Origin of the sequence: Psychromarinibacter halotolerans (assembly GCF_029168315.1) — a bacterium.
GTDB classification, from domain to species: Bacteria; Pseudomonadota; Alphaproteobacteria; order Rhodobacterales; family Rhodobacteraceae; genus Psychromarinibacter; species Psychromarinibacter halotolerans.
In genome coordinates, this window is record NZ_JARGYD010000006.1 from 111,203 (window position 1) to 224,798 (window position 113,596).

Consider the following 113,596-nt stretch of genomic DNA (forward strand, 5'->3'; position numbering starts at 1 on the left):
GCCACCACAAGCGGCGGCGAGGCAAGGTAGTTAGCGCGGACGTCGGGGCTGATGCGGCCTTCGAAGTTGCGGTTGCCCGACAGCACCGAGGTGGCGATCAGGTCATAGTCGTTGATCGCCTTCGAGATCGGCGCGTCCAGCGGACCGGAGTTGCCGATACAGGTGGTGCAGCCGTAGCCGACAAGGTTGAAGCCGATGGCGTCGAGGTCTTCCTGCAGCCCGGCGGCTTCAAGATATTCCGACACGACCTGCGACCCCGGCGCCAGCGAGGTTTTCACCCACGGCTTGCGATTCAGGCCCAGTTCGCGCGCCTTGCGGGCCACCAGACCGGCGCCGATCATCACGTAAGGGTTCGACGTGTTGGTACAGGACGTGATCGAGGCGATCACGATGGACCCGTCGTGCAGCTGATAGGCGCCGTCCTCGGACTTGTACCAGCCCTTGGCGTGATGGCCTTCGTCACCGGGGATGTCGCGCGGCTCGGGGGCGCCGCCCTCGGCCTCCCAACGGGCTTCGGTGTCGGTCGAAGCGTCCTTGCCCTCGCGGATACCCTTCACGTACTGGCCGAACGCGCTGCCAGCGCTGTCCAGCGCGATATAGTCCTGCGGGCGTTTCGGGCCCGAGATGGCGGGCACGATGGTGGTCATGTCCAGTGCCAGCGTGGACGAATAGACCGGATCGTAATCCGCGCCGCGCCAGAAGCCGTTTTCCTTGGCATACGCCTCGACCAGCGCGATGCGGTCCTTGTCGCGGCCGGTCTGTTCCAGATAGCGCAGCGTTTCCGCGTCGATCGGGAAGAAGCCGCAGGTCGCGCCGTATTCCGGGGCCATGTTGGCGATGGTGGCGCGCTGTGCCAGCGGCAGGTTGTCCAGCCCGTCGCCGTAGAATTCGACGAACTTGCCGACCACGCCGTGTTCGCGCAGCATCTCGACGACCTTCAGCACAAGGTCGGTGCCGGTGGTGCCTTCCATCATCTCGCCGGTCAGCTTGAAGCCGACGACCTCGGGGATCAGCATGGAAATCGGCTGACCGAGCATGGCGGCCTCGGCCTCGATGCCGCCCACGCCCCAGCCCAGCACGGCAGCGCCGTTGACCATCGTGGTGTGGCTGTCGGTGCCGACCAGCGTGTCGGGATACGCGACCTCGTCGCCGTTCTGGTCCTTGTCGGTCCAGACGGTCTGGGCAAGGTATTCAAGATTCACCTGGTGGCAGATGCCGGTGCCCGGCGGCACCACGCGGAAGTTTTCGAACGCGGTCTGGCCCCACTTGAGGAACTCGTAGCGTTCCATGTTGCGCTCGTACTCGCGGTCGACGTTCATCTGGAACGCGCGCGGGTTGCCGAACTCGTCGATCATGACGCTGTGGTCGATGACAAGGTCGACCGGGTTCAGCGGGTTGATCTTCTGGGCGTCGCCCCCCAGCGCCTTGATGCCGTCGCGCATCGCGGCAAGGTCTACCACAGCCGGGACGCCGGTGAAGTCCTGCATCAGCACGCGGGCCGGGCGATAGGCGATCTCGCGCGGGTTCTGGCCGCCCTTGTCCGCCCATTCCGAGAAGGCCTTGATGTCGTCCACCGACACCGTGCGGCCGCCGTCCTCAAACCGCAGCATGTTCTCCAGCACCACCTTCAGCGATGCGGGCAGCTTCGAGAAGGTGCCAAGCCCGGCCGCCTCGGCGGCGGGAATCGAGTAATAGGCGAAGCTTGCGCCGCCTGCGCTGAGCGTCTTGCGCGTCTTCGAGCTGTCTTGTCCGACTTCGATGGGCATTCTGGTCCCTCCATTGGCTTGGGGCGCCTCTGGCCCCGTGTCGCTGTGGCCACGCTCCGCAAGGGGCGGACCTCGGGTTCGGCATCTTATGTATGCCGTTGTGTACAGTGGCGCAATCGCAGCAGGTCACGCCGTATGGCTTTTTCCTCGCTAATCGTTGATTGGCGGTCAATCTGTAGCTTGGTTAGGTAGATAGGGGCCACAGGTCAAAGGGGAAGTATATGCGCAGGCTTTGGGCGTCTTGTGCCGCCGCCGTCGTTATGGCGGCAGGCTCTGTCTCGGCACAGGATATGACGCAGGACAATCCGGTGGTTGTCGAACTGTACACCAGCCAAGGCTGTTCCTCGTGCCCTCCGGCGGATGCGCTGATGACGGAACTTGCGGGCCGCGATGACGTGATCGCGCTGGCGCTGCATGTGGACTACTGGGATTACATCGGCTGGAAGGACAGCTTCGCCAGCCCCGACTATACAAACCGCCAGCGCGGCTATGCGCGGGCGTCGGGGCACCGGACGATCTATACGCCGCAGATGATCGTCGGCGGGGTGGACCACGTCGTCGGCTTCAAGCCGATGAAGCTGGCCGACCTGATCGACACGCATCAGGAAGCCGAGCCTGCGGTGGACCTTCAGCTGTCCCGCGAGGGCGACACGCTGACGATCCGGGCCGAGGGCATGACGCCGCTTCCCGCGTCGATCCTTGTGCAACTGGTTCGCTATTTGCCTGAAAGCACGGTCGAGATCCGCAAGGGCGAGAACGCCGGGCGCACCATCACCTATGCGAACATCGTCAACGACTGGGAGATGATCTCGGGCTGGGACGGCACCGGGGTGCTGGAACTGACGGCCGAGGTCTCGGGGCCCGAGCCGCTGGTCGTGATCCTGCAGGAAGCCGGTCACGGCGCGATCCTTGCGGCAACGCGGCTGCGCTAAGGCGCGGCCATCTTCGGGCGGTCAGCCCTGCTTTGGACGGACGCGTTTCCACCTGCGGTGAATCCAGAACCACTGGTCCGGGAATCGGTCGACCATCCGCCCAAGGCTGTCATTCATTGCCTGCGTCATTTCTGCCGGGTCGCCATGCGGGATCGGCGGTTCCACGTACAGGTCGAAGTCCAGCCCGTTTTCCTTGCGCACCCCGTAGATCGGGATCGCCAGCGCGTCGTACTTCACCGCAAGTTCGGCGGCGGACAGGGCGGTCTTGGCGGGTTGGCCCATGAAATCCAGTGTTTCGCCGTGTTTCATGTACTGGTCGACCACGATGCCGACCATGCCGCCGCCGCGCAGGAATCGGATCATCCCGGACATGCCCCGGCGGGACCGCTCGAACACCGGGGACGCGATGCTGCCAAGCGCGGCGACGTAGTGTTCGTTGAACAGCGGGTTGGCCATCGGGTTGTACAGCCCGCCGACCGGGAAGCCGTTGACCGACAGCGCCGCGCGCGGCGCGTCGTAATTGCCGAAATGGCCGGTGATCAGCAGCACCGGACGCTTCGCGTCGCGGGCGGCGAACAGGGCCTCGACCCCGTCGCCCTGAAACTGAAAGCTGCGCGCCCGCTCGCGAAACTCGTCGGCGGAATACATCTCGATCAGGTCGCGTCCGAAGTTGTCGGGCACCGCGCGCTCCATGCGGCGGACTTGGTCCTTCGGCATGTCGGGGCGCACATGGGCAAGGTTGTCGCGCACCCGGCGGTGCCACCCCGCCAGCGGCGCCGCGACGCGGGACACGATCCAGCCCATCGCGGGCACGCGCCAGCGGTAGGGCAGCATCTTCGCCGCGCGGATGAAGCCACGGGCGGCAAAGTCCACCACGCGGTCCTGAAAGGTCGGTTCGGTTCGGCTCATGTACTCTTCTGGGCGCGGCTTTCGCGGTGCCAGACATAAAGACCGGCCCCCACGATCACAAGCGCGCCCACCAGCGTCCAGCCATCGGGAAATTCGCCGAAGAACAGCATCCCCCACAGGGTCGCGAACAGAAGCTGGGCATAGGCGAAGGGCGCGATGGTCGATGCCTCCGCCGCCATGTAGGCGCGGATCAGGCACAGGTGTCCGGTCGAGCCCACAAGGCCGATCACCGCCATCAACCCGATGGTGGTCAGGTCGGGCGTGACCCAGAAAAAGGGCACCGCGAAGCTAAGCGCGATGGCGCCGAACATCGCCGTGTACAGCAGCGAGGTCCACGCGTCCTCGTCCCGGCCAACGAAGCGGGTCGCCACCGAATAGGCCGCGACGAACACGGCTGCGGCCAGCGGCAGCAGCGCATAGGGCGAGAACACGGCGGTGCCGGGCCGGATCACGATCAGCGCCCCGACCAGCGCCGCGACGACGGCGAAGGCGCGGCGGGGTCCGAAGCGTTCGCCCAACAACAGCGCCGCGCCAAGGGTGATCAGGACCGGGTTGAGGTTCAGCACGGCGGTCGCGTTGGCAAGGCCGATGGGCACGATGGAAAAGTAAAAGCAGGTCGTTGCGATCAGCAGAAAGACGGAGCGCAGGAACTGAAGCCCCGGATAGCGGGTCTTTAGCACGCGCGGCATCTTGGGGATCACCACGATGGCCACCGCGATCGTCTGGCCCAGATAACGCGCCCACGTCGCCATGATCGGGTTCGATCGCTCGGCGATGGCCTTGGCCATCGAATCCATCAGCGGCAGACAAGCCATCGCGGCGATCACGAAAAGAATGCCTTGGGCGGTCGGGCCAAGGCGGCTGAAACGGCTCATGCGCGGCTCATCGGGTCGTCATGCGGTGGTGGACAGGGCGGCAGCCCGGGGCGGGCGGGTGGTCGATCATCCGGCGGACGTTACGCTTGGGCGCGGGTGCTGTCCACACGGCGCCTGACGCAGGGGCCTAAGCGGGGCGCAGGCGGGCGGCCCCATCGCCCGGACACGGGGCAGGGCCAACAGGGCCGGTTTACTCGTCCTCGGCCACCAGTATGATCTCTCCCTTCGCCTCCATCTCGCGGATGGCTGTGACGACGGCGCTCATGGCTTCTTCGCCTTCTTTCGCCTTGACGGTTCCCAGTGCCTCCATCTCGTCGCGCATCTGCTGGGCAAGGCGCTGGGACATGCTGCCAAGGATGAATTCTGCCGCTTTCTTTTCCTTTTCAGAGTTCAGCGCGGCGGCGAGCGCCTTGATCAGCATGGCGCCGTCGACCTCTCGCGTGACCTTGGGCACGTCGCGCGGGTCGATCCGCTGCGGGATGTTGATGAAGGTGAAGATCGCCTTGCGCACCTCGGCGGCGAAATCCCGGTCTTCCTGATCCAGCCCTTCCAGCACGTCGTCGCGCGTGGCGGCGGGAGAGAAGTTGAGGATCGCGCCCACGCGTTCGACCGGGCCGCCGTCGAAGGCTTTGGGCGCCTCTGCGTCCAGCTGGCTAACAAGAGCCTGACCGATGCGCTCGACGGTCTGCGGGCTGACCGACCCGGTCTGCCCCATGCTATAGGCCATCCTGCGGGCGCGTTCGCCAGGCATCAGGCCCAGAACCTCGGCCGCCTTCGATACCTTCAGCTTCGACAGGATGACGGCGCCGATCTCGACGCTTTCCTCTTCGATCAGGGGCAGCAGGCGCGCGCCGTCCAACTGGCTTAGACGTTCCCACGCGTCGGTCACCGCGCCGATCCCGGCCTGCACCCGGACCCGTTCCGCCGCCGCCGCGCTGATCGTGCCGTCCATCAGGGCCAGCGCCCCCGACAGGCCGTTCGGAAAAGACAGGCCGATGCCGTCAAGTTCGGCAACGAACTCCTCGACCACGGCCTTCAGAGTCACGCGGTCGATCAGCTTGAGGCCGCCCATTTCCCGCGTGAGATTGACCTGAAGCGTTTCCGGCATGTCGGTCAGCGAAAGCTCGATCCCCTCGCTGCGCAGAAGGCGCACGATGATCGCCGCCTTCTGGCGGCGCGTCAGCTGGCTGGCTGCACCCGAACCGGCACCCGGAAGGGTCATTTCCATTGGCATCGCACACTCCGTCCCCGAACATGTGCGAAACTGGCAGAGAATGGTTAACGATCTGTTTTAACGGATTGGCGCGGCGCGGTTTCCCGTCGCGCCCTTCGTGTCTGGCATGGGTCAGTAAGAGGTGTCGTGCCCGGTCAGGATGGCTTGGACCAACGCCTGTTCCGGCCACGTCCCGGCACCGCCACGGGCGCGGATCTGGGTCAGTTGGGCATAGGCCTCGTCCACGCGGCCCCGGATCACAAGACCTTGCCCCATGTAGGACCGGGCCAGCAGGTTGTCGGGGTTCGCGTCGATGGCTTGCAGGTAATAGCTGTCGCCCAGCTCGAAGTCGCCCCGCGCGCGGTGGACATAGCCGTAGTAGGTCAGCACCCGGTCGTCCTGTTGGTCGCCCATCGACGCCAGAACCCGCAGCGCGTCGTCCAGCCGACCGGCATAGGCCAGTTCGCGCACGGCGCGGTAGCGTTGATCGTCATTCAGCGACTCGACCTCGGGTTCGACGCATTTTCCGAGGTCGGCGTCGAACACCATCCCGTCGGTACAGGTGGTCGTGGTTTCGGTCGGGGTGGGCGGGCTGTCGCTGCCCGATCCGGCCGCGAAAGCGGCAAGGGGAAACAGCAGCAAAGCCGGGGCGAGCAGTCGGCGCATCACGGAACCTTTCCTTTCAGAACGTCGGACGGGCAGGGTGTGGCGCGGGCGACGGGACGCCCGCGCCGACGTAACCTGCGTCAGGCCTTGATGCAGGCGAGGTAATGCTCGCTCCAGACCGAACCTTGCGGGCAGGTGCCGCCATATTTCTTGTCCCACATGCGGGGGCATATGTATTCGGCAGCGGCGATGGTGGGGGCCAGCAGCGCGGCGGCAAGAACAAGCGTGGCGAATGTCTTCATGGAAAAATACTCCGATTACCTAGCGTCAGGCTGACGCAGGCAACGGCAGGCGTCAACCTGCGTCGTGCACAAGACGGCGCCCTGAAAAGGCGGCGCACGGAAAAAGCGCGCGCTAGCTGGTGATCTGGACGCAGGCCTTGGTTTCCGCGTCATAGGTCATGCCTTCGGCGCAGGTGGGCGTCGTCTGGCTGCTGCATTCCTGAGCGAAAACAGCGGCGGGGGTCAGGGCTAGGATACTGGCGAGAAGCAGTCGTTTCATGGCTGTGACTCCGTTGGGTGACCCAACGATAGCACGGCAGGCCCTTACGGGAAGTTCCGCAGGGGCAATCTTCGGGATTTTCCCGCCCCGAATGCGAAACAGGCGGCGCGGGAAAGCCCGGCCGCCTGTCGTTTCAGCAATATGGCAAGCGCGCTTACGCCTCGCCGAACACCCGTTTGAAGATCGTGTCGACGTTCTTGGTGTGATAGCCCATGTCGAATTTCTCGTTGATCGCGTCGACACCAAGGGCCGCCACGACCTCTTCGTCGGCCAGCAGCAGTTCGCGGAAATCAAGCCGTTCTTCCCAGACCTTCAGCGCGTTGCGCTGCACCATGGAATAGGCGTCCTCGCGGCTGACGCCGGCCTGCGTCAGGGCCAGAAGCACCCGCTGCGACATCACGAGACCCGGGAACTTGTTCATGTTTTCCAGCATGTTCTCGGGGTAGATGATCATCTTGTCCACGACACCCGCCAGCCGGTTCAGCGCGAAGTCCAGCGTCACGGTCGCGTCGGGGCCGATGCCGCGCTCGACCGACGAGTGCGAGATGTCGCGCTCGTGCCAAAGGGCCACGTTCTCCATCGCCGGGATCACCGACATGCGCACCAGCCGGGCAAGGCCGGTGAGGTTCTCGGTCAGGACCGGGTTCTTCTTGTGCGGCATCGCCGAAGACCCCTTCTGGCCCATCGAGAAGAACTCGGCGCCTTCCAGAACCTCGGTGCGCTGCATGTGGCGGATCTCGATCGCGACGTTTTCGATCGACGAGGCGATGACGCCCAGCACCGCGAAGAACATCGCGTGGCGGTCGCGCGGGATCACCTGCGTGCTGATCGGCTCGGGCTGAAGGCCCATCTTGGCGCAGACGTGTTCCTCGACGCGCGGGTCGATGTTGGCGAAGGTGCCGACGGCGCCCGAGATCGCGCCGGTGGCGATCTCTTCGCGGGCGGCCTGCAGGCGCGCCTTGTTGCGGTCCATCTCGGCGTAGAAGCGGGCGAATGTCAGGCCCATCGTCGTCGGTTCCGCGTGGATGCCGTGGCTGCGGCCGACGCGCACCGTCATCTTGTGCTCGAACGCGCGTTTCTTCAGCGCGGCCAGCAGTTTGTCCATATCGGCCAGCAGAATGTCGGCGGCGCGGGTCAGTTGCACGTTCAGGCAGGTGTCCAGCACGTCGGACGAGGTCATGCCCTGATGCACGAAGCGCGCTTCTTCCGAACCGACCAGTTCCGACAGGTGGGTCAGGAAGGCGATGACATCGTGCTTGGTGACGGCTTCGATCTCGTCGATGCGGGCGACGTCGAACTCCATGTCCTTGGCCTTCCACACGGCCTCGGCGTTCTCTTTCGGGATCACCCCCAAATCAGACATGGCATCGCAGGCGTGCGCCTCTATCTCGTACCAGATGCGAAATTTGGTCTCGGGCGACCAGATGGAAACCATTTCGGGGCGGGAGTAACGGGGGATCATGGCAGACCTGTATCTGGAGCGGACATTCGGGGCGGGGTTTAGACCCACTGGGACGCGGCGGCAAGCGGGGTGCGCGGGATGATCGCGTCGCTGTCCACCGCGTGGCTGTTCGGGGCGTTCGCCCTTGCGGGCCTTGTCATCCTTGTCATCGGCACGCGCATCACCGACCTTGCCGACCGCATCGCGGATCGCAGCGGGCTGGGAGAGGCGGTGATCGGGGGCATCGTGCTGGGCGCTGCGACCTCGCTGTCGGGTGTGGTGGTGTCGATCACCTCGGCGCTGGAAGGCGCGCCGCAACTGGCATTTGCGAACGGTGTCGGCGGCATCGCGGCGCAGACGGCGTTTCTTGCGCTGGCCGACGTGATCCACAAGCGCGCGAACCTCGAACACTCGGCGGCCGAGGCCACCAACCTGTTTCAGGGGGCGCTGCTGCTGTCGCTGCTGTGCCTGCCGCTGATTGCGTTCACCACGCCGGAAATCACGGTCTTCGCGGTGCACCCGATCTCGGTCCTGCTGATCGCGGTCTATTGCGTGGGTGCGGTGACGACGAGCCGGGTCCGCGAACAGCCGATGTGGCGCCCGGTGCGCACGGCGGAAACGGTCGAGGACGAGCCCGACGAGCCGCCCAGCCGCGCGGGGATGCTGGCGCTGGCGGGCAGCTTCGCGGTGCTGGTCGCGATTCTCGGCGCGGCGGGCTGGGTCATCGCTCAGACCGGGTCCGCCCTGTCAGAGCGGCTGGGCATGTCGCAGACGGTGGTGGGCGCCCTGATGACGGCGGTCGTCACGTCGCTGCCGGAACTGGTGACGACCATCGCCGCGGTGCGGCGGGGCGCGATGCAGCTTGCGATGGGTGGCATCATCGGCGGCAACACCTTCGACACGCTGTTCCTGTCGCTGAGCGACATGGCCTATCGCGACGGGTCGCTGTATCACGCGGTCGGACCGGCCGAATACTTCTGGCTGGTTGTGGGGCTGCTTATGACGGCGGTGCTGCTGATCGGTCTGATCCTGCGCGAACGGGAAGGGCCCCTGAAGATCGGGACGGAAAGCATGGCGATGCTGGTGATCTACGCAGGTGCGGTGGGGCTGCAGGTGGTGGCGGGATGACCGATGGCCCCCGGCTGCGGGATTTCCGGGGCGTCTGGCGCCTGTCGCGCGAGATCGGCGACCGCTATGGCGGACAGGCGCTGCGGTTCGAGGGGACGGCCCGGTTCAGCGGCGGGGACGACCGGCTGACCCTGCTGGAAAGCGGCCAGATGCTGGTGCCGGGCCAGCCGCCGATGCGGGCCGAACGGACCTATCACTGGCACGCCGATGGCGACGGGATCGCGGTGTTCTTCGAGGACGGCCGCCCGTTCCACCGGATCGGGCCGGGGTTGCAGCCCGCAGCGGACCACGATTGCCCGCCGGACCTGTACGCGGTGCGCTATGACTTTCGCGCCTGGCCGGACTGGAGCGCCGAGTGGAAGGTCTATGGCCCCCGCAAAGACTATGTCATGACAAGCTGGTACAGCCCGGAAGACTGACGTCCGACCGTCGGGCGAGGACGCGGGCGCGGGCGCGGGCGATGTGCGCAGGCGGCTAGGGGGCTGTGCCTTGCTGCAGGTGCAAACACCGGTAGACAGCCCTCAGATACCGTCATGCGGCGAACGCCCGCATTCCAGATACATCCGCAGACGCCGTACGGGCACCGGCCCGTCGCGGTCGCCCGCCCGTTCGAAAAGGTCACATGTTATGTCCCTGAAACTGAAAATCATCACCGGCTCTACCCGTCCCGGCCGCGTCGGCCCGACCATCGCGAAATGGGTGGCCGAGGCCGCCAAGGCGCATGGCGCGTTCGAGGTCGAGTCCATCGACATTGCGGACATGAACCTGCCGTTCCTTGACGAGCCGAACCACCCGGCGATGCAGGATTACCAGCACGCGCACACCAAGGCCTGGAGCGCGAAGATCGCCGACGCCGACGCCGTGCTGTTCGTGACCCCGGAATACAACAGCTTTCCGCCCGCGACCCTGGTGAACGCGGTGCAGGTGCTGCTGAAAGAATGGCAGTACAAGCCGGCCTCTGTGGTCAGCTATGGCGGCGTCTCGGCCGGTCTGCGCGCCGCGCAAGAACTGCGCCAGCTGCTGGGGAACGTTGGCATGGTCGCGATCCCGCAGGGCGTCCCGGTGCCGTTCTTCCCGCAGTTCATGGACGAGAACGCGGCCTTCACCCCGAACCAGCAGATGAACGACGGACTGAAGCTGGCTCTGGATGAACTGGCCAAGTGGGCCGAGCCGCTGAAGGCCCTGCACGCGGCCTGATCTCAGTCGGCGCCACCGTCGCGATCGCGGTAGTGGCGCAGGACGAACAGGCGGATGGCCGAGGCGAGACCGGTCTCGACCCCGCGCGTTTCATCGATCTCGGCGGCCAGCGCGTTCAGCGGCTGGCCGCGCTGGGTGGCGATCTCGCGGAACGCCGCCCAGAACTCCGGCTCCAGCGAAACGCTGGTGCGGTGGCCCCGCAAGGTGAGCGAATGCTTGGCGGGGCGGTCGGTCATTCTTCCTCGAACCTGTGATCGTCGAGCTTCTTCTTCGCCTTCGCGTTTTGCGTGGCGTCGAGGACGCGCTGCGCCTTGCTGCGCCCGTGCTTCGCCGCGTTCTCGTTCGCGGCGGCCCGCTTGTCGGCCCGGGCGCGGTCCTTGCGCGCTTGCCGCAGGTTGGTGACGTTGCTCATGTGACCCCTCTGTTCATGGACCGGCACAGAACACCAACCGGCGGGCGTTGCCAATGGGTCGGTTGATGACGTGTCGCCGCGCGGGCGAATGAAAGGGGGCGCTGCCCCCGTCGCGCTTTGCGCGACTCCCCCGGGGTATTTTGAAAGAGAAGAAGGGGCGGGTTTTGCCTTGGGCGGCGTCAGGCCAGAGTGCAGGGAACCAGCCAGAGGTCCTCGGCCATACCGGCGTCGATCAGGGCGCGCGACAGGGGCCCGGACGCGAAGTAAACGCTGTAGAGCGTGGGGTCGTACCAAATGTCTGCGGTGTTCTGGGGCGTGGCGGACAGGACGATGTCCCCGGGTTCGACTGTCAGTTCGATGAAGTGCTGACGCTCACCGGGTTGTTGCGGCGCAAGGTTCCTGCACCGGTCGACCAGAACCGGGTGGGTCGGGGTAACCGGATAGAACGACAGCGAGAGGTAGTCGAGGCCGCGGTCCGCGCCTTTCGGCGCCGTCAGCTCGACCGGGCGCAGGCGCGCGGGGCCGGTGTCAAAGCGCAGCAGCAGGTCGGCCAGCGGTTTCGAAACGGTCAGGTGTCCTGCCATGAAGAACGCCGGCAGCGGGCGCCATTTGCGCCCTTCGCGTTGGTCTGCCGTCAGGGTCAGCCGTTTCGGGTCGCCCTTGTAAAGTTTCCGCTTGAGCGGCGACATGGCGTCGAGCCGCTCCTTCGGGATCTCGAGCGGATAGCGTTCGTGCACGTCGACCCCGAACGAGAAATAAATGCTGCGCGGCGCCATGATGACGTGCGGCACGGTGTCGTCGGTGTCTTGCATTCTGCGCCTCCTTGGGGGTGCGGCGGGCCGCCGGGGCCTGTTCCCTGCGCGCGGCAGGATAGGCGAGTGGGGCGCGGCTGGGAAGCGCGGGCTGGTGGCGGGCCGCTGGGCGTGTGCCGCGGCGGCTGCCACGCAAAAAGGGCGCCGCACGACGGCGACGCCCTTTTGTTCAAGGGTCCGGCAGGGATCAGTCCTTGGGGCCGATCATCTGTTCCGGGCGGACCACCTTGTCGAAGGTTTCTTCGTCCACGAAGCCAAGCGCGATGGCTTCTTCGCGCAGGGTGGTGCCGTTCTTGTGCGCCGTCTTGGCGACCTTGGTGGCGTTGTCGTAGCCGATTGTCGGAGCCAGCGCCGTCACCAGCATCAGCGATTCCTTCATCAGCTTCTCGATCCGGGCCTCGTTCGCCTGAATGCCGACCACCATGTTGTCGGTGAAGGCCGAGGCGCTGTCGCCCAGAAGCTGCATCGACTGAAGCACGTTGTAGGACATCATCGGGTTGTAGACGTTCAGCTCGAAATGGCCCTGGCTGCCGGCCATGCCGACCGCCGCGTCGTTGCCCATGACGTGGGCGCAGACCATCGTCAGCGCCTCGGCCTGCGTCGGGTTCACCTTGCCGGGCATGATCGAGCTGCCGGGTTCGTTTTCCGGCAGGATCAGCTCGCCGAGGCCCGAGCGGGGGCCGGAGCCCAAGAGGCGGATGTCGTTGGCGATCTTGAACAGCGACGCGGCGACGGTCTTCAGAGCGCCCGAGAACATGACCATCGCGTCATGGGCGGCAAGGGCTTCGAACTTGTTGGGGGCGGTGACGAAGGGCAGGCCGGTGATCTCGGCCATGTTGGCGGCGACGGCTTCGCCCCAGCCTTTCTTGGTGTTCAGCCCGGTGCCGACGGCGGTGCCGCCCTGCGCTAGTTCGTAGATGTCGGGCAGGCAGGCCTTCACCCGCTCGATCCCCTTGCGGACCTGGTGCGCGTAGCCCGAGAATTCCTGGCCCAGCGTCAGAGGGGTGGCATCCTGAGTGTGGGTACGGCCGATCTTGATGATGTCCTGAAACTCGTCACGCTTGGCTTCCAGCGCGGCGGCGAGCTTTTCCAGACCCGGCAGCAGCACGTCGCGCGCCTGCATGGCGATGCCGACGTGCATCGCGGTCGGGAAGGTGTCGTTCGACGACTGGCCCATGTTGCAGTGATCGTTCGGGTGAACCGGCTTTTTCGACCCCATCTCGCCGCCCAGCATCTCGATCGCGCGGTTCGAGATCACCTCGTTGGCGTTCATGTTGGACTGGGTGCCGGAACCGGTCTGCCAGACCACCAGCGGGAAGTTGTCGTCGAACTTGCCGTCGATGACTTCGCCCGCGGCGGCGATGATCGCATCGGCGATCTCGGCGTCCATCGCGCCGTTGGCCTTGTTCGCCATCGCGCAGGCCTTCTTGACCACGCCCAGCGCGCGGATGATCGGCACCGGCTGCTTTTCCCAGCCGATCGGGAAGTTCATGATCGAGCGCTGGGTCTGTGCGCCCCAGTACTTGTCTGCGGGTACTTCCAGCGGGCCGAAGCTGTCGGTTTCGGTGCGGGTGGCGGTCATCAGGCTCTACTCCTCGCGGTATCCCATCGTCGACCGTTCCTCTAGCGGGGCCGGGGGCCGGGATCAACGTGCCATTGGCGCGCAAGGGGTGTGTGACCGCTACCATTCGGCGATTGCGCCCGTCGCGCGCGGGGCGGCGGGGAACCCGCGATGGCCGAGGCTAGACGGGTATTATTTGCGGAAGCTGTCCAGGCTGACGATGTCGGCCTCGCGCGGGGCCTCGTCTTCGACCTCGACTTCTTCAAGCTCGATCTCGTCCTCGTCGTCTTCTCCGTCATCGTCCTGCGTCTTGAACGTCAGGCCAAATTCGACAGAGGGGTCCACGAAGGTGCGGATCGCGTCGAAGGGGATGTACAGCGGTTCGGGATTGTCGCCGAAGTTCAGCGTCACCGCGAAGCCGTCCTCGCCCACGTCGAGGTTGTCGTACCAGTGCTGCATCACGATGGTCATCTCGTCCGGGTAGCGGTCGGACAGCCAGTCGGCGATCTCGACGTCCGGATGCATCGTGTCGAAGGTGATGAAGAAGTGGTGTTGCCCGGGCAGCCCGTTGTCCTGAACGTCCAGCAGGACGTCTCGGATCAGACCGCGCATGGCGCGGTGCATGAGGTTGCCGTAATCGATGGTGCGCGGCATGCCGGGGTCCTTCGTCTGCGCTTGGTCACAACATACGGGATTCGGGCGGGAAGAAAAGGGCACCAGTATGGCGGATTCGTCAGACGATGCGCGCGGCCGCCACGCCTGCGACCGCCATGAGCAACAGCACAAGGGGAAGGGACCATTTGAGGCGCCAAAGCAACCCGGCGGCAAGCAGCGCCAGCCCCGCCGCGGCCGGGTTCAGCGACGCGGGGTCCGGCAGCGGCAGGCGGGCCGGACCGACCTGACCCCGCGTCACGGTGTCGAAGAAAACATGGGTCGCGAACCAGATGGACAGGTTCAGGATCACCCCTACCACAGCCGCCGTGATGGCGGTCAGCGCGGCTGCAAGACGGGGGCGGCCGGCGATCCGCTCGATGTAGGGGGCGCCCGCGAAGATCCACAGGAAGCAGGGCGCGAAGGTGACCCACAGCGTCATCAGAGCCGCCGCAAGGCCAAGGGCAAGGCCCCCGGCGTTGGCGCCAGCAAGGTAGCCCACGAATTCGGTCACCAGAATCAGCGGGCCGGGTGTCGTCTCGGCCAGTCCCAGCCCGTCCATCATCTGGTCCATGCCCAGCCAGCCCTGCTGCTGGACGACCTCTTGCGACATGTAGGCCAGTACGGCGTAGGCGCCGCCGAAGGTGACCACCGCAAGCTTCGAGAAGAACAGCCCGACCTCGGCCAGCAGGGTCTGGCCGGTGGCCAGCGCCAGCGCCACCGGCGCCCACCAAAGCGCGGCCCATGTCAGCACGGTCGGCAGGGTCCGCGCGGGGCGCGCGGGCGGGGCGGGGGCGACCGGGCTTCCGGTGGCGGTCAATGCGCCGTACAGCCCGGCGGCAAGGATGATCAACGGGAACGGTACCGCGAAGGCGAAGATCGCCACGAAGGACAGCCCGGCGATCACCCAGCGGTCCAGACCGTGCAGCGCCTTTTTCGAGACCTTCAGCAGCGCCTCCAGCACGATCACCACGACGGTGGTCTTGATGCCAAGGAACAGCGCCTGCGCCAGCGGCACCGCGCCCCACTGCGCGTAGAGCGCGGCCAACAGTCCCACGACCAGCGCGCCGGGCAGCACGAACAGCCCGCCTGCGATCAGCCCGCCCGTCGTGCCGCGCATCCGCCAGCCGCAGTAGGTGGCCAGCTGCATCGCTTCGGGGCCGGGCAGCAGCATGCAAAAGCTGAGCGCGTCGAGGAATTGCTTTTCGGTCAGCCACGGGCGGTCGTCGACAAGCTCTCTGTGCATCAGGGCGATCTGGGCGGCGGGCCCCCCGAAGCTGAGCAGGCCGATGCGGCCGAACACGCGCACAAGGTCGCGCGTCGGGGGCGGATTAGTGGTCATGGGTGGTGCGGCTGTCCTCGGGCGCTTGGGTCCGGTCGTCCATTCCATAGTCGCGTAACACATGTGCGACACGCAGCCGGTAGTCGCGGAACAGCCGCCCCCGCCCGGCGGCCTGCGCCTTGCGATGCTGGGTCAGTTTCCGCCATTCGTCCAGCGCGGCCTCGTCCCGGAAGAACGACACCGACAGCAGCTTGCCCGGAGTGGTCAGGCTTTCGAACCGCTCGACCGAGATGAACCCGTCGATCCGTTCGACCAGCGGCCGCATCTCGGCGGCAAGGTCGAGATAGGCGTCGACGCAGCCCTCGTTCGGCATGACTTCGAAAATGACGGCGATCATTGGCGGCTCCTCCCTGTGGTCAGGGAAGACGCAGCCTTGTGCCAATGGCAAGCGCGTTCCGAATTGAGGCTAGGGGGAAGGGAAAGTGCAGGCTTCTGTTGCCAGGTGCCTGCGAACCCCGCCTTACGCTGCTAGGCGCAAGGACTTAAATTTCGGTCTTGTTACTGCTTAAGCAGCAACGGCGACCGGAGCACGATTGTCGTTGGCAATTATGCATTGTGAACCGATAACGGTGGTATCTCACCGGGACAAAGCTAACCTCTTTAGACGTTCGTCGATCCTATTTCGGCCCCACAGTCCCCCCAACGACGGGAAAATTTGGTGGAGCCGCCGGGTACCGCCCCCGGGTCCGAGCCGCTTATTACAAGCGCGTTTATGTCCATAGTCGGCGAACCGACAGACCTTATGTAGCGACGCGAGGGCGGTCCGACAAGGGGGCGTGTGCAAGGCGCGCGTGACGGTCTACTTCGGACGTGGCTACGCCGCCGTTGGCAGCCGTCGACAGCCGTTGACAGGGGCCGCTGCGGCTGCCCAAGGTGGTCGGGTGCCGAACGCGGCCGGCAGCCACGGAGCAGGAATCCATGATCTCAGCCGACTATTGCCGCACAATGGCGCGTTACAATCGCTGGCAGAACGGCAACCTGCTGGGCGAGGCAGAGGTTCTTGGGCCCGCGGCGCGCAAGGCCGATCGCGGCGCGTTTTTCGGGTCGATCGAAAAGACGCTGAACCACGTTCTATGGGCCGATACCATGTGGATGTCGCGGATCGACGGCTGGGACAAGCCGCGCGGGTCGGGCGCCGAAAGCACCGAGTTCACCCCGGACTGGGACGCCTACAAGGCCGCGCGGGCCGTCGCGGATCAGCGTATCCACGAATGGGCTGGCCGGGTCGAGGACGGCGATCTGCTGGGGGACCTGACGTGGTACTCGGGCATCCTGAAAACCAACGTGGCCAAGCCGTTCTGGCTGTGCATCACGCACTTCTTCAATCACCAGACGCACCACAGGGGGCAGGTCCACGGCATGATCACCGCCGCGAAGGGGCGGCCGGGCGACACCGATCTTTTCATCATGCCCGAAACCGCCTAGCCCTTTGGGCGCGATAGCACAGGAGGAGGGGACATGGGCTTTAGGGCGCTTGTTGTCGAAAAGGACGCAGAGGGGGCGACCTCTGCATCGGTGAAGGAACTGACCGAGACCGACCTGCCGGCGGGCGATGTCACGGTGGCGGTCGAATACTCGACGGTGAATTACAAGGACGGGTTGTGCATCGGCCCCGGCGGCGGGCTGGTGCGGACCTATCCGCATGTGCCGGGCATCGATTTCGCGGGTACGGTCGAGGCCAGCGACGACAGCCGGTTCGACGTCGGCGACCGCGTCGTGCTGACCGGCTGGCGCGTGGGCGAGGCGCACTGGGGCGGTTACGCGCAGAAGGCGCGGGTCAAGGCCGACTGGCTTGTGCCGCTGCCCGAGGGGTTGTCGACCCGCGACGCGATGGCGGTGGGGACCGCCGGGTTCACCGCGATGCTGGCGATCATGGCGCTGGAACGCCATGGGCTGCGCCCCGGCAAGGGCGAGGTGCTGGTCACCGGCGCCGCGGGCGGGGTCGGGTCGGTCGCGACCGCCATCCTGAACGATCTTGGCTATGACGTCGCCGCGGTGACCGGGCGGCCCGAGACGGGAGGGTATCTGCGCGAGTTGGGCGCCAGCCGTATCGTTCCGCGCGAAGAACTGGCCGAGACAGTCAAGCGTCCGCTGGAAAGCGAAAGCTGGGTCGGCTGCGTCGACGCCGTTGGCGGACCGATGCTGGCGCGGGTGCTGGGGCAGATGTGCTACGGCGCCTCGGTCGCGGCGGTCGGGCTGGCGGGCGGCGCGTCGCTGCCGGCCTCGGTGGTGCCGTTCCTGCTGCGCGGGGTGAACCTGCTGGGCATCGACAGCGTGATGCAGCCCTATGACAACCGGCTTGCGGCGTGGAAGCGGGTGGCGTCGGATCTGCCGATGGACAAGCTGTCCGCAATGATCCAGCCCGCGACGCTGGAGGACCTGCCAAGGCTGGGGGCAGAGATCCTGAAAGGCCAAGTGCGCGGCCGCGTGGTCGTGGACGTGAACGCCTGAACGCGCGTTCAGCGCGACCCGATAAGACGCGGTACATGCTGCGCGTGCAAAGGTCCGGAAACGACACGAATGCCGTTTCCGGACTGTTAACCTTCGTTTAGCGCCATTTTCCGGACTGCCCTAGCGTTAGCCTTATAGTTGGCCGAAACGCTCCAATCGGGTAAGGTGCCCGTTAATCACACCTCGACAAGATCCCCTCGAAGCGGTTGCACCCCAAGCGGCTGTCTGGGAAGGGGGCGTTGGCTGAAAAAATAGGCAAGGAGGGAAAATGTTCCAGAAAATCATGGCGCCGGTCGACCTGGCCCATGTCGCAAAGCTGAACAAGGCTCTGGAAGCGGCGGCCGATATGGCCAAGCATTTCGGAGCTGAGCTTTGCTATGTGGGCGTGACCGGCGAACAGCCGAGCGCACTTGGGCACACGCCCAAGGAATACGGCGAAAAGCTGAAGGCCTTTGCCGACGAACAGTCCACGGCACACGGCATCCCGACAAGCTCTCACCCGATGGTCAGCTATGACCCGACCACCGAACTCGATGACGCGCTGATGAAAGCGGTCACCGAAACCGGTGCGGACCTTGTGGTGATGGGGACGCACAAGCCGGGGCTGACGGACTACATCTGGCCGTCGAACGGATCGAAGATCGCCGCGCACTCCGCGGCGTCGGTCTTTCTGGTGCGCGACTGACGCCGTCCGGCCGTCCGTCGCCGCCGGCGACGTCCCAAAACACAGAACAAAGGAGATCGCCTGCAAATGGCTGACGAAGACATTCAGGGCATTCCGGAACCGGAAGGTGCCTCTGACATCATCGAGACCGATTACGAGATCGGTCAGGACAATGTGGAAGGCAGCGTGGGGCCTTTCGGATTTGACATTCACAACCCCGTATTCCTGATCTCGGGCCTCGCGATCGTGGCCTTCGTGTTCTACACGCTGGCGCTGCCCGAACAGTCGGGGGCGGCCTTCTCGTGGTTGTTCTCGGCGGTGACGAAGGGCTTCGACTGGTTCTTCCTTGGCGCGGCGAACATCTTCGTCATCTTCTGCCTGCTTCTGATCGTGACCCCCGCGGGTTCGGTCCGGCTGGGCGGTACGGATGCGACGCCGGATTACACCTATCTGGGCTGGTTCGCGATGCTGTTCGCGGCGGGCATGGGCATCGGTCTGATGTTCTACGGCGTGTCCGAACCGATGAGCCACTTCTCGTCGGCGCTGGGCGGCACCGCGACCGAAGACGGCATGCGCACCGACTGGGCGCCGCTGGGCGCGGCCGCAGGGGACGAGCAGGCGGCGATCCGGCTTGGCATGGCCGCGACGATCTTCCACTGGGGCCTGCACCCCTGGGCGATCTACGCGGTGGTGGCACTGGCGCTGGCGCTGTTCTCGTACAACAAGGGCCTGCCGCTGACGATCCGGTCGGCGTTTTACCCGATCCTCGGCGACCGTGTCTGGGGCTGGTGGGGCCACATCATCGACACGCTGGCGGTGTTCGCCACGCTGTTCGGTCTTGCGACCTCGCTGGGCTTTGGCGCGACGCAGGCCAACGCGGGCCTGAACGAGCTGTTCGGCATCCCGATCAACAGCACCGTCGAGGTTCTGCTGATCTCCGGCATCACCGCAGTGGCGCTGGTTTCGGTGCTGCGCGGTCTGGATGGCGGCGTGAAGGTGCTGTCCGAGATCAACATGGGTCTTGCGCTGTTGCTGTTGCTGTTCGTGCTGTTCGCCGGCCCGACGCTGGCGATCCTGACGGGCTTCGTCGACTATCTTGGCGCGTACCTTGTGAACCTGCCGGCACTGTCGAACCCGGTTGGCCGTGAAGACGTGAACTTCATGCAGGGCTGGACCTCGTTCTACTGGGCGTGGTGGATCAGCTGGTCGCCGTTCGTGGGCATGTTCATCGCCCGCGTGTCGCGGGGCCGGACCGTGCGCGAGTTCGTCATCTGCGTGCTGCTGATCCCGTCGATGGTCTGCGTGCTGTGGATGTCGGTGTTCGGCGGCGTGGCGATCCAGCAGGTCGTGCTGGACGGCTACACCGCGGCGCAGGAAGCCGACCTTCCGTTGCAGCTGTTCAAGATGCTGGACCAACTGCCGCTGACGCAGATCACGTCGCTGATCGGCATCGTGCTGGTCATCGTGTTCTTCGTGACCTCGTCGGACTCGGGTTCGCTGGTGATCGACACGATCACGGCGGGCGGCAAGGTCGACGCGCCGGTGCCCCAGCGGGTGTTCTGGTGCGTGTTCGAAGGCGCAGTGGCCATCGTGCTGCTGCTGTCGGCGGGCGGCCTTCAGTCGCTGCAGTCGATGGTGATCTCGACCGGCCTGCCGTTCACGGTGGTGCTGCTGGTGATGTGCTGGGCGATCTGGCGCGGCCTGATGTCCGAGCGCAGCAACACCTGATCCGGCTTTTGCAGGACAGGGAAAAGGCGGCCTTCGGGCCGCCTTTTTCGTTTCGGGGTATCGGAGGTGGAGGGCAGGGGCATCCAGCGCAGGTTACGGTGCGCGTAGTGCATCTTGCGTGGTGCGTGGTGAGCGGGGCGTGTCGACCGGTGCCTGGTGCGTGTAGCGCGATAGCCGTTGCGAGAGACGCGGTGCGTTATGTGTGAGGCACAACTGCCCGGTTTGTATCGCAAGGTCGCCGGGTGCCTCGTGTGTGTGGCGCGGCGTCCGCTGCGTGAGGCGCTGTTTGTGTTACGCAAACCGCGGAGCGTCGTCTTGCTTGATGCGGAGGGCGAAGGACAGAAGGCGATGCAGAGCTGATGCGTGATCGCCAGCCGTGGGTTGCCGGTGCGAGAGACCACGATCTGTGACACGGACCGTGACGCCTATGAGACGGGCCGTGCAACCTATGACACGGGCCGTGCAGCCTCGGTCGGTCGGTGACGCCGCGAAGAAAAGCTCGCGGTCGCAGCACGTGTGGCGAAGGTCATGCGCCCTTGCGACAGGCGCGACCCCAGTTGGCAAAAATCGCCTCCGGCGAAACCACCAGCAAGCCGACATGTCAGTGAACGGCCAGTGACAACCGACTGACAACGTGCTGACCGCAGGGTGATTGCAGGCTGACAGGTCAGAACTCAAAAATCCATTTGTGGTTTATTTCCAGAGTTTTGCCGAATGAAGTTGACACGCCGCCTCCGGCTTCAATGCAGCGCGGGCCTGCTATCTCCGCAGGCATGGCCGCACGTCGGCAGGTCAGACGCTTTGCATACATGGCGTCGTGACTGGTGGCTGTCACCGCGCCTGACATGTTGGCTTCGTGCGGTCCGGGCGGCGGCAGCGGGTGCGACAAATCTTGGGCGGCTCCATGCCAGTGCCACCGCCATCGTCCGTGTCCGTCCCGGGCGCGGTCCGGTGGCGTCCCCCGCTTGCATCGCCCCGCCATGCAGAGGATACCGGGGCGAAGACGCTGGGGCGGTTGCCAAGGGCAGGGCGTGCGGGCGGTTCGGGTGCGGCGGTTGCCGGATCGGGCCGACGTGCGGTGTCCGGGCTGGCCCCGGCACGACGCCGCAAGCGGAGACACCAGCATGGCCCCCACACTCGACCTCGATTTCGTTCGCGCCCAGTTCCCCGCCTTCGCGGTGGAGCGGCTTGGCGGTCAGGGTTTCTTCGACAACGCCGGCGGGTCCTACATGTGCGGGCCGGTGATGGAGCGGCTGGACCGGTTCTTCCGGGAACGCAAGGTGCAGCCCTATGGCCCCTACGAGGCCAGCCGGCTGGGCGGCGAAGAGATGGACGAAGCCCGCCAGCGGCTTGCCGCGATGATGGGCGTCGATACGGACGAACTGTCCTTCGGCCCCTCGACCACGCAGAACACCTATGTGCTGTCGCAGGCCTTCCGGCAGTGGATGTCGCCGGGCGATGCGATCATCGTCACCAATCAGGACCACGAGGCCAACAGCGGCCCGTGGCGGCGCCTTGCCGATGAAGGCTTCGAGGTGCGCGAATGGCAGATCGACCCGCAGACCGGCCACCTTGACCCGGCCAAGCTGGACACCTTGCTGGACGACAAGGTGCGGCTGGTCTGTTTTCCCCATTGTTCCAACGTGGTGGGCGAGATCAACGACGTCGCCGCCGTCGTGTCGCGCATCCACGATGCGGGGGCGCTGGCCTGCGTCGACGGCGTCAGCTATGCGCCGCACGGCCTGCCCGACGTGGGCGCGCTGGGGGCGGATATCTACCTGTTCTCGGCCTATAAAACCTATGGCCCGCATCAGGGCGTGATGGTGATCCGCCGGGCGCTGGCCGAACAGCTGCCGAACCAGGCGCATTTCTTCAACGGCGACGTGCTGTACAAGAAATTCACGCCGGCGGGCCCCGATCACGCGCAGGTCGCCGCCTGTGCCGGGATGGCCGACTACATCGACCTGCTGCACGCCCGCCACTTCGGGACCGAGACCGATCCCCGCATCCGCGCCACCCGCGTGCATGACCTGATGCGCGCGCAGGAAATCGCATTGCTGCAGCCGCTTCTGGACTACCTGAAGTCGAAGAACAGCGTCCGCCTGCTTGGCCCGACCCGGGCCGAGGGCCGGGCGCCCACCGTGGCGCTGACCGCGAACCGCCCCGGCGCGGAACTTGCCGAGGCGCTGGCCCCGCACGAGATCAACGCGGGCGGCGGCGACTTTTACGCGGTGCGGCCGCTAAAGGCGCTGGGCGTGGGCGAAGAGGGCGTGCTGCGGCTGAGTTTCGTGCACTATACCTCGAAAGGCGACATCGACCGGCTGATCCGCGCGCTCGACCACGTCCTGTGACGGCGTTGACCGGCGGGCAGGGGCGCTAGATCACGGTCAACAGACCGCCGCCCCGGGAGGATAGCTTGAGCGACACGTCACCCGTCATCGTCTGGATCCGGCGCGACCTGCGCCTGTCCGACCACGCCGCCCTGACCGCCGCCGCCGACAGCGGGCGGCCGGTGATCCCCGTGTTCGTGCTGGACGAGGTCGTCGACCGGCTGGGGGCGGCGGCCAAGTTCCGCTTTGGGCTGGGCGTCGAGGCGTTTGGCGACGCGCTGGAGGGCATCGGTTCGCGGTTGATCCTGCGGCGGGGCAAGGCGCTGGAGTGCCTTCAGGCGCTGGTGAAAGAGACCGGCGCCGGGGCGGTGTACTGGCAGCGCGCTTACGATCCCGACAGCAAGGATCGCGACACCAAGGTCAAGGCCGCGCTGAAGGACGACGGGCTCGACGTGCAAAGCTTCGCGGGGCATCTGCTGTTCGAACCGTGGACGGTCGAGACGAAGACCGGCGGTTTCTACAAGGTCTACACCCCATTCTGGAACGCGGTGAAGGGGACCGACATCGACGCGCCCCAGACGGCGGTGTCGGACCTGAAGGCGCCCTCGGACTGGCCCGACAGCGACACGCTGGACGACTGGCAGATGGACGCGGCGATGCGCCGGGGGGCTGCGATCGTGGGCAAACACGTCTCGGTCGGGGAAGAGGCCGCGCGCGGCCGGCTGGGGGCGTTCATCGCCAACGGCATCGAAGGCTATGGCGACGGGCGCAACATGGTGGCCGAGGACGGCTGTTCGCGCATGTCCGAGCCTTTGACCTATGGCGAGATCAGCCCGCGCATTTGCTGGCACGCCGGGATGCGCGCCCGCGAAGAGGGCAAGGCCGGAGCCGAGACGTGGCTGAAGGAACTGGTCTGGCGCGAGTTCGCGTATCACCTGCTGCATCACACGCCGCATATCGTGTCCGACAACTGGCGCGAGGAATGGCGCAGCTTTCCGTGGAACGAGGACGAGCGCAAATCCGAGGTGATCGCGTGGAAACGGGGCCGCACCGGCGTCGCCTTCGTGGATGCCGCGATGCGCGAGATGTACGTGACCGGCACGATGCACAACCGCGCCCGGATGATCGTGGCCAGCTACCTGACCAAGCACCTGATGTGCCACTGGCGGATCGGTCAGGCGTGGTTCGAGGATTGCCTGATCGACTGGGACCCGGCGTCCAACGCGCTGGGCTGGCAGTGGACGGCGGGGTCCGGGCCCGATGCCACGCCCTATTTCCGCGTCTTCAATCCAGACACGCAGGCCGAGAAGTTCGACCCCAAGGGCCAGTACCGCAAGGCATGGATCGCCGAGGGCCAGTCGAACCCGCCGGAGACCGCCACCGACTATTTCGCGGCGGTGCCGGAAAGCTGGTCGCTGGACACCGGGCGGGATTATCCCGACCCCGTCGTCACGCTGGACGAGGGCCGCAAACGGGCGCTGGACGCCTATGAGAACCGGGATTTCTGACAGTCGAGCGGTACAAAAACCCTACATGGATGGAATTGTTTCCGTATTGACGACAGATCTTTCCCCTCACCGGGGCCGGAAACACCCCGACGGCGGCGGGTATCGGCCCCTTACGGGCCGCCGGTTGTGTCCGTGCTGGAACAGCCTGACGCGAAAATCGCGGCGGCTGCTTGCCCGAGCGTGGCGCGCGGCGGAGACTGCGCGGCGAACGTCCGCTGTGAAGGCCCCCCATGCCCACCGCCACGAAACTCGTTTCTGCCATCCTGCTTGCCGCGCTTGCGTGGTGGCTTGGTCACATGATCATTCCTTACTTCCCCGACGAACAGCGCATCGGCCGCTTTCGGGAAATTCTGGCGGCCATCGGTTTCCTGACCGGGTGGCGGTTTTTGGGGCGTCACGCCGGGGCAGGGTGGAACAGCGCCATCGCCTTCGGGCTGGGCGCCGCCGGCATCCTTGTGTTCTGGGGCCTGCTGATCTTCTCGGGGTACGAGATGATCCGGCGCTCGATGCGGATGTCCTATGGCGGCCCGACCGAGGCGCTGAAGGATCAGGTGGCGATTGCCATCGACTATTTCGTCTATCTTCAGCCGACCGAGATCTGGGCGACGCTTCTGGTGGGCGGGATCGGTCTTGGGCTGATCGCCGAGATCGTCAAGCGGCGCTGGCCCTGACGCGATGACCATATTCCTTTACGGCCCGCTGCGGTTCACGCCGCTGATGCACCGCGTGCTGGGTGTCGAAGACACGCCGACCGCGCAGCCGGCGGTGGCGCCGGGGTGGCGCGGCGCGCCCTGCGTCGGCGGCGTTCATCCGGTCGTTGCCCCGGTGCAGGACGACCCCGAGGGCGAGGGGCTTCGTGGCATCGCCTTCGACACGCTGCCCGGGCCGTCCCTTGCGCGGCTTTCCTTCTGCGCCGAGGTCTTCGGCCTGCGTTGGCACGAACTGGACATCGAAGTCGCGGGCACCGCGCGCGCGGCGCGGATGCTGGTCCCGGACGAACCGGACACCCGTCCGGGACACTGGGCGCTGGACGACTGGATCGCCAAGGCGGGCGACGCGGCGCTTCGGCTGGCGGGCGACGTGATGGGCCGGTTCGGCCATGCGAACCCGGCATCGGTCCGAATGATGCTGGACATGGCACTGTCGCGCGCCGACAGCCATGCCCGCGCACGGCGGGACAGCACGCCGCCGGTCCTGCGCAAAGGCGGCACCGACGCCGACGTCGAGATCGTCGAGCGCAGGCGGCCCTACACCCATTTCTTTCAGGTCGAGGAAACCGACCTGCAGTTCCGTCGCTTCGACGGCAGTCTCAGCGAAACCGTCACCCGTGCCGCCTTTGTGATGAGCGACGCGGTGACGGTGCTGCCCTACGACCCGGTGCGCGACCGCGTGCTGCTGGTGGAGCAGTTCCGGTTCGGCCCCCTGTCGCGGGGCGACCGCTATCCCTGGAGCCTTGAACCCGTCGCTGGCCGCATCGACGCGGGCGGCGACCCGGAAGAAACCGCGCGCCGCGAGGCGCAGGAAGAGGCGGGGCTGACCCTTGGCGCGCTAGAGCAGGTGGCGCGGTATTACCCGTCGCCCGGCGCGGTGACCGAATACCTGTGGTCCTTCGTCGGCATCGCCGATCTGCCCGACAGCGCCGCCGTGATGGGCGGGCTGGACGAGGAAGCCGAGGATATTCGCGGGGTCATCCTGTCCTTCGACGACCTGATGGCGTTCGTCTCGGGCGGCGAGGCAGAGAACGGGCCGCTGATCCTGACCGCGCACTGGCTGGCGGCGAACCGCGACCGCTTGCGCCGCGACGCTTGAGTTCCGGGGCCGCGCCAACTACAGGATCAGTTCTGATCGAGGACTGATCGAGAACAGAGCGAGGGAGGCGCGCGATGCGGATTTGCAAGGACCTGCCGGAGGCCGTGGGGAACACGCCGCTGATCCGGCTCAATGCGATCTCGGAAGCGACCGGCTGCGACATCTACGGCAAGGCGGAGTTCATGAACCCCGGCCAGTCGGTGAAGGACCGCGCCGCGCTGTACATCATCAAGGACGCGATCGAACGCGGCAAACTGGCCCCCGGCGGCACCATCGTGGAAGGCACAGCGGGCAACACCGGCATCGGTCTTGCACTGGTGGGTGCGGCGATGGGGTTCAAGACGGTCATCGTCATCCCCGAGACCCAAAGTCAGGAAAAGAAGGACATGATCCGTTTGGCTGGCGCCGAGCTGGTTCAGGTCCCGGCGGTTCCCTACAAGAACCCCAACAACTACGTGAAATATTCGGGCCGGCTGGCCGAGAAGCTGGCGCAGACCGAACCCGGCGGCGCCATCTGGGCGCAGCAGTTCGACAACACGGCGAACCGCCGCGCCCATGTCGAAACGACCGGCCCCGAGATCTGGGAACAGACCGGCGGCAAGGTCGACGGCTTCGTCGCGGCCGTCGGTTCGGGCGGGACGCTCGCTGGCGTGGCCGAGGTGCTTCAGCCCAAGGGGGTGAAGGTGGCGCTTGCGGACCCGATGGGCGCCGCGCTGCACAGCTTCTACACCACCGGCGAATTCAAGTCCGAGGGCAGCTCGATCACCGAAGGGATCGGGCAGGGGCGGATCACCGCCAACCTCGAAGGGTTCGCGCCCGATTTCTCGTACCAGATCAGCGATGACGAGGCGCTGCCTTACGTCTTCGACCTGCTGCGCGACGAAGGTCTGGTGATGGGCGGGTCCACCGCCGTCAACATGGCGGGCGCCGTGCGGCTTGCGCGTGAACTGGGGCCGGGACACACCATCGTGACGATCCTGTGCGACTATGGCTCGCGGTATCAGTCGAAGCTGTTCAACCCGTCTTTCCTGAAGGAAAAGAACCTTCCCGTGCCGGAATGGCTGGACGCCGCGCCGCGCGATCTTCCGGAAGTCTACGAGGACGCATGACCTTCCTGCCGCGCCTGCTGCTGATCCTGGCCCTGGCGCTGGGAACACTGGCGCCGGTGGAATGGCGGCCCGGCTGGATCCCCGGATCCGGCCCGGCGGCGGCGCAGCAGGCCATAGACTACGACGCTTGGCACGACGTCGCCCTGCGCGCCGAGGCGGCGCTGGATTCGGGCGAAGCGTCGACCGAGGCGCTGGAAGACCTGCGCGCCGAGGTCGTGGGGTGGCGGCAGCGATTCCTTGAAGCGCAGGACACGAACGCCGCCGCGATCGAGTCGCTGCGCGATCAGCTGGACGCGCTTGGCCCGGCCCCCGAAGAGGGCGAGACCGAGGCCGACGAGATCGCCGCACGCCGTGCCGAACTGACAGAGGATCTTGCCAACGCCGAAGTGCCCGGCCGGACCGCCGAGGCGGCGTTCCGCAGGGCAGAGGCGATCGTGCGCCAGATCGACACGCTGGTGCGCACCCGGCAGGCCGGCGAACTGATGCAGATCGGCCCGTCCCCGGCGATCCCCGCGCTGTGGCCCGACGCGCTTGCGGACTTCGCCGAAAGCTTCCGGGAAATGGCGATCGAGACCCGGGCCCAGTGGAACTCTGACATCACGCGCGAGACGTTCCGCACCCAGCTTCCGTTCACGGTGGTCTACATCGTGATCGCCGCGGTGCTGCTGCTGCGCGGACGCCGCGCGATGGTCTGGCTGACGCAGGCCGTCCTGAACCGGTCGCGCGGCCGCGCGCGCTGGCTGGCGGGCTTCATCACCTCGCTGTTTCAGGTGGTGGTGCCGGTGCTGGGCATCCTGCTGCTGCTGGCCGCACTGATCTCGACCGGGCTGTTCGGCGTGCGGGGAACCACCTTCATTTCGGCCCTGTCCGGCCTTGGCATGGCGACCTTCATCGCGTGGTGGATCGGGCTGCGCCTGTATCCGCTGCACGAGGACGCGCCGCGCCCGCTGGCCGCCACCTTCGAATACGCGGGCGAAATGCGGTTCCACGCCATCCTTCTGGGGGTGCTGGTGGGGTTGCGGTACATCCTGTCCGCGCTGGTCGGGGTCGACAGCTACAGCGAAGGAACCCGCGCGGTCCTGTATTTCCCGCTTCTGGTCGCCTTCGGCTTCGTGTTCCTGCGCATCGGCCGCATCCTGATGCGCAGCGTCTCGCTGTCCGAGGCGAATGACGAGCTTGACGTGACCTTCGCCCAGCGGGGGCAGCGGCTGGTGGGGCAGGCGCTGGTGGTCTTGGCGGTCGTCGGCCCGGCGCTGGCGCTGGTGGGGTACCTTAACGCGGCGATCTTCGCGATGGTGCCCACCGTCTCGTCGCTGGCCGTCCTCGCGCTGCTGCGCATTCTGCACGACATCGTGGTCGAGCTGTACGGCCTGATCACCCGCAAAAGCTCGGAAGAGGCGGGGCAGGCGCTGACGCCCAGCCTGATCAGCTTCGGCCTTGTCATCGCGTCCCTGCCGGTCTTCGCGCTGATCTGGGGCGCCCGCCCGTCCGACCTGTTGGAAGTCTGGGCCCAGTTCAACGCGGGTTTCTCGGTCGGCGATGCGCAGATCTCGCCCTCGGTCTTTCTGACGTTCCTTCTGGTCTTCGTGGTGCTGTTCGCCGGGACGCGCCTGTTCCAGAGCGCGCTGAAGTCGACGATCCTTCCCAAGACCGGGATCGACCCGGGCGGTCAGAACGCCATCGTGTCCGGCATCGGCTATCTCGGGATCGGGTTGGGCGCGGTGATCGCCATCACCACCGCCGGGATCGACCTGTCCGCGCTGGCCTTCGTGGCGGGGGCGCTGTCGGTCGGCATCGGCTTCGGCATGCAGAACATCGTGTCGAACTTCATCTCGGGGCTGATCCTTCTGGTCGAACGCCCGGTGGCAGAAGGCGACTGGATCGAGGTCGGCGGCCACATGGGCATCGTCAAGGACATCTCGGTGCGTTCGACCCGGATCGAGACCTTCGACAAGAACGACGTGATCGTCCCGAACGCCGACTTCATCTCGGGCGCGGTCAAGAACTGGACCCGCGGCAGCAGCGTCGGGCGGATCATCGTCACCGTCGGCGTTGCCTATGGCACCGACACCCGCAAGGTCGAGAAGATCCTGCTGGAAATCGCGATGAACCACCCGCTGGTCGCGCTGGACCCCGAGCCGGAGGTGGACTTTCTGGAATTCGGCGCGTCGAGCCTCGACTTCCAGATGCGTATGGTGCTGCGCGACATCGCCTATGGTCTGCCGGTGCGCACCGAGATCCGGCACCAGATCGCCGAACGCTTCGCCGCCGAGGGCATCGAGATCCCGTTTGCGCAGCAGGACATCTGGATCCGCAACCCCGAGGCCATGCGGCTGGGCAAGGCGCAGGTCGCCACCGAAGAGGCCGCCCCCGAGCCGCCGACGGACGATGCCGCCGCATCCTCGTCCGGCAGCACGTCGGACATGCGCGGAGAGGACACCGTGGACGACGCGGGCCCCGACGGCGACCAGGCCTGACCGACAGGCCCTAGGGACGGGCGCTAGGGTTGGGCGGACTGTGACCGCCCCTCATATTTCTTGCCCCGCAAAGGCCCGAAGCCCCGTTTTCGCCCTTGCAACCGGCCCTCCCCCCCGGATAAACAGCGCGGCACGGAGAGGTGGCCGAGTGGTCGAAGGCGCACGCCTGGAAAGTGTGTAGGCGGGAAACCGTCTCCAGGGTTCGAATCCCTGTCTCTCCGCCACAGACAATCCTTTCATTGGTCCTGTCAAAAGAACACGGCTTGAGGTGGGGCAGGGCGATAGAGAGTCTGCTGGAATGACCACACACTCGTCTTTCAAGTACTTCAAGACCAGCCCCTAGATCATCCGCCTGGCGGTCATGATGTACGTCCGGTTTCCGCTCTCGCTTAGGAACGTCGAAGATCTGATGCACGAGCGCGGCATTGAGATCAGCCATGAAACCGTTCGGTTCTGGTGGCAAAGGTTCGGCCCGATGTTTTCTTCCGAGGTCCGGAAGCGTCGGGTCGTCGGCATGCGGTCCAGTCGCTGGCGCTGGCATCTCGACGAGATGTTCGTGAAGATCAACGGAGAGCGTCACTATCTGTGGCGGGCGGTCGATCATGAGGGCGAAGTCCTTGAGAGCTTTGTCACTAAGACACGCGATAAGAAAGCGGCCTTGAAATTTCTAAAGAAATCAATGAAGCGCTATGGTCGGCCAGACACCCTTGTGACCGATCGGCTCAGGTCCTATGGCGCGGCGCTGAAGGAAATCGGTGCCGTCGATCGCCAGGAGACAGGTCGTTGGCTGAATAATCGCGCGGAAAACTCCCACCTACCATTCCGACGAAGAGAACGGGCGATGCTGCGCTTCCGGCGCATGCGAAGTTTGCAGAAATTCGCATCCGTTCACGCCTCGGTCAGCAACCATTTCAATTCGAAGCTCAGCTTCTCCTCCAGCGCCAATTTCAAGAAGAACCGCGCCGCTGCTCTGGCCGAGTGGCGCGATCTCTGCGCAGCATAAGGGACAGCCATCCTGTCCTTGCATAGACGAGTTCGCATTCGTCTGACACCACCGAGGTCCTGGCCACGCAAGTCAGGCGCAGTTCGCAGGTAGGAACGCGCATGGCGATGGTATTACCTGTGGGTATGGTCTGGGCACAGATAGTCATTGGACGTCTTGACGGGGTGATGCGTACCTTTAGGGCATGCGAAAACCGAGGCCGCCCGGCGGCCAACGGCGTTCCCGGTAGAAGGTAAAAACATGATTTCGAGCCCAGCGGGGAGAACGCGAAGACTTCGTATGCTTCTGCGGCCCTATGACCAATTCACGCCACTTCTTATGGGGGACGTGCCGGTTGACGGGGCCGAACTCGAGGTTGACTGGAAGGCGCCGTTGTCTATCCGGATGCCCGAGGATGTCGATGTCGCGGAGGTGTCTTTTAATCGCTACGTGCTGGCGCGTGGGCGGAGTGAGGAAGACCTTCTGGGTATTCCCGCGTATGTTCTTCGGGGTTTCCGGCATAGGAATTTTTTCGTCCGTCGTGACAGTGACCTGACCGAATTGTCGCAGCTGTGCGGCCGGCGTCTGGCAACGAACTCTTGGTCAGACAGCGGGACTTTGTGGGCGCGGGCAGCCTTACGCGACGCAGGTGTCGGGATGGATGATGTCGAATGGATCGTCGGACAGTTCGATGCGCACACCGCGTCGCGGCCTCTGTACTCCGGCGATCTCGTGCCGCCGGCCGACGCGACGCGGTTGGAAGACGGGGACACTCTGATGCAGGCCCTGCTGGAAGGCCGGGTGGATGCTATTACGACTGCGTTCGCGCCGCCCTGCGTGTTCACCCCCGACGGGCCTATTCGACGACTTGTATTGAATTACCCGGCAGTCGAGGCCGCCTATCACGACCGGTGCGGGGTGTACCCGGCGTTTCACATCATGGCTTTCCGACGCAGCTACGCCATGGAGAACCCCGACATCGTCGTCGCCACCTGCGTTGCGCTGCGCAAGTCGTGGGAGGTCTGGTGGCTGAAGGCTCGCCGGTTCGCCGAGGCAAGCCCGTGGTCCATGGCCGACCTGGACAACATGGCGGGCCGCTTCGCCGATGATACTCCCCCGTTCGGACAGCACTCGGCCGGCCATCGCAGGATGTTGAAGACGATCTGCGCTGAACAGTATGCGCAAGGGCTGGTGCCGCAGGCAACCGACCCGAAGTCGCTGTTTGCCGGGTTCGACGAGGTCCTCGGCCTGTGCGGACTAAGCGAGGCAGATTTGTTCACGCCGGACGAATTGCCAAGCCTTGGGGGCAGGTTATAGCTCCTTCCACTTGCCGAATGGTCTCTCTGGCGAGCCGCCACGGTGCCTGCTACGCTTTTCCCTGAAAGCAGCGCCATGGTGGAAAAAAGATGAACTTCAGGCAGATGGAGGTCTTCTACGCGGTGATGCTGCGTGGATCGGTGACGGCCGCCGCCAAGTATCTAAACCGGACCCAGCCGGCGGTAACCAAGGTCTTGCGTCATACCGAGGACCAGCTGAAATTTCCGCTGTTTCACCGCATCAAGGGCCGGTTGATCCCCACGGACGAGGCGATTGCCCTGTTTCCGGACGTGGAACGCGTATTCGACGAGGTTCGGGCAGTCGAGCAAAGCCTGGATGATGTCAGGTCGGTGCGGACCGGCGCACTTCGGATCGCTTCGATCCCGACCTTCGGGCAGGTGGCGCTGCCACAGGCGGTGGCGGCCTTCACCCGGGATCATCCGGGTGTGAAGATCACGTTTGACGTGCGCCCGAAACGCGCCGTGGTGCAAAGCATCGCCACGGGGCGCTCCGAGATCGGCTTTGCATTCCTGGCTGACGAACATGCGAACGTCGCGACCGAGCCGCTGTGTGAGGGCAGCATGGTCTGCCTGCTGCCGCCTGGGCACAAGTTGTCCGGCAAGGAGGTGATAACGCCGCTGGAACTGCATGAGTGCGACATGGTCGGCTATTCGCACGGGCAGGCTTTGCGACCGATCATCGATTCCGTCTTCACGGCTGCGCGCTGCCGCTACAATCCGGTGATCGACGTGGCTTGGATCTCGACCGCGTGGTCGATGGTGGCCGGCGGGGTCGGCGTGGCGTTGGTGGACGATTTCTCGCGCATGGACCGGATCTTTCCCGACGTGGAGGTGCGCCCTTTCCAGCCGACGATCGCGATCCCGGCCAAGACCCTGATGCCGCGCGGCCAGCCGTTGTCACGGCTGGCGCAAGAGTTTCTCAAGGTCGCACGCGGGGTGCTTAGCGCGCCCTAGGCGGGCAGGGCCAGTGTCGCGTCCACGGGAAAGGTCAGGGTTAGCTTCGTGCCCGGTGCCGCGTCGTTCAAACCGGCCTCGCCCATGTGCGCCAGGAACTCGCTTCCGCCCGGCACGGTGAAGGCCACCTCGAAATGCCCGCCGAGGTATTCCTTCCGCGCGACGGTTGCCGCGATCACGTTGACGCCCGGCGACTGCGAGGTCGCCCCAACCTGGCATTTCTCGGGGCGGACAGCGATCAGCATACGCTCTCCAACTTCGAACTTGCGCCGGGCCCGGGCGCGAATTGTTCCACCGGCGATCTCGGCCACGCAGTCCTGCGCGGTGCTTTCCAGCACCCGGCCCTCGATTAGGTTCATCGACCCAATGAACTCGGCGACAAAGCGGTTGGCCGGCTCGCGGTAGATGTTCTGGGGACTGCCGATCTGTTCGACCTTACCTTTCTGCATCACGGCGATCCGGTCGGACATCACCAGCGCCTCTGACTGGTCATGGGTGACGAAGATCGTCGCGATTCCCATCTCACGCTGCAGCCGCACGATTTCCGAGCGCATCTCTTCACGCAGCTTCAGGTCGAGGTTCGACAGCGGCTCGTCCAGCAGCAGGAACTTGGGCTTGAATGCCAGCGCGCGTGCAAGAGCGACGCGCTGCCGCTGGCCGCCGCTCAGGGCCTGCGGCATGCGGTGGCCCAGACCGTCCAGCCGCACCATCGCCAGCATCTCTTCGACGCGTGCGTCGATCTCTTTCGCCGGCACCTTGCGGACCTTCAGGCCATAGCCCACGTTCTGCGCCACCGTCATGTGCGGAAAGATCGCGTAGTCCTGGAAAACGACGCCGATATCGCGGCGAAAGGGGGGCTGGCCGACCAGCGGCCTGCCGTACAGCGACACCTCGCCCTTGTCGGGCTCGAGGAAGCCGGCGATCACGCCCAGCGTGGTGGATTTGCCGCAGCCGGATGGTCCCAGCAGCGTGACGAATTCTCCGGTCGCCACATCGAGATTCATGGACGCGATGGCGGCCTGCCCGTCGTAGAGTTTCGAAATCGAGCGCAGCGTCAGAGCGGTCGAGGGATCAGCGTTGTTCATAGACGAACTCTCCGAGTTGGGCGAACCGCTGGACCAGCGCGAAGCCTACCAGCGGGATCAAGAGCGAGATTGTCGACAGGGCCGCCAGGGTCGGGGCAAAGCCGAATTCCAGGAAGCCGAGGATCTTGACCGTGATCGGGCTGGTGGCCGGACCGGCAAGAAATAGCGACAGGTTCACGTCGGTGAAGGAGTGGATGAAGGAGAACAGCGCGCCCGCCACCAGCCCGTTTCGGATCAGCGGTAGGATCACGTCGATCAAGATCCGCCCCCGTGTCGCCCCAAGGCTTGCCGCAGCCGCCTCGAGATTGGCCGAAAGGCCGTTGAGGCTGACCGCAATGGTGCGGACAGAGAACGGCAGGCAGATCACGATATGCCCGATCAGCAGCGCGCCGAACCCGATCGAGTGGAAAACTCCGGCCCAGTGAAACAGCTGCAACAGGCCGATGCCTGTCACCAGCGTCGGCAATAGCAGCGGGCCCAGCACGATCAGCACGACGATCCGTTTGCCCGGAAACTCGCGGCGCACTAGCCCGAACGCAAGCGGCAGAGCCATCGCCGTGCTGAGGATTGCGGACACGGTCGACAGCTTGAGGCTGAACACGATGGCCATCAGCCATTTATCCGAAAAAGCCTCTTGCCACCACCGCAGGGAAAAGCCCTGCGGTGGAAAGGCCGATTGCGAGCCTTCGTTGAATGAGACCGAGACGGTCACGAGGATCGGCATCAGCATGAAGAAATAGGACAGCGCCACGAAGAGCTTGAGCCAGGTCCAGGGGGCAATTCGGGTCACAGGTCGTTCCTCTTGCCGCCGAAACGGGCGGATAGCAGCAGAATCGCGACGGTCGCAATGACAAGGATTGCGGCCAGCGCAGCCCCCAGCGACCAGTCGAGGACCTGCATGATGAAGGTGTAAATCAGCGTCGCGATAGTCTGCGAGGCGTAGCCGCCCAGGATCGCGGGTGTCGCGTAGGCACTGATCGAGATCGAGAAGGCCAGCAGGAACGACGCCACCAGCCCCGGCCTCACCAGTGGCAGAAGGATGTCGCGCAGCGTTCGGGTGCGGCTGGCGCCAAGGCTCATCGCGGCGGATTCAAGGTTGGGATTGATCGAGCTGAGCGCTGCGATGTTGGTCAGGATGCCGTAGGGCAGCATCGCATGAGACAAACCGAGGATGATGCCCCAGGTACTGGGAATGAAGGCGATCCGGTCGACAATGAGGCCGAGGTCGATCAGCACGTTGTTGACGAAACCAAAGCGGTCGAGAATCACGTACCAGCCGTATGTGCGTACCACGACGCTGGCCAGAAGGGGTGACAGCGACAGAACGATGAGCAGACCCTTGTAGCGTGTCCGCGTGCGGACGAGAAAATACGAGATCGGCAAGCTGACCAGCGCGACGATCAGGCCGACGGCGATTCCGACGAGGAAAGTCCGCAGGATCGCGCGCAGGTAATGCGGTTTGCCGAGAATCAGTTCGAAATTCTCGGTGGTCAGTTCGTTGGTCAACACTTGGTCTTGGGATTTCAGGAGACTGGTGGACAGGATCACTGCGTTCGGCAAAACGAAGAACAGCAGCAGAAAGAGCGCCGGCACGGCGATCAGCCAAAAGCTGATATCCAGTGCCGAGCCGGAGCGTCTGGTGTCTATGCGCCACATGCGGGTGGGATCCTCAGGACATCACTTCCTGCCAGCGCAACGTCCAGTCGCGCCGCTTTTCGCCAATCGTCGCAAGGTCGGGGAAGATCGTGTTGGCCATCTTGTCCTCGCTCGCGATCTGACGGTCGAGGAATTCCTGCGGAAAGTCGTCGATGTCATTTCGGCCGGGGCCGGCGTGATAGGCCAGTGAGAATTCGCGCTGTACCTCCTTGGACAGGCGGAAGTTGATGAACTCGTATGCCAGGTCCTTGTTCTGCGCGCCGGACGGAACCGCGGCCACGTCAGGCAGGCCCAGCACACCCTCTTTCGGCTGCACCATCTCGAACGGCAGGCCCCGATCGATGTATAGCGCGGCGCGTCCGCTCCAGTAGGGCGACACCCAGACTTGGCCATTCTCGAAATGCGGCACCGCCTCGGACGAACCGGTTACGACGACGCCTAGGTACGGCTTTTGCGCGGCCAGCATTTCCCAGGCCGGCTCCATATTCTCGACGCCGCCGCCGCCCAGTTCGGCCGCGTGGATCAGCGCGAAGATCGACAGCAGGTTCGCCGGATTGAAGCCGATCAGGTGGTTGCGGACTTCGTCGCCGTAGGTTTCCCAAGAGGTCCAGTAGTCGGCCCAACTGGTCGGCGCGTCGACTTTCTCGGTGTTGTAGATCAGCGAGGCGTACTGGACGGTGTGAACCGCGCCGTACTCGCCGCCCAAGGCACGGGTCTTTTCCCAGACATGGGCAAGGTTGGGCACTTTGGTCTCGTCCAGCGATTCCAGAAGGCCTTCGCGTCCGCCGACGATGATCTCGGGGGGCGTCAGGCTGGCGGCGACGTCGAAACCGGGGCTGCCGCCCGAGGCACGGATCTTGGCTAGGTCCTGACTGGCGCTGCCGGTGGCGTCGTTGATGACGGTCACGCCGAACTTTTCCTCGAACGGGCGCACGATGACGCGTTCGAAGATCTCCTGGTACTCGCCGCCCTGCGAGTTGACCACCAGCGTCTCGGCGGCGCGGGCGATGGTGGCCGGGCTGGCCAGCGCGGCCGTCAATGCGGTTCCGCCGGAGTATTTCAGCAACGTGCGGCGGTTCATCCGGCCACTTGGGCGTCTTGCATGTGTCATGAAAGGGTTCCCTGTCTGATGGTTTCTCTTGGGCCGGACGCCCGACTTCCGGGCTGGCCCCCAACGCTAGGGACAGCGCGCCCTCACAGTCCAATTGTCAGTTGATGGGGCATCATAACCCTCAGGAATAGGGTGGCTCTGGCCGTCCATTACCCTTGGTTATATCCAAGCATTGCCTGAGCATTGGACAGCCCGGTCGGCGTGCGGCACCGTCTAGAGAAACGACGTTGCGGGCGATTTCCAATACGCAACAACCCAAATCCGATATCCAGGGAGTGCAGGACGGACATGGAAAAACACATATATCACGGGCAGATCGGGGATTTCGAGCGGGCGCCGAAAGCGTTGCTGGACCGGTTGGCAAAACATGAGCCGGCGAAGATTGTAGACTCGATGGGCGGTCATGGTGCGCTGCACTATGAGATCAAGCCTCTGGAGAATTCGATGAAATTCGTCGGCACGGCACTGACCGTGCTCGCTAAACCCGGAGATGCGTTATACGTTCAGAAAGCCATTGATCTGACCCAGCCCGGCGATGTCATCGTGATTGCTGCGAGCGGGCTGAAAGACATCTGCGTCATCGGTGAACGGCTCGGTTATTTCTTCCGCCGAAAGGGCGCAGTGGGGATCGTCGTGGATGGCGCCGTGCGCGACACCGAAGGCATGATCGCCGACGCGCCGCCGACCTTTGCACGCGGCAGCTGCCTGCGCATCCTTGGATCGACCGGGCCGGGCGCGATCAATGTGCCGGTCACCTGCGGCGGGCAGTCGGTGTCGCCAGGCGATATTCTCGTCGGCGACCGCGATGGCGTAGTTGTTGTGCCACTGGCAGATGCCGAGCGGGTCGCGGACCTTGCGGATGCCCATCTCGAAGGCGAACTTGCGCGCCTTGCCGATGTGGAAGGGGGCAAGTCGGTGACCGAGACGTTTGGGCTGCAGCCCAAGCTCGACATCTGGACCTAAACGCGCGCCTCTGGGACCGTGAAGAATTTTCCCGCGCGGGCGGTGCACAGTTGTTCATCGCTCGCCGGGACCAGAAAAGCGAAAGGCAGTAACTTCATGAGCGCGATGGAAAAAATCGCAACCTACATGGACCATTTGGTTCGTGTTCGCCACGATCTGCACCGCCATCCAGAGATCGGGTTCGAGGAAACCCGGACAGCCGGAATCGTTGCCGATCTCCTGCGCGGTTGGGGGTACGATGTGCACGAGGGGATCGGCGGAACCGGAGTGGTCGGAGTTCTATCCAACGGTGGCGGCCGGTCCATCGGTCTGCGTGCGGATATGGATGCCTTGCCGATGGACGAAGAGACCGACCTTCCGTTTAGATCGGTCAATCCTGGGCGGTTTCACGGCTGTGGTCACGATGGTCATACGACGATGCTGCTGGGCGCTGCCCGCTACCTGGCAGAAACGCGCGGGTTTCACGGCACGGTCAACGTAATTTTTCAGCCCGCCGAGGAAGGGCTGGGCGGCGCAAGGGCGATGATCGCCGACGGGCTTTTCGACAAGCATCCCTGTGACGAGATCTATGCCATCCACAACGCGCCGCACCGCCCCAAGGGGCAGGTTGCGCTGCGCACCGGTGCGACCATGGCGGCGGCCGATTTCTTCGACATCACTCTGACGGGGCAGGGCATGCATGCGGGGATGCCCCATATGGGGACCGATCCGATTGTCGCCGGCGCGGCGCTGGTGCAGGCGTTGCAGACGATCGTCAGCCGCAATGTCAGCCCCGTCGACTCTGCCGTCCTGTCTGTTACCCAACTGCGTGCCGGGTCCGCGTACAACGTTGTGCCGGACCAGGCCGTCATTTCCGGAACGATCCGCACGCTGAACGAGGCCATCCGTGCCCAGGCCCAAGAGCGACTTCGCACGATTTCCGAAAAGCTCGCCGCGGCATTCGACTGCACCGCTTCTATAGACCTGCGCGACACGTTCAGCGTTCTGGACAACCACGCCGATCAGGCCACGGTTGTTGCCGGTGTCGCCGCTGATCTTGTCGGCGAGGGTAATGTGAACACCGAAATGGAGCCGACACTGGGCAGTGAGGATTTCGCCGACATGTTGAAGGTTGTCCCGGGCGCGTATGCATTCGTCGGACAGGACAGTACGGGCGCGCTGCACAACCCGTCCTACAGCTTCGACGACGAAATCATCCCGCTGGGAGCAGGGCTGATGGCCGAAATCGTGGCCCGGCGCTGTGGCAACGGATGAGCGGCCAAGGGCCCGATACCGCTCCGGACGCTACCGAGGCGTCTGACGTGCCGAAGGGGCGTGACCTGGCGTTGCCGTTCCGGATCGCTGCGGCTTTGCTGTTGGTTGCAATTGTCACGTTGACAGTGCTGCAGGTCGTGTTCCGCTTCGTGCTTGGCAGTCCTCTTGTATGGAGCGAGGAGTTGGCGCGACTGGCCGTGCTGTGGATGACCTTCGTCGGTGCAATCGTCTGTTGCTGGGATGGCAGTCATCTGAGGGTCAGCCAACTGCCGACCTACCTTAAAGGCTGGCTTGGTCGTGCGCTGTACGGGGTGAACGGAGCGGTCATCATCGTCTTCCTTGCGATCCTTGCATGGACGGCCATTCCCATCGTCGAGATGGCGCATCGCCAGAACCGCGGGGCACTGAGCTTACCGGTAAGCTACTACCGCAGCGCGGCCCCCGTCGGCGCGGTGCTGATGATCGCGTATCTCGGGCTGCGGTGGTGGCGCTTGTGCCGCAATCGCCAAACTCGTGTAGAGGTGGACCAATGATCGTCGTCGGTGTGCTTGTCCTGCTGGTGGTTCTGATGATCTTGGGTCTGCCGCTTTTCTTCGCGATGGGCGTGACCTCGATGGTCTACCTTTGGGCGACTGATGTCAGCCTTGCCTTGATGACCCAGCGCATGACCGCGGCGGTGGATTCCTTTGTGCTGCTGGCCGTACCGCTGTTTTATCTGGCGGGCGAGTTGCTGAACGCCTGCAAGCTGACAGACCGGATTGTCGCCATGTCGCGTGCCCTGGTCGGGCACATCCATGGCGGGCTGGCGCAAGTCAACATCTTGGCAAGCCTGATCTTTGCCGGGATGTCCGGATCAGCCACGGCGGATACGGCAGCGCTTGGCTCCGTGCTCGTGCCGTCGATGAAGGAAGAGGGCTATCCCGCCCCGTTCAGCGCCGCCGTCACGGTCGCCTCGGCCATGGTCGGCCCGATCATTCCGCCCAGCGTCGGCATGGTGATCGTGGGTGCCGTCGCCGATATCTCGATCGGTCGCCTGCTGCTTGCGGGCATCCTGCCGGGGCTGACCATTGGTGCGATCCTGATGATCTACACCTACTTCTACGCCCGCTACTATGGTCTGCCGCGCTATCCGCGGGCTCCGCTGCGGACCGTGATGCGCGAAAGCGTGCGTGGCAGCGCCGCAATCCTAATGCCAGTCATCATCGTCGTCGGCATCATGTCGGGCGTGTTCACACCGACAGAGGCTGCGGGGGCGGCGGTTCTCTACGCGCTGGTCGTGGGCCTGATCGTGTACCGCAACGTCCCGTTTTTGCGGCTCTGGCAGGCGCTGACCTCGGTGGCACTTGGCAGCGCGCGGATTCTGGCCATCATCTCTGTCGCGGCGACCTTCAGCTGGATCATGGTGCGCGAGCAGGTGCCCCAGATCCTGGGCACACAGATATCCACGATCACTGAGAACCCAACGCTTGTCCTTGCGTTGATGGTGCTGTTGCTGCTGGCTGCCGGGCTGGTGCTGGTGGCTTCCAGCGCCGAGATCGTCTTGGCGCCGATCCTTGTCCCGGTCGCGGTGCAGTTCGGGATCGACCCCGTGCATTTCGGCGTTCTGATCGTGTTCGTACTGATCGTGGGCGGTGGAACCCCGCCGGTCGGCGTTCTGCTGTACATCGCTCAGGACATCGCGGACGTGCCGTTCCCGAAGCTGGTGCGCGCAATGCTGCCGTTCTACGTGCCTCTGTTCCTGGCGATCCTGCTTTTGATGTTCTTTCCGCAGATCAGCCTTTGGATCCCCAACATGGTTTTCGGCGAAGCCGGCGGCTGACTCGAAAACGACGACCGAACCCAGAAAGCAAAAAAGGTAAGGAGAAACAGGGATGTATAGTTTGAAACGTGTGGTGCCGGCGGTGCTGGCCTTTATGATGGCGGCGACGCCCGCCATTTCGGAGGCCGTTCGCTACAGCCTTTGGGCCAAGGAAGGTGAGGCGCAGTATATCGCCGCGCTGACGTTCAAGGAAGTGCTGGAAGAGCTGTCTGACGGTGCCTTCGAGGTGACGATCTATCCGGGCAACCAGCTGGGCACACCGAAGGAAATGCTCGAACAGCTGGCGCTGAACACCACCCAGATCGAGGCGAGCGGCGACCCGGGCCTTGTCGAGATTGAGAACCTGGCATTGCCCTATCTGATGAACGGGATCGAGAATTACCTTGCCGTCCTTAACAGCGACATCGGCAAGCAGTGGAACGAGGAACTGATCGACACGACCGGCGTGCGCCTGATCGGCATTTTGCCGCGCAGCCCGCGCCAGATCAGCGCGAACGTCCCGATCAACTCGATGGCCGATCTCGAGGGGTTGAAAATCCGTGTGCCCGAGCGTGACTACTACGTCAAATCGTTCCTCGCCTTCGGTGCCAAGCCAACGCCGATGGCCTTTGCCGAAGTCTACTCCGGCCTGCAGACGGGCGTGGTCGACGGGCAGGAAAACCCGATCGAGACGATCTGGGCGATGAAGTTCTTCGAGGTTCAGGAAAGCGTTGCGATGGTCGATTACATCGAAAAGCCGGCCTGGGTGAAGATTTCCGAGATGTTCTGGCAGAGCTTGTCCGAAGAAGAGAAAGGATGGTTCATTGAGGCGCAGCGGGCGTCGGAAGCCAAGGTGAACGAGCTGCTGGAAGCCCAGCAGAAGGAGCTGATCGCCCAGTTGGAAGCAGCAGGCGTTCTGATCACCTATCCCGACAAGGCCCTGTTCCGTGAAGCGACAGAGGCGGTCCGTGAAGAGCTGGGCATCGAGACTTGGGGCGAAGAACTGTATCGCGAGATCGTTGCGATCGGTCGCGAAGCATTCTGATCCGGTCGGGCCGAGCGCCCGACGCGCGAAAGCTTTGACGGGCCGGACAGACCGGCCCGTCCACTGCATCTTGAGAGCTGAATCGTCCGGAACTCGCGTTTGCGGGGAATAGCCGATGAATCTGCGCCAGATCGAAGTCTTTCATGCCGTGATGGGGTACTGTCAGAAGAACTTGGCTTGGGGCTGGGTAGGGTGCTGGCTAGCCTCCAGAAATGACCAAACCCAGCCCCTTCAAGTGGTTCAAGACGAGCCCCGAAATCATTCGCCTGGCCGTGATGCTGTAAGTCCGCTTCCAATTGTCGCTCCGGAACGTCGAGGACCTACTGCACGAGCGCGGCGTCGATGTCAGCCATGAGACGGTACGGTATTGGTGGCACAGGTTCGGGCCGATGTTTGCCTCCGAGATCCGGAAACGCCGGATCGAGGGAATGCAATCCAGTCGCTGGCGGTGGCACCTCGACGAGATTTTCGTGAAGATCAACGGCGAGCGGCATTACCTCTGGCGGACCGTCAATCACGAAGGGGGAGGTTCTTGAGAGCCTCGTCACGAAGACCCGTGATAAGAGGGCGGCGTTGAAATTTCTCAAGAATACAATGAAAAAGCATGGTCGGGCAAAAGTCCTCGTGACCGACCGGCTCAGGTCCTATGGCGCTGCGCTGAAAGAAATCGGTTCGGCTGATAGTCAGGAAACCGGCCGCTGGCTGAACAATCGCGCGGAAAATTCCCACCTGCCATTCCAACGACGAGAGCGGGACATGCTGCGCTTTCGGCGGATGCGAAGTTCGCAGACGTCCGCGTTTCTGTCTCAAAACACTTCAACCACGAACGCAGTCTCTCGACGCGAAGCCATTTCAAACGGAACTGCCGCTCTTGCCGAGTGACGCGGTCTTTGCGCTGGATAAGGGGCACTGTCACCGGCCTACCGGAGGCTGGCTCGCGTGTGTCTGAAAGCACCGTCGCGGATCATTGCGGCTTCGGTGTCTGGGGAGCGAGGGCGAAAACTGCCTCGATCTCGACCGTGATGTTGTTCGGCAGTGCTGGCAAGCCCACGTCGGTGCGCGCATGGCCGTCTGGAAACATGCTATCGAAAAGCTCTGAACAGCCGTCCAGAACCTCGTGGATTGCCGTGAAGTCGGGCGCCGTGTTGACCATGCCCAGCAGGCGGACGACGCGGGTGACGCGAGACAGCCGCCCCGGCTCGCTTGCAATGGCGGCCAGCAGGGCAAGCCCGGTGCGCCGTGCGCGGGCGCGGGCCTCGGCGGCATCCACGTCTTCCCCGACCCGGCCCCGCAGGGGGACGCCTTGGGGGTCCAGGGGCGCCTGTCCCGAGACATAGAGCAGCCCGTCGGTCTCGGACGCCGCGACGAAGGTCCCGACCGGAGGCTGGGCGGGCGGCAGGGTGACCCCCGCCCGCGCCAGAACGGCAAGGTCGCCGCGCGTCATTTCAGATCCGAGAACCCGGTGGCGAGAAACAGTTCCGACTGCAGGCCGGTCAGATAGTCCGACCCGCCGGGGGGCGGCCAGATGCCTTCCTTGCCCGCTTGCGCGCGTGCCGCGACGCGGTCCTCCAACGCTTTGTAGGGCCAGATATGCACCATCTTCTGCGGGCCTTCCTCGATCGAGGCCATCACCATCAGCAGCTTCGACATCTCGTTGCGGCGCTCGATGATCTTGCCCCACGCTTCTTCGGTCTGCGGCACGCCGCCGGGTGACATGCTGTAGGTCCGGAATTCGTAGAACGGACCGTAGGCGCCCGGCTCGATATCCGCGCAGAACGAGAACGGCTTGTAGGCCGTGCTGTTCACGCCGCCGAGGTAGTCGCCGATGCCATAGGGGTTGTCGGTCTGCATCAGCCGCGCGCGCTCGGCGGCCAGCGCCTCGGTGCTTTCGTAAGCGGTCAGGAAGTGGAACCGGTTCAGCACGCCGAAGTCGCAGGAAAACGCACCAAGGACGCGGCCGGTGCTGGAAAAACCGTCATAGGTTTCGGGCAGCAGCGGCATGACCGCGCCAAGGGTGTTCGGCAGCAGCGCAAGTGTTGTGAGATCGTAGATCATGAGGTCTCGCTGGAAGTGGTCCGGGACGGGTTGACGGGGCGGCATAAGCTATGCACACATTTGGTATGCCAAAGGGATTCCACGTTTGCCGCAGCAACGCAAGCCCCTTGGGCGGGGATGCAGGCGCACCGCGGCATGTGCCGGATGGAAACCAAGGAGGAAAGGGATGCTCGATCTCGTCTTGAGGGGGCGGCTGGTGCTGCCCGGTGGCAGCGTCACGAAAGGCTGGCTGGGCATTGCCGGTGGCCGTATCGTGTCGCTTGGCGAAGGCGAGGCACCCGACGCCGCCGAAACCACCGACCACGGTGACGCGCTGATCCTGCCCGGCGCCATAGACGGTCAGACGCATGCGGGCAGCCAGTGGGGCTTTGCAGGCATCGCTCCGACCACCCGGGCGGCGGCCATCGGCGGGGTCACGACCATCGTCGACATGCCGTATGACCATCCCGATCCGATCACGACCGTGGACCTGCTAAACCAGAAGGTCGCCGCGATCGAGGAATTGGCCCATACCAACGTCGCGCTGTACGCCACGATCCCGACTGACCCTGACCCGGCGGACATCAGCGGGCTGGTCGAAGCGGGCGTGGCGGCCTTCAAGATCTCTTCTTTCGAGGCGCATCCGCACCGCTTCCCCCGGATCGGGTCCGGCGCGGTGTTGACCCTGTTCGAGGCGCTCGACAACGCCGGCCTTCCCGTCGGATTGCATAACGAGGATCAAGAGGTCGTCCGCGCGACCGAGGCGAAGTTCCGTGCCGAGGGGCGCACGACGCCGCTCGATCACTCACCTTCGCGCCCGCCAGTGGCCGAGATGTCGGCGACGGCGACCTTCCTTGAACTCGGCGCATCGCTGGGCGGCCACGCGCATATCGTCCACATTTCGATCCCCGAGGGTTTCGACCTTGTCGCGGAACATGCCGCAAGGGGCGAGAAGGCGAGCGCCGAAATGTGCCTGCATTACCTGCTGTTCGACGCGGAAGAGCACATGCCGACGCTTGGCGCGAAGCTGAAAGTGAACCCGCCGATCCGGTCGGGCGTCCGCGACGCGCTGTGGCAGGTGATCGAGGACGGCGGCGCGGCCTTCGTATCCTCGGACCACTCGGCTTGGGGGCTCGAGCGGAAGTCGTCCGAAAACATCTTCGAGGTGGCGGCGGGGATGCCGGGGCTCGAAACGCTGCTGCCGGGCTTCTACACCGAGGCGTTGCGCCGCACCGGATCGGTCGAGGCGGCCGCCGCGCTGACTGCCGCGATGCTGGCCGAGGGGCCGGCGGACTTCTTCGGGCTTGAAGCCAAGGGTCGGCTGGAACCGGGCTGCGATGCCGACATCGCCGTGCTGACACCGGGCGAGATCGTTTACGAGTCCGCGCGCACCCCCGAAGGCTCGGCCTGGAGCGCGTATGACGGAATGACCTTCGCGGCGATCCCTTCGGCCACCTACGTGAATGGCGTGCGGGTTTGGGACGGCGCCATCGTCAGCGCGGAAACGCCGGGCACCTATGCCCGTCGGACGGCCTGAGACAGGTGATACCGACCAAGGGTCTGGCGTGCAGGGCGGCCGCCAGTGTCAGCGCGTCAACCCTGCCAGACGGCTGACGATTGCGACCTTCACCGTCTCGATGTGCTGCGTCATTGCCGCGCGCGCGGTTTCGCCGTCGCCGGTTTCGATCGCGTCCAGCAACTTGGCGTTCTCTTCGTACTGGTAAACGTGCTTGTTCGGGTTGCGGAAAGCGTTGAACACATGGGTCCGGCGCCGCAAGTCGCGGATCATCGCGGCCATCAGTTCGTTGCCCGACGCTTCGGCAATCGCGCCGTGCAGCAGGTTGTCGGTTTCCCAGACCTTGGCGGGGGTCTGTTCAGGCTTTTCCGACAGCGCTTTCATCGCGTCGCGGATCTCTGAAATCGTTTCGGCCGGGATCTGCCCGGCGGCAAGGCGGGCGGCCTCGGATTCAAGAAGCTGGCGGATGTTCAATACTTCGACGAAGGCTTCGGTTGAGAAGGGCGCGACGGTCACGCCGCGACCGGGCTGGCGCAGCACCATCCGTTCGGCTTCGAGCCGGCCGAGCGCCTCGCGGACCGGTGTGCGCGAAGCATTCAGGCGTTCGGCCATGCGGCGTTCGACGATGACATCGCCCGGGCGCAGCTCGCCACGGATCAGGATGTCGATGATCTGCTCGTAAACCTCGTTGGTCCGAGTCGGTTTGTCGTGAAGCGCATTTACGTCCAGCGCCGCATTGGTTTCCATCTGCCTGTCGTCCTTAGCCTCTCCGCGTGCCGGACGTTCTAGCAACCCTTTGCCTATTTTGGAACCGCCGGAATGCCCTTGGTATCCCGTCGCGGGATTCCTTCTGCTCCGCGATTGACGGCAGGCGCGTTGAACTGCGGTTTTTTTAGGCAACGCACCGCATTCCGGCTTTCCGGAGAAGCCGGCATGGGGCGGTGCTTGATTTCAGGTTCCGAGGGCGGCAGACTAATGGTATACCAGCGGTGCGCAGCTGGCACCTGATAGACGGCAAAACGCCGGAAGGAGACCCGATGACGATACCGTCGTGGCGCGCGACCTGCATCCAGATGCAAAGCGAACGGGCCTGCCAGGCTGCCGACGATGCGGGCGGCTGGGCGGTGATCGCCCGCAATCAGGCGCGGATGATCGGCCTGATCGAAGCCGCGCTTGCCGGGCCTGACCGCCCCGACCTCGTCGTTTTCCCAGAGTTCGGCATGCAGGGGCCACCGCTGGGCATGGCGGTCGAGGATTGGATACGGCGAGCCTGTTCGACCGTGCCGGGCCCGCTGACCGAACCGCTTCAGGCGCTGGCAAAGCGAGAAGGCATCTACATCGCCGGCAACGTGTTCGAAGCGCCCGAGGAATGGCCGGGCCGCTACTTCAACACCTGCATCATCATCGGTCCCGACGGCGACATCATCTATCGCTATCGCCGCGTGAACGTGGCGGCCTTCCCGTCGGTGCACGACTTCATGACCGACTACATGAAGGCGACGCCGAAGGATCAGGTCTTTCCCGTCGCGGACACGCCGCTGGGCAAGATCGGCGTCATCGCCTGCGGCGAAATTACTGTGCCAGAGGTCGCGCGCTGCATGATGTTCAACGGGGCCGAGGTGATCCTGCACCCCACGAACTCGCGGTATTCCGCGGCCCAAGAGGCGGCGAAGCTGGCCCGCTGCGCCGAGAACATGACCTACATGGTTTCGGCCAATGTCGCCGGGCCCATCGGCTTCTCGCCGGATGGCACCTTCACCGGCGGCCGGTCCCATATCCTCGACCACTGGGGAGAGACACTGGCCTTCGAGGAAGCGGATGCCGAGGGAACCTCGGTCTCGGCCATCATCGACATCGAGCGGCTGCGGGCCGACCGCCGCAACGATACCGGCCTGTCCAACCCGCACCTGCGGGCCCGCTACGAGATGTACGTCCCGTTTTACGCCGACGCGCATTTCTACCCGCCCGACCGCTTCCGCGACGCCCCGATGAAACACGCAAGCGAAACCCACGCCGCCATCGCGCAGGCGCGGGCCAATCTCGAACGGGCCGGTGTGCTCGTGCCCCTTTCCGCCGGAACCGAGGATCCGGCCTCGACCGTCGAACTCTAGGAGAACCAAGATGATCACAGCTGAAGAGAACGTCGACCTCTGCGCCGTCGGCAAAGGAACCCTGATGGGAGAGTTCTTCCGCCAGTTCTGGACCCCGGTCTGCCTGTCGTCCGAGCTTGTCGCCGACGGCGACCCGGTGCGCCTGATGATCCTCGGCGAAAAGCTGATTGGCTTCCGCGACACCGAGGGCCGCGTAGGTGTCATGGATCACCGCTGCCCGCACCGCTGCGCGTCGCTGTTCTTCGGCCGGAACGAGAAGGGCGGCATCCGCTGCGCCTATCACGGCTGGAAGTTCGACGTGACCGGCAAATGTCTCGATCAGCCGAACCTTGAGGATAAGAACAAGTACCCGGCGGGGACCCCGGCCTATGCCTACAAGACCTGCGAATCCGGTGGCATCGTCTTCGCCTACTTCGGCGAGCGTCAGGACAACCCGCCCCCGCTGCCTGAGATCGACGCGATCATGGGCGAGGGCGACGACCGCAACATCGCGCTGACCCATCGCGACTGTAACTACATGCAGGCGCTGGAAGGCGACATCGACACCTCGCACCTTGGCTTCCTGCACGTGGGCGGCATCGACGGCGAAAAGCTCGACCTGTCCGATCCCGAGGTGTTCACGGTCACCGAGAAGTCGCCCAAGATCAACGTGACCACGACCAACTTCGGCACCATGTACTCGGCGCAGCGTGACGCGATGGAGGGCCACGAGCACCAGCGTTATGCCTGCTATCTGTACCCGTTCTGGGTCACGTATCCGGGTGGCGGCGGGCTTGCGGCCAGCAAGACCGTCAACGCGTGGGTGCCCATCGACGACGACTCGACGATGATCTTCAATATCGACCTGTCGCGGGCCGAGGGCGGCGGCAAGAAAAAGCTGAAATACGCCGACGGCACCCCGGTCGGCGGTCTAGAGCGCCCGCTGGAATATCTGCCCACCACGACCGACTGGAAGGGCCGCTGGCGTCCGGTCAAGGATGCCAGCAACGACTATGACATCGACCGCGAGTGGCAGCGTAACGGCGACAGCTACACCGGCATCGTCGGCGTTCCGCTGCAGGATCAGGCGATCCAGGAAAGCATGGGCCACGTGGTCGACCGCACGATGGAACACCTCGCCGCGTCGGACCGAATGGTCATTCTGACCCGTCGCGTGATGCTGGACGCCGCGCTGGACTGGCGCGACAGCAAGAAGCTGCCCGACTTCGTGGATCACCCGGAATACGCCCAGAACGCCCGTGGCGGCGACATAATCGTGCCGAAGGGCACCGACTGGCTGGACGGCTACGAAGAGAAGATGGCCGAAGCCAAGGGCTACAAGCCGAACCTCTCGGCGGCCGAGTAAGGCATGACCATGCAGGAAACCATCCGTGCCGGCGCGACAGCGCCGGCACAGGACACCGGCCCACTGACGTTGCGCGTCACCGCGATCCGCTATCTCGCCGAGACGATACGAGAGATCGAACTTCGCCGCCCGGACAGTGGCCGCCTCGATGGGGTCGAGGCCGGAGCCCATATCGACCTCGGGCTGCCGGGGGACCTGTCGAACAGCTACTCGCTGGTCAATGCGCCCGGCGACGACGACCGCTTTCTTGTGGCGGTCAACCGCGATCCCGCCAGCCGTGGCGGATCGGCCTTCCTTGTCGAGGACCTTCGCGTCGGTGCGACGTTGCAGGTCTCGGCTCCGCTGAACACCTTCCCGCTGACCGACGCCCCGCGCTTTGTCTTCTTCGCGGGAGGCATCGGCATCACGCCGATCCTATCGATGATCCGCGCCTGCGCCGCGCGCGGTGTCCCGTGGGAGTTGCACTATGCCTTCCGGGCCGAGGCGCTGGCAGCCTACCTGCCAGAGCTTCGCGCGCTGGCCGCCGGCTCGAACGGGGGGCTGCATCTGCATGACGATGCGTTGACCGGCACCGTCATGGACATCGCCCCGCGCGTGACAGACGCCGCGCCCGACGCGCATCTCTACTGCTGCGGCCCCGAGCCGATGATCGCGGCTTTCACCGACGCGTCCAAGGGCAGGGACCCCGATGCGGTCCACGTCGAGCACTTCAAGAACGAGTTCGAAGCCTCGACCGAAAGCTTCACCGTGGTGCTCAAGCGCCGGGGGCAGGAGTTCGAGGTCCCGGCCGGGCGCACGATCATGGAAGTCCTGACAGAGAACGGCATCCGCGTCGCTTATTCCTGCCGCTCCGGTGTGTGCGGCACCTGCGAGACGCGGGTTGTCGAAGGCGAGCCGGACCACAAGGACAACATCCTTAGCGATCGCGAGCGCGCCTCGAACAAGGTCATGCTGATCTGCTGCTCTGGAAGCAAGTCCGGACGCCTCGTCCTCGATCTCTGAACCTTGGGCCGGGTTCCACACGCTCGCCCCTTGAAACCCTAAGGTTCCGAGACACCCCGCCCCAGTTCGATGGGTCGACGTCATCGGACTGGGCGGGGCTTTCGGTTGGTGATGCGCTCTGCTCTTTCCAAGCAAACCAAGGCCCTTAGGTGCCGCACTCGGGATATCCCTGAATGTCCAGTTCGAACGCGATCGCGACGTCGTTAACGTAAAGGAAATGCCATCCCGGCTTGGCGTCGGGCCAGATGTTGAGGTCAAATCGCAGCCCGACCGCGCCGCCGCTGGGAAAGCAGCCTTCGTGGCCGTCGTAGACTTCACCCGTTTCGGCCCAGTCCGCGCACATGTACCAGACCCGGTCGATCTCGATATCGCTATCGGCAGGAATCCAGTACCGCTGAACACCCCAAAGCTGATCGCCCAGCACGCGCAGCGTCGCGTCCGGTCGGTTTCCGCGCATCGTGTGGGTTGGGTCGACGTAGTCGGTGATGACCGAAACCGCTTGGCCAAGTGGGATCACGCGCTCGTCGCTGCCGGCAGCCGCGGTGATGGTGCTGGGCACGCGCGTCCAAACCTCGCGTCCGCCTTCGTCGCCATAGTTCCATTGACCGACGATGGTGTCGTCCGAGGCGACGCCCTTCGAGGTGCCGCCCCAATGGCCAAGCACTTGGTAGTAGTATTGCGCGCTGAACCGGCGGCCTGGCCCGACGGTGGCTTCGCTTTCGAACAGCGTGAGTTCGGGGATATACATGTCGATCAGCCATGGTGCGCTCGGGTCTCTGGTGAACGCGTACCAACAGCCGTCGCCGCCGGGGACGCAGGACCAGTTGCCGCCCTTGCTCAGCGTTGCGAAGGCAGAGGATATCGGCGCGTCCTCCCAAGTGATGCGCCAGTTGCCCTCTAGATCCAGATTGGGCCCCGTGTCGGTGCTGGCGAAATGCGCCCGCACGACCTCGGGGGGCAGCGGGGGATGGGGGGCGATTGTCTGATCCCGGATGCAGCCTGCGAAGCTGACGGAACCCGAGAGTTCCGTTTGACCCATGGCCCAACCAGCAAAGGCAAGCGCCATGGCTGGCGCGTCCGAAGGGTCGCCGAATCCCGAGAAGGATAGCGGACCCTGCACGCGCGCCGTATCTGCGCCCCATCCAGCGAAAGCGAGCGGGGTCTCGAGTGTCGGCGCATCCTTGGCCCAGCCCGAAAACGTCAGCTTTGGCTTGGGGGGCTCTTGGGTCTTGGCCCAGCCCGAGAAAGACAAATCACCGTCGATGGCGGGGTCCGGACCTCCGAACCCCGTGAAGGCAAGGGGGGCCGGCCGTACCACCGTTTCGGCCCCCCAGCCTTCAAACGCGACCGCCCCGCGGATGTACGTGCCTCGGTCGTTGCCCCAGCCGGAAAAACCGAGTGTTGCGCGGACCCGCGTGTTCTCGTCCGCATGCGATATGCCCACGGACCCGACCAGCGACGCGAGCAGAACGCAAAACCCGGCGCGTGCCTGCCTCAGGCTGGCAAGGCTCGATATCGGCGCGCTAGAAGTCACGTTCGAAAGTGAACACGGCAGTCTCGGGGCTGGTGCCGGGCCGAATGCAGTTGAACAACCGCGTGGGCGTGGAGGCCATGCATTCTTCAGGCAAACTGCCGTAGAACTCATCCGAGACCATTTCGATCATTTCTGCCTCGGATATGCCCGAGGTCTCGGATTCGTGGAACAGCTCCAGATGGCAGGCGCCCGTGCTCCATTCCTCGATCCGCGAGGGCGAGTGAACTGGGCCAAGCGTCAATTCGACGGTTTCGTCAATCTGCCGTGTGCCGCCGTTTCCGAAAACGCGGTCGAGACGCCGAAATTCGGTATAGGGGATTTTCTCGAACATGGCCTCTTCGATCGGGCGCCCGCCCACGTCGAACATCCCGCCGTGCAGGACAACCATCGCCTCGCCTACCACCTCGTGGTCGCCAGAACTGCCGTTGGAACTGAAAAACGAAACCACCTCGCACCTGACCGCTACCGCCCCGACCGTGGTTTCCAGATGAGAGATGTTCGCGTCCACCGAGACATTCAGGAAGTCGTTGAAAACAGGTGGCGCAGAGCTGTCCTGCGCGTGGCCCACGGCAGGCATAGCGACGATCAGCGAGACGATTGCAGGCAGGCTCCGGAGGGATTTCATGCGTGTCTCCTTGGCTGGATGCCAAGAACACTAGGAAAGCGTCGCCCTTGTGTAAAAGAAATTCAGGCATTTGCCCAAGCATCGCTGCGCCGAAGGACGAAGGCTGGATTGCAATGATCTGCCAAGACGGGACGCTAGGCCGCAAGGATTGCGAGCCTCGGTTTGGGGACTTGCCCCGTTCCCGACCAGCTCATTCGCGCCGCACAAAAAAGGCCGGGCGGTCGTCGCCCGGCCTGATGCGTTGGCCTCACGTTCTACAGAAAGGCTTACGCCTCGCTCGAGACGTCCGACTTGTTGCGCCACGGGATCGCGAAGCGTTCCACCATCTCGAGGGTGAAGAAAAAGCACATCCCGATCAGCGCGATGCAGATGATCGCAGCGAACTGGCGGGCGACATCGAAATTGGATCCGGCAATCAGGATCAGATAGCCCAGACCCTTGTCCGCCCCAATGAACTCGGCGACGATTGCGCCGATCACCGACAGCGCCGTGGCCAGCTTCAGCCCCGCGAAGATCGAGGGCAGCGCGTGGGGCAGGCGGAACTTCCAGAACGTCTGCCAAGCGCTCGCGCCCATCGAGCGGGCAAGATGGATCATCTCGTCCGACGCAGACCGCAGGCCCATCACCGAGTTGATGACGATGGGGAAGAACGACAGCAGGATCACGATGACGATCTTCGGCGTCATGCCATAGCCGAACCAAGTCAGAAGCAGCGGCGCGATGGCGACCTTGGGGATCGTCTGGCTGGCGACGATCAGCGGATAAACGCCCTTCTGGATGAACTTGGAATAGACGATGGCCACCGCCAGCGGCACACCGATCAACACGGCGCAGGTAAAGCCGAAGACGACCTCGAACATCGTCACCAGTGCGTTCGGGAACAGCCGGTGCCCGTAGGCCCGGAACTCCTGTGCGATGGCCGAGGGGGCGGGCAGGATGAAGGCCGGTACGTTCGCCAGCCGCACATAGGCTTCCCAGAACAGAAGAAGCCCGATCAGCGTCCAGACGGCCAGCGGCACGCCATTCAGCACTTTCAGGACGGGCGCAAGGGCGCGTGCGCCGTCCTGCTGCGGTTCGGTTGCGGATGCCATAGCCATTTATTCCTCCCGGAAGACGCCGAGGCTTTTGAAGATGCCGGTCAGCTCGTGGACGTATTGGATGAACTTGGGATCCTCGCGCATGGCGAGGCGGCGGGGTCGGGGCAGATCGATGTTCACGATACGCTCGACCCGGCCCGGGCGGGGCGTCATCACGACCACGCGGTCGCTGAGGAAGATCGCCTCGGGGATCGAGTGGGTGATGAAGAAGACCGTCATGTCGTCGTCGCGGCACAGCTTCAGCAGATCCAGCTGCAACTGGTCCCGCGTCATCGCGTCCAGCGCGCCGAAGGGCTCGTCCATAAGCATCAGTGGCGGCTTGTGCAGCAGGGCCCGGCAGATCGAGACCCGCTGGCGCATGCCGCCTGACAGCTCGCTGGGATAGGCGTCGTGGAAGTCGTCCAGCGACACCATCGACAGCAGGTCCATCGCGCGTGCTTCCGCCTCGGCCTTGTCCGTCTTGCGGATCTCGGCCTGGATCATCACGTTCTCCAGCGCCGACCGCCAGTCCAGAAGCACATCCTTCTGGAACACGATGCCCGCGTCGGGGTTGGGGCCGTTGATCTCTTTGTCGTCTACGGTGATCTGACCGGAACTGGCCGGAAGCAGACCCGACAGCAGCATCATCAGGGTGGACTTGCCGCACCCGGACGGACCGAGGATCGATACGAATTCGCCCCGGCGGATGTCGAGGTCGACGGGCTCAAGCGCCTGTACCCGGCCCTTGCGACCGTTGAACACCTTGGTGACGCCCTTGATCGAGACGTGCGCGGGGCCCGTGGATGTCAGGGTCTCGGTGGCGGGAGTGGACAGACTGTCTGGCGATAGGGGTGCGTTCATTGCTGGTTGTCCGGGCCCATGGGACCGCTCCTTGGTGTCAGGGGTGGCGTCCGGCGGGCGGGCGCCATTCGTGTGCGAGCGCGGTCAGACCGCGCGGATCATTCCTCCGTCGATGCGGATCGTGCTGCCGGTGACGTAAGAGGCAGGCCCCGAAGCCAGAAAGGCCGCGACCCCGCCGAATTCTTCCGGGCTGCCGTAGCGCCCCGCCGGGATCGTCGCGGCGGATGCCGCCTGCACGTCCGCAAGCGGTTTGCCGGTTTTCGCCGCCGCGCCGGTGTCGATCGAGATCACGCGGTCGGTCAGAATGCGGCCGGGCGCGAGGATGTTCACCGTCACGCCATCCCCCGCCACTTCACCTGCAAGGCTTTTCATGAAACCCACCAGCGACGACCGGAACGCGTTCGACACCGGCAGATGCGGGATCGGCTGGACGACACCGGACGAGGCGATGGTGAGAATGCGACCCCAGCCCTTCGCGCGCATGGGTTCCAGCAGGTCCAGTGTCAGCGTCACCAGCGGGGTGACCATCTTCGCATAGTGCTCTTGCATCACCATTGGATCGACCGAGGTGGGCAGGCCGGGCGGTGGACCGCCGGAATTGTTGACGAGGATATCGACATGCCCCGTAGGTTCGCGCGCTGCCGCCGCCAATGTCGCAGGCGCTGTCGTGTCGCCAAGGTCGGCCACCACGATATTGGCCCGATCCGCCTCATCGGCGGGCAATTCGCCCAGCAGCGCGGCAAGCTTTGCTTCGTCGCGACCGGCGAGGGTAACACCGGCGCCTTCGGCCAGAAGGGCGAGGGCGGTGGCTTTGCCAAGCCCCCCGGTGGCGCCGAGAACAAGCGCGTGGCGGTCTTTCAGTCCGAGATCCAAGGCGGCCTCTGTCGTTGCTTGCACAAAGGGCCGTGGGGTAGGCGTGCCACCCCACGGTTCGCGTCCGGAGATGAACCGGTCAGTTCATCGCCGTGGGGAGATAGGCGTCGGTGTAGATGTCGCCCGGGGTCAGACCCGGCTCCATGCCCGAGTATTTCTCTAGCAGGTCGATGGTCAGCTCGATGTCTTCCAGCGCGACGGTGCCATAGGGCATGTCTTCGGTCGCGGCGGTGTGCTCGTACTTTTCCATAACGACGATCTGCTCGAGGATCGCTTCGGGGTCCGCATCCGGTCGGTTCGCCATGATCGCGTCACGGGCGGCTTCCGGGTCGGCTTCGACATCGGCTTTCGCCTTGATGATCGCTTCAAGGAAGCCCGAGACCACATCGGGGTTCTCGGCAAGGAAGTCCTTCCGCACGATGACCGACGAGCCAAGGATGTTCACGCCGTAGTCGGCGAACAGCAGCGGCGGTTCAATCGGGTGCATCGCGGCCACCTTGTCGCCGTCCGGGTTGGCCCAGCCGTTGATGAAATCGACGTCGCCTTTCAGCAGCGCGACCCGGTCGTTACCGCCGTTGATGATGATCACTTCCACCTTCTCCAGGTCGATGCCGTTCGCTTCGGCGAAGGCCTTGATCATACCGTCCTCGAAATTGCCCGCGTCGGTGCCAAGGCGCTTGCCCTCGATATCCTTCGGCGATGCGATGCCCGAGCCTTCCAGCGAGATGATCGAGGTCGGGTCTTTCTGGATCAGGCCCGCGACCGCGATGATGGTGTCCGCACCGGCCGCTTTCTGGGCCTGAGCCAGCGCGCCGAGACCGGCGATGCCGATGTCGAAGTCGCCGTTGCCGACGGCTTGGATCGTGCCGGTAGAGCCGTTGCCGTCGACGATCTCGACGTCGAGACCTTCCTCGGCGAAGTAGCCGCTTTCCTTGGCGACGAAGAACGGGGCGTCGACCCCGCCGGTCACCCATGCAAGGCGCAGGCTGACATCCGTTAGGTCTTGGGCGAAGGCGGGCGTCAGGCCCAGCCCTCCGGCAAGAGCGACGCCGGAAAGTGTGCGTAGCAGAAAGTGTTTCATTTGGCTGGCCTCTCGTTTGGCGCCCGGATGTAGGCGGTTTCTCATCGGTCTTGAGTTGGCATTCACATGGTATGCCAGCAATAAACACGTCACAAAGGAAACCGGGGCCGGTGCGTGAAGCGACGGGAGCGATGCGCGATTTGCCTTAAATTTCCGCGCTGCGAGGCGGCCAATGTTCAAAATCGCTCGCAGCGGGAAAGGAATCGGGGCTGCGCGGAGGGCGGCTGAGCTTCACTGCCGCAGGAACCGAACGATCAGCCGATCTTGCGGTGATGCTGGCGGTCGGTCCAGCGACACTCGCGGATCTCGACGCGTCCGGTGCTGCCGTGCAGCATTCACACCGCCCGGCTGTTTCGTTCAGAGTGTAAGGGGGGGGGCAGGGGCCGACCGATTGGCCGGTGTCGCGGGCGCGGCGCCGTGGCGCGCGCCCGCGAGATGGGTTTTATCAGCGCGGTCAGTCGCGCAGGACGCCGGCGGCCGACATGTTGGCCAGCGCTTTCTGATGTACCGCCGCGAAATCGTCGTTGGTCTCGACAGAGGCCTCGGCCAGACTGTTCGCTGGGTAGAAATCGGCGCTGCCGTAATAGTCGCGGTACATTTCGAACCGCGACCGCATCAGGCCGTTCGCCATCCCGGTGTCATGCCGCGCCGCCTGAAGCGCCTCGACGTCGATCATCGCGGAACAGGCGTTCGACGCCTTGTCGCTTTCCTCGAAGGCGATCAGGTCGCCGCGATAATCGACGATCATCGAGTGCCCGCCGGTCAGCGTGTCTGAAAAGCCCGCGGTGCCCGAAAGATTGCACGAGATCAGGTAGACCATGTTCTCCGCCGCGCGGCAGCGTTTCGCGCAGTCCGCCAGCGTGCTGACCGGCGCGTTGTCGGGGTGCAGGATGACCTCGGCGCCACGCAGCATGAACGAGCGGGTGATCTCGGGCACCGAGACTTCGCCACAGGGAAAGATCGCCAGACGGCCGAGTTCGGTGTCGACCACCGGGAAGATGCCGTCTTCGCCATAGGCCGCGCGGTATTCGTCAAGGATGTCGTGCGGCGACGTCCAGCTGCCGGTGTTGATCCGACGATAGCGCAGGATGACCTCGCCTTTCGGGTCCAGCAGGAAAGAGGAGTTGAAATAGCGGTCGGGCCACTTCGGATCGACCTCGAAATGGTTGCCGGCAATATAGATGCCGCGCTTGATCGCAACCTCGGCCAGACGATCGGTGATGGCGCCGGGGATCGTGGTGCAAGCGCGTTCGATCCAGACGCTTGCGGGCAGGCTGCGTTGCGGGCCCTGAAAGACGAACTCGGGCAGAACCACCAGTTTTGGCGGCGCGTCGCTGTCGCAGGCAGCCTCGATGGCGGCGAGAGCGACATCGATATTGCCGTTGATGACGGCCCAGGCGGCCTCTTTGGTCTCGGCGGGGAAGGCGAGTTTGCTGTCGACTTGTATACAGGTTGCGCGCCAGGGCGTGATGGCCATGTGAAGGCTCCGGTCGTTGGAAGGCCGCGGGTTCGGGCGGCGGGTGGGAAGCGGGGAAGTGGGCGCGCAGCGTCATGCGCGAAACATCTTCCAATAGGTGCTCCAATGGCATACCGATGGTACGCGAGCCGTCAAGGCGCAGTACGAGTACGAATTTGGTTCTTGCGGGCACCTGCCGCTTTTTTGAGCGGCAGGTGCCGCTGGCCGGGAAGGGAAGGACGAAGAATGGAGGATCTGAACGCAAGCGCAGTCCGCGAACGGCCGGTGGAAGAGGCGGGCGTCAGCCTTGCCGACTTCGCCTATGGGCGCATCCTCGACCGGATGCTGTCGGGTGAGCTGAAGCCGGGGCAGGTTCTGCAAGAGCGGCGGCTGGCCGAGGTCCTGGGCATCTCGCGCACCCCAGTCCGCGAGGCGCTGGGGCGGCTGGAGGCGGAACAGCTTGTGTCGCGCCGGCAGGGTCGCATGCTGGTCGTGGCCGAACTCAGCGTCGAAAACTACGTCAGCCTTCTGGACATGCGCCGCATCCTCGAGGTCGAGGTCTCGGGCCGCGCCACCGGGCGCATCACGCCCGAGGCGTTGCTGAAGGTCGAAGTCGCGATCATCGCGCTGCGCGACGCCGCCGAGGTCAGCACCTCGGAGCACTGGGACGTCGACGATCTCGTTCACAACACCATCGCAGAGGCGGCGGGCAATCCGATGATCGTGGCCGCGATCCGCGATCTGCGCCGTCGTACGCACCTGTTCAACACCGCGCGCATCTCGCATCGCCGCAAGCCCGGCGCCTAAGAGCACCTTGCGCTGATCCGCGCCGTCGCGGCAGATGACCCCGAGCGGTCGCGCGACCTGATGGGTGCGCATCTTGACCACGTGCGCGATGCGATCATCGACTATATCCTTGGCCGCAGAACCTGACCGGATACCAGACACCTTGACGGACGACCTTCCAACGGAGATGCTCCAGCGCCGCCGCTTGATGCTTGTCGCGGCGCTGCTGGCGTTGTTCCTTGCCGCGCTGGAACAGACGATCATCGGCCCGGTGATGGGGGACATCGCCGCCGAACTGGGCGGCGGGCGTCTGCTGCCCTGGGTCGCCACCAGTTATCTGATGGCGGCAACCGCGACGGCGCCGATCCTTGGCGCGTTTGCCGACATCCACGGACGCCGCCGCGCTTTGCTGATCGCGGTGGGGCTGTTCGTCATCGGCTCGGTCGCAGCGGCACTGGCCCGCGACCTTGCGCTGCTGGTCGCGGCGCGGGCGTTGCAGGGCGCGGGGGCAGGGGGATTGATCGCGCTGCCCTTCGTTGTCGTCGCCGACCTTGTGCCGATGCGCAAGCGGGCGTTGTTCGCCGCCGGGATCTCGACCATCTATGCGGTGTCCTCGGTCTTTGGGCCCGTCGCGGGCGGCATCCTTGCCGACAACCTGCATTGGAGCGCGGTTTTCTGGCTGAACTTGCCGTTGGGCGCGTTGGTCGCCGTCATGATCCTGATGGCAGACCGCACCGGCGCGGCACGGCGGACGCGGAAGATCGACGTATTGGGCGCGGGGCTTCTGTCTTTGGCGACGTTCGCGACGATACTCGCGCTGGACAACGCGACGGGCTCGGCCGCGAATGCGGTGGTTGCGCTGGGCTTCCTGGCCGTGGCGGCGGTGTTCTGGGTCGGCTTCGGTTACCGCATGACCCGTGCCGCCGACCCGCTGGTGCCGGTTCACGTACTGACCGAGCGGACGATCCTTCTGAACGCGGTGGCGCTGTTCTGTGCGCAGGGCGCCAATATCGGGCTGGCGATCTACCTGCCGCTGTACTGGCGTTCCGCCTTCGGGATGACGGCGACCGAGGCGGGGGTGGCGATCCTTGGCTTCCTCAGCGGGGTGATGCTGGGCCCGTACCTTCCGCCGCGCCTGCTGCTGCGCGACCCGCGCTATCGTCCGATCATGCTGGCAGGGGCAAGCATCGCGGTCGTCGGAGGTCTTCTGCTGGCGGTCGTCATCGGCGCTGGCGGAAGCTTTGCGATGGTCGAGGTCGGGTCGTTTTCGCTGGGGGTCGGTGTCGGCATCATGTACCCGATCTTCCTGCTGGCGGTGCAGAACGCGGCGCGGCCCGAGAACATGGGCGCGGCGCTGGGAGTGATGGGCTTTATGCGGGCGATGGGCGCGACGGTCGGCGCGTCTGCCGCCGGGCTTGCCGCCGTGGCCTCGGGACTTGATGGGGGGCTTGATGGCAACGGCGGGGCGGGCTGGCCGGCGTGGACGCTGGTGGTGCCAGCGATCCTGATGATGGCGGTGGCGCTGATGGCCTGCCTGTGGATGCCCGACCGAGAGCTTGAAGGCTACTCCAGCCGGGCCTGATCCCCAGTCAGCCGCAAAGGTCCGCGAGCCGCGCTTCCTGCCGTTTGATGAGCGTTTCGACCTCTGCCACCGCGGCAGGGGCGAGCGGCGCACCGGGCGCGCGGATCTTCGACGAGGCGATCACCCCGCGCGCGTGGAACACGTACTTGCGCACCGCCAGTCCGACGCCCGGCTGCTGTTCGTACCGTACCAGCGGCAGGTAGGCGTCGAAGATGTCGCGCGCGTGTTCGATCTCGCCCGCGGTCATCAGCTTGCAAACATCGGCCATCATACGCGGGAAGCAGAAGCCGGTCATCGCGCCGTCGGCGCCACGGGCCATTTCCTCGGGCAGAAACATGCCGCCATTGCCGCACAGAATGGCGGTTCGACGGCGTCCTTCGGCCTCGGCCTTGCGCAGCGCCGAAATCTTCTCAAGCCCCGGCCAGTCCTCGTGCTTGAGCATCACGATGGACGGATGGGCTTCGAAGATGCGGCCAAGGGTGGCGGTCGAAATCGGGACGGTGGTCGACAGCGGGAAGTCCTGCAGAACCAGCGGGACGTCGGTGCCGATGGCATCGACGACGTTGGTGTAATACGCCTCGATGGTTTCGTTGGTGGTCAGCGACGGCGGCGGTGCGACCATGACGCCAGCCGCGCCCGCGTCCATCGCGGCCTTGGTCAGTTCCGAAATCGCAACGAGGCCCGAGGCCGACACGCCGACCACGACGGGCAGGTCTGGCACACGGCCAATCACCCGTTCCACGAAGGTCCGAGCCTCGGGCTGGGTCAGCTTGGACGCTTCGCCCATCATGCCAAGGATCGTCAGCCCGCTTGCGTCCTCCTTCACGTAGAAGTCGGTCAGGCGGTCGGTGCTGTCGAGGTCTAGCGATCCATCCTCGGCAAATGGGGTCGCCGAGATGGTGAAGACACCGTTGGACCGGGCAGTGATAAGCGGCATGGAAACTCCGTATCGTCAGGGCCGGCCGCGCACGAACGTGAAAGCCGCGCGCCGCGGGCGGGGGGCTTACTCGGCGGGGACGTAGACCACGTCCTCGCGGGTCAGCGCGTCGAGCGCGCCGAAGGGCTCGTCCATCAGCAGGATTTTCGGATCGAGGATCAGCGACCGCGCGATGGACGCGCGCTGCTGCATGCCGCCCGACAGTTCGTGGGGCATCCGGCCGCCCATGTCGCCCAGCCCGACCATCTCAAGCAGTGTCTGCGCGCGGGCACGGTCGTCGGCGGTCGTTCGGCGCAGGGCGCGGACGGGGTAAAGCACATTCTTCAGCACCGACAGCCAAGGCAGTAGCGTCGGGCGTTGGAACACGATGGCGACCTGCGAGAACCCCCGCCGCCGCTTTCCGCCACCGATCCAAATGTCCCCGTTGCTCGGCTCCTGAAGCCCGGCCAGCATCCGCAGCACCGTCGACTTGCCGCAGCCGGAGGGGCCGACAAGCGACACGATCTCACCGTCCTGAATGCGCAGGTTAAAGTCTTCGACCGCCGTCAGGTCTTCGCCGGTCCGGGTGCGGAATGTCACCCCGGCGTGGGCGAGTTCGATCAAGGTTTGCGGCGCGCCCGAGGGAGCGGCGTCCACGGTGCGCAGATGCGATACGGTTGCCATTCACTTATCCGGAATAGTGTCGTTAAAACGGGGGTCTGTTGTAAAAGGTGCGCTGAAAGAATTTGGCATACCAGCTGCACACCGGAAAATCCCGGCCTTGTGCTCGTTTTCGCTGCACAACCGGCCAGAGCCGTATCAAAGTGCCTTGCGATTGTGCGCTTGGGCGATGTGAAACGTCTCAGGCCGATGGCTTGGCTTGTGGTTTGGTATGACATCGGAATACCGATGACACACCAAAGTCGCGGAGCCGTCGAATCCGACGCGCCCGCGCGGAACGACGCAACAGGACGAAAGGCACCGGATGGCCACCATCCTTATATCGGGCGCGAACCGGGGCATCGGTCTAGAGCTTGCCCGACAATTCGCCGCCGACGGCTGGGAGGTCATCGGCACCGCACGCCGCCCCGAAGCCGCCGACGCGCTTCGCGCCACCGGGGCAGAGGTTCTGCCTTTGGAAGTGACCGACCCCGCATCGATCGCTGCGCTGGTTCATTCGCTGAACGGGCGCCCCATCGACGTGCTGATCGCCAATGCGGGCATCGCCATCAACCTCGAGGCAAAGCCCGCCGAGGTCACTAAGGACGAGTTCCTCAAGGTCGTCGGCACCAACACCTTCGGCCCGCTCGCGTTGGCCACGGCGCTGAAACCGAACCTGCTGGCGGGCGAAAAACGCATCGTCACCGCGATGTCGAGCCTGATGAGTTCCATCGAGGCGAACGACTGGGGAAAGCAGTACAGTTACCGCGCGTCGAAGACCGGGTTGAACGCCGTCTGGCGCGCTCTGACGCTGGAGTGGGAGCCCGAGGGACTGACCTGCGTTTTGCTGCGCCCCGGCTTCGTGGCAACCGAAATGACAGGCGGGCAGGGGCTTGCGGTCGAGGAAAGCGTCGCCGGTATGAAGCGTGTTGTCGAAGGGCTGACCCCTGCGGATGCCGGCCGGATCATCGGCTACGACGGGCTGGATGTCCCGTGGTGATCGTCCTCGCGAAAGGAATGAAGTGATGCCTACCGTTCTGATCACCGGCGCCAACCGTGGCATCGGGCTGGAATTTGCCCGCCAATACGCCGCCGAGGGCTGGGAGGTGCTTGCCGCCAACCGCACACCGTTCAAGCCGATGGACATCGTCGACCTCGGCCCCGGCACCCGCGAGCTGCGCTATGACGGGCTGAACGAAGCGTCGGTCGCCGACGTCGCCGCCCGGCTGAAAGGCCATGCCATCGACGTGGCGATCATGAACGCGGGCTATGGCGACGACCAGCAGCTTGCGCCGGAAGAGATCCACGAGGCGCACTGGCAGCGGATGATGCTGACCAACACCTGGGCGCCGTTCCGGCTGGCCACGCTGATCGAAGAAAACCTGAAGGCCGGCGAGAAGAAGACGCTGGTCGAGATCTCCAGCCTTGCGGCGTCGAACGGCACCTACACCGGCAAACGCCAGTTCGTTTACCGCGCCTCGAAAGCCGCGCTGAACCAACTGTGGCGCTCGTTGGCGGCAGAGTGGAAGCCATGGGGCTGCATCTGCCTCGCCCTTCGTCCGGGCCTTGTCCAGACACGCATGACCGACTATGCGGGCGAATTGCTGCCCGAAGAGTCCGTGACGCAGTTGCGCCAGGTCATAGCCAACGCAACGCCCGAGCAAAGCGGCATGCATATCAATTACGACGGGGCGACTGTCCCGTGGTGATCGGGTGCAGAGCAGGGCATGCCAGTAGCGTACGGCGATGACCAGGCACACCCTGAGGTGCCCCTATATTTGTAGACGTCTTGCCGCCTAACTGTGAGGCGAGGAGGCCCTCAGGGAGACTGTGGCGACCAATGCCGACGAATTCGCCATGAGCCTTCAGCCGGTCATCTTAGATCTTCGGGCAGGAGGTTGCACCTCGCTCCCGCAGATAATGGACGCCCTGAACGAACAGGGCATCCGAACGCGACAAGACCGCCGCTGGCATGTCTCGAACGTGCGGAACCTGCTTCGACGGTTGGATAGGGCCAAGGCTCCGTTATTTTGAGCCATTGGCCCAAATGTTCAGAGAAGGAAATCGCTCTCGGTCACGCCGGTCACATTTTCCAACTCGATCCGCATGTCGGACAAGCCATCGCCGTTCGTATCGGCAAAAACGACGGTGTCACCCGACGTGTTCACGTAGGTGCGGATGCTGGGGCCGGTACCACTGTAGGAGCCCAGGATCGAAAGGTCGAACTGCCCCGTCAGCATGCCCGAAAAGTCCAGCACATCCTGTCCCGGCGTGAAATCGGTGATCACGTCGCTGCCGCTGCCGTCACTGTCCGACACGCGGGTGAAAACGAAATTGTCCTGACCCGCACCGCCGGTCATCGTGTCAGCGCCCTCGCCACCTTTCAGCGTGTCGTCGCCGTCGTTTCCACTCATGATGTCGTCGCCTAGGCCGCCTGCCAACAGGTCGTCGCCCTCGCCGCCGTCCATGATGTCTACGCCGCTCCGGCCCAGCAGAACGTCGTTTCCAGCGTCGCCGTCGAGAACGTCGTCGCCGCGCCCGCCGTCCACGGTGTCGTCGCCCATCCCGCCGTCGATCGTGTCGCGGCTGCCTTCGCCCGACAGGTCATTGTCCCCGGCATTGCCCGTCATGACGTTGCGAGAGCTATTGCCGGTCCCGTCGATGTCCGACGCGCCCAGAAGGGTAAGGTTTTCTATGAAGTCGCCAAGGGCGAAATCGGCCTGACTCTCAACCGTGTCCACACCGCCACCGGGCGCTTCGTAAAGTCGGGCATTTGTATCGTCAATTATGAAGACATCGTTGTCTGCGCCACCGTCGACCCACCCGGACACGAAACCGCCGCGGCCATCGAAAATGTCCATGCCGGCCCCAAGAACGACATCTCCCAAGATAGTTCCTGAATTGATCACGGTCTCGTCGCCGAAATCGCCTCGGACGCCATCCCCCGAGACTCCTGTCGTGGCAATAATACCTGCGTTCTCTAGAGTATTGACTTCACCTGCAAGCGTATTGAATTCAAACCCATTGCGATCCCCGGTGATTTCGCCAGAGTTGTAAACCTTTGAGCCATTTCCAGAGACGTTAACCCCGTCGAACTCCCCGGCTATAAGCCCGGTATTGGTCAGGAGATTATTGTCGCCCTCCATCGAAATTCCATCGCTTTGACCATATGCCGTCCCGGCATTCAGGATCTTGCTCCCATCGCCGATCATCTGGATCGCACGATCATTTAGGCCGGTTACCTCTCCGTAGTTGTAGATCTCGTGATTGTTGCCCGACATCTCGATACCGTCGCTGCTGCCAAACACACTGCCGGTGACTCCCACGTTGACGGTATTGCCTGATGAGCCAGCATCCGAGTCGACGGCGTCGGTCTGGCTGTAAACCGTGCCGTCGATCACCAGAGTTGCACTGAAAAAACCTAGAAAGTCGAAAGCATCCGCTACATTTGACAATGTAAATCCTTCACGAAGGACCCACAGGTCCGAGTTGGCATCCACATCGACGCCGTCGAAGTCTGTTCCAATGTATCTGACTGCCATTTACTTACTCCCTTTTCACCGTAGTGCTCCGATCGCCCAGCATCCTTGAGATCTGAACGCTAACGAGTGGAGCAGCCCTAATTTGGCCGTTCCCACTTCAATCAAAGGCCTACCAAACCGCAACTTTTTAAGCGCGGCTTCCCTTGGCGGTATCCTTCCAGGAATGAGGAAGTCAGTGGTTGGCGGCAGGTGGCTCTGAGAAACGCACAAAAGTTGGTGGTGCCCTGAGGGGCGGCATACCATGGCGGCGTTCAACCGTCGACAATTCTCAGCCGAGAAAGGGATATACCACAGGTTGCAGAATACCATCACCCAGCTGCCCGATCCATCGAAATTTGGGTCCGACCCATTCACCGATGCCCCCTGCAAGGCTTTGTCAGAAGGATTCCGGTTGAGCGTGGCAGAGCGGGTCATGCAGCGCTTTCCGCGGGAGCGAGGTCTACGGAAATCCGCAGCCGTTCACACTGTGGTCGGCAACGCATTCAACTCGGAGCGAAGCCTCTTCTCCAGGGCCCACTATAAAGAGAACCGCGCCGCCTCTCTCGCTGAGTGGCGCGGTCTTTGCGCAGTGTAAGGGACAGCCCTCCTGTCCCACTAAAATCCGGTTCGAGTTCCTCGGACGGTACCCTGCAAAACGCATAAGCGAGGGGCGTCTATCCGCCCCTCGCGTCTTGTGTCCAGCGGCGCTTCACCGGCAGTAGTACAGGTTGATCATCTGGCTTCCGTCGCTCCAGGTCGCGCGGCCATCCGAGAACAGGGTGTAGATGGCGCCGGTGGTGCCGACGTAGCGGTTCGTGTTGCCGACGCGCTGGTAGTACAGCGAGTTGCCGTTGCGGCCGAGGGGGTAGGCGTAGAAGCCCGACGAGAAGTCACCGGCCAGCACGTTGACCTTGTCGCTGTTGTTGAAGCAGTACTCGCGCGCCTGTTGGGCTTGGGCAGCGCCGGTCCCTGCAAGGGTGCCAAGGGCGAGGGTGGCGAAAAGGGCGGTGCGGGCGATTTTGTTGGTGATCGAAATCATTGTCTTTGTCCTGTGTTCTGGGCATCGGAACCATTTCCTGCCCTGTGACATCAGGATTACCGAGAGACCGCCCGCAGACACATGAGGGCGATCCCTCATTCGGTTCCGGCGGACTGTCGCAGGGGGGCGGGTCCATCCCCGTGATCAGCCGCACCCGACGACGCGGCCCCATCCTCGCGGGACGGTCGCAGGCCCTCGACGGCGAAGCACGACCCGCGCCCCTTGATGCTTCGGATCGACAGGCCGAGGTTCTGCCGCGCTGCCAGAAACTCGGCGCTGACCAGACCGATGCCCTCGCCATCGACCTGGTCCGACTGGCTTCCGCGCCGGTACGCTTGCCTGACGTCCGCGATCTCTGCCTCGGTCAGGCCGGGGCCGGTGTCATGGACTTCAAGCGTGACCGTCTCGCCGCCTCTGCGCACGCCGATCAGCACCGACCCCTTGTCCGTATACTTGATGGCGTTCGACAGGAGGTTCGACACGATGCGGATCAGGGCGACGGGCGCCACGTCGACGGCAAGCGAGCAGGGCACATAGCGCAGCCGCAGTCCCTTCGCCGCGGCCTCGTCCGAGAACATGCGGACCGCGTTCCTGAGAATGACGTCCAGCGGCACGACGTCGGACGCATCGCCCCGGTCGTGGCCGTGATCCGGTCCCGCGTCGGGATCCGGGCGCGCATCTTCAAGACTGTCCTCCAATATGGCCCCTAAGTATTCGAGGCTTGGGCGCAGCGCCTCGGCCAAGCTTGGGGCATCACGCTCTGCCTCGGTCAGGGACAGGCGCAGCGACAGGAGCGGCTGGCGAAGGTCGTGGCTTGTGAGTGCCAGCCGCGAGCGGTGGCGCTCGGCCAGATCCCGCGCCTTGTCCAGATCCATCCGGGCCGACAGGAGGGTCTCGGCCAGCCGCGCCTGCTCGCGCGAGGCGTCAAGCTCGGCTTCCCGTGCGACGTCCCTCTGGCGCCGAAGCCCGAAGGTCTGGCTTGCGATGGCGGCCGCGAAGATCAGCCCATCGACGACAAAGAGAACCGCCAACCACGCCGTATCCGGCCTCACCATGTTTGGAATTTCGCCCTGAATGTACACGAACAGCGTCCACAGCACGCCGGTAAACAGCACGGCCGCGCCAAGGGCGAAGATCCGTCCGCCCTCGATCCTGTGCCTGACAAGCGTGTATGAGACTGCCGCTGCATAGCTGGCGATCAGCGCGGGCAGCACCGCCATACCGCCGACCTGCGCGATCGCCGCCGATCGGGTCATGAGGGTGTCTGTGAAGGTCTCGTACGAACCGGCCCTGTCTCCTGCAATTAAGACGACCGCCACTATGACCGTGAACTTGAGCAGGAAAAGGGCGAGGCCGACCCAGAACACTGTTCTGCCCGCCGCGGCGAGCGGATGGTCGGGCAGGCCCTCGGAGACGAACGCCTGCGTGAAGCGCACGTGGGCAAGCAGCAGGAACGAGGTCAGGATCTGTTCGAGGATCGCGATAATTCCGACGGGCATCGTCCCGGGCAACAGGGTCATCGGGTAGAATTCGCGTGTCCAGATCAGCGCCGCCACGAATCCGAAGTACAGCGCGTATCTTCGGGCCGGGCGGGACCGGAGCAGGCTGCCGAAGGTCAGAAAGAACAGGATGAGCAGGCCGCAAGACGCGAGGAGGCCGCCGAAAAGGTGGGTCCGGTCGCGGATCGCAGCGTCGAAGTCGACCTCGGGCAGCATCGTGACGGGAAAGGTGGTGTTTTCGGTGTAGTCCGATGACATCAGGCGCACCCGCAGTTCAACGGTCTCGAAGGCGCCGACCGCGATAGGCCACGAGGCAAGTCGCGCATGGTCGGCCTGCCGATCCTCCAGTGTCATACCCGGGTCGTTGGCAAGGATCTCGAACGGACCGTCGTCGAGCATCTGGTACAGGACGATACCGACGATTTGCTCTGTCCCCAGATCGACTCGCCACGCGCCGGGGTAGTCGTCGATGCTGGTCAGCCGGACGCAGCCGAAAACGGCGTGTTCGTGAGGCAGGGTGCCCAACACGTCCAACAGAGGGGTGCCGCTTTCGACCGGGCAGATTTCCTGATCCAGCGCGTCGATCTGCACCATGTGCGCCAGCAGGTTGTCGACCTTTTCGAGGTCGGTGATGTCAAGCGAGGACGGAAGCGTCGGGACCAGTCGGCCGCCGGGGGGCTCGAACACCCCGTTCAAGATAAGCGCGCCGGGCGCAAGCAACGCGAACGTGACCGCGATAGTGCAAAATGCTATGCCAAGAAGCCAGGCGCGGAGAGAGGAAAATGGACGCATCGTCGAAACCGGATTTCCGTAAAATCGTAATTGCCGACGATCATGCAGTCGTCCGTGACGGTCTCAAAGCAGTTTTGGCCGGTCTGGAGCGCGTTTCGATAGTGGGCGAGGCCGAAAACGGGATCGAGGCGCTGGCGCTGGTCAAGACGATGCGCCCCGATCTTTTGCTGCTGGACAGCGCCATGCCACTGGCGCGCGGGATGGAAGTGTTCGGCGAGGTCCGTCGCTGGTCGACGGGAACGCGATGTGCCGTGATCACCGGCATGACCTCTGCGCAGGGGCTTGCCGACTGGATCGCGGTCGGCGTGGACGGACTGTTTTTGAAGAACTCGCCGCCCGAAGAACTGGCGCGCGGCATTTCCATGATCCTGGACGGCGAGACCTTCGTCGCGCGCGCGGTGGTCGACATCCTTGAAGCGGCGGAAAGCGCGGGCCGCGAGGACCTGACGCTGCGCGAGCGGCAAGTCCTGTACCTGATCGCCGAAGGCTGCTCGAACGCGGCGATTGCCGAGCGGCTGTCGATCAGCGCCAAGACCGTGGATAACCATCGGACGCGCCTGATGGCCAAGCTTCAGGTTCATTCCGTGGCGCAGCTGATTGCCTATGCCCTCAAGTCGGGGCTGCTGGAAGGCGACCAGTTTCTCTGATCCCGGGCCGCCCGGAATGAGGGATCGGCCTCAGCGACTTTGCGGCCGGAACGGCTAGCCTACCCGTGACACCAACCTGATGTTGCGAGGTATGAAATGATGATCTTTCTTAGAAAATTTGCCCTGTCCAGTCTCACTGCGGTGCTGCTGTCCGGGCCGGCATGGGCCGAGTGTTCAGATGCCGCGCTGGCGCTTGTCATCGGTGACACCAGCTGGCCGGTGACGATCACCTCGGCCAAGGCGCTTACGGACCCAGAGACCGACCGCGCGGGCGTTTCGATGGTCTTCGACGCACGCAGCGCCCGCACGATGGGGCAGGTGACGACGGATCGGGTCGGCGAGACGATGGCAATCGAAAACGAAGGCCGGCTTGTGCTGGAGGCCGTCATCCACGCACCCGTACTTGACGGGCATGTGGACATTCGCGGCTTTGACAACGACAGGGCCAGCGAGATCGTCGAGAGCCTTTGCGGAAAGTAAGACGCGGTTTTTGCGCAGTGTAAGCGACGATGGTGGCGCCTAGGTGGAGCCGAGCTCGACCTCGTCTGGCGAAACCCTCACCCCGCCTTCGCGACGTCGTTTTTCCGAAAAAGCCCAAGCAGCGGATCGATCGCGAACTTTGCGACCGGGATCAGGAGAAGCCCAAGGAAAAGCCCGACCAACCCGTCCAGAAAGGCGGTGACAGTCCACTCGACGGCGCCGGCCATCGAGGGCACCGCCGCTGCCGCCGAGACTGCTAGGTCGTGAATGATGTCATAAGGGGCGTGCAGGCCAAGATCGTGCAGCCCGTGAAGGATGATCGATCCGCCCACCCAGATCATGGCCGCCGTGCCGACCACGACCAGAAGCCACATGAGCTTCGGCATTGCGCGCACGATGAAGACGCCGACCTTTCGCGTGATCGACAGCCTCCCGGCGGACGCCATATGCAGGCCAAGGTCATCGGCCTTCACGATCAACGCGACAGCGCCGTATACGACGACGGTGATCAGCAGACCCGCAACCGCGAGCGCGGCCGTCAGGAACCAGATCGACAGGTCCTCGGGCAGTGCCGCAAGGGTGATCGTCATGATCTCGGCAGACAGGATGAAGTCGGTCTTGATGGCTGCGGCGACCTTTTTCTCTTCAAGGTGCGCATCCTCGAGCTTGGCCGCGTAGACCTCTTCGGCGTGGTGATCGTTCGGATTAATGGCGTGCCAGACCTTCTCGGCGCCTTCGAAGCACAGATACGCGCCGCCCAGCATCAGCAGCGGCGTGATGGCCCACGGCGCGAAGGTGGACAGGAGCAGCGCGAGCGGCAGCAGGATGACAAGCTTGTTGAACAGAGATCCGCGCGCGATTTTCCAGACGATCGGGATTTCGCGGTCGGCGGAGAACCCGTGAACGTATTTCGGGGTCACTGCCGCGTCATCGATCAATGCGCCTGCTGCCTTCGAGGACGCTTTGACGGCCTGACCGACGACATCGTCCACCGAGGACGCCGCCACTTTGGCGATGGCCGCCACGTCGTCGAGAAGCGCCAGAAGTCCGCTCATGTCCTGTCCTTTTCCGTTTCACGCCAACCGCGGAGACCGGATTGCCTTGGGTTGCACTGGGAATGAAATAGTTCGTCAGGGTCCGAGGCAACAGATAGCGGGTTTGGTGGAGAGGAAAACATCGCGTCGGCTGAAGATGCGCGCCGAAGCAGGGCAGGCCGACACCACCCATCGCCGAGATGCTAGGCGGGTCGCCCCCTTTGGAACAGTCGCGGCGCGGCCATAAGGAACAGCTGCCCCAAGATTAGGTTCATGGCACTCAGCCCCACCGCCAGCATCAAGCCGTGGCGCCCGGGATAGGAAAGGCCCAGAACCTGCGAGATCTGCGGCTGCCAGATCGCCAGCGCGATCAGGGCAAGGCACAGGCCAAGCGCGCCCCAGACATAGGCACTGCGGTAGACGTCGTTCGCAAAGAGGCGGACGCCGAATTCGGGCGCGTTGAATACGTTCCACAGTTGTCCCAACGAGATCGTCACGAAGGCCACGGTGGTGGCTTCGGCGGCTCCCAGATCCAGGAACCAGAGACCACCAGCGAAGGCGATCAGCGTCGTGGCTGTCAGAAACGACCCAAGCATCGTGATCTGTATCCACTCTGCCCGGCCGATGATCGGCTGCTTCGGATCGCGCGGAGGTCTGTGCATTTCGTCGCCGCTGCCGCGCCCCATGCCAAGGGCAAAGGCAGGGAAAACGTCGGTGACAAGGTTGAGATACAGGATCTGAAGCGGCAGCAGCGGCGCTGGCAGGCCGAAGCCGACGGCCAACCCCACGACCATCACCTCGGACAGGTTGCAGGACATCAGGTAAACGACGAACCGGCGGATGTTCGAGAAGATGACGCGTCCCTGTCGCACCGCTTCGGCGATGGTGGCGAAGTTGTCGTCCCTCAGCACCATATGCGCCGCCTCATGGGCCACCTGCGTGCCGCGTTGGCCCATCGCAATCCCGATATCTGCCTTTTTCAAGGCGGGGGCGTCGTTCACGCCATCCCCGGTCACGGCAACGATCTGGCCGCTGTCTTGAAACGACCGCACCAGCGCCAGCTTTGTCTCAGGCGCAATTCGGGCATAGACGTCGGCCGACCGGATGCGTTCAAGGTCTTCCGCACCGGCAGAGCCGGGATCGAATTCAACGAGGTCGGCACCGTTGATCACGACCGGCCGGTCGTCGCAGATCCCGGCATCTCTGGCGATCCGGGCTGCGGTTTCGGCGTGGTCGCCGGTGATCATCGCGACGCGTATGCCCGCACGACGACAGGCGGAAATTGCCGCCGGCACATCGGTCCGCAGCGGATCGGCAAGGCAGACAAGCCCCACCAGCGTCAGACCGGAATAGGGCGCCTCGTCGTCGCTGCCGCTTTGCTTCATCGCCAGCCCAAGGCATCGCAGCCCCGTGGCTGCCGCCTCGTCGTTTCTGCGCGCCCATTCAACCCGGTCTTCGGCGGTCAAAGGGCGTAGGCCGTCGCCGGTCAGGACGGTGGTCGAAGCGGCCATCACAGCTTCGGGCGCGCCCTTCACGGCATAAAGAAATCCCGGGCCGTCTGTGTGAACAGTGGCCATCATTCGGCTATCGGTGTCGAAAGCGTATTGCTTGACCCTCGGGGTCGCCTCGATCCGGGGCGCTTCGGCCTTCGCGGCGCGCATAAGCGCAAGCTCCATCGGATCGCCGGTGCCGCCGCGCGCGCCGTCGCCCGGGTCCGAATTGTTGCACAGGGCTCCGATGGTCAAAGCCAAGCCCAAAGGATCGCCCTCGCGGGCCGGTTCGGTCTGCGGCAGGTCCACGTCCCGGCCTTCCAGCATGTAGCGGACCACGGTCATCCGGTTCTCGGTCAGGGTGCCGGTCTTATCGGTCAGGATCATGGTGGTCGAACCCAGCGTCTCGACAGACGACAATCGCCGGACGAGCGCATTGCGGTTCGCCATGAGAAGCATTCCTCTGGCAAGGCACAGCGTGGCGACAACGGGCAGGCCTTCGGGAATGGCAGCGACCGCCAGCGCCACGCCGGTCTGGATCATGTCGGTCAACGGATGGCCCTGCACGACCCCCGCTCCGATGACGAGTGCGGCAAACGCGAAGGTGACCCAGATCAAGCGGTTGCCGAGGTCTTCCAACCGTTTTTCCAGCGGCGAGGCATCGGAACTGGCCTCTTGCACCAGCTCACTGATGCGCCCGAGTTCCGAGTCCGCCCCGGTCGCGACGACGACAGCCTCGCCTGCGCCCCCGGTCAGTGCGGTGCCCTTGAACAGCATGCTGCTTCTGTCGGCCAGCACCGTTCCGGGCGCGACCGGCGCTTGCGATTTCTCCGTCGGCAGCGACTCGCCGGACAGGACGGACTCGTCGCATTGCAGGCCGTCCCCGGACATCACTCGGAGATCCGCTGTAACGATGTCGCCGGCCTCTAGGATCACGATGTCGCCGGGCACCACGTCCCCGGCGTCGATGGCCTGAACCTTGCCGTCCCTGCGGACGCGGGTTCGCACCTTGTCGATGCGGAACAGCGCCTCCATCGAGCGGGCAGCCCGGAACTCGGTGACGAAACCGATGGTGCCGTTCAGGACAAGGATCACCGCGATCGCGGCGGCCTCGATGGTGTCGCCGAAGGCAAGCGACAGACCGGCGGCGGCCAGCAGCAGCCATACGATCAGGCCCTTGAACTGGTGAAGCAAGATAAGCAGCGCGCTTTTCGGCTTTTGCCGCCGCAATTGGTTCCGGCCGAACCTGAGCAGCCTTTCCCGTGCCTCTGGCGTGCTCAGACCGCTTGCCGCGTCCACATCCAACTGCCGCAGCACGTCGTCGCGGGCCATCGCAAAGGCATTGTCTGGCCGGTTGATTGGTCGGGGCATGGTCCTGATCGGGTCGGTTCGCTGGCGCTTGATGAATAGCATACTTCAGAAGTGCAGGACTTGACCTTCATCATGGTTCCGCGTCGTCCGGCGGGCTTGCATCCGTGGCGTCGCAGAAAGTCTTTAACTTTCGCTGGCCTTTGCGTTGGCCCCGTCCGAGCGCCGGATCGCAAACAGGGTGAGCGGCGGCCCCAAGACTTCGAACACCACCGTCGCTGCGATCGTGAGCGTCATGATGGTTTCGCCCCAGTCCGGCATCGTTTCCGCCGCGACCAACGCCATGCCCACCGCAACCCCGGCCTGCGGCAGCAAAGCAGGCCCGTACAGGTGCGACTCGGCCTTCGGGACTCGGGTCATCCGCGCCCACGCTTCGCAACTGACGATGCGGGCGATCGTTCTCAGCGCCAAGTAAGCCAGCGTGATGCCGCCAAGGGTCCACAAAGCGCCCGTGTTTAGCGACGCGCCTGCAAGGAGGAAGAACAGCAGCATGAATGGCTGCTCGATCTTCTCTATCTCGTTGAACGCATAGTCGTGGTGCCGCGCGAGATTGGCGATCAGCATCCCTGCCGTCATCCCGGCAACGATGTAGGACACGTCCAGCCACAGCGCGAGGCCGGCCGTCAGGCAGACGACGCCGATTGCCTCGGTCTGCTGCGGTTCTCCGGGCGTCAGCCGCCCGGTCAGATAGGCGGCCGGCACGCCGATGACCGTGCCAAGGATCACCGCACCGCCAAGGTCGCGCGCTGCATCGATCAGCGGGATGGCCCATCCTTCCTCGACGCCGATAAGGGACAGGCACACGCTGAAGACCACGATGGCCCAGACATCGTCGATGGCCACCACGCCGCTGATTGTACCAGTGAACCCGTTGCGGATACGCGTCTGCCGGATCACGTCCGAGACCGCCGCGGGGTCGGTGGCCGTCGCGATGGCGCCAAGCAGAAGCGCCATGCCCGGAGCCAGCCCGAACAGGCTTAGCCCCAGCCAAACGATCAGTGTCGTCCCTATCGTCAGGCTGATCGACAGGGTCAGGATCGCCCGACCGTGGCGGGACAGGTTTTTCCGCGTCAGTTCCCCGCCCAGAAGGAAGGCGACCATCGTCAGGGCCACGACCGAGACCGGTTCGAACCAGCCGACCGCTTGGGGTGGCAGCAGGCCAAAGCCGGAATGGCCGACCGCGAGTCCCATGAGCAACAGCATGGTAACGCGGGGCAGGCGGGTCATCCGGCCCAGACGGTCGGCCGCCAGCCCGAACAGGAAAAGCACGCCAAGCGTGATCAGAATATAGGCCTGCTCCATGCCCCGTCCTTCGTCGCACTGGCCAGCGGCGTCTCCCGGCGCGTTCAGCGCAGGAGGTTCAGATCCTCCATGTCCACGCCCAGTGGGTCCGCCATATCCGCGATGGAATCGTAAAGCAGTTCAAGCGTGTATTGCGGATTGTGCGCATAGTTGCCGGGGTCGGCGGTGATTAGCTTCCAATTGAACGCCGCCCGAAGGCTGCGCGGGGTCCAGGACGCATAGGCCACGGGCCGCCCGTCGGCCATGTCGATGGCTCCGTCCCGATTGGCGTCGGCAAAGAAGTAGGGATACCTGTTGCCGTCGTAGATCACCGGCGCGCCCACCACATCGTCGGTGTAGGCCTCGATCATCTCCAAAAGCAGGTCCGCGTTGGACTGAATGTCCGCGCTGATCCCCTTGTCGGTATCGCCGCTGCCGTCATAGCTTTGCCGGGCGATACGGATCGCCGCGGGTTCTTCCGCCTGATGACAGGTTGTGCAGGCCTCGAACTCGACCTCAAGTGTGTGGGGCTGGTGGCAGGAGTTGCAGGTCTCGACCGGCCGGGCATGGAAGAAGCGGCCCGAGTAGTCTTGTCCCTGGTAATGGTATCCGGCAGCGCCGTAGCCGCCAAGCCAAGTGGCGGCGGCCGTGGCGTAGTGCGGGTTGATGAAGCGCAGGTCCGGGTTGGGCGCATCAAGTTCCTGATCGCCGATGGCCTCGGCCACGTCGGTGCCGGCGGATCGGCCTTGGTGACAGGTCAGGCACGAGGCCTCGACCCCCCGGACCGGATGGACAAGGCCGCTGGGAAAGGTGACTTCAGTCACCTGCGCAAGACCGGCGTTGTGGCAGGTTCCGCAATCAACCACGCCGCCGACGTCGATGGTGCCATCGACGACCCCGGGCTCGGACCCGTCTAGGCCGTGGAAATCCCTGAACCCCTCGCCCGAGTGGCAGGTGGCACAGGCCGCCTGTACCTCTCCGTCATCGTCCCAGTGGCTGAAGGCTTCGGCCGCGGCGTTGGCATGGGCGGACCGGAACCAGTCTGCGATCGCCGTCTCGTTGCCAATGTCGATGTCCGCTGGATTGAACGGCCCGGATCGGGGCAGCGCGAACGGTATCTCGGCAGGATCTTCGGGCGCTTCGGTCTCTTGTCCAAGACTCATGTTGGCCAGAAAGACGGCAATCATCCCGACCACAATACTGATTTGAATCAATGCAGAGAGTTTCGGCTGTGACATGCTGGCCTCCTGTCGCGGACGTATCTCTTCTTTGAGTAGATCACAGAAGTGTTACCGTTTCACGCGAAATACGGCGAATCCATTAGGGTCTTCGGTTCCAAACCGGCGGGCGCGGCAAGCAAAGGAGTGGGAGGCATGTTCTTCTTCGCGGCAGATGCAGGCTTGCGACCCGCATTCCCGTCGCCTGCGCCTGCGCCCGATATCGCGGATGTCGAAACCGAAGAGGCGGCAGTCTGCTTGCCACCGGGCCCGGACGAACCGATCGAGCTTATGGTAGCCCAAGGCGACGAGGTGGCCCGTGGCGCGCCGGTGGCCAGTCTGCGCCACGCGCCCGAGATCCGTCTTGTCGCCCCCGTCGCCGGTCGTGTCGCCCGCCTGTCGTTGCGCCCGGGCCGGAGACTGTCCGAGATCGTCCTGTTCCGCACCCCGGATGGCCCCATTCAGCGGTACGATCTGCCTGACGCAAACGACGTCGAGGGCCTTCGCGGGCTTATGCGGTCTGCGGGGGTCTGGCCGCTGATCCGGCGACGTCCCTTTGGCGGCATGCCCGCAGCCGACGAGGTGCCTGCGGCGATCATCGTCATGGCCACCGATACCCGGATGTTCGCCCCCGATCCCCGCAAGGCGCTGGAGGGGCGCGACGAGGATCTGGCCCGAGGGCTCGACGCCCTGCTGCGCCTGACCAAGGGCCCCGTGCTGCTGTGTCACGGGCCGGATGCGGTCCGGGTCGAGGGCCGCGTCCGGTGTGTTGCGCGGGGCACGCGACATCCCCAGGGATCGGCGGGCCTGTGCATCCATCGCTATGTTCCTGCCGGACTGGACTCGCCGGTCTGGGATATCCATGCCGAGGATGTGGCCGCCCTGGGCGTCCTGTTGAAGACGGGCGTCCTGCCCATGGATCGGCTGGTGTCCGTCGCGGGGGCCGCCCTTCGCGAAGGCCGGACGCTGCGCACCCATCCCGGCGCCGATCTGCGGCAACTGACGCGCAGGATCGTTCGCCCGGGGCAGCACGTCACGCTGTCGGGTTCGCCGCTGGACGGGCAGGCGGCCACATGGCTTGGCCCGCGAGACCGGCAGATCACTGTCCTGCCCCGACCGGCAGCGGCCCCGCATCCTCATTGGCTTGTTGCTGCGCTGAAAAGGTCGCCGGGCCCGAAGCCCGCGATACCCACCGCCGCGCTGACCCAAGCATTCGGCGCGTCCCTGCCAGCCGCACCCTTCATCCGGGCCCTTGCCGCCGGGGACGACGAGGCCGCGATGAAACTGGGTGTCTTGTCGCTGTTGGAAGAGGATGTGGCCCTTGCCGACTATGTCCTTGGCGAGGAAGGCCGTCTGACCGTCACCCTCCGCGCCATGCTGGACCGGATTCAATCGGAGTTCGCCACATGACCCGGGGCCTTTGGACACGCGAGACGGTGGCCCTATTCCTGCTTGCGGCCTACATGCCGCTTGCCCTGTTCTGGCTTTTGTCCGGCGGCGTGGCGGCCCTTGGCCAGCTTGGCCTATGCATCCTGGTCGTCGGTTTCTGGCACCTCGTCTTCATGCTGGTTCGGGCGCAGGCGCCGTCGCTTGCCGGGGTCGTGACGGCGCTTGCCATCGCGATGCTCGCGCCAGAGCAGCTTGGCACATTCCGCAGCGCGCTGGGCATCAGCTTCGGTGTGGTGATGGGCGAGCTTGTCTTCGGCGGCTGGGGCCGGAACGTGGTGAATCCGGCGACGGTGACATTGTCGTTTCTAGGTTTCGGCTTTCCGGCCTTCGGCTGGCCCGGCTTCGACCCGCAAGTCGCTTGGGCCGCGATCCCGGCGGCGGCAATCGGGGTTGCCGTCGGCGTCATGCCGGGTGGTGTGATCGTCGCTGCGAGCGTTGTGGGCGGACTGGCGGCGGTGGCGGGGCTGCTGCCGGAGCCCGCTTTGTTGACCGCCGGCATCGTCCTTGTGCTGCTGGTCGCGGACCCGGTGACCAGCGCCGCTACGATGCCCGGCCGCTGGCTGATGGGGGCGCTTTATGCGGCGCTTGTCGTTCTTTTCGCGAACGGCTGGACCGGCGCGGCGCCCGCACAGATCGCCGTCGCCGCGGCGCTTTTGGCCTCTCTCGCCGCGCCATTGCTTGACGAGGTCGCCTTGGCAATCTGGGTAGCCAAACGGAGGCGGCGACATGGCCGGACCTGACCGAAATCCTCTGCGCCGTCTGCTGGCGCTGCCCAATGAAAGCCGCGCAAAGACGGTGCTTATGGCCTTCTTGGTCTCGGGGATCTGCGCCGCGCTGGTCAGCGGCGCGACGGTGCTGATGCGCCCGATACAGGCGGCGAACCGGGCGGCGGAAGAGCAGGCGCACATCGCCTCTCTGGTCGAGGGCATTCCCGGAATGGCCGACCTGCTGGAGCAATCCGGCGGTATGCTGTCGCGGGTGGTGATCGACCTTGAAAGCGGGCGCGCGGCGGCGGGGGTGACACCGGCCACGCTTGAGGCCGCGCTTGCCGATCCGGCCAACTGGTCGGCGATGGACGCTGGACAGGATCTTGCGGGGCTTGGCCAACGGCCGAACTACGTGCAGGTCTTTCTGCTGCGCAGCGGGGAAGAAATATCGCTGCTTTTGCTGCCGCTTAGCGGGCAGGGCTATGGCGGGCGGATCGACGCGATCATGGCGCTGCGGGGCGACATGAATACCGTGGCGGGCATCGCGGTGACCAGCCATTCAGAGACGCCGGGCCTTGGCGGGCGGATCGACGAGGCGGCTTGGCAGGCGGCGTTTTCGGGCACCGAGCTGCGCGGCGACACCGGTGCGGTGCTGTTCCGGGTTGCCCGTGGCACCGCGTCAAGCATCCACGAGGTCGACGGCATCACCGGCGCGACCCGCACCGGTATCGGGGTGACGAACATGATCCGCTTCTGGATGGGACCGGATGGCTATGGCCCCTTCCTGGATGCCGTACAGCGGGGGGAGTTCTGAGCCATGCGCATGCGCGGTGGATACTGGTCGACCCTCACGGACCCCCTGATCCGGCAGAACCCGGTGACGCTTCAGATCTTGGGGATTTGTTCGGCGCTGGCGGTGACCACGACGCTTGCGACGGCGGTGACCATGTCGGCGTCGCTGACCATCGTCGTGACCCTCGCCGCCGGGGTCATCAGCCTGATCCGGCGCCACATCCCCGATGCCATCCGGCTTATCGTGCAGATCGTCATCATCGCTTCGCTGGTCATCGTGATCGACCAGGTTTTGCAGGCCTACCTGCCTGACATCAGCCGGGCCCTTTCGGTCTACGTCGGGTTGATCACGACCAACTGCCTCGTCCTTGGCCGGACCGAAGCCTATGCCCGCCATCACGCCCCGCTTCCGGCGATGATCGACGCTTTCGGCAACGGTCTGGGGTATTCGCTGATCCTGATTGTGATTGGCGGTCTCCGCGAGGTGTTCGGTAAAGGCGCCCTGTTCGGCGTTCAGGTCCTGCCGTTGGCAAGCGAAGGCGGCTGGTTCACACCGCTTAGCCTGATGCTGCTGGCGCCGTCGGCCTTCTTCCTGTTGGGCCTGTTGGTCTGGGCGGTCCGCAGCGTCCTGCCCGAACAGTCCGAGCCGCGCGAAACGACGCCGCCCCTGTCCGAAGAGCCTGCCGAATGACGGATCTTTGGACCCTGTTCCTGACCGCGGCTTTCGTCGACAACATGCCGCTTACCCTGTTTCTTGGGCTTTGCACGTTCCTTGCCCTGTCGAAGCGGCCAGAGGCGGCGCTGGGACTTGGCGTAGCGATGACGGGCGTGCTGGGTGTGACCGTACCGCTCAATCACCTGATCTACCGGTTCTTCCTTGCCCCCGGCGCATGGGCTTGGGCGGGCCTGCCCGAGATCGACCTGTCCTACCTGTCGCTCATAGCCTTCATCGGCGTGATAGCTGCCTCGGTCCAATTGCTCGAGATGGTGCTGGACCGTTTCGTACCCTCGATCTATGCGGCCTTCGGCGTCTTCCTGCCTCTGCTGACCGTGCAATGCGCCATTCTGGGGGGCAGCCTGTTCATGGTCGAGCGCAGCTACACATTCGCGGAATCCGCGGTGTTTGGCCTTGGCAGCGGGGTTGGATTTGCCCTCGCGGTGGCGATGCTGGCGTCGATCCGGACCCGTCTGGCTTACGCCGATCTCCCGGCGGGACTGCGCGGGCTTGGCATCGCCTTCATCCTGACGGGGCTTTTGTCGCTTGGCTTTGCGGCCATCGCACAAATGGCGGCAGCGCAATGACCGAGGTCTTGCTGGGCAGCATCGTCATTATTGGTCTGATCGTCGGGCTGACCGTTGGCCTTGTGGCCCTTCGGCGAAGGCTGGTGCCGAGCAGCGGGCTGGATGTTACCGTAAACGGAACGATCCACCTTGGCGCGCGCCGGGGGGACAAGCTGCTGGGCGTGCTACATGCGTCCGGCGTCATGATCCCGGCTGCCTGTGGCGGATCGGGGACGTGCGGGCTTTGCCGGGTCCGTGTGACCGGTGCCGGCGCAGGAGAGCCGCTGGCGACCGAACGTGGGGTGCTGTCCGCAGGCGAGCGACGCGATCATGTGCGGCTGGCCTGCCAGACCAGCCTGCGGGGCGACTGCGCTGTCGAGGTGCCTGCCGATATCCTTGGCGCCGGGGGCGGGATCGTCTGCACCGTCGTCTCGACACGGATGCTGGCGCCGCTGATCCGCGAGATCGTCGTCGATCTGCCAAAGGACCATCCCGCCGACTTCAAGGCCGGGGATTTCATGCAGATCACCGCCCCGGCCTATGACCTGCGCTTCGCGGATCTGGAGGTGCCCGAAGCCTTCCGCGAGGCTTGGGAAATTGCGGGTTGGCGGTCTCTCGATATCGCATCCGACACCGAGGTCACGCGCGCCTATTCGCTTGCCAGCCGTCCAGAGGATGCAGGCCGCGCCGTGTTCAACATCCGTCTCGCCGTGCCGCCGGCAGGGCAGGAGGATGAGATCCCGCCGGGTCTCGTTTCGTCCTGGCTGTTCTCGTTGAGGCCAGGAGACGAAATCAAGCTGTCTGGCCCGTTCGGCGATTTCCATGTGAAGCCGACCGACCGCGAGATGGTCTATATCGGAGGGGGCGTCGGCATGGCGCCTTTGCGGGCGATGATCCATCAAGAGCTTGGGAACGGCACTACGCGGCGGATCCGCTATTTCTACGGTGCCCGGTCCGCGGCCGATCTGTTTTATTCCAAAGAGTTCGAGGCGCTGGCCGCGGCGCATGACAACTTCGGCTGGACCCCGGTCTTGTCCGATCCTGCCCCCGGCGACCGCTGGACGGGCGCGATCGGTTTCGTTCACGAGACCCTGAGACGGCAGATGCAGGCGCATCCGGCGCCCGAAGACTGTGAATATTACCTTTGCGGTCCGCCGGTGATGATCTCGGCTGTCCTGTCGACGCTCGAGTCCCTGGGGGTCGAACCTGCCTCTATCTTCTACGACGATTTCGGAGCCTGAGCGATGATGGCGAAACAGACGAAGCTCACCGGGCGCGCAGCCCTTGGATGCTTGGGGACCGGCCCGTTCTTTTGGCGGACTAAATGCAACGCCCGCCCGCCTTCGCCGTCCCGACCGCGCGGGCTGGCAGGAGACCGGGCATGACCGCCTATCGCGTCGGTGATCTGGCTCGGACAAGCGGGCCGACCCTGTCCGTGGACACCCCGATACGGCGGGCCATCGCGCTGTTGGTCGAGGCACGGGCCGCTGCTGCGCCGGTACTGGACGATGACGGAGGACTGGTCGGTATCCTGACGCAGAAGGACTGTCTTATTCCCTCGCTGCATGCCGCATACCACCGCGAGTGGACGGGCCGGGTCGCGGACCACATGACCCCGGACGTGATTACCGTGCAGTCGTCGGACGAGGTGATCCGTACGGCGCAGATGTTCATCGACCACCCGCACCGGGTCTTCCCGATTTTGGACGGGGTCCGCGTGGTCGGACTGCTGCATCGCTCCGACGTCCTCGCATTGCTTATCCGGAACGGTTGATAGGCTCGGATCGGCGCCAACACGACTCGGTCGGCGGGGCGGTTTTGACCTTGATCAAGGTATGCGCCCCGTCGCGTGCCTAAGCTCAGGCCAGTCGACAATCTTGGGGGAGAGGCGTGTCATGACGGGTAATCTGATCTGGTTCGAGGATCTGAAGCGCGAAGACGTGGCGCTGGTCGGAGGCAAAAACTCTTCTCTTGGCGAGATGGTTTCGACGCTTGGTCCCAAAGGCATCAGCGTGCCGCCGGGCTTTGCAACGACGGTCGATGCCTATCGCGCCTTCGTGGCCGAGAACGACCTGAGCGCCGTGATCGCCGATCACGATGCTGCGCTGAAGGATGGGCGGATGCGGCTTGCAGACATGAGCGCCGCACTTCGCACAGCCTTCGAGCGCGGGCACTGGCCCGCGGCTGTCGAGGCTGACATCCGAAAAGCCTATCGCGAGCTTGGCAGTCGGCTTGGGCAACATGCGCCTTCGGTCGCCGTTCGGTCCTCGGCCACTGCCGAGGATCTGCCCGACGCCAGCTTTGCCGGTCAGCAGGAAACCTTCCTGAATGTCGTGGGCGAAGATGCCCTGATGTCGGCATGCCGCCGTTGCTTTGCCTCGCTCTTCACCAGCCGGGCCATCAGCTATCGTCAGGTTCAGGGCTTCGATCACTCCGAGGTGTCGCTGTCGGTCGGCGTGCAGATGATGGTGCGGTCCGACCTTTCGTCGTCGGGCGTGATGTTCTCTATCGACACCGAAACGGGCTGCGACCGCTTCGTTCTGATCAACGGTGCCTGGGGGTTGGGCGAGAACGTCGTTCAGGGCGCAGTCGATCCCGACGAATACATGGTCTTCAAGCCGCTCGCAAAAGATGCGGCCCACAGTCCCATCGTCGCCAAGGATCTTGGCGCGAAAGAGGTCAAGATGATCTACGGCGGCGAGGGCGAACCGCAGACCCGCAACGTGCCGACGTCGCGGGCCGAGCGGGCGCGCTTCACCCTCAGTGATCCCGAAGTGCTGAAGCTGGCACGCATGGCGATCACCATCGAGGATCACTATGGTCAGCCGATGGACATGGAGTGGGCCAAGGACGGGATCTCTGGCGATCTATACATCGTGCAGGCAAGGCCCGAGACCGTGCAGTCGCGGAAATCGACCCATGTCCTGCAATCCTACAGCGTAACGCCGTGCGGACCAAAAGTGCTGGAGGGGCTGAGCGTCGGGAATGCGGCCGCGACGGGCCGGGTTTGCCTGATCGAGACGGCCGCGGACATCGACAAGTTCGTCGATGGCTCGATCCTCGTTACGTCCATAACGGACCCCGATTGGGTCCCGATCATGAAGCGCGCGGCAGCCATCGTCACCGACCACGGTGGCCGCACGAGCCATGCCGCGATCGTCAGCCGAGAGATGGGGCTTCCCGCCGTCGTCGGCACGGGGGACGCCACGCACGTCCTTCATGACGGGCAGGACCTGACGGTCTCTTGCGCCGAAGGCGACAGGGGCGCGGTCTACGAAGGTATTGGCGAGGTGACGACCGAGGACATCGATCTCGACAACGTGCCCCAGACCCGGACGGGGGTCATGCTCAACGTCGCCGACCCTTCGGCCGCGACACGCTGGTGGCGGTTGCCTGCGGCCGGTGTCGGCCTTGCCCGGATGGAGTTCCTGATCTCGAATGTCATCCGGGCGCATCCGCTGGCGCTGCTCGATCATCAAGGCCTGACGGACGAGCGCCTGAAGGCCGAGCTTTCGGACCTCATCAAGGGATACAGCAGCCCGACCGACTATTTCATCCAGACACTGGCTTGCGGTCTCGGGCGGATATGCGCGATCTGGTATCCGAACCCGGCGATCATTCGCCTTAGCGATTTCAAATCGAATGAATACGCCGAGCTGCTGGGCGGAGCGCTTTACGAGCCGGACGAAGAGAACCCGATGATCGGCCTGCGCGGTGCGGCGCGGTATTATTCCTCGTTCTTTGAGCGCGCCTTCGCGCTTGAGTGCGAAGCGATCCGGCGCTTGCGGGGCGAGATGGGCTTCGACAACGCGGTCGTCATGGTGCCTTTCTGTCGCTCTCCCGAAGAGGCCGACAGAGTGTTCGAGGTGATGGCGCGCCACGGTCTCGAACGGGACAAGGATGGCTTGCAGGTGTACGTCATGACCGAGATCCCGTCCAACGTGATCCGCGCCGACGAGTTCGCTGCCCGGTTCGACGGGTTCTCGATAGGGTCCAACGACCTTACGCAGCTTACGCTGGGGGTCGACCGCGACAGCAGCGCTTTGGCCCATGTCTTCCGGGAAAGAGATCCGGCGGTGCAATGGATGATCCGCGAGACCATCGACCGGGCCAAGGCCAACGGGCGCAAGGTCGGGCTGTGCGGACAGGCGCCATCGAACGACCCGGACTTCGCCCGCCTTCTGGTCGAGGCCGGAATAGATACGATTTCGGTAACCCCCGACAGCTTTCTCGACGTGAAGCGCAACGTCGCCGAGGCCGAGACAGGCTAGGAGTTAGCCCGCCTGACATTGTCGGAGTGGATGCCGGTGTCAGGGTCGCTTTGCTTGCGGCGGGTAGGGTGCTGAACTGAGAAAGATCAGAACGGCCAATCGTCAGGACAAGGGCCATTGGCTGATCGACCGTGGTGAGAAATGACGTCAGCCATTTTCTAGACTTAACGCGCCGCCACTATCTCCGCGATGCACACCTGAACGCGCCCCACACCTGTCTCCGGTCCCGCACTGATTTGCATCAAGGCGGTCGCTGTAGCTGCGATGCGAGAAGGGGGATGCATGATTCCGCGGATGCGATCCGGGGATCACGCTGGCCACAGGGGGGCGGACAGTCGTGGGGTGAAAGACAGGGAAACGACAGCCTTTGTGACGCGCGGTCTCACCAAGAGCTATGGCGAGGGCCGCTCGATGGTGCATGCCCTGCGCGGCGTCGATCTGGACATACCCGAGGGCGAGATCGTCGTGCTGCTTGGGGCGTCGGGCAGCGGGAAGTCGACCCTTCTGAACATTCTCGGCGGCCTCGACAGGCCGACCAGCGGCACGGCGCGGTTCCGTGATGCCGATCTGGGGGCGATGACCGATGCCGGGCTTACCCGGTTCCGGCGTGACCACGTGGGCTTCGTGTTCCAGTTCTACAACCTGATGCCCAGCCTCACGGCCCGCGAGAATGTCGAGCTTGTGACCGAGATCGCGGACACCCCCATGGCGCCTGAGCGGGCGCTCGACCTTGTCGGGCTGACCAAGCGGCTGGATCACTTCCCGTCGCAGCTTTCGGGCGGCGAACAGCAGAGGGTCGCGATTGCCCGGGCCATCGCCAAGCAGCCGGACGTTCTGTTCTGCGACGAGCCGACCGGCGCGCTCGACAGCGCCACGGGGCGGGCCGTTCTAGAGGTGCTGAACGACGTGAACGCCGAACTTGGCGCGACGGTTCTGATGGTGACGCACGCCGCCAACATCGCGGATATGGCGCATCGGGTCATCCGGCTGGTGGATGGCCAGATCGGGCAGGTGCAGGTCAACGAGGCGCGCCAAAAGCCGGCGGAGATCGAGTGGTGAGCCCGCTTGACCGAAAGCTTTTCCGCGATCTCTGGCGGATCAAGGGACAGGCCATCGCCATCGTGCTTGTCATCGCGACGGGCGTGATGCTGCAGGTCATGATGTCCGGGCTCGTCGCGTCCCTGACCGAAACGCGCCGGGCGTATTACGAACGCAACAACCTTGCCGAGGTCTTCGCCCCCGTGGTGCGCGCGCCCGATGCCGTGCTGGCCCGGCTTGCGGACATCCCGGGCGTCGCAAGGGTAACGGGGCGGGCCGTGGGGCGGGCGTTGATCGACATCCCCGGCGACCCCGTGCCGGTTCAGTCGCAGGCGGTGGGCCTTCCCGACAGCGGGGCTCAGGTCCTGAGCACCGTGTACCTCGTGTCCGGCCGCCTTCCGGCGGAGCGTCACCGCGACGAGGCGCTTTTGCTGTCGGGTTTCGCCGCCGCCCACGGCTATGGGATCGGCGACAGCATCGACGTCACGATGAACGGATTGCGCCGCAGCGTCCGTATCGTCGGGCTGGCCCAATCGCCCGAGTTCCTGTTCGTGGCCGCCCCCGGCGAGATGGTGCCCGATCCAGCGCGCTATGGCGTCCTCTGGATGCGGCGCTCGGCGCTTGCGGCGGCTCTCGACATGGAGGGGGCGTTCAACGAAGCTCTGTTTTCGATCACGCGCGGCGCCTCAGAGGCGGCGGTAATCGACGCGGTCGACAGGGTGCTGAAACCGTGGGGCGGCACCGGGGCCTACGGGCGCAGCGATCTGGTCTCTGACCGGTTCGTCACCGAAGAGATCGACGGGCTCGCCACCATGTCCCGGGCGGTGCCGCCGCTGTTCATCGCCGTTGCGGCCTTCCTGCTGTACATCGTCGTTTCCCGGATCGTGCAGTCCGAACGCGAAGAGATCGGACTTCTCAAAGCGTTCGGCTATACCAACAGGGAAGTCGGGGCGCATTACGTCAAGCTTGTGCTGCTGATTGCCGGGGCAGGGGCCGCGCTTGGCTGCCTGTTGGGGGTGCTTGCCGGACGCGCGATGATCCCGGTCTATACAACCTTCTACAACTTCCCCTTCCTTGTCTTCCGCCCCGATCCGACGGCTTTCGTCATCGGCGTTTCGGCCAGCATCGCGGCGGCATCGGCGGGCAGCGTCTTTGTCCTTAGACGCATCGTCGCGCTGACCCCGTCCGAGGCGATGCGCCCCGCGGCGCCAGCCGACTACTCGAAAACGGTGACCTTCGCCGGGCCCGTGGGGCGCCATCTGGATCAGCCGACGCGGATCGTGCTTCGCGGGCTGGTCCGGTCGCCGTGGCGGGCCATGGCGCTGTCGGCGGGCATTGCGGGCGGCATGGCGCTGGCGTCCGGGATGACCACGATCTACGGGTCCTTCGACAGGATGATGGACACCAGCTTTTCGGTGATCGACCGATCCGACGCCACGGTGTTCTTCCACAGCCCGCTGAGTGACAAGGCGGCGTTCGAACTGGCCCGCATCCCCGGTGTCATCGCGGTCGAGCCGTTCCGAGAAGTGGCGGCGACTTTGAAATTCGGGCGACGCGAGCATCGTGGCAGCGTCTCTGGCATGATCGCGGACCCCGAGATGACCCGGGCCATCGACGACGGTTATGCTGCCATCCCGCTGCCGGTCCGGGGGCTTGTGCTTGGCGAGGCGCTGGCCGAGATCCTTGCCGTCGCGCCCGGCGACATGCTGACGATCGAGGTCAGCGAAGGATCCCAGCCGGTCCTCGAAGTGCCGGTGACCCGCTTGGCCAGCACCCTGATCGGGGCGCCCGCCTATATGCAGATGGCCGCACTCAACAAGGTCATGTCCCAACCCGGCCGCATCTCGGGCGCGCATCTGCGCGTCGACGAGGCGCGGGCCGACGAGATTTATCGCCGCCTCAAGGACATGCCGTCCGTTGCCGGCGTCAGCGTGTCCGAGAACGCGCGGGCTTCTTTGCAAAAGCTGATGGATCAGGGCGCCGGATCGGCGCGCTACATCATGGGGGCGGTGGCGTTCATCATCACCTTCGGCATCGTCTACAACGCCGCCCGGATCGCGCAGAACGAACGCGCGCGGGACCTTGCCTCGCTGCGGGTGATCGGCTTCAGCAAGGGCGAGACCGCCTTTGTCCTGCTGGGCGAACTGGCGATCATCACGCTTGTCGCCCTGCCTGTCGGATCGCTTGCGGGCTACGCGCTGACCTTCGCGATTGCGCGCGGCTTCTCGTCCGAACTGTACCAGATCCCCGCCTATTTCGATCCGTTCAGTCACGGGTTCTCGGCGGCGTTCATCGTGGTCGCGGCGGTCGTTTCGGGCCTCATCGTCGAGCGCGACCTGAACCGGATGGATCTCGTGACCGTCCTCAAATCAAGGGATTAGATCATGGCTCGCAGGAAATTGCCTCGGTGGGTTCTCATTCTGGTTGCCGCGACCCTTCTGGCCGGAAGCTTCGCCTTCGCATTCTGGCCGCGCGCCACGATGGTCGATCTTGGCGAGGTGATCCGGGGTCCGATGCGGCTGACGGTGGACGAACAGGGCAAGACGCGGGTGCGCGATGCCTACGTGGTGTCGACGCCGATGGACGGACGCCTGTTGCGCGTGGACGTGAAGCCGGGGGACCCGATCCAGAAGAGCGAGACGGTCGTCGCGCGGATGCGGCCTGCCAATCCGGCGGCGCTTGATCTCAGGACACGCGGTCAGGTCATGGCCGCGGTAGAGGCCGCAGAGGCGGCTTTGCATGTCGCCGAGGCCAATCTGGACGCCGCGCGGGCCGATGCCGACCTTGCCCAAGCCGATCTTGAGCGGACCGAGCGTCTGGCGGAAAGCGGAACGGCAAGCGGCGCCGCCTTGGATCGTGCGCAAAACGCCGCCCGCGCGGCGCAGGCCCGTCTCGAAACCGCTGCCGCCGCCATCGAACAGCAGCAGGCCGAACTTCGCAGGGCCCGCGCGCAGTTGATCGGGTTCGACGATCCCAACCTTTACGATGCCGTCGAAGCGCGGCTTGGCGAGGTGATGCGGATCCGCGCGCCGATTGATGGTGTCATCCTGCAAGTCATCCATCAGGACGAGACGACGCTGCCCGCCGGGGCTCCGATCCTTGTGGCCGGGGATATTCGCGACGGGCTGGAGGTGGTGGTTGAACTGATCTCGGCCGATGCGATCAACGTGCAGCTTGGCAATCCCGTGGATATCGAGAACTGGGGCGGCGCGGCGACGTTGGAGGGGGTCGTGACGCGGGTCGAGCCGTTCGGCGAGACGAAGGTTTCGGCCTTGGGCGTCGAAGAGCAGCGCGTGAATGTCGTGGTCGACCTTACAACGCCGCCGGACGACCGCGAGGGGCTTGGCCACGGCTTCGCGGTCGAGGCGCGGATCGTGGTCTGGTCCGCGGATGACGCATTGAAAGTCCCGTCCAGCGCATTGTTCCGGGATGGCCCCGGCTGGGCGGTGTTCGTGTCAGACGATGGTGTCGCAACACGCCGCACGGTCACGATTGGCCGCGACAACGGCCGCGAGGCCGAGGTTCGCGATGGCCTGTCCGAGGGGGACCAAGTTGTTCTGTACCCGCCATCGGATTTGACCGATGGCACCGCCATATCGCAACGCGTGATCGAGCCGTAAGACCCGTGCCGGAAGGGCCTGCGCTTGGCACATACTGCGTTTGCCAAGCCATCGCCTGCCGCGACGTCCTTCTGCGCCGCACCCGGTTACGTCTTATACCCTCCAGAACAGATAGTTGCCGCCGCTCAAAGGCCGTTTGGAACACGAGGTGTGCTTCGGCCTGAGCACTTTGCCACCACCCGTCGAGAGGGCTGTCGACGTGCTGGACCACGGTGCGATCCGTATCATTCCCGACGAACCGCAGACGGAGACTCCGGCGTCATGGAAGCCAGATTTCAGGGGGCAGAGCATGGGGTTTAGCCAATCAGGGAATGCGAAGATGGCTTTGAATTCTTCCGAGTGCAGCGATAGGCGGCGTCGCCTTCCGATCCACGACGGCATTCCTTTTTGCTTTCCGAAAAGGTCCTTGTCGGACCCGTCTATTGTTCGAACATGCGCCTTTTCCCTAGTTTTGGCGTGGGATTAGAGGAGGAAATCATGCCCAATCGCCGTACTGTTCTTGCCGCCGCTTCAAAACGATTACGCCGCTGTGATGTCACCGTCCGCCCGTCACGCCCAGACCCGGAGATCCCCTTATGAAATCCATCCCGTGGCGCCATATCTTTGCCGCCGCCCTTGCCGGGTTCTTCGTGTTTGGCGGCGCGTTGAACCTCTTTGCCTCGCCAGAGATCCGCGCCGACTACGCCCGTTGGGGCTATCCCAACTGGTTCCCGTACGTAACCGGCCTTCTGGAGTGGACTGCCGCCATACTGCTGGTAATTCCGCGCACGCGCCTTCTGGGCAGCCTGTTGGGCGGAGCCGTCATGGCCGCCGCCGCGGCGACTGTCTTGCTGCACGGTGAAGGAACTCACGCCATCCCGCCGCTGGTCGTTCTGGCTTTGGCGGTGCTGAACGGGTGGCTGACACGGCGGACCAATGGCGTGAGGCCGTAGACTGAAAACGCAGCCCAAAAAAAAGCGCTCGTTGCGACAAAAGTGAAATAGAGACAGATGCTTACGGGGGGAACTTAAAGTGCACGGCTTTGTAGGGCTGCTCTGAGTTCTTATCGCTCAATGGCAGCGCAACGTCCAACCGTTCCGCTGTTGCCTTGGGTGGCGCGCTCTCCATACAGAAAAAAGATCGTGCCCTTTCCACGTTAAATCGAACTGACAGTCGTCAGGCAGCCCCCCTTTCAGATCCCCATTGACTCCACGCTGACCCAGCGGCAATGTTCCAGTCGAATTGAAATATCAATTCATCAAAAATACGAACGGGAGGAAATCATGACCATTCTGAACAAGGCAACCTGCCTTGCAGTGCTGCTGTCCGGCGCCCTTGCCGTGGGCGCTCAGGCGGAAACCACGATCCGGATCGGCACCGTGCTGGCGCCGGACGATCCCATGGGGCAGGGGCTGGACAAGTTCGCAGCCGAGGTGGCCGATGCGACCGGTGGAGAGGTGAACATCGAGGTGTTCCACAACAGCCAGCTTGGCGACACGACCGAGATGCTGGATCAGGCGCGTGCCGGGGCCGGGGTGGGGACCGTGACCGACGTCGCCCGTCTGTCGGAGTTCGTGCCGTCGCTGGCGATCATGTCGGCGCCGTTCCTGTTCGACACCTACGAAGACGCCGACACCTTCGCCCAGTCCGACGCCTATCTTGGCTGGGGCGACGAACTGGAGGAAAAGGCCGGTCTCGTGATGCTGGCGTCGAACTGGTATCAGGGCCCGCGCCACGCACTGACGCAGATGCCGGTCACCGGCCCCGCCGATCTCGACGGTGTCCGGATGCGCACCATCGGCGCGCCGGTGTGGATCGAGACGATCCGCGCGATGGGCGCTGAACCCACCCCGATCGCTTGGGGCGAGGTCTATTCCGCGCTGCAACTGGGCACCATCGACGCGGCCGAGGCGCAACCGACCGCGATCAAGGGCGCGAAGCTGTACGAGGTCATCAAAAACGTCACCAAGACCGGGCACATCCAGCTGGTAACGGCGCTGGTGGTCTCGGCGGACGCGTGGAACGAACTGTCGGACGAGCACAAGCAGATCGTCCGCGATCTGGCGGTCGAGAACGGCCGCTATGCGTCGGGCCTGACCATCGAGCTGGGCGAGAAGGCGCTGGAAGACGTCGCCGCCTCTGGGGTGACGATCTCCGAGGTGGACCTTGCCCCGTTCAAAGAGGCCGTCGCGCCGGTCTACGAAATGCTGAACCTCACCTCCGAAGCCGACATGGTGCGCGAGGTGCTGGCGAAATAAGCAGGCAGGACGGGGCCGGGCCCGCGTGGTCCGGCCCGCGTCAAGACCGGCACCGATCCCATGTTCCGACGTTTAGAAATCTCCGCCGCGACCGCGCTTCTGGCCGCGATCGTCCTTCTGGTGTCCGTGGCCGCGGTGTCCCGCAAGGCCGGAAGCCCGATCATCTGGTCGCTTGAAGTCTCGACCGCGCTGTTCGTCTGGCTGGTCGTGCTGGCCATCGACATCGCGATGCAGAACCAGCGCCACTTCGGCCTGTCACTGCTGCTGGACAACGTGTCCGACCGCACGCGCCGCTGGGTGCAGCTGGCCAATATCGCCGTGGTGATGGGCCTGCTGTGCTACCTTCTGTACTATGCCGTCATCAACGTGCCGCTGATGCACAAGCGGATGCTCGGCGCGCTACAGATCCCGAAATCCTACATCCACCTTGCCATGCCCGTGGGCATCGCCCTGTGGCTGCGCACCCTTGGGGTGCAGTTCCTTGCCCGCTGGAGAGAAGACTGATGCTGTTGCTGATCGCGGGTCTCTTCGCCCTGTTCCTTGTCATCGGTCTGCCTGTCGCGTTCGCGTTGATGATGGCGGCGATCCCGGTTTTCGTCCTGACCGGAACCATGCCGACCACCGTCGCGATCCAGAAGATGGTGACCGCGCTGGAAAACTTCCCGCTGCTGGCGGTGCCGTTCTTCATCCTTGCCGGCAACCTGATGAACGAGGCGGGGATCACCGCCCGCCTTGTGCGGTTCTCGCGCCTGCTGACCGGCTGGCTGGCCGGCGGTCTGGCGCAAGTGTCGATCGTGCTGTCGATGCTGATGGGCGGCATATCCGGGTCCGCCGTCGCCGACGCCTCGATGGAGGCGCGGCTGCTGGGGCCGTCGATGCAGGAGCAGGGCTATTCCGCCGCCTTCATCTCGGCCGTGCTGGCCTTTGGGTCGATCATCACCGCGACGATCCCGCCGTCGATCGGGCTAATCCTGTTCGGCTATATCAACGAGGTGTCGATTGGCCGGCTGTTCGTGGGCGGGCTGCTGCCCGGGCTGCTGCTGACGATGGTGCTGATGCTGGCGACCTTCCTTGTTGCCCGGCGCCGGGGGTATGCCCCCGACATGCCCGAACCGCCCAGCCTGCGCGACCTTGGCCGCAGCTTCATGGAAAGCATCTGGGCGCTGATGTTCCCGGTGTTTCTGGTGATCGGCTTCCGCTTCGGCTTTTTCACCGCGACCGAGGCGGGGGTGTTTCTGGTGCTGTATGCCATCGCCATCGGGATGCTGGTCTACCGCGAACTGACGCTGGCCCGCATCCTTGTCGCCTTCCGCGACACCCTGTCGGACCTCGGGATGGTGATGCTGCTGATCATGATGGCCGCCGTCTTGGGCTATGCCATGACGATCGAGCGCGCCCCGCAGGAGATCACGACCTTCATGACCTCGATGACCGAAAGCCCGCTGGGGCTTTTGCTGATCGTCTGCGTCATCCTTGTCGTGACGGGCATGTTTCTGGAAGGGGCGGCGAACATCCTGCTGGTGACGCCCATCGTGATGCCGGTTCTGATGCACGCGGGCTTCGACCCGGTGCACATGGGGATCGTCATCGTGCTGCTGATCAACTTCGGCGGCCTGACCCCGCCGGTAGGGGTCATCATGTTCACCGTCTGCGGTATCCTGCAGGTGAAAACCAGTGCATATGCCGTGGCTTCGGTGCCGTTCTTCGTTGCGATGGCTGCATTCTTCGCCTTGCTTCTTGCCTTTCCGTGGCTGTCGCTGGCACTACCGAATGCGATCATGAGATGAGGAAAGTTCGCATGACTGATCCGAGGTGCGCAAACCGGAGGGCGCATTGACCCGTCCCGATTTCCCCGGCATCGGCGGGGCCGCGAAGATCGCGGTCAATGCGAACGTCCCGGCCTCGACGCTGGTGTTCGAGGAACTGCGCGCGCGCATCGTGTCGCTGAAGCTGCCGCCGGGCACGATCCTGAACCGCGCCGATCTGGCCGAGGCCTTCGGCGTCAGCCAGTCGCCGATCCGCGAGGCGATCCAGCGGCTGGAGGAAATCGACCTTGTCATGTCGTACCGCCAGTCGCGGACCGAGGTGACCCGCATCAACCGCGAGCGTCTGCGTTACGAAAGCTTTCTGCGCTGCGGGATGGAATGCGAGGTCGTCGACCGTCTGTGCCGCGCGCCGGGGGCCGACCTGACCAAGGCGATGGGGTATCTCAAGATGCAAGAGGTGCTGGCCGGGGACACCGACCAGATCGAACTGTTCCGGGAACTTGACGAGAACTTCCACGAAGAGCTGTTCGCCGCCGCCGGCTACGAGGCGATCCACCGGCTTGTGATCGCGCAGTCCAGCCAGATGGCCCGTCTGCGCACGCTGGACCTGCCGCGCGGCGACAAGATGCATTCGGTGGTCGAAGGACACCGCGCGGTGATCGACTGCATCACCGCCGGGGATCGTCAGGGCGCGGCCGACGCCATGCGCGTCCACCTGTCAGGCACCATCGGCCGGCTCGACGACATCATGCAGGCGAACGACGGTTACTTCACCTGAGCGGTGGCGGTGGCCGTGGAGACGCCAGAGCGAGCGAACGATCCGGCAATGATTGCCGGACGTCTTTCAGGCCGACTCGGTCGGGGCAATTGGCGTCGCTAGATCATCACAGCGGGTGGGCTGCGCCAGTAGGGGCAAGAATTTTTGCGCTCAGCCGCTGCGCAATTGTAGCCGGTTGGACAGCCCGCGCAGTCCCCATCAATCCGTGAGGTAGGTCTTCACGTCGCCCAAGCCCTTGAGATGACTTTGCTTTGGCTCGAACCCGGTTGCGCCCTGCAAGGTCAGTCTTTGCCGCGTCTCGGCGGACAGGTGGATGCGGCCGGGGACGCCGGTGCTTTCGATGCGGCTGGCGATGTTCACCGTCTCGCCCCAGACATCGTAGACGAACCGGCTGCGGCCGATCAGGCCGGCGATCACCGGGCCGGTGTGCAGGCCGACGCGGATCGCCATTTGCTCGTCGGTCAGGCGGCCCATTTCGCCAATGATCGCGCGAGCGAAAGACAGCGCGCGTTCGGCGTGGTCGTCGAAGGGCAGGGGCACGCCACTGGCAGCCATGTAGGCGTCGCCGATGGTCTTGATCTTCTCGACCCCGTGCTGTGCCGCGAGATCGTCGAAGGCAAGGAAGATCTCGGTCAGCCGACGCAACAGCTCGCCGGGGTCCATGTTCGCGGTCCAGGGCGTGAAATCGACGATGTCGGCGAAGATGATGGTGGTCGAGGGCACGCGGTCGGCGATCACCTTTTCGCCTGCACGCAGCCGCGCGATTACGGGGGCGGGCAGAACCGCGTGCAGCAGGGCGTCGGCGCGGTCGCGTTCGTACTCGATCTCGGCCAGATAGCGCAGCTCGCGCTGGTGCCAGCGGTGCTTTTCAAGGCAGGAACTGACCCGCGCGTGCAGCAGCACCGGGTCCACCGGGCGCTGAAGATAATCCTCGGCGCCCGCCGCGATGCAGCGGGTGACGGCGCGCATGTCCTTCAGCCCCGACACCACCACCACCGGGATATACCGCCACTTCGGGTGGTCCTTGATCCGTGACAGCAGTTCGATGCCGTTCATGTCGGGCATCAGCACATCCACAAGGATCACGTCGATCTCGGTCGTCTCAAGGATCTTCAGCCCCGCGGCGCCCGAGTCCGCAGTGGTGACGGCATGGCCCTGTCGCCCCAGTTGCCGGCGCATCAAATCAAGGTTCTCGTGGGTGTCGTCGATCACCAGCACATGCCCCGTCTCGCGCGCTTCGGCGTCGGTCTCATGGGTCAGCGTCGCCTCGAGCGAGGCCGCGACCAGCCCGTCGACCGCCGAGCCCGACAGGCTGGCGCTGTCCGCCTCGGGGCCCAGCACGCGGTCGATCTGTGCCAGCAGCAGGGCGCATTCGCCGACCACGGTGCGGATGTCGGCCAGCAGGGGCTTGGGCAGGTCGTCCTCGAAATCCTCGGCGATCAGTTCGGAATAGCCGATGATCGCATTGATCGGCGTGCGCAGGTCGTGGCGCAGGCGCTGGCGGTCGGACAGGACGACGCCGGTTTCGCCAACGGCGACGATCATCGCAAGCAACTCGCGCGCGGCAGAGCGAACCTTTTCGGCGTCGGCGCTGGCTTCGGCAAAGTCCAGCAGCGCAAGCTCGTCGCACACGATATCCTGAATCCCGGCGATGGATTCCGCCGGGCCGGCTAGGCGCTGGATCACCCGCGCGGCGAGCGCCCGCTCGCGGATATCGTTCGCCGCCTCGATCATCAGCCGGGCAACAGCGCCTCGATCTTCGACAGAAGGTCCGGCAGATCGATGGGCTTGGTGCCGAAGGCGTCGCAGCCGGCGTCCAGCGCCTTTTGCCGGTCGGCCTCCATCGCGTGGGCGGTCAGGGCGATGACCGGGATCGTGGCGGTGTCGGCGTCTTCCTTCAGGGCGCGGGTTGCGGCCCAGCCGTCCAGCACCGGCAGGCTCATGTCCATCAGCACGATGTCGGGGCGGGCCGCGCGAGCGGTGTCGACCCCGGCCTGACCGTCGCGCGCGGAGATGATGTCATAGCCTTTCCGCTTCAGCCGTCGGCTAAGCATGTCGAGGTTCATGTCGTTGTCCTCGACGATCAGGATGGTCGTCATGGGGCCTCCTCATTGGCGGTGGCGCTTGCGCTGCCGACCTGCCGGGCGATGGCCGCCAGCAGGTCCGCCCGCCCGTCACCGCCCTTCATTACCACGTCTCGCGCGTTGTCCTGCAGCCAGTCGAATTCGCGCCGCGTCAGGTCCTTCGAGGTTACGATGATCACCGGCAGACCACGGCCCGCCTCGGTCTCGCGCAGGCGCTTGAGCGTCTGGAACCCATCGAGGTTGGGCATCATCAGGTCCATGACCAGCAGGCTTGGCCTGCGTTCCTCGACCAGCGCCAGCGCCCGCGCGCCATCGGCCGCCTCGCGCACGGACCAGCCTTCGCGCGACAGGATGCGGCGGAACAGGCCGCGGGTGGCGGGATCATCGTCGACCAGCAGGATCTCGCGGTCGGCGTCGCCCGCCAGCGCCTCCAGCGCCGCGATCAGGCGGTCGGGATCGACGGGCTTCATCAGCTGCTCGACCGCGCCGAAGGCCAGACCCATCTCGCGGTCGGTCAGGATGCTGACCATGATGACCGGCGTCTCGCACAGGATCGGGTCTTCTTTCAGGTCGCGCAGCACCGACCAGCCGTCCCGCTCGGGCATGATAATGTCCAGCAGCACCGCATCGGGCCGCCGCTCGCGCGCCAGCGCAAGGCCGGTGGCGGCATCGGTGGCGGTCAGCACCGCGTAGCCGGCATCGCGCACGGTGCGGCCAAGACTGTCCAGCGCGGTTTCGTCGTCGTCGATGATCAGCACGGTGGGCGTGCCGTCGGCGGGCGCTGGCGCGCGCGCGGACACGGGCAGGCGGATGGTGAAGGTCGAGCCCTTGCCGGGCTCCGACACCACGGACACGCCGCCGCCCAGCATCTCGCAATAGCTTTTCACGATCGACAGGCCCAACCCGGTGCCGCCGTACTTGCTGGAGGTGGAACTGTCCGCCTGCGCAAAGGGCTGGAACAGGCGCGACAGCTGGTCCGGCGTCATGCCGATGCCTTCGTCGCGCACGTCGAAGCGGATCATCTCGGCTTCGGGCGTGACGGTCAGGTCGACCCGCCCGTTCTGCGTGAACTTGCTGGCATTGGACAGCAGGTTGAACAGGTTCTGCCGCAGCTTGGTGCGGTCGGTCATCATGGTGCCGATGTCGTCCGCGACGGTGACCGAAAGCGTGTTGTCGTTCATCGCGACCAGCGGTGCGACGGTGGCCTGCACGTCGTCGACCAGCGTGGCGATGTCGACCTCTTCGATGTGCATCTCCATCTTCCCGGCCTCGATCTTCGACAGGTCGAGAATGTCGTTGATCAGCGCCAGAAGGTGCCGGCCAGAGCTTTCGATGCGTTGCAGATCGGGGACCGAGGTCGTGTCGCCCGCGTCCTCGGCATCCTCGATCAGCATCTCGGAATAGCCGATGATCGCGTTCAGGGGCGTGCGCAGCTCGTGGCTCATCGAGGCAAGGAACCGGCTTTTGGCATCGTTGGCCTCCTCCGCCTCGGCGCGGGCGGCTTCCAGTTCGACCTGCCGGTCGCGCAGTTCCGAGATGTCGGAATAGACCGCGACGGTGCCGCCGTCTGGGGTCTTTCCCTTCGACACCAGAAGGTAGTGCGGGCCATAGGGCAGTTCCGCGCGCGAGCCGCCGGGGTTGGCGTGCCGGGCAAGGCAGTCGGCCCGCCACGCATCGGCCTCTTCGACGGGAATGTTCAGGATGCCCGACGCGATCTCGGCGTCCAGAAACTCGGCATAGGTGGCGGTTTCGGGCAGGGCGCGGGCGAAGGGGAAGATTTCAAGGAACCGTTCGTTGCGCAGGACCATGCGGTCCGTCTCGTCGAACAGGGCAAAGCCGTCGGGGATCGTCTCGACCGCCGTCAGCACGGTGCGCCGCTGTTGCGCGTTGATCTCTTCCAACTCGGCGCGGGCGCGCTGGGTGTCCCACAGCGTGCGCAGGGTGGTGGACAGACGGCCAAACTCGTCCGGGCCCTCGGGGGGCAGATCGACCGGCGCGCGGCCTGCCTGAAGATCGGCCATCGCGGCGTCGATGCGGTTCAGCGGCTGCAGGATCGAGCGCAGGACCAGCGCGGTCAGAAGCGCCCCCGCCAGAACGATTACCAGACAGATGATCAGTGCCCGGAATCGGGCGTCCTGCGCGGCGCTGGCGGCGGTGTCGTTGGCGCGGATCGACTGTTCCGACAGGTCGTCGACCAGTGCGGCCATCGCCAAGGTGACAGCGTCGCTTTGGGTGCGGGCCTGCGACATCAGGGCGTTGCCCACCACGCGGTTGCCGTCGGCATAGGCGTCGACGGCGGCGATGGCGGTGGTCCAGATCGTGTCGGTGGACGACCGGATCGTCGCCGCCGCCTCGGGCGCGAAATCCTCAAGCGCGGTGATGCGGGTGTTCAGCTGGTCGCGGGCGGCTTCGGCGTTGCGTTCCGACAGCGTCAGTTGGCTGACCGCCAGATCCGCCAGCCAGTACCGCACCATCCCGAAATCGCGGTTCGCGGCGGTCGCCACCTGCAAACGGTGAAAGCGTTCCGTCGCTTCGGCGATGCGCTTCTGGTTGGCCGAGAACTCGAACGCCATGACGACCGTCGACAGCACCAGCACACCCAGCAGGATCGCCGAAAGGCCGCCGATGCGCAGGGCGATGCGCGGCACCCGCTGGCCCGGCACGGCAGCCGCGTCGCCATCAGCGTCCGGGGGGACGGTCATTGCGCGTCGTGAAGGATGATCGAGATCGCGCCGCCCAACTCGCCCTCGGTGCCGCCTTCCTTGGGGAAGCCCGTCACGTCCACTTCGCCCGCAGGGCCGCCGTGGCAGCTGAGGCACGAGGCAGAGTAATACTCGGGGATCAGCATCCGAAAGTCCGCGCCGTCGACCACCTCGAACCACGGCGCGCCCTTCTCGTGGTCGGCGGCGCCGAACCGCGTCTCGATCACCTCTGCCTCCCACGCGTCGGGGCGGGCGGTTCGGTTGCGCACCAGATCAGGCGGGGCGGTGACCTTGACGTTGGCCAGATCGCCCACGGTTTCCCCGAAGCGTTCGTTCACAAGGCGGGCGAAAACGGCGGGGATGAACCCCTTGAATCCCATGCCTTCCATGTTGATGACCTGCTGCTGCTCGGCCACCACCGCGCGCATGGCGTCCAGCTGCGCCTGTGTCAGGCGGCGTTGCAGGTCGGTCAGGTCGTCGGTCAGGGGCGGTTCGCCGTTGGTTTCCAGATAGGCCGCCATCACCTGATCCATGAAGACATCCGGCGTCAGGCCCTTGTCGCCCACGGTCGCGTCGTTGATCCGGTCCTGGTTCGCGGACACGACGGCACGTCCCGCCCGCAGCAGGGCGGCAAGGCGGTTGCCGGTTGTGACCAGCGCATCGTGGTCCTGCGCCGGGGCGGGAAGCGGCAGGGCAAGCAGGGTCACGGCGGCAAGCGGCGCAAGCAAAAGGCGCAGCGGTCGGGCAGGGGCCAAGCGGCGCGGGGAACGAGGCTTCGTCATTCAAAAGTTCCTATCTGTTCATTGGCCGCGCGCAGCCGGTCGGACAGGCTGCGCACAAGGTTCGCCAGGATCACCGAGTGAATGTTCGGCCGGGCTTCGAAAATCTCTTTGATCTGCTCGATCGAAAAGGCGTGACACAGGACCGGCCCGCTGGCGACCGCGTTGGCGGACCGCGCGCCGCCGTCCAGCATCGCCAGTTCGCCGAATGCCTGCCCGGGGCCTACAGCGCTGATCCGGCGCGTGGTTTCGCCCACGGGGATCGTGATGCTGACCACGCCGCGCGCCACCACGTAAAAGGCCAGCGCGGCGTCGCCCCGGGTGACGATGGTCGCGCCCGGGTCATAGGAAAAGCTCGAGGCGGCGCCTTCCAGAACGGCGATCTCGTCGGGGGACAGCCCTTTGAATATCTCGGCCTCGGACAGCCGCATCGCGTCGCCGGTGCCCAAGATGCCTGCGGTCTCCAGCACAGCGTCCTCGAACGCCTCCAGCGCGGCTTCGGTCGTGGCGTAGGTCAGGGCGTCGGCGGCGTCTTGTGCGGCCAGCGCGTCGGTCAGCGCAGGCAGCAGGCGTTCGGGCGTTTCGGCAAGGTAGACCCGGGTGGTGTCGTCGCCGACCGTGCCGGGAATGCGCGACAGGATGTCCAGCGCGGCGGCGTCCATGCTTTCGACCCGCCGCAGGTCCAGCACAACGGTGCGCGCCAGTTGCGCGGCGACGGCGGCCTCGTTCGCGACGCGTTCGGCCGTGGCGAAATGCAGCGGGCCGGTCAGTTCGACGGCGGCGAAGGATTCACCGCTTGCTTCCAGTGCGCGCCGTTCGGGCGCGGTGCGCTGGCGCAGCGACCGGACCTCGCGCGCGCTGTAGACCCTGCGGATCGCGCCGCCCGGGTCCACCGCGTTGGTGCAGGCGTGCAGGCCGAAGTCGCGTGCGAAGCGGCGGCAGACCTCGATACCCCTGACCGAGTTTCCCACCGTATCGAGCTTTGGAGAGTACACCGCGATGCCCATATGTCCGGGGATCACGGCCATGATCATCCCCGACACGCCGCTTTTCGCGGGCAGGCCCACGTCGTAAAGCCACTGGCCCGCATAATCGTACATGCCGCAGGTTGTCATCACCGACAGCACGTCGCGGGTGACCTCGGGCGCAAAGACCTGTTCGCCGGTCACCGGCTGCCGCCCGAACGTTCCCAGCGTGCAGGCCATCGCGGCAAGGTCGGCGCAATTCACCAGCACCGAGCACTGCTTGAAGTAAAGATCCAGCACCAGATCGGGGTCGGGCTCTATCATGCCCGAGTTCAGCATCAGCCACGCGATGGCGCGGTTGCGGTGTCCGGTCTCGTGCTCCGATGCGAACACGTCCTCGTCGATGGACAACCGCCGCCCGGCAAGGCGAGAGAACAGGTCGACCATGCTCGTCTCGTTCCGCGCGGCGGTGTCCTGGGCCAGAAGCGAGGCGGTGACGATGGCGCCCGAGTTGACCATCGGGTTGAAGGCGCGGTTGTTCGCCTCGTCCAGAACGATGGAATTGAACCGCTCGCCCGTGGGTTCGACACCGACCTTCGTCAGCACCGTGTCCCGCCCGAACCGCCGCAGGGCCTCGCCATACATGAAGGGCTTGGACACGGATTGGATCGTCACCATCCGGTCCCAGTTGCCCGCCTTGCAGAACCGGCCGTCCGCCGTGGCAATCGCGATCCCGAAGTCCTTGGGGTCGGCAAGGCCAAGCTGCGGGATGTAGGTTGCGATCTCGCCGGTCTCCAGCCCGGCAAGCTCCGACACGAGCGCATCAAGGTATGTATTCAGCACCGAATGGCCGGTCGAAAAGGCCTCCTCCGGGAAAGACTTCATCAGAACTCTCCAAAAATATACCTGAGTGTCGGCACTTACTTACGCGGCGGCAAGGGCAAAAAGCTCAACCCGAGCAAGAGGGCGAAAGATGCCCGCGCTTCCCGCGCGGCCAAGCGCGCGCCGCTGCCGGTTCTGCCTGTTCCTTATGCAGCTTGCTTGTGGCGCACGCGGGTCAGCGGCCTTCGAAAAGAGGCGTCGACCGGCCAGAATGTCGTGGGAACAGGTGCGCGGCGGGTAGGGTCCGCGGCGGCTGGCGCCCTGCAGCCCGGTCATGTGCGGCGGGCAGGGGGCCACAAGAAAGGCCCGCGGTCGTGCGACCGGCGGGCCCCAAATGTGGAACCGAGCGGCGGTTTGCGCCGCTCGTTTCCGTGGATCAGTCGCTGATCGAGCCTTCTTCGTCGCGGCGCATCTTGGCCTTCAAGCGGCGGCCGACGATCAGCGGGGTGATGAACCCGATGATCGCGATGCTCCAGAGAATGATCGTCAGCGGGCTGTCGATCAGGGTCCACCAGTTGCCGTTGTCGATGGTGATCGCGCGGCGCAGGTTGTTCTCCATCGAGTTGCCCAGCAGGGTGCCAAGGATGATCGGCACCAGCGGCACGTCGAGTTTCCGCAGCACCCAGCCCATGACGCCGAAGCCGATCATCACCAGCAGATCGAAGCTTGACCCCGAGATGCCATAGATGCCGACGAAGCTGACCATCGCGACGATCGGCATAAGAACGCGCGGCGGCACCAGAAGGACGCGGGTGAACAGGCCCACCATCGGGATGTTCAGGGCGAGCAGCATAAAGTTCGCGATGAACAGCGCCGCGATCAGGCCCCAGACCACGTCGGGGTTCTGGGTGAACAGCAGCGGACCCGGCGTGATGTTGAGCGACAAAAGCACCGCAAGAAGCACCGCCGTCGTCCCCGATCCCGGCACGCCAAGCGCCAGCATCGGCACCAGCGCGCCGCCGGCCGCGGCGTTGTTGCCGGCCTCGGGCGCTGCCACGCCGCGCGGATCGCCTTTCCCGAACGTGTTGCCCTTGTCGACCAGCCGTTTCTCGAACGAATAGCTGATGAAGGACCCCAGCGACGCCCCGGCGCCCGGCAGCACGCCCGCGATGAAGCCAAGCACAGAGGTGCGCAGCATCGTCGGCGTCGTCTGCTTGATCATCGACATCGGAGGATACAGCCGACCGATGGACAGCTTCTTGCCTTCCGCGCTTGCCGACCCGTGACGTTCTTCGAGGAAGATGAAGACCTCGGACAGGGCGAAGAGGCCGACGATGGCGACAAGGAAATCAAGGCCGTCGTACAGATGAACCTCGCCGAAGGTGAAGCGCGGGACGCCCGTCTGGGTGTCGACGCCGATCATGGCCAGTGCAAGGCCAAGCGCGGCTGCAAAGGCCGATTTGGCCTGATTGGTCGAGGACACGCCGCCCAGCGTCATGAAGGCGAGCGCAAACAGCGCGAAGTACTCGGCGGGCCCGAACAGCAGGGCGATCTTGACCAGCTGCGGCGCCAGCAGGATCAGGCCCCAAGTCGCGAAGAAGGCACCGACGAAAGAGGCAATGCCTGAAAGCGACAGGGCGGCGCCCGCCATGCCTTTTCGCGCCATTGGATACCCGTCGAGACAGGTCATCATGGCCGGTTCGTCACCGGGGATGTTCAGCAGGATCGACGAGATCCGCCCCCCGTACATCGCGCCATAGTAGACCGACGTCAGCAGGATCAGAGAGGGCGTCGCGCCCAGACCCATCGTGAAGGCCAGCGGAATCAGGATGGCAACGCCGTTCGAAGGCCCAAGGCCCGGCAGCGCGCCCATGATGGTGCCGAGGAAACAACCGAGAAGGGCAAGCCACAGGTTGTTCCACGTCAGCGCGATGGCAAAGCCATCGGCGAGGTTTGCAAAAGTTTCCATTAGCTTTCCTCAGAAACCGAGTGGCCCGCGCGCCAGCGAGAGGCCGAAGATGAGATGGAAGATCACGTAGATGCCCAGGGACGTTCCGATGCCCGTAAGCAGCACCGACACAAGCCCGGACCCAAGGCGCCAGCTGAGGTAGCCAGCGGCAAAAGCGGTGGCGATGACGAAACCGACGACGGGCAGAAGCTCGGCGTAGAGGATCATCATGACGACGGCTGCAAGCAGCTCGACCAGCCGGCCAAGGCTGGGCCAGTGCGGGGCGGCGTCGGGCTTGACCGCGATGAAGATGCTGGAAAGGCCCAGCACGGCCGCGATGATAAGGGGGAAGCCGCTGGGGCCGACGGCGTCGGAAAGAAAGCTTTCCTCGATGTTCAGCGCGGCAAGGGCAAAGCCGATCGCGAGCAGAAGTCCGACGGCACCGAAGATGCGATCGCTCATGGCAGTCTCCTTTGTGGACGGGCCAGCAAAAAAGGGCGGCAGCACAGCCGCCGCCCGTAGTGACGTGAGTGGTGGTTCGTTATTTGATGATCCCGATCTCTTTCGAGATGTTCTGGATCTGTTGGACGCTGTCAGACACGAACTGCTCGAACGCGTCGCCCTGAAGGTCGAGAGGGGCCAGACCGTTGGCGGCCATGACGTCTTTCCACTCGTCCGAGGCGTACAGATCGGCAATCTTCGAGACCCACACATCGTAGGCCGCGTCCGACATGTCGCCGGGGGCGTAGAAGCCGCGCCAGTTCGCGCCGATGGCGTCGATGCCCTGTTCCCGAGCGGTCGGGAAGTCGGCGAACTCGCCGTCCAGACGTTCCGGGGCCAGCACAGCGATCACCCTGATATCGCCCGAGTCGACGAAGCCCTTGGCTTCCGAAATGTCGCCGGTGAAGGCCTGAACCGAGCCAGCCAGCAGCTGGGTCACGGCCTCGCCGCCGCCGTCGAAGGCGATGTACTTGACGGTGCGGACGTCATCGATGCCGTAGGCATTGGCCGCGATCAGCACCTTCAGGTGGTCCCAGCCGCCCACGGCCGAACCGCCAGCGATCGAGATCGAGGTCGGATCGGACTTCAGCATGTCAAGCAGCTGCGGCAGGGTCTCGATCTCGCTGTCGGCGGCCACGGCGATCACGCCATAGTCGGCCCCGATCGAGGCAAGCCAGCGGACCTGATCCATCGTGTTGCCCGGATAGGCGCCCTGCGCCAGACGGGTCGCGGTGGCCGACGAGGCCGCGACGATCAGATCGTTGTCGTCGCCGCGCTTGTTCACCACCTCGGCGAAGGCAACGCCGCCGCCGCCGCCGGCAAGGTTGACGACCTGCATGGTCTCGTCGATCAGGTCGAGGTCCTGCAGCATCTTGCCGACCTGACGGCAGGTGAAGTCCCAGCCGCCGCCCGGGTTGGCGGGCGCGATGCATTCGGGGTTTTCCGGGGTGAAATCCTGTGCCGAGACGCCCAGCGCGGATGCGCCCAGGGCAAGGGCGGCAAGGGTGAGTTTGATCTTCATGGGTATCCTCCAATGGCGGCGGCCGAACTCCCACACGGCGCGCCTGTCTCCTCTCCGTCCGGGCCGCGGCTTTCCAGTTCCGCCCCCGTCGGGTTATGAGGGGGTAACGGCTGAAGCTGTCACAAACCTGTCATGCCATGACTGCATGGCTCGAAAGGATCACCGACGATGCGTGTGCTGATGGTCGAAGATGCGACCGATCTGGCTGAAACCGTCTCTGCGCGGTTGGCCAAGGTCGGAATCGCGTGCGACCTTGCGCTGTCGATCACCGACGCCGAAGACCATCTGGCCGTTCAGCGCTATGACGCGCTTGTGCTGGACATCAACCTTCCCGACGGCAGCGGCACGGAACTGCTGCGGACCCTGCGCGCGGGCGGCGACCGGACGCCGGTGCTGATGCTGACGGCTTTGGTGTCGGTGGACAGCCGGGTGGACGCGCTGGACCTTGGCGCCGACGACTACCTTGTGAAACCTTTCGATCAGCGCGAACTCGAAGCCCGGCTGCGCGCGCTGGTACGGCGCGAAGCGACCCAGAAAAGCGACACGATCCGTCTGGGGCCGCTGGCGTACGCGCCGTCCCAGAAAAGTGCGACGCTGTCCGACACCCGATTGACCCTGACCCCGCGCGAGGCGGCGCTTTTGGAAATCCTGATGCGTTTCCCCGATCAATACCTGTCGAAGGAACGGCTGTACGACGGCCTTTTTGCCTTCAACGACGCGGACGTGGGCCTGAACGCCATCGAGCTGTACATCGCCCGCCTGCGCAAGCGGCTTGCCGGAAGCAGCGTTCGCATCGAGACGCAGCGCGGCGTCGGCTACCGGATCACGGACGATGGCTGACAGGACTGCCCGAAGTCTGCTGAGCAGGCTGCTGACCGGCGCCATCCTGATCCTTGCGTTCGGCGGTGTGATCGTCGCCCTGTCGACGTGGTTCAACGGGCTGTCCGCCGCGCGGGAAGCCTACGACCGCCTGCTTCTGGGCGCGGCCAACGACATCGCGGAATCGATCAGGTTCACGGACGGGACGCCTATGGTCGCGCTTCCGACCTCGGCCTTCGAGTTGTTGGCGCAGGCACCCGACGACCGGGTCAGCTATGCCGTGCGCGGGCCGGATGGCGCGATCATCACCGGGCTGCCGGACACGCCATTGACAGAGCGGGCGCGCAGCGACGGGCCGATCTTCTTCGACGGCGCCATGCAGGGCGAGGACGCGCGCTATGTGGACGTCGTGCGGCGGTTCGCCGAGCGCGACTTCTCTGGCATCGTGCGGGTGACGGTCGGGCAGACCATGATCGCGCGGCGCGCGCTGGCGGTCGAACTGATGCTGGACGCGTTGGTGCCCATGCTGATCGCGGGGGCGGCGCTAATCATCCTGTCGGTGATCGTCGTGCGAGGCGCGGTGCGGCCTCTGGGCCGGATCGCCGAGGGGCTGTCGCGGCGCGACCCCTATGATCTGACGCCGGTTCCAACAGCCGACGTCCCGCGCGAGATCGGCGCGATCCTGACCGCGATGAACGGTTTCATGGGGCGGCTCGACCGCCAGTTCGGCGCGATGCAGTCCCTGATCTCGGACACCGCCCACCAGTTGCGCACGCCGGTCGCCGCGATCCGCGTACAGGCAGAGACCGCTATCGAAGAGCCCGACGCGACCGAGCGAAAGCGCCTGCTGGAACGTCTGGCGCGGCGCACGCGGTCGCTGGGCACCTTGCTGGACCAGATGCTGTCGCGCGCGCTTGTCATTCACCGAACCGACTCGGTCTCGCGCGAGCTGATCGACCTGCGCCAGATCGCGCTTGAGATCGTCGAGACGCGCGACCACGAGGTGTTGGTGCCCGACGTCGAGGTCGAACTGGTCATTGGCGATGCCCCGGTGACGGTCGCTGGCGATGAGTTTTCGCTGGTGCAGGCCGGGAAGAACCTTCTGACGAACGCTTTGAAGCACGGCGCGCCGCCGGTGCGGATCGGCGTGTCCGAGGATGGCGGGCGGGCGCGGTTGTGGATCGAGGACGCCGGGGACGGGCTGTCCGACGACGTGCTCAGCCGGTTCAGCGAGCGGTTCAAACGCTCCACGGGCTCGCGCGAGGATAGCGTGGGCCTTGGCCTGTCCATCGTCGCCGCCGTGGCGGATGCCTTCGCCGGTCGCATCGTCGTCTCGAACGAAGGCGATCGCTTCCGCATCGCCCTTGATCTTCCCGCCGCCCCGGAGGCTGAAACGTGATTGCCCGTATCCTGCTGTCTTTGGTGCTTCTGACGTCCCCGGCCTCCGCACAGGAGGCGGTCGCGCGTTTCGGCAATGGCGAGGCGCCCTTCACCATACGTTCGACGACGGATATCGCCATTCTCCGCCCGGCGCTGGAGGCCTTCGCGGAACGCAGACCGGACCTTGCGATCACCTACGAGCAGTGGGGGTCAAGCGCGCTGCACGTGAACGAGTCGGGTGCCTGCGACGGCGATGTGCCGTCTGCCGACGTCGTTCTGTCGTCGGCGGTTCACCTGATGGTGTCGCTGGTCAACCGCGGCTGCGCGCGGCCCTATGTCTCCGATCTGACGCGGGCCCTTCCGGCCAACCGCCGCTGGCGGGACGAGATCTGGGGCGTCACGCAAGAGCCCGCCGTCATGATCTATAACACCGACAGCATCTCGGGCGAGGACGTGCCGCTGTCCCGCTTCGAATTGCTCGACCTCATGCGCCAGCGGCCGGACCTGCTGTATGGTCGGATCGCGACCTACGACATCGAGGCGTCCGGGCTTGGGTATCTGTTCGCCTATGTCGACAGTCTGGAGGCGACGACCTTCGGCTCGCTGCTGGAAGGTCTCGCGCGGACCGACGCGATTGCCACCTGCTGCTCGGCCGAGATCATCGAGGGGGTATCGAAGGGCGACTACCTGATCGCCTACAACGTGCTGGGGTCTTATGTCGAAAACGCCTCGCCGCCGAACGTGGGGACGATCCTGCCGCAGGATTACACGCTTTTCCTGTCACGCGGCTACATGATTCCGGAAGACGCCGCGAACCCGACCGCCGCCGAGGAGTTTCTGGACTTCATCCTGTCGGAGCAGGGGCAAGCGATCCTTGTTTCGGTGGGTCTAATCTATTCGAACGACCCGGCGGAAGACGGTGTGATCCAAAGCGCGCGCCGGTCCGTTCCGCTGGCCCTGCCGCTTCTGGTCGCGCTGGACGCCACCACCGAGCGGCAGTTCCTTGCAAGATGGACCGCAGCGTTCGAGCAGGTGTCGGCCCCGTAAGACGGATGCGCGGCACTTTCCCAAGCGTCACAAAGGCGGCGCGATCACCACGTCGAGATCGGGCATGCCGTCTTCCACCATGATCTGACAGGACAGGCGCGAGGTGTCCTTTCGGACGAAGGAGATGTCGAGCATCGCGTCCTCCATGTCGTCCATCTCGGGCAGGGCGTCCGCCACGCCGGGCGTCTCGATGTAGACATGGCAGGTGGCGCAAGAGGCGCAACCGCCGCAGATCGCCTGAATGTCGTCGAACCCGTGCTGTCGCAAAGTCTCCATCAGGCTCAGGCCCGGGGCCGCGTCGATGGTGCGGGTGCTGTTGTCGTGTGCGGTGACGGTGATCTGGGGCATCAGGCGGTCGCTTCCGTGTTAAATGTCGTGTTGGGGGCGGGCTGGTAACGCGCCACGCATAGCAACGGGCACCCTCAAGGAAATTGCCGAAATGCGTTATAATGACAATAACCAAAATTCTCAAATAAGCGGAAAGCAGTAAAAGCTATGTGCTTCTGCTGAGGAACTGGGCAAATGCCTCGTCCGCGCCTGCGGCATCCTCGTCCGTGGGTTCGACCTGCACCAGACAGGTGTTCGCCGCGCATCCTTGGCCGAATGCGGAAGAGGGCAGATCCGCCGTCAGCACGTTCGGGTTGCCGGCGACCTCGGTGCCGTCTTTAGCGTCGGGCGAGAACCACGCCCCGGTCGGCAAGACCGCAACCCCGCGCGACACACGCGCATCCAGCCGCGCCACCGCCAGACAGGCGCCGCGCGCCGTGCTGAGGCGGACGCGCGTGCCCTCGGCGATACCGCGCCGCGCCGCGTCGTCTGGGTGCAGCCGCAGGACCTCGCGCCCTTCGCGTTTGTGCTGGCGGCTGGCCGGGCCGTCCGGCAGCTGGCTGTGCAGCCGCCCCTCGGGCTGGTTCGACAGCAGGTGCAGCCGCTCGCCGGCCTCTGGCGCGCCTAGCCATTCCGAGGGCGGGAACCACTGCGGATGCGGCCCGCAGTCTGCGTGACCCAGCCCGGCCAGCTGCTCGCTTCCCAGAACGATGCGACCGCTTTCGGTGTTCAAAGGATGCAGGTCGGGCGCGGCGCGATAGTCGGCAAGGTAGGTATAGTTGCGTTTCGTCGGCACCAGCGCATGGCCGTTGGCCCAGAAGGTGTCGAAATCGACCATCTCGAAGCCCTCTTGTTCGTGGGCGGCGGACCGGCTTTTTTCGTACAACGCGCGCAGCCAGCCCATTTCGTCGCGGTTCTCGGTAAACGCCTCGGCAACGCCAAGACGTTCTGCAAGGCCTGCGTAGATGTCGAAGTCGGACCGCGCCTGTCCGACCGGCGCGATGGCCCGCTTCATGGCGGCGTAGCGGTTGGTGCGCTGGTTTGCGGCGATGTCGTTGCGCTCGACCGAGGTGGCGACCGGAAGAACGATGTCGGCCCGCTGGGCGGTGGCGGTCCAGACCGGATCTTGGACGATGATCGTTTCGGGCCGGGCCCATGCGGACTGGAGGCGGTTCAGATCCTGATGGTGGTGGAACGGGTTGCCCCCCGCCCAATAGACCAGCCGGGCATCGGGATAGTGCCGGGTCTTGCCTTCGTAGGTATACGCCGCGCCGGGGTTCAGCAGCATGTCCGCGATCCGCGCGACCGGAATGAAGCTGCCGGTCGGGTTTTTGCCCTTCGACATGCCGGGCGAGCGGCCCAAACCGATGGGCGCGCCAGAGCCGCCACTGGACCCGTAGCCATAGGCGACGCCGCCGCCGGGCAGCCCGATCTGGCCGGTGACGGCGGCAAGGCCCAAAGCGGCCCAGAACGGCTGTTCACCGTGCTGGGCGCGCTGCAGGCTCCAGCTGACGGTGACCATGCTGCGCGTCTTGGGCAGCCGGGTGGCAAGAGACCTGATCTTTTCCGCATCAAGCCCGGTAATGCCGGACGCCCATTCGGCGGATCTTGGCGTGCCGTCCGGGTCGCCGGCAAGGTAGGCCAGAAACCTGTCAGCGCCGCTGCAATGCGACTTCAGGAAGGCTCGATCCTCGTCCCCGGCGGCGACGATCTCATGGGCCAAAGCCAGCATCAGCGCGGTGTCGGTGTTCGGCCGGATCGGCCACCAGTCACAGGGCACCCAATCGGGAAGATCGCTGCGCTGGGGCGACACCAGAACGATCTTCGTGCCCTTGGCGACAAGCGCGCGCAGCGTGCCTTCAAGCATGTGCTCGGACAGGCCCCCGGCTTCGGTCTGTGCTGTCCTCGGGGACAGGCTGCCGAACACCACAAGGGTTTCGGTGTGCGCGACCACGGTATCCATCGTGCTGGACCGGGCATAGCAGGCTTCGTCGCTGCCCAGCGTGTGGCGCAGGATCACCGGGCCGGCGGCCATGCTGTAGGTGTCGACGTGATCGGTATAGCCGCCGACAAGGTTCAGCATCCGTTTCATCAGGGTCGCCGCGTGGTGGAAACGCCCCGAACTGGTCCAGCCATAAGAACCGGCAAAGATCGAACTGTTGCCGTGGGTGTCGATCACGCGGCGGATCTCGCCAGACACGAGGTCTAGCGCCTCGTCCCACGGCACTTGGACGAAAGTGTCGCTGCCCCGGCGGCTTCCATCGCTGCGCTCGCGGTCTGCCAGCCAGCCGCGCCGGATCATGGGCGCGGGGATGCGGCGGCGCGGGTTGGCCCATTCCGCGACCGAATGGATCAGCGGCGACGGTGACGGGTCCTTCTCGAAGGGTTCGGCGCCGACGATGCGGCCATCTTCGACAATCAGATAATAGGCGCCCCAGTGGCTGGCGTGGGGGATGCGTTTCACGTCGGTCACGCGGGGCTCCGTGCGTAGGGGGCAGGTGGACGGGCAGGCGCGCGGGCGCGCCTGCCAGAGGCGTCAGTACAGCGTCGCCTGAAGGTTTTCCCCGGTCTGCGGGTTCTTGTCCGCCAACCGCTTCATGTCGGGAATCTCGGCAAGGTCCAGCTTGGTCACGTCGGGGCAGTCGACCTCGACAAGGTTGCCGCCGGGATCGCGCAGGTACATCTGGACGCCGCCGTCGGGCAGTTCGTACATGCAGTTGTCGAAGGCCTCAAAGTCGAGATACCCGGCTTCTTTCGCCTTCTTGTAGACGGCGGTGAAGTCATCGACATCGACGGCGAAGTGCTGGCGCACGGGGACGTTCTCGTTCGGGACCTGGAAGATGTGCAGCTGCTGCTTCTCGCCCATGCGCAGGTACTGGCACGGAATGCCGAAGTTGTAGGTCGGAAGCTTCTCGAGGCCGAACACCTCCATGTAGAATTTCACGCTCGCTTCGATGTCCGTCGTGCTGACGGCAAGATGGTTGAAACGAATGGCCTTCATTGTGGTCTCCTTGGTGTGAAGCCTGTCGGCGGGCTGGATCAGCCGCCCTTTTGCGGCGGTGCCGCAAGCTCGCGCGCGGCCGCGGCCAGCCGGTCGGCCAAGCGGTCGCGATCGGTCGTCTCGTAGGTGTCGCGCGGCATGATCACCACGAGACTGCCCTTGATGTCGCCGTCTGCGTTGAACACCGGGGCCGCGATGCCCCAGCTGTTCGGGTTCGCCTCGCCGATGGTGGTGAGCGTGGGGGATTTGCGGATCATGAGAAGGGCGCGCGAAAACTCTTTCCACGTCTCGCCAAGCCCATAGTTGCGGATGTCCGCATGGTGGTTGCCGTACAGCTTCAGCAGACGCGAGCGCGGCAGATGCGCAAGGATCACCTTCGCCGCCGAACCGGCATACAGCTTCATCGAACGGCCACGTTCGAAGCTGATCTCCAGATCCTGCGGTTTCTTGACCTGCAGCACCGAGATTGCCGTGTCGCCGTGCAGGTTGATCAGCGAGGCGACCGCCGCAGGAACCATCGCGACAAGCTCTTCGGCCTTCTCGCGCGCCCGAGAGATCAGCGGGTCGGTGTGGCGGATCATCAGATCCAGTTCGATGATCTTCGGCCCAAGCCCGTATTCCGCGCCCGACAGCGGTGCGAGATACCCGAACGACGTCAGCGCCGCGATATAGCGATACGCCGTCGACTGGGTCAGCCCCATCTCGTTGGCGATCTGTTCGGCGGTCCACGTCGGATGCTCGGGCGAGAACAACTCGACCACCGAAAGCATGCGGACAAGGCTGGATTCGCTCTCGCCGCGTGCCACGGTGCGACCGCGCTTGGCGGTGTCCCCGGTCTTGGTGTCCTGATCCTGCGTCATATGAAAAACCTCCTCCCCGTTCGAAAATCCCTGCGTACCATCCTGACGGTGTGTCAGCGCCCTTCGGGCTGATCAACCTGTCCGTGCGATGCGCCGGTGTCGAGACCCGTCGATGCGAAGGTTTTTGCAACTAAGTTCAACGCTTGCTCAATATCACCGCGCAGGTCGTCGGTGTCCTCCAGCCCGATGTTGAACCGCATTCGGGCGAAAACGCCGCCACCGGGCATCGGGTTGCCGTGGACGTCGCCGCAGGGCAGCACAAGGCTTTCGTATCCGCCCCACGACGCACCAAGGCCGAACAGGCGCAGGGCGTTGATGAAGCATCTGGATTGCTCCCACCCCCAGCCTTCGAAATCGACGGAGAACAGCCCCGATGCGCCGTCGAAGTTGGCGCGCCAATAGTCGTGCCCGGGCGCGTCCGGCAGGGCCGGATGCCGGACCGTCATGGGTTCGGGCCGGGTTTGCAGCCATTCGGCAAGGGCCAGTGCGCTTGCCCCGTGCTCGCGCAGTCGCACCGCAAGGGTGCGCAGCCCTTTCAGGGCCGAATAGCTTTCGTCCCCGGACAGGCAGGCGCCGCAGGTGACGTGATGCGCCTCGAACATGTCGGCAACCTCGGCGTTGACGGTAACCGAGCCGCCCAGCAGGTCGCTATGGCCGCTGACGTACTTCGTCAGGGCTTGGATCGACAGGTCGACGCCGTGTTCCAGAGGGCGGAACAGCAGCGGCGTGGCCCATGTGTTGTCCAGCGCGACACGACACCCGGCGGCGCGGGCCGCCTTCGTGATGGCATCGACGTCGCAGACCTCGAACGAGTTCGAGCCGGGCGACTCGATAAGCACCAGCGCAACCGAAGCGTCAATGCGGGGAAAGGTGTCCTCGGGGTCCATCGGGTCGAAGAACGTCACCGTCATTCCCGACTGCGCCGCAAGCTCGGTCGCTGCGCGCTTCGACGGGTAATAGCAGTTCTTCGCCAACAGGAATGTCTTGCCCGGCTCGGCAAAAGCGGCCAGCGCGTGGTAGACGGCGGAAAGCCCGGATGGGAAAAGAAAACAACGACTTCCGCCTTCAAGTTCACACATTGCATCTTCGAATGCGTGGCTTGTCGGAGTCCCGTGACGCCCATAGTAGACGCCGCGCACTCCGGCTTTCTTCTGCGCCTGCTGTTCCATCCAGTGGTCGGCGTCGCGGAAGACGATGGTGGACGCGCGGTAGACCGGCGGATTGACCGCGCCGCTTTGCTTGGCAGGGTCGCGGCCAGCGGACAGCAGAGAGGTTTTGCGCGCAACGGTTTGGTCGGCGGGGGTGTCTGTCTTGCCGGTCATGTCTTCGCGGCCTCCGGGTTCTGGTGGCCGCTGGGTGTGTCGGCGTCGGTCAGGTGTTCGGTGCGGTCCGAGCGGCCCCATTCGGCCCAGCTTCCATCGTAGACGGTGACGTCGGTCCGTCCGGCGACCCGCGCGGCGAGGGCGATGATCGCGGCCGCGATGCCCGAACCGCAGGTCGTGATGATGGGTCTATCGTCCAGCGCGGGCGCCAGAAGCGCCGTCAGGTCCTCCGTCGGGCGCAGGCTGCCCTCGGGCGTCAGCAGCGATCCGGCTGGCACGCTTTTGCTGCCGCGAATGTGCCCCTTGCGTTGGGTCCAGTTGTCGCCATCCGCGCCAGAGAACCGGCTGGAAGGGCGGGCGTCCAGAATTTGCGCGTGGCCGGTTTCAGCGGCCTTTAGCACATGGTCGAGAGTGGCGATGCGGGCTTGGTCAGTTGCACGGAAATCACCGGGGGGCAGGTCCGGGGGGCCGCTTTCCACCGGGTGTCCGGCGGCGACCCATGCCTCTAGCCCGCCATCAAGGACCTTCACGCTTCGGTGGCCGTAGTGTTCCAGCGTCCACCAGACCCGGGGCGCCGACCGCAGCC

104 protein-coding genes, 1 tRNA gene, 1 other RNA gene and 1 pseudogene (2 of these 107 cut by a window edge) are annotated in these 113,596 nt (G+C 64.8%); 54 read left to right on the forward strand and 53 right to left on the reverse strand.

All coding sequences use genetic code 11. From position 1 onward, the window contains the following. On the reverse strand, positions 1-1,766 hold the 5' portion of the coding sequence (gene acnA / locus P1K30_RS15775; protein ID WP_275633724.1) for an aconitate hydratase AcnA. The gene continues 1,015 nt to the left of window position 1, outside the view; only the first 1,766 of its 2,781 coding nucleotides appear in the window; it begins with the start codon at positions 1,764-1,766; its stop codon lies off the left edge, out of view. Between the two features lie 221 nt (positions 1,767-1,987). Here acnA and P1K30_RS15780 point away from each other — a divergent pair, with 221 nt between their 5' ends. Then, the gene (locus P1K30_RS15780) at positions 1,988-2,698 is read left to right on the forward strand and encodes a DUF1223 domain-containing protein (protein WP_275633725.1); all 711 of its coding nucleotides are present in this window, start codon (positions 1,988-1,990) and stop codon (positions 2,696-2,698) included. A 21-nt stretch (positions 2,699-2,719) separates the two neighbouring features. Here the strand turns inward: P1K30_RS15780 and P1K30_RS15785 are convergent, their stop codons facing one another. The 7 genes from P1K30_RS15785 to purB form a co-directional block, all read right to left on the reverse strand. After that, positions 2,720-3,607 carry a lysophospholipid acyltransferase family protein gene (locus tag P1K30_RS15785; protein ID WP_275633726.1) on the reverse strand — a complete coding sequence of 296 codons (888 nt, stop codon included), beginning with the start codon at positions 3,605-3,607 and terminating at the stop codon, positions 2,720-2,722. Beyond that, positions 3,604-4,482, reverse strand: a complete 879-nt coding sequence (locus P1K30_RS15790; RefSeq protein WP_275633727.1) for a DMT family transporter — start codon at positions 4,480-4,482, stop codon at positions 3,604-3,606. The genes P1K30_RS15785 and P1K30_RS15790 overlap by 4 nt, the downstream gene beginning before the upstream one ends. A 190-nt stretch (positions 4,483-4,672) precedes the next feature. Next, on the reverse strand, positions 4,673-5,710 hold the full coding sequence (locus P1K30_RS15795) for a flagellar motor switch protein FliG (RefSeq protein WP_275633728.1): 1,038 nt from the start codon (positions 5,708-5,710) through the stop codon (positions 4,673-4,675). A gap of 117 nt (positions 5,711-5,827) precedes the next feature. Continuing rightward, entirely contained in the window at positions 5,828-6,361 is a 534-nt protein-coding gene (locus tag P1K30_RS15800; RefSeq protein ID WP_275633729.1) for a tetratricopeptide repeat protein, read from the reverse strand. A gap of 80 nt (positions 6,362-6,441) precedes the next feature. Beyond that, a complete protein-coding gene (locus P1K30_RS15805) occupies positions 6,442-6,603 on the reverse strand; it encodes a hypothetical protein (RefSeq protein ID WP_275633730.1) in 162 nt (53 codons plus the stop codon). Positions 6,604-6,715: 112 nt separating this feature from the next. Further along, on the reverse strand, positions 6,716-6,862 hold the full coding sequence (locus P1K30_RS15810) for an adenylosuccinate lyase (protein WP_275633731.1): 147 nt from the start codon (positions 6,860-6,862) through the stop codon (positions 6,716-6,718). A gap of 154 nt (positions 6,863-7,016) precedes the next feature. Next, positions 7,017-8,324 (reverse strand): adenylosuccinate lyase, encoded by a 1,308-nt coding sequence (gene purB / locus P1K30_RS15815; RefSeq protein WP_275633732.1) that lies wholly within the window; start codon positions 8,322-8,324, stop codon positions 7,017-7,019. Between the two features lie 78 nt (positions 8,325-8,402). On the opposite strand from purB, the gene P1K30_RS15820 reads away from it, so the two are divergent. The 3 genes from P1K30_RS15820 to P1K30_RS15830 all read left to right on the forward strand — a co-directional run bounded on the left by P1K30_RS15820 (position 8,403) and on the right by P1K30_RS15830 (position 10,628). After that, on the forward strand, positions 8,403-9,431 hold the full coding sequence (locus P1K30_RS15820) for a sodium:calcium antiporter (RefSeq protein WP_275633733.1): 1,029 nt from the start codon (positions 8,403-8,405) through the stop codon (positions 9,429-9,431). Then, entirely contained in the window at positions 9,428-9,850 is a 423-nt protein-coding gene (locus P1K30_RS15825) for a DUF6314 family protein (RefSeq protein ID WP_275633734.1), read from the forward strand. The genes P1K30_RS15820 and P1K30_RS15825 overlap by 4 nt, the downstream gene beginning before the upstream one ends. Before the next feature lie 208 nt (positions 9,851-10,058). After that, positions 10,059-10,628 (forward strand): NADPH-dependent FMN reductase, encoded by a 570-nt coding sequence (locus P1K30_RS15830; RefSeq protein ID WP_275633735.1) that lies wholly within the window; start codon positions 10,059-10,061, stop codon positions 10,626-10,628. Positions 10,629-10,630: 2 nt separating this feature from the next. Here P1K30_RS15830 and P1K30_RS15835 read toward each other — a convergent pair whose 3' ends face one another. The 8 genes from P1K30_RS15835 to ssrA all read right to left on the reverse strand — a co-directional run bounded on the left by P1K30_RS15835 (position 10,631) and on the right by ssrA (position 16,180). After that, the gene (locus P1K30_RS15835; protein ID WP_275633736.1) at positions 10,631-10,864 is read right to left on the reverse strand and encodes a ribbon-helix-helix domain-containing protein; all 234 of its coding nucleotides are present in this window, start codon (positions 10,862-10,864) and stop codon (positions 10,631-10,633) included. Continuing rightward, positions 10,861-11,040: a DUF4169 family protein gene (locus P1K30_RS15840; protein WP_275633737.1), complete on the reverse strand. Its 180-nt coding sequence runs from the start codon at positions 11,038-11,040 to the stop codon at positions 10,861-10,863. Before P1K30_RS15840 ends, P1K30_RS15835 begins: the two co-directional genes overlap by 4 nt. A 179-nt stretch (positions 11,041-11,219) precedes the next feature. Continuing rightward, on the reverse strand, positions 11,220-11,852 hold the full coding sequence (locus P1K30_RS15845; protein ID WP_275633738.1) for a hypothetical protein: 633 nt from the start codon (positions 11,850-11,852) through the stop codon (positions 11,220-11,222). Positions 11,853-12,039: 187 nt separating this feature from the next. Then, positions 12,040-13,434: a class II fumarate hydratase gene (gene fumC, locus P1K30_RS15850; RefSeq protein WP_275633739.1), complete on the reverse strand. Its 1,395-nt coding sequence runs from the start codon at positions 13,432-13,434 to the stop codon at positions 12,040-12,042. A 171-nt stretch (positions 13,435-13,605) separates the two neighbouring features. Then, a complete protein-coding gene (locus tag P1K30_RS15855) occupies positions 13,606-14,067 on the reverse strand; it encodes an SspB family protein (RefSeq protein WP_275633740.1) in 462 nt (153 codons plus the stop codon). A 79-nt stretch (positions 14,068-14,146) separates the two neighbouring features. Next, complete coding sequence (chrA, locus tag P1K30_RS15860) at positions 14,147-15,406, reverse strand: chromate efflux transporter (RefSeq protein WP_275633741.1); 1,260 nt, start codon at positions 15,404-15,406, stop codon at positions 14,147-14,149. Then, on the reverse strand, positions 15,396-15,743 hold the full coding sequence (locus tag P1K30_RS15865; RefSeq protein WP_275633742.1) for an antibiotic biosynthesis monooxygenase family protein: 348 nt from the start codon (positions 15,741-15,743) through the stop codon (positions 15,396-15,398). Before P1K30_RS15865 ends, chrA begins: the two co-directional genes overlap by 11 nt. 84 nt (positions 15,744-15,827) lie before the next feature. Next, positions 15,828-16,180: a transfer-messenger RNA gene (ssrA, locus tag P1K30_RS15870) on the reverse strand. Between the two features lie 171 nt (positions 16,181-16,351). On the opposite strand from ssrA, the gene P1K30_RS15875 reads away from it, so the two are divergent. The 14 genes from P1K30_RS15875 to P1K30_RS15940 all read left to right on the forward strand — a co-directional run bounded on the left by P1K30_RS15875 (position 16,352) and on the right by P1K30_RS15940 (position 32,755). Then, positions 16,352-16,831: a DinB family protein gene (locus tag P1K30_RS15875; RefSeq protein WP_275633743.1), complete on the forward strand. Its 480-nt coding sequence runs from the start codon at positions 16,352-16,354 to the stop codon at positions 16,829-16,831. Between the two features lie 33 nt (positions 16,832-16,864). Continuing rightward, positions 16,865-17,857, forward strand: a complete 993-nt coding sequence (gene acuI / locus P1K30_RS15880; RefSeq protein ID WP_275633744.1) for an acryloyl-CoA reductase — start codon at positions 16,865-16,867, stop codon at positions 17,855-17,857. 268 nt (positions 17,858-18,125) lie between these two features. Then, complete coding sequence (locus P1K30_RS15885) at positions 18,126-18,542, forward strand: universal stress protein (RefSeq protein ID WP_275633745.1); 417 nt, start codon at positions 18,126-18,128, stop codon at positions 18,540-18,542. Between the two features lie 66 nt (positions 18,543-18,608). Then, positions 18,609-20,249 carry a BCCT family transporter gene (locus P1K30_RS15890; RefSeq protein ID WP_275633746.1) on the forward strand — a complete coding sequence of 547 codons (1,641 nt, stop codon included), beginning with the start codon at positions 18,609-18,611 and terminating at the stop codon, positions 20,247-20,249. A 1,124-nt stretch (positions 20,250-21,373) separates the two neighbouring features. After that, positions 21,374-22,600 carry an aminotransferase class V-fold PLP-dependent enzyme gene (locus tag P1K30_RS15895; RefSeq protein ID WP_275633747.1) on the forward strand — a complete coding sequence of 409 codons (1,227 nt, stop codon included), beginning with the start codon at positions 21,374-21,376 and terminating at the stop codon, positions 22,598-22,600. Positions 22,601-22,665: 65 nt separating this feature from the next. Continuing rightward, positions 22,666-24,087 carry a cryptochrome/photolyase family protein gene (locus tag P1K30_RS15900; protein ID WP_275633748.1) on the forward strand — a complete coding sequence of 474 codons (1,422 nt, stop codon included), beginning with the start codon at positions 22,666-22,668 and terminating at the stop codon, positions 24,085-24,087. 230 nt (positions 24,088-24,317) lie between these two features. Continuing rightward, positions 24,318-24,758: a TrgA family protein gene (locus tag P1K30_RS15905; RefSeq protein WP_275633749.1), complete on the forward strand. Its 441-nt coding sequence runs from the start codon at positions 24,318-24,320 to the stop codon at positions 24,756-24,758. 4 nt (positions 24,759-24,762) lie between these two features. After that, a complete protein-coding gene (locus P1K30_RS15910; RefSeq protein WP_275633750.1) occupies positions 24,763-25,896 on the forward strand; it encodes an NUDIX domain-containing protein in 1,134 nt (377 codons plus the stop codon). Positions 25,897-25,970: 74 nt separating this feature from the next. Continuing rightward, a complete protein-coding gene (locus P1K30_RS15915; RefSeq protein WP_275633751.1) occupies positions 25,971-27,005 on the forward strand; it encodes a cysteine synthase A in 1,035 nt (344 codons plus the stop codon). Beyond that, complete coding sequence (locus P1K30_RS15920) at positions 27,002-29,482, forward strand: DUF3772 domain-containing protein (protein ID WP_275633752.1); 2,481 nt, start codon at positions 27,002-27,004, stop codon at positions 29,480-29,482. The genes P1K30_RS15915 and P1K30_RS15920 overlap by 4 nt, the downstream gene beginning before the upstream one ends. 134 nt (positions 29,483-29,616) lie before the next feature. Then, a tRNA-Ser gene (locus P1K30_RS15925) sits at positions 29,617-29,706 on the forward strand. A gap of 119 nt (positions 29,707-29,825) precedes the next feature. Further along, entirely contained in the window at positions 29,826-30,485 is a 660-nt protein-coding gene (locus P1K30_RS15930; RefSeq protein WP_275633903.1) for an IS6 family transposase, read from the forward strand. A 318-nt stretch (positions 30,486-30,803) separates the two neighbouring features. Further along, positions 30,804-31,781 (forward strand): substrate-binding domain-containing protein, encoded by a 978-nt coding sequence (locus P1K30_RS15935; protein ID WP_275633753.1) that lies wholly within the window; start codon positions 30,804-30,806, stop codon positions 31,779-31,781. A gap of 104 nt (positions 31,782-31,885) precedes the next feature. After that, positions 31,886-32,755, forward strand: a complete 870-nt coding sequence (locus P1K30_RS15940) for a LysR family transcriptional regulator (protein WP_275633754.1) — start codon at positions 31,886-31,888, stop codon at positions 32,753-32,755. Here the strand turns inward: P1K30_RS15940 and P1K30_RS15945 are convergent. From P1K30_RS15945 to P1K30_RS15960, 4 genes are read right to left on the reverse strand one after another with little or no spacing between them, the layout of a single operon-like run. Then, positions 32,752-33,840: an ABC transporter ATP-binding protein gene (locus P1K30_RS15945; protein WP_275633755.1), complete on the reverse strand. Its 1,089-nt coding sequence runs from the start codon at positions 33,838-33,840 to the stop codon at positions 32,752-32,754. The genes P1K30_RS15940 and P1K30_RS15945 overlap by 4 nt on opposite strands. Then, the gene (locus P1K30_RS15950; protein ID WP_275633756.1) at positions 33,827-34,630 is read right to left on the reverse strand and encodes an ABC transporter permease; all 804 of its coding nucleotides are present in this window, start codon (positions 34,628-34,630) and stop codon (positions 33,827-33,829) included. The genes P1K30_RS15945 and P1K30_RS15950 overlap by 14 nt, the downstream gene beginning before the upstream one ends. Beyond that, a complete protein-coding gene (locus tag P1K30_RS15955) occupies positions 34,627-35,496 on the reverse strand; it encodes an ABC transporter permease (protein WP_275633757.1) in 870 nt (289 codons plus the stop codon). The genes P1K30_RS15950 and P1K30_RS15955 overlap by 4 nt, the downstream gene beginning before the upstream one ends. Before the next feature lie 13 nt (positions 35,497-35,509). Further along, positions 35,510-36,577 (reverse strand): extracellular solute-binding protein, encoded by a 1,068-nt coding sequence (locus P1K30_RS15960; RefSeq protein WP_275633758.1) that lies wholly within the window; start codon positions 36,575-36,577, stop codon positions 35,510-35,512. Positions 36,578-36,895: 318 nt separating this feature from the next. Here P1K30_RS15960 and P1K30_RS15965 point away from each other — a divergent pair, with 318 nt between their 5' ends. The 6 genes and pseudogenes from P1K30_RS15965 to P1K30_RS15990 all read left to right on the forward strand — a co-directional run. Beyond that, positions 36,896-37,570: an RraA family protein gene (locus P1K30_RS15965; RefSeq protein WP_275633759.1), complete on the forward strand. Its 675-nt coding sequence runs from the start codon at positions 36,896-36,898 to the stop codon at positions 37,568-37,570. 18 nt (positions 37,571-37,588) lie between these two features. Beyond that, positions 37,589-38,824, forward strand: a complete 1,236-nt coding sequence (locus tag P1K30_RS15970; RefSeq protein ID WP_338052374.1) for a M20 aminoacylase family protein — start codon at positions 37,589-37,591, stop codon at positions 38,822-38,824. Further along, the gene (locus tag P1K30_RS15975) at positions 38,821-39,357 is read left to right on the forward strand and encodes a TRAP transporter small permease (RefSeq protein ID WP_275633760.1); all 537 of its coding nucleotides are present in this window, start codon (positions 38,821-38,823) and stop codon (positions 39,355-39,357) included. The genes P1K30_RS15970 and P1K30_RS15975 overlap by 4 nt, the downstream gene beginning before the upstream one ends. Next, positions 39,354-40,643, forward strand: a complete 1,290-nt coding sequence (locus tag P1K30_RS15980) for a TRAP transporter large permease (protein ID WP_275633761.1) — start codon at positions 39,354-39,356, stop codon at positions 40,641-40,643. The genes P1K30_RS15975 and P1K30_RS15980 overlap by 4 nt, the downstream gene beginning before the upstream one ends. A 52-nt stretch (positions 40,644-40,695) precedes the next feature. Continuing rightward, on the forward strand, positions 40,696-41,667 hold the full coding sequence (locus tag P1K30_RS15985) for a TRAP transporter substrate-binding protein (RefSeq protein WP_275633762.1): 972 nt from the start codon (positions 40,696-40,698) through the stop codon (positions 41,665-41,667). 212 nt (positions 41,668-41,879) lie between these two features. Continuing rightward, positions 41,880-42,530 (forward strand): annotated as a pseudogene (locus P1K30_RS15990) (IS6 family transposase); the annotation flags it as partial. A gap of 101 nt (positions 42,531-42,631) precedes the next feature. Here P1K30_RS15990 and P1K30_RS15995 read toward each other — a convergent pair. Then, the gene (locus tag P1K30_RS15995) at positions 42,632-43,111 is read right to left on the reverse strand and encodes a RidA family protein (protein WP_275633763.1); all 480 of its coding nucleotides are present in this window, start codon (positions 43,109-43,111) and stop codon (positions 42,632-42,634) included. Next, on the reverse strand, positions 43,108-43,722 hold the full coding sequence (locus tag P1K30_RS16000) for an NIPSNAP family protein (RefSeq protein WP_275633764.1): 615 nt from the start codon (positions 43,720-43,722) through the stop codon (positions 43,108-43,110). The genes P1K30_RS15995 and P1K30_RS16000 overlap by 4 nt, the downstream gene beginning before the upstream one ends. Positions 43,723-43,888: 166 nt before the next feature. Between P1K30_RS16000 and P1K30_RS16005 the strand changes: the two genes are divergently transcribed. Then, a complete protein-coding gene (locus tag P1K30_RS16005) occupies positions 43,889-45,238 on the forward strand; it encodes a dihydroorotase (protein WP_275633765.1) in 1,350 nt (449 codons plus the stop codon). 48 nt (positions 45,239-45,286) lie between these two features. Here the strand turns inward: P1K30_RS16005 and P1K30_RS16010 are convergent, their stop codons facing one another. Continuing rightward, positions 45,287-45,964, reverse strand: a complete 678-nt coding sequence (locus tag P1K30_RS16010; protein ID WP_275633766.1) for a GntR family transcriptional regulator — start codon at positions 45,962-45,964, stop codon at positions 45,287-45,289. Between the two features lie 290 nt (positions 45,965-46,254). Between P1K30_RS16010 and P1K30_RS16015 the strand changes: the two genes are divergently transcribed. The 3 genes from P1K30_RS16015 to P1K30_RS16025 are packed head-to-tail and all read left to right on the forward strand — an operon-like array spanning position 46,255 to position 49,675. Continuing rightward, complete coding sequence (locus P1K30_RS16015) at positions 46,255-47,328, forward strand: nitrilase-related carbon-nitrogen hydrolase (RefSeq protein WP_275633767.1); 1,074 nt, start codon at positions 46,255-46,257, stop codon at positions 47,326-47,328. A gap of 10 nt (positions 47,329-47,338) precedes the next feature. Then, positions 47,339-48,673 carry a Rieske 2Fe-2S domain-containing protein gene (locus P1K30_RS16020; protein WP_275633768.1) on the forward strand — a complete coding sequence of 445 codons (1,335 nt, stop codon included), beginning with the start codon at positions 47,339-47,341 and terminating at the stop codon, positions 48,671-48,673. A 9-nt stretch (positions 48,674-48,682) separates the two neighbouring features. Then, positions 48,683-49,675 (forward strand): PDR/VanB family oxidoreductase, encoded by a 993-nt coding sequence (locus tag P1K30_RS16025; protein WP_275633769.1) that lies wholly within the window; start codon positions 48,683-48,685, stop codon positions 49,673-49,675. A gap of 145 nt (positions 49,676-49,820) precedes the next feature. Here P1K30_RS16025 and P1K30_RS16030 read toward each other — a convergent pair whose 3' ends face one another. The 7 genes from P1K30_RS16030 to P1K30_RS16060 all read right to left on the reverse strand — a co-directional run bounded on the left by P1K30_RS16030 (position 49,821) and on the right by P1K30_RS16060 (position 57,202). After that, positions 49,821-50,714 carry a hypothetical protein gene (locus tag P1K30_RS16030; protein WP_275633770.1) on the reverse strand — a complete coding sequence of 298 codons (894 nt, stop codon included), beginning with the start codon at positions 50,712-50,714 and terminating at the stop codon, positions 49,821-49,823. Positions 50,715-51,198: 484 nt separating this feature from the next. Beyond that, positions 51,199-51,834, reverse strand: a complete 636-nt coding sequence (locus P1K30_RS16035) for a hypothetical protein (RefSeq protein WP_275633771.1) — start codon at positions 51,832-51,834, stop codon at positions 51,199-51,201. Between the two features lie 266 nt (positions 51,835-52,100). After that, positions 52,101-52,931 carry an ABC transporter permease gene (locus P1K30_RS16040; protein ID WP_275633772.1) on the reverse strand — a complete coding sequence of 277 codons (831 nt, stop codon included), beginning with the start codon at positions 52,929-52,931 and terminating at the stop codon, positions 52,101-52,103. Beyond that, positions 52,932-53,771: an ABC transporter ATP-binding protein gene (locus P1K30_RS16045; RefSeq protein ID WP_275633773.1), complete on the reverse strand. Its 840-nt coding sequence runs from the start codon at positions 53,769-53,771 to the stop codon at positions 52,932-52,934. Between the two features lie 84 nt (positions 53,772-53,855). Continuing rightward, positions 53,856-54,644 (reverse strand): SDR family oxidoreductase, encoded by a 789-nt coding sequence (locus P1K30_RS16050; protein ID WP_275633774.1) that lies wholly within the window; start codon positions 54,642-54,644, stop codon positions 53,856-53,858. A 79-nt stretch (positions 54,645-54,723) separates the two neighbouring features. Further along, the gene (locus P1K30_RS16055) at positions 54,724-55,725 is read right to left on the reverse strand and encodes an ABC transporter substrate-binding protein (protein ID WP_275633775.1); all 1,002 of its coding nucleotides are present in this window, start codon (positions 55,723-55,725) and stop codon (positions 54,724-54,726) included. 454 nt (positions 55,726-56,179) lie between these two features. After that, positions 56,180-57,202 carry a nitrilase-related carbon-nitrogen hydrolase gene (locus tag P1K30_RS16060; RefSeq protein ID WP_275633776.1) on the reverse strand — a complete coding sequence of 341 codons (1,023 nt, stop codon included), beginning with the start codon at positions 57,200-57,202 and terminating at the stop codon, positions 56,180-56,182. Positions 57,203-57,427: 225 nt separating this feature from the next. Between P1K30_RS16060 and P1K30_RS16065 the strand changes: the two genes are divergently transcribed. Together P1K30_RS16065 and P1K30_RS16070 are read left to right on the forward strand one after the other, a co-directional pair. Next, positions 57,428-57,988 carry a GntR family transcriptional regulator gene (locus P1K30_RS16065; RefSeq protein WP_275633777.1) on the forward strand — a complete coding sequence of 187 codons (561 nt, stop codon included), beginning with the start codon at positions 57,428-57,430 and terminating at the stop codon, positions 57,986-57,988. A 166-nt stretch (positions 57,989-58,154) separates the two neighbouring features. Then, positions 58,155-59,549 carry an MFS transporter gene (locus tag P1K30_RS16070; RefSeq protein ID WP_275633778.1) on the forward strand — a complete coding sequence of 465 codons (1,395 nt, stop codon included), beginning with the start codon at positions 58,155-58,157 and terminating at the stop codon, positions 59,547-59,549. 7 nt (positions 59,550-59,556) lie between these two features. On the opposite strand, the gene P1K30_RS16075 is transcribed toward P1K30_RS16070, so the two are convergent. Then, a complete protein-coding gene (locus P1K30_RS16075; protein ID WP_275633779.1) occupies positions 59,557-60,486 on the reverse strand; it encodes a dihydrodipicolinate synthase family protein in 930 nt (309 codons plus the stop codon). A 66-nt stretch (positions 60,487-60,552) separates the two neighbouring features. After that, positions 60,553-61,149 carry an ABC transporter ATP-binding protein gene (locus P1K30_RS16080; RefSeq protein ID WP_275633780.1) on the reverse strand — a complete coding sequence of 199 codons (597 nt, stop codon included), beginning with the start codon at positions 61,147-61,149 and terminating at the stop codon, positions 60,553-60,555. Positions 61,150-61,450: 301 nt separating this feature from the next. Here P1K30_RS16080 and P1K30_RS16085 point away from each other — a divergent pair, with 301 nt between their 5' ends. From P1K30_RS16085 to P1K30_RS23980, 3 genes are all read left to right on the forward strand, one after another. Then, positions 61,451-62,125, forward strand: a complete 675-nt coding sequence (locus P1K30_RS16085) for an SDR family oxidoreductase (protein WP_275633781.1) — start codon at positions 61,451-61,453, stop codon at positions 62,123-62,125. Between the two features lie 25 nt (positions 62,126-62,150). Continuing rightward, positions 62,151-62,834 (forward strand): SDR family oxidoreductase, encoded by a 684-nt coding sequence (locus P1K30_RS16090; RefSeq protein WP_275633782.1) that lies wholly within the window; start codon positions 62,151-62,153, stop codon positions 62,832-62,834. 148 nt (positions 62,835-62,982) lie between these two features. After that, on the forward strand, positions 62,983-63,159 hold the full coding sequence (locus tag P1K30_RS23980) for a recombinase family protein (protein ID WP_379562039.1): 177 nt from the start codon (positions 62,983-62,985) through the stop codon (positions 63,157-63,159). A gap of 17 nt (positions 63,160-63,176) precedes the next feature. On the opposite strand, the gene P1K30_RS16095 is transcribed toward P1K30_RS23980, so the two are convergent. The 3 genes from P1K30_RS16095 to P1K30_RS16105 form a co-directional block, all read right to left on the reverse strand. Then, positions 63,177-64,667, reverse strand: coding sequence for a calcium-binding protein (locus P1K30_RS16095; protein ID WP_275633783.1), 1,491 nt, complete (start codon positions 64,665-64,667; stop codon positions 63,177-63,179). Positions 64,668-65,355: 688 nt separating this feature from the next. After that, positions 65,356-65,685, reverse strand: coding sequence for a hypothetical protein (locus P1K30_RS16100; RefSeq protein WP_275633784.1), 330 nt, complete (start codon positions 65,683-65,685; stop codon positions 65,356-65,358). A gap of 95 nt (positions 65,686-65,780) precedes the next feature. Continuing rightward, positions 65,781-67,871 (reverse strand): sensor histidine kinase, encoded by a 2,091-nt coding sequence (locus P1K30_RS16105; protein ID WP_275633785.1) that lies wholly within the window; start codon positions 67,869-67,871, stop codon positions 65,781-65,783. A 95-nt stretch (positions 67,872-67,966) separates the two neighbouring features. Here P1K30_RS16105 and P1K30_RS16110 point away from each other — a divergent pair, with 95 nt between their 5' ends. Both P1K30_RS16110 and P1K30_RS16115 read left to right on the forward strand, forming a co-directional pair. Beyond that, positions 67,967-68,623, forward strand: a complete 657-nt coding sequence (locus P1K30_RS16110) for a LuxR C-terminal-related transcriptional regulator (protein WP_275633786.1) — start codon at positions 67,967-67,969, stop codon at positions 68,621-68,623. Between the two features lie 99 nt (positions 68,624-68,722). Continuing rightward, positions 68,723-69,103: a SecDF P1 head subdomain-containing protein gene (locus P1K30_RS16115; protein WP_275633787.1), complete on the forward strand. Its 381-nt coding sequence runs from the start codon at positions 68,723-68,725 to the stop codon at positions 69,101-69,103. A gap of 77 nt (positions 69,104-69,180) precedes the next feature. On the opposite strand, the gene P1K30_RS16120 is transcribed toward P1K30_RS16115, so the two are convergent. The 4 genes from P1K30_RS16120 to P1K30_RS16135 form a co-directional block, all read right to left on the reverse strand. Next, positions 69,181-70,158 carry a DUF808 domain-containing protein gene (locus P1K30_RS16120; RefSeq protein WP_275633788.1) on the reverse strand — a complete coding sequence of 326 codons (978 nt, stop codon included), beginning with the start codon at positions 70,156-70,158 and terminating at the stop codon, positions 69,181-69,183. A gap of 182 nt (positions 70,159-70,340) precedes the next feature. Further along, positions 70,341-72,959: a cation-translocating P-type ATPase gene (locus tag P1K30_RS16125; RefSeq protein ID WP_275633789.1), complete on the reverse strand. Its 2,619-nt coding sequence runs from the start codon at positions 72,957-72,959 to the stop codon at positions 70,341-70,343. A 162-nt stretch (positions 72,960-73,121) separates the two neighbouring features. After that, a complete protein-coding gene (locus P1K30_RS16130) occupies positions 73,122-74,297 on the reverse strand; it encodes a cation:proton antiporter (RefSeq protein WP_275633790.1) in 1,176 nt (391 codons plus the stop codon). A 44-nt stretch (positions 74,298-74,341) separates the two neighbouring features. Then, positions 74,342-75,439, reverse strand: coding sequence for a cytochrome c3 family protein (locus tag P1K30_RS16135; RefSeq protein ID WP_275633791.1), 1,098 nt, complete (start codon positions 75,437-75,439; stop codon positions 74,342-74,344). Positions 75,440-75,649: 210 nt separating this feature from the next. Here P1K30_RS16135 and P1K30_RS16140 point away from each other — a divergent pair, with 210 nt between their 5' ends. The 16 genes from P1K30_RS16140 (at position 75,650) to P1K30_RS16215 (ending at position 93,432) form a co-directional block, all read left to right on the forward strand. Beyond that, positions 75,650-76,903 carry a Na(+)-translocating NADH-quinone reductase subunit A gene (locus tag P1K30_RS16140; RefSeq protein WP_275633792.1) on the forward strand — a complete coding sequence of 418 codons (1,254 nt, stop codon included), beginning with the start codon at positions 75,650-75,652 and terminating at the stop codon, positions 76,901-76,903. Next, positions 76,900-77,682, forward strand: a complete 783-nt coding sequence (locus P1K30_RS16145; RefSeq protein WP_275633793.1) for an RnfABCDGE type electron transport complex subunit D — start codon at positions 76,900-76,902, stop codon at positions 77,680-77,682. Before P1K30_RS16140 ends, P1K30_RS16145 begins: the two co-directional genes overlap by 4 nt. Further along, the gene (locus P1K30_RS16150) at positions 77,669-78,463 is read left to right on the forward strand and encodes an FMN-binding protein (RefSeq protein WP_275633794.1); all 795 of its coding nucleotides are present in this window, start codon (positions 77,669-77,671) and stop codon (positions 78,461-78,463) included. Before P1K30_RS16145 ends, P1K30_RS16150 begins: the two co-directional genes overlap by 14 nt. A gap of 9 nt (positions 78,464-78,472) precedes the next feature. Then, positions 78,473-79,132 carry an NADH:ubiquinone reductase (Na(+)-transporting) subunit D gene (locus tag P1K30_RS16155; RefSeq protein ID WP_275633795.1) on the forward strand — a complete coding sequence of 220 codons (660 nt, stop codon included), beginning with the start codon at positions 78,473-78,475 and terminating at the stop codon, positions 79,130-79,132. Then, complete coding sequence (gene nqrE, locus P1K30_RS16160; protein WP_275633796.1) at positions 79,129-79,743, forward strand: NADH:ubiquinone reductase (Na(+)-transporting) subunit E; 615 nt, start codon at positions 79,129-79,131, stop codon at positions 79,741-79,743. Before P1K30_RS16155 ends, nqrE begins: the two co-directional genes overlap by 4 nt. Further along, positions 79,740-80,963, forward strand: a complete 1,224-nt coding sequence (gene nqrF / locus P1K30_RS16165) for an NADH:ubiquinone reductase (Na(+)-transporting) subunit F (protein WP_275633797.1) — start codon at positions 79,740-79,742, stop codon at positions 80,961-80,963. The genes nqrE and nqrF overlap by 4 nt, the downstream gene beginning before the upstream one ends. 140 nt (positions 80,964-81,103) lie before the next feature. Next, positions 81,104-81,496, forward strand: a complete 393-nt coding sequence (locus tag P1K30_RS16170; protein ID WP_275633798.1) for a CBS domain-containing protein — start codon at positions 81,104-81,106, stop codon at positions 81,494-81,496. A 121-nt stretch (positions 81,497-81,617) separates the two neighbouring features. Beyond that, positions 81,618-83,993 (forward strand): phosphoenolpyruvate synthase, encoded by a 2,376-nt coding sequence (ppsA, locus tag P1K30_RS16175; protein WP_275633799.1) that lies wholly within the window; start codon positions 81,618-81,620, stop codon positions 83,991-83,993. A gap of 411 nt (positions 83,994-84,404) precedes the next feature. Further along, a complete protein-coding gene (locus P1K30_RS16180; protein WP_275633905.1) occupies positions 84,405-85,052 on the forward strand; it encodes an ABC transporter ATP-binding protein in 648 nt (215 codons plus the stop codon). Continuing rightward, entirely contained in the window at positions 85,049-87,412 is a 2,364-nt protein-coding gene (locus P1K30_RS16185) for an ABC transporter permease (protein WP_275633800.1), read from the forward strand. The genes P1K30_RS16180 and P1K30_RS16185 overlap by 4 nt, the downstream gene beginning before the upstream one ends. 3 nt (positions 87,413-87,415) lie before the next feature. Beyond that, positions 87,416-88,651 (forward strand): efflux RND transporter periplasmic adaptor subunit, encoded by a 1,236-nt coding sequence (locus tag P1K30_RS16190; protein ID WP_275633801.1) that lies wholly within the window; start codon positions 87,416-87,418, stop codon positions 88,649-88,651. Positions 88,652-89,226: 575 nt separating this feature from the next. Then, positions 89,227-89,583, forward strand: a complete 357-nt coding sequence (locus P1K30_RS16195) for a DoxX family protein (RefSeq protein WP_275633802.1) — start codon at positions 89,227-89,229, stop codon at positions 89,581-89,583. Between the two features lie 330 nt (positions 89,584-89,913). Then, on the forward strand, positions 89,914-90,888 hold the full coding sequence (locus tag P1K30_RS16200) for a C4-dicarboxylate TRAP transporter substrate-binding protein (protein ID WP_275633803.1): 975 nt from the start codon (positions 89,914-89,916) through the stop codon (positions 90,886-90,888). 60 nt (positions 90,889-90,948) lie between these two features. Beyond that, positions 90,949-91,392, forward strand: a complete 444-nt coding sequence (locus P1K30_RS16205; protein WP_275633804.1) for a TRAP transporter small permease — start codon at positions 90,949-90,951, stop codon at positions 91,390-91,392. Further along, positions 91,392-92,675: a TRAP transporter large permease gene (locus P1K30_RS16210; RefSeq protein ID WP_275633805.1), complete on the forward strand. Its 1,284-nt coding sequence runs from the start codon at positions 91,392-91,394 to the stop codon at positions 92,673-92,675. Before P1K30_RS16205 ends, P1K30_RS16210 begins: the two co-directional genes overlap by 1 nt. A 46-nt stretch (positions 92,676-92,721) precedes the next feature. Beyond that, entirely contained in the window at positions 92,722-93,432 is a 711-nt protein-coding gene (locus tag P1K30_RS16215; RefSeq protein ID WP_275633806.1) for a GntR family transcriptional regulator, read from the forward strand. 198 nt (positions 93,433-93,630) lie between these two features. Here the strand turns inward: P1K30_RS16215 and P1K30_RS16220 are convergent, their stop codons facing one another. The 8 genes from P1K30_RS16220 to P1K30_RS16255 form a co-directional block, all read right to left on the reverse strand. Continuing rightward, positions 93,631-95,166 carry an adenylate/guanylate cyclase domain-containing protein gene (locus P1K30_RS16220; RefSeq protein ID WP_275633807.1) on the reverse strand — a complete coding sequence of 512 codons (1,536 nt, stop codon included), beginning with the start codon at positions 95,164-95,166 and terminating at the stop codon, positions 93,631-93,633. Next, positions 95,166-95,531: a response regulator gene (locus tag P1K30_RS16225; RefSeq protein WP_275633808.1), complete on the reverse strand. Its 366-nt coding sequence runs from the start codon at positions 95,529-95,531 to the stop codon at positions 95,166-95,168. Before P1K30_RS16225 ends, P1K30_RS16220 begins: the two co-directional genes overlap by 1 nt. Continuing rightward, positions 95,528-98,218, reverse strand: coding sequence for a response regulator (locus P1K30_RS16230; RefSeq protein ID WP_275633809.1), 2,691 nt, complete (start codon positions 98,216-98,218; stop codon positions 95,528-95,530). The genes P1K30_RS16225 and P1K30_RS16230 overlap by 4 nt, the downstream gene beginning before the upstream one ends. Continuing rightward, a complete protein-coding gene (locus tag P1K30_RS16235) occupies positions 98,215-99,000 on the reverse strand; it encodes a c-type heme family protein (protein WP_275633810.1) in 786 nt (261 codons plus the stop codon). Before P1K30_RS16235 ends, P1K30_RS16230 begins: the two co-directional genes overlap by 4 nt. Continuing rightward, entirely contained in the window at positions 98,997-100,847 is a 1,851-nt protein-coding gene (gene glsA / locus P1K30_RS16240; RefSeq protein ID WP_275633811.1) for a glutaminase A, read from the reverse strand. Before glsA ends, P1K30_RS16235 begins: the two co-directional genes overlap by 4 nt. A 373-nt stretch (positions 100,848-101,220) precedes the next feature. After that, positions 101,221-102,753 carry a tripartite tricarboxylate transporter permease gene (locus P1K30_RS16245; RefSeq protein ID WP_275633812.1) on the reverse strand — a complete coding sequence of 511 codons (1,533 nt, stop codon included), beginning with the start codon at positions 102,751-102,753 and terminating at the stop codon, positions 101,221-101,223. Positions 102,754-102,762: 9 nt separating this feature from the next. Next, a complete protein-coding gene (locus P1K30_RS16250) occupies positions 102,763-103,194 on the reverse strand; it encodes a tripartite tricarboxylate transporter TctB family protein (RefSeq protein ID WP_275633813.1) in 432 nt (143 codons plus the stop codon). 79 nt (positions 103,195-103,273) lie between these two features. Beyond that, entirely contained in the window at positions 103,274-104,254 is a 981-nt protein-coding gene (locus P1K30_RS16255) for a Bug family tripartite tricarboxylate transporter substrate binding protein (protein ID WP_275633814.1), read from the reverse strand. A 168-nt stretch (positions 104,255-104,422) separates the two neighbouring features. Between P1K30_RS16255 and P1K30_RS16260 the strand changes: the two genes are divergently transcribed. From P1K30_RS16260 to P1K30_RS16270, 3 genes are read left to right on the forward strand one after another with little or no spacing between them, the layout of a single operon-like run. After that, complete coding sequence (locus tag P1K30_RS16260) at positions 104,423-105,094, forward strand: response regulator transcription factor (protein WP_275633815.1); 672 nt, start codon at positions 104,423-104,425, stop codon at positions 105,092-105,094. Next, on the forward strand, positions 105,087-106,472 hold the full coding sequence (locus tag P1K30_RS16265) for a sensor histidine kinase (protein ID WP_275633816.1): 1,386 nt from the start codon (positions 105,087-105,089) through the stop codon (positions 106,470-106,472). The genes P1K30_RS16260 and P1K30_RS16265 overlap by 8 nt, the downstream gene beginning before the upstream one ends. After that, positions 106,469-107,500 (forward strand): ABC transporter substrate-binding protein, encoded by a 1,032-nt coding sequence (locus tag P1K30_RS16270; RefSeq protein WP_275633817.1) that lies wholly within the window; start codon positions 106,469-106,471, stop codon positions 107,498-107,500. Before P1K30_RS16265 ends, P1K30_RS16270 begins: the two co-directional genes overlap by 4 nt. A gap of 27 nt (positions 107,501-107,527) precedes the next feature. Here the strand turns inward: P1K30_RS16270 and P1K30_RS16275 are convergent, their stop codons facing one another. The 6 genes from P1K30_RS16275 to P1K30_RS16300 all read right to left on the reverse strand — a co-directional run. After that, positions 107,528-107,848: a 2Fe-2S iron-sulfur cluster-binding protein gene (locus P1K30_RS16275; protein ID WP_275633818.1), complete on the reverse strand. Its 321-nt coding sequence runs from the start codon at positions 107,846-107,848 to the stop codon at positions 107,528-107,530. A 145-nt stretch (positions 107,849-107,993) separates the two neighbouring features. Then, positions 107,994-110,300 carry a molybdopterin-dependent oxidoreductase gene (locus P1K30_RS16280; protein ID WP_275633819.1) on the reverse strand — a complete coding sequence of 769 codons (2,307 nt, stop codon included), beginning with the start codon at positions 110,298-110,300 and terminating at the stop codon, positions 107,994-107,996. A 63-nt stretch (positions 110,301-110,363) separates the two neighbouring features. Next, positions 110,364-110,828, reverse strand: a complete 465-nt coding sequence (locus P1K30_RS16285; protein ID WP_275633820.1) for a VOC family protein — start codon at positions 110,826-110,828, stop codon at positions 110,364-110,366. Positions 110,829-110,866: 38 nt separating this feature from the next. Next, positions 110,867-111,688 carry an IclR family transcriptional regulator gene (locus tag P1K30_RS16290; RefSeq protein WP_275633821.1) on the reverse strand — a complete coding sequence of 274 codons (822 nt, stop codon included), beginning with the start codon at positions 111,686-111,688 and terminating at the stop codon, positions 110,867-110,869. 53 nt (positions 111,689-111,741) lie between these two features. Next, positions 111,742-113,010, reverse strand: coding sequence for a cystathionine beta-lyase (gene metC / locus P1K30_RS16295; protein WP_275633822.1), 1,269 nt, complete (start codon positions 113,008-113,010; stop codon positions 111,742-111,744). Next, a protein-coding gene (locus P1K30_RS16300) for a sulfurtransferase (protein ID WP_275633823.1) crosses the window boundary here: on the reverse strand, positions 113,007-113,596 show its 3' portion. It continues 301 nt past the right edge of the window; the window shows 590 of its 891 coding nt (coding positions 302-891); its start codon lies off the right edge, out of view; it ends in the stop codon at positions 113,007-113,009. Before P1K30_RS16300 ends, metC begins: the two co-directional genes overlap by 4 nt.

Coding starts and splice junctions, on each gene's coding strand:
- P1K30_RS15780 (WP_275633725.1), top strand. CDS start 1,988: ATGCGCAGGCTTTGGGCGTCTTGTGCCGCCGCCGTCGTTATGGCGGCA.
- P1K30_RS15785 (WP_275633726.1), bottom strand. CDS start 3,607: ATGAGCCGAACCGAACCGACCTTTCAGGACCGCGTGGTGGACTTTGCC.
- P1K30_RS15790 (WP_275633727.1), bottom strand. CDS start 4,482: ATGAGCCGTTTCAGCCGCCTTGGCCCGACCGCCCAAGGCATTCTTTTC.
- P1K30_RS15795 (WP_275633728.1), bottom strand. CDS start 5,710: ATGGAAATGACCCTTCCGGGTGCCGGTTCGGGTGCAGCCAGCCAGCTG.
- P1K30_RS15800 (WP_275633729.1), bottom strand. CDS start 6,361: ATGCGCCGACTGCTCGCCCCGGCTTTGCTGCTGTTTCCCCTTGCCGCT.
- P1K30_RS15805 (WP_275633730.1), bottom strand. CDS start 6,603: ATGAAGACATTCGCCACGCTTGTTCTTGCCGCCGCGCTGCTGGCCCCC.
- P1K30_RS15810 (WP_275633731.1), bottom strand. CDS start 6,862: ATGAAACGACTGCTTCTCGCCAGTATCCTAGCCCTGACCCCCGCCGCT.
- purB (WP_275633732.1), bottom strand. CDS start 8,324: ATGATCCCCCGTTACTCCCGCCCCGAAATGGTTTCCATCTGGTCGCCC.
- P1K30_RS15820 (WP_275633733.1), top strand. CDS start 8,403: ATGATCGCGTCGCTGTCCACCGCGTGGCTGTTCGGGGCGTTCGCCCTT.
- P1K30_RS15825 (WP_275633734.1), top strand. CDS start 9,428: ATGACCGATGGCCCCCGGCTGCGGGATTTCCGGGGCGTCTGGCGCCTG.
- P1K30_RS15830 (WP_275633735.1), top strand. CDS start 10,059: ATGTCCCTGAAACTGAAAATCATCACCGGCTCTACCCGTCCCGGCCGC.
- P1K30_RS15835 (WP_275633736.1), bottom strand. CDS start 10,864: ATGACCGACCGCCCCGCCAAGCATTCGCTCACCTTGCGGGGCCACCGC.
- P1K30_RS15840 (WP_275633737.1), bottom strand. CDS start 11,040: ATGAGCAACGTCACCAACCTGCGGCAAGCGCGCAAGGACCGCGCCCGG.
- P1K30_RS15845 (WP_275633738.1), bottom strand. CDS start 11,852: ATGCAAGACACCGACGACACCGTGCCGCACGTCATCATGGCGCCGCGC.
- fumC (WP_275633739.1), bottom strand. CDS start 13,434: ATGACCGCCACCCGCACCGAAACCGACAGCTTCGGCCCGCTGGAAGTA.
- P1K30_RS15855 (WP_275633740.1), bottom strand. CDS start 14,067: ATGCCGCGCACCATCGATTACGGCAACCTCATGCACCGCGCCATGCGC.
- chrA (WP_275633741.1), bottom strand. CDS start 15,406: ATGACCACTAATCCGCCCCCGACGCGCGACCTTGTGCGCGTGTTCGGC.
- P1K30_RS15865 (WP_275633742.1), bottom strand. CDS start 15,743: ATGATCGCCGTCATTTTCGAAGTCATGCCGAACGAGGGCTGCGTCGAC.
- P1K30_RS15875 (WP_275633743.1), top strand. CDS start 16,352: ATGGCGCGTTACAATCGCTGGCAGAACGGCAACCTGCTGGGCGAGGCA.
- acuI (WP_275633744.1), top strand. CDS start 16,865: ATGGGCTTTAGGGCGCTTGTTGTCGAAAAGGACGCAGAGGGGGCGACC.
- P1K30_RS15885 (WP_275633745.1), top strand. CDS start 18,126: ATGTTCCAGAAAATCATGGCGCCGGTCGACCTGGCCCATGTCGCAAAG.
- P1K30_RS15890 (WP_275633746.1), top strand. CDS start 18,609: ATGGCTGACGAAGACATTCAGGGCATTCCGGAACCGGAAGGTGCCTCT.
- P1K30_RS15895 (WP_275633747.1), top strand. CDS start 21,374: ATGGCCCCCACACTCGACCTCGATTTCGTTCGCGCCCAGTTCCCCGCC.
- P1K30_RS15905 (WP_275633749.1), top strand. CDS start 24,318: ATGCCCACCGCCACGAAACTCGTTTCTGCCATCCTGCTTGCCGCGCTT.
- P1K30_RS15910 (WP_275633750.1), top strand. CDS start 24,763: ATGACCATATTCCTTTACGGCCCGCTGCGGTTCACGCCGCTGATGCAC.
- P1K30_RS15915 (WP_275633751.1), top strand. CDS start 25,971: ATGCGGATTTGCAAGGACCTGCCGGAGGCCGTGGGGAACACGCCGCTG.
- P1K30_RS15920 (WP_275633752.1), top strand. CDS start 27,002: ATGACCTTCCTGCCGCGCCTGCTGCTGATCCTGGCCCTGGCGCTGGGA.
- P1K30_RS15935 (WP_275633753.1), top strand. CDS start 30,804: ATGGGGGACGTGCCGGTTGACGGGGCCGAACTCGAGGTTGACTGGAAG.
- P1K30_RS15940 (WP_275633754.1), top strand. CDS start 31,886: ATGGAGGTCTTCTACGCGGTGATGCTGCGTGGATCGGTGACGGCCGCC.
- P1K30_RS15945 (WP_275633755.1), bottom strand. CDS start 33,840: ATGAACAACGCTGATCCCTCGACCGCTCTGACGCTGCGCTCGATTTCG.
- P1K30_RS15955 (WP_275633757.1), bottom strand. CDS start 35,496: ATGTGGCGCATAGACACCAGACGCTCCGGCTCGGCACTGGATATCAGC.
- P1K30_RS15960 (WP_275633758.1), bottom strand. CDS start 36,577: ATGAACCGCCGCACGTTGCTGAAATACTCCGGCGGAACCGCATTGACG.
- P1K30_RS15965 (WP_275633759.1), top strand. CDS start 36,896: ATGGAAAAACACATATATCACGGGCAGATCGGGGATTTCGAGCGGGCG.
- P1K30_RS15975 (WP_275633760.1), top strand. CDS start 38,821: ATGAGCGGCCAAGGGCCCGATACCGCTCCGGACGCTACCGAGGCGTCT.
- P1K30_RS15980 (WP_275633761.1), top strand. CDS start 39,354: ATGATCGTCGTCGGTGTGCTTGTCCTGCTGGTGGTTCTGATGATCTTG.
- P1K30_RS15985 (WP_275633762.1), top strand. CDS start 40,696: ATGTATAGTTTGAAACGTGTGGTGCCGGCGGTGCTGGCCTTTATGATG.
- P1K30_RS15995 (WP_275633763.1), bottom strand. CDS start 43,111: ATGACGCGCGGCGACCTTGCCGTTCTGGCGCGGGCGGGGGTCACCCTG.
- P1K30_RS16000 (WP_275633764.1), bottom strand. CDS start 43,722: ATGATCTACGATCTCACAACACTTGCGCTGCTGCCGAACACCCTTGGC.
- P1K30_RS16005 (WP_275633765.1), top strand. CDS start 43,889: ATGCTCGATCTCGTCTTGAGGGGGCGGCTGGTGCTGCCCGGTGGCAGC.
- P1K30_RS16010 (WP_275633766.1), bottom strand. CDS start 45,964: ATGGAAACCAATGCGGCGCTGGACGTAAATGCGCTTCACGACAAACCG.
- P1K30_RS16015 (WP_275633767.1), top strand. CDS start 46,255: ATGACGATACCGTCGTGGCGCGCGACCTGCATCCAGATGCAAAGCGAA.
- P1K30_RS16020 (WP_275633768.1), top strand. CDS start 47,339: ATGATCACAGCTGAAGAGAACGTCGACCTCTGCGCCGTCGGCAAAGGA.
- P1K30_RS16025 (WP_275633769.1), top strand. CDS start 48,683: ATGCAGGAAACCATCCGTGCCGGCGCGACAGCGCCGGCACAGGACACC.
- P1K30_RS16030 (WP_275633770.1), bottom strand. CDS start 50,714: ATGGGTCAAACGGAACTCTCGGGTTCCGTCAGCTTCGCAGGCTGCATC.
- P1K30_RS16035 (WP_275633771.1), bottom strand. CDS start 51,834: ATGAAATCCCTCCGGAGCCTGCCTGCAATCGTCTCGCTGATCGTCGCT.
- P1K30_RS16040 (WP_275633772.1), bottom strand. CDS start 52,931: ATGGCTATGGCATCCGCAACCGAACCGCAGCAGGACGGCGCACGCGCC.
- P1K30_RS16045 (WP_275633773.1), bottom strand. CDS start 53,771: ATGAACGCACCCCTATCGCCAGACAGTCTGTCCACTCCCGCCACCGAG.
- P1K30_RS16055 (WP_275633775.1), bottom strand. CDS start 55,725: ATGAAACACTTTCTGCTACGCACACTTTCCGGCGTCGCTCTTGCCGGA.
- P1K30_RS16060 (WP_275633776.1), bottom strand. CDS start 57,202: ATGGCCATCACGCCCTGGCGCGCAACCTGTATACAAGTCGACAGCAAA.
- P1K30_RS16065 (WP_275633777.1), top strand. CDS start 57,428: ATGGAGGATCTGAACGCAAGCGCAGTCCGCGAACGGCCGGTGGAAGAG.
- P1K30_RS16070 (WP_275633778.1), top strand. CDS start 58,155: ATGCTCCAGCGCCGCCGCTTGATGCTTGTCGCGGCGCTGCTGGCGTTG.
- P1K30_RS16075 (WP_275633779.1), bottom strand. CDS start 60,486: ATGCCGCTTATCACTGCCCGGTCCAACGGTGTCTTCACCATCTCGGCG.
- P1K30_RS16080 (WP_275633780.1), bottom strand. CDS start 61,149: ATGGCAACCGTATCGCATCTGCGCACCGTGGACGCCGCTCCCTCGGGC.
- P1K30_RS16085 (WP_275633781.1), top strand. CDS start 61,451: ATGGCCACCATCCTTATATCGGGCGCGAACCGGGGCATCGGTCTAGAG.
- P1K30_RS16090 (WP_275633782.1), top strand. CDS start 62,151: ATGCCTACCGTTCTGATCACCGGCGCCAACCGTGGCATCGGGCTGGAA.
- P1K30_RS23980 (WP_379562039.1), top strand. CDS start 62,983: ATGAGCCTTCAGCCGGTCATCTTAGATCTTCGGGCAGGAGGTTGCACC.
- P1K30_RS16095 (WP_275633783.1), bottom strand. CDS start 64,667: ATGGCAGTCAGATACATTGGAACAGACTTCGACGGCGTCGATGTGGAT.
- P1K30_RS16100 (WP_275633784.1), bottom strand. CDS start 65,685: ATGATTTCGATCACCAACAAAATCGCCCGCACCGCCCTTTTCGCCACC.
- P1K30_RS16110 (WP_275633786.1), top strand. CDS start 67,967: ATGGACGCATCGTCGAAACCGGATTTCCGTAAAATCGTAATTGCCGAC.
- P1K30_RS16115 (WP_275633787.1), top strand. CDS start 68,723: ATGATCTTTCTTAGAAAATTTGCCCTGTCCAGTCTCACTGCGGTGCTG.
- P1K30_RS16120 (WP_275633788.1), bottom strand. CDS start 70,158: ATGAGCGGACTTCTGGCGCTTCTCGACGACGTGGCGGCCATCGCCAAA.
- P1K30_RS16125 (WP_275633789.1), bottom strand. CDS start 72,959: ATGGCCCGCGACGACGTGCTGCGGCAGTTGGATGTGGACGCGGCAAGC.
- P1K30_RS16130 (WP_275633790.1), bottom strand. CDS start 74,297: ATGGAGCAGGCCTATATTCTGATCACGCTTGGCGTGCTTTTCCTGTTC.
- P1K30_RS16135 (WP_275633791.1), bottom strand. CDS start 75,439: ATGAGTCTTGGACAAGAGACCGAAGCGCCCGAAGATCCTGCCGAGATA.
- P1K30_RS16140 (WP_275633792.1), top strand. CDS start 75,650: ATGTTCTTCTTCGCGGCAGATGCAGGCTTGCGACCCGCATTCCCGTCG.
- P1K30_RS16145 (WP_275633793.1), top strand. CDS start 76,900: ATGACCCGGGGCCTTTGGACACGCGAGACGGTGGCCCTATTCCTGCTT.
- P1K30_RS16150 (WP_275633794.1), top strand. CDS start 77,669: ATGGCCGGACCTGACCGAAATCCTCTGCGCCGTCTGCTGGCGCTGCCC.
- P1K30_RS16155 (WP_275633795.1), top strand. CDS start 78,473: ATGCGCGGTGGATACTGGTCGACCCTCACGGACCCCCTGATCCGGCAG.
- nqrE (WP_275633796.1), top strand. CDS start 79,129: ATGACGGATCTTTGGACCCTGTTCCTGACCGCGGCTTTCGTCGACAAC.
- nqrF (WP_275633797.1), top strand. CDS start 79,740: ATGACCGAGGTCTTGCTGGGCAGCATCGTCATTATTGGTCTGATCGTC.
- P1K30_RS16170 (WP_275633798.1), top strand. CDS start 81,104: ATGACCGCCTATCGCGTCGGTGATCTGGCTCGGACAAGCGGGCCGACC.
- ppsA (WP_275633799.1), top strand. CDS start 81,618: ATGACGGGTAATCTGATCTGGTTCGAGGATCTGAAGCGCGAAGACGTG.
- P1K30_RS16180 (WP_275633905.1), top strand. CDS start 84,405: ATGGTGCATGCCCTGCGCGGCGTCGATCTGGACATACCCGAGGGCGAG.
- P1K30_RS16190 (WP_275633801.1), top strand. CDS start 87,416: ATGGCTCGCAGGAAATTGCCTCGGTGGGTTCTCATTCTGGTTGCCGCG.
- P1K30_RS16195 (WP_275633802.1), top strand. CDS start 89,227: ATGAAATCCATCCCGTGGCGCCATATCTTTGCCGCCGCCCTTGCCGGG.
- P1K30_RS16200 (WP_275633803.1), top strand. CDS start 89,914: ATGACCATTCTGAACAAGGCAACCTGCCTTGCAGTGCTGCTGTCCGGC.
- P1K30_RS16205 (WP_275633804.1), top strand. CDS start 90,949: ATGTTCCGACGTTTAGAAATCTCCGCCGCGACCGCGCTTCTGGCCGCG.
- P1K30_RS16210 (WP_275633805.1), top strand. CDS start 91,392: ATGCTGTTGCTGATCGCGGGTCTCTTCGCCCTGTTCCTTGTCATCGGT.
- P1K30_RS16220 (WP_275633807.1), bottom strand. CDS start 95,166: ATGATCGAGGCGGCGAACGATATCCGCGAGCGGGCGCTCGCCGCGCGG.
- P1K30_RS16225 (WP_275633808.1), bottom strand. CDS start 95,531: ATGACGACCATCCTGATCGTCGAGGACAACGACATGAACCTCGACATG.
- P1K30_RS16230 (WP_275633809.1), bottom strand. CDS start 98,218: ATGACCGTCCCCCCGGACGCTGATGGCGACGCGGCTGCCGTGCCGGGC.
- P1K30_RS16235 (WP_275633810.1), bottom strand. CDS start 99,000: ATGACGAAGCCTCGTTCCCCGCGCCGCTTGGCCCCTGCCCGACCGCTG.
- glsA (WP_275633811.1), bottom strand. CDS start 100,847: ATGAAGTCTTTCCCGGAGGAGGCCTTTTCGACCGGCCATTCGGTGCTG.
- P1K30_RS16245 (WP_275633812.1), bottom strand. CDS start 102,753: ATGGAAACTTTTGCAAACCTCGCCGATGGCTTTGCCATCGCGCTGACG.
- P1K30_RS16250 (WP_275633813.1), bottom strand. CDS start 103,194: ATGAGCGATCGCATCTTCGGTGCCGTCGGACTTCTGCTCGCGATCGGC.
- P1K30_RS16255 (WP_275633814.1), bottom strand. CDS start 104,254: ATGAAGATCAAACTCACCCTTGCCGCCCTTGCCCTGGGCGCATCCGCG.
- P1K30_RS16260 (WP_275633815.1), top strand. CDS start 104,423: ATGCGTGTGCTGATGGTCGAAGATGCGACCGATCTGGCTGAAACCGTC.
- P1K30_RS16265 (WP_275633816.1), top strand. CDS start 105,087: ATGGCTGACAGGACTGCCCGAAGTCTGCTGAGCAGGCTGCTGACCGGC.
- P1K30_RS16275 (WP_275633818.1), bottom strand. CDS start 107,848: ATGCCCCAGATCACCGTCACCGCACACGACAACAGCACCCGCACCATC.
- P1K30_RS16285 (WP_275633820.1), bottom strand. CDS start 110,828: ATGAAGGCCATTCGTTTCAACCATCTTGCCGTCAGCACGACGGACATC.
- P1K30_RS16290 (WP_275633821.1), bottom strand. CDS start 111,688: ATGACGCAGGATCAGGACACCAAGACCGGGGACACCGCCAAGCGCGGT.
- metC (WP_275633822.1), bottom strand. CDS start 113,010: ATGACCGGCAAGACAGACACCCCCGCCGACCAAACCGTTGCGCGCAAA.